Consider the following 115,343-nt stretch of genomic DNA (forward strand, 5'->3'; position numbering starts at 1 on the left):
ACCAAATCCGCTCATTTTCGACTTGATCGAGCATAAATACTTTCAACGCTTACGCAGAATTTCACAAATGGGCATGTCATATTTGGTCTATCCAGGAGCGCATCACACGCGTTTTCATCATGCGTTGGGCTGTATGCACTTAATGCAAAAAGCAGTTCAAGTACTTCGTTTTAAAGGTGTTGAGATTTCTCTTGAAGAAGAAAACGCCCTGCTTATTGCCATCTTACTACACGATATTGGTCACGGGCCATTTTCACACGCTATGGAACACAGTATTGTGAATAGTGTACATCACGAAGAAATTTCGTTGTTGCTCATGGAACGATTAAACACTGAATTTAACGGAAGTTTAACGCTTGCCATCGAAATATTTAAAGGAAACTATCCGAGAAAATTCATGTATCAGCTCATTTCTGGGCAAATTGACATGGACAGAGCCGATTATTTAAAACGCGATAGTTTTTACACAGGTGTTGCGGAAGGAAACATCAATTCAGAACGAATCATCACGATGTTAAGTGTGGTTGATGACGAATTGGTCATTGAAGAAAAAGGCATCTATTCGGTTGAAAAGTTTCTGGTAGCAAGACGATTAATGTATTGGCAAGTCTATTTGCACAAAACAAGTTTGGTCGCGGAACAATTGCTGATCAGAGTGTTGAAACGAGCGAAAGAATTGACCTTGCAAGGCGCGAATCTTCACGCAAGTGCGGCATTATCTTTTTTCATTCAGCATGAAATCTCTATTGAAGACTTTACTGATGAAGTATTAGATCGGTTTGCCCGATTAGACGATTACGATATTATTTCCGCCATGAAAGAATGGATGGAAGAAGACGATTTTGTGCTGTCCAATCTCTGCAAAATGATCATCAATCGCGATTTATTGCGCATCAAAATCAAAAACAAAAAAATCGCATCGAAAAAAATTCAGAACGAGACAAAAAATCTCATGGAAAAACACAACATTAGCAAGCAAGAAGCGGCGTATTTTGTGTTTTCGGGCGAAATTTTCAATCAAGCTTACAACACCACAAGTCAGAACATAAACATCTTACTAAAATCGGGAAAAATTCAAGATGTTGTCAAAGCTTCTGACCAATTAAACTTGAAAGCACTCTCAAAACCCGTGACAAAATATTATATATGTTACCCAAAAGACAAACTTTAGGACTTTTTTTATACTTTTGCGGGAATGAAGTTTACAGCGACACAAATAGCAGGTATTTTAGAAGGGGACATTATTGGGAATCCAGAAGCGGAAGTATCTAAACTTTCTAAAATAGAAGAAGGCACAGAAGGTTCTTTAACTTTCCTAGCAAATCCTAAATACACACAGTACATTTACAGTACACAAGCATCCATAACCATTGTAAATAAAGACTTTACTGTAGAAGAAGAACTAACGACTACGCTTATCAAAGTCGAAGACGCATACAAATCATTTTCCAAACTCCTAGAATATTACAACAAAGTAAAAATGAATAAAGTTGGTGTAGAACAACCGACGTTTATTTCAAATTCTGCTTCGTACGGAGAAGAATTGTATTTTGGAGCGTTCTCATACATGGGCGAAAATGTAAAAATTGGTGATTATGTAAAAGTATATCCAAACGCGTATATTGGCGACAATGTAACGATTGGAAACAACGTGATCATTTTTGCAGGAGCTAAAATATATTCGGAATCAGTCATTGGAGACAATTGTGTCATTCACAGTGGCGCTATTGTGGGCGCAGATGGTTTTGGCTTTGCGCCGAATGAAAAAGGAGAATACCAAAAAGTGCCACAAACAGGAAATGTAATTCTTGAAGCGCATGTAGATATTGGTGCCGGAACTACGATTGATCGTGCCACTTTAGGTTCTACAGTGATCAAAAGAGGTGTAAAGCTCGACAATCAAATTCAAATTGCACACAATGTAGAAATTGGAGAAAATACCGTTATTGCGGCACAAACAGGAATTGCCGGTTCTACCAAAATAGGGAAAAACTGTATGATCGGTGGACAAGTTGGAATCGTTGGTCACATAACCATTGGTGACAATGTTCGCATACAAGCGCAATCTGGAATTGGACGAAATGTAAAAGATGGAGAAACACTGCAAGGTTCTCCAGCACTAAATTACGGCGATTATAATAAATCGTATGTATACTTTAAAAACTTACCAAAACTTGCAAAAACAGTCAATCAACTCGAAAAAAAAATAAACGACAATGAGTGAAATTATTGTTAAACAAACGACCATTGCCAAAGAAGTTTCTTTAAAAGGCGTCGGATTACATACAGGAAAAGAAGTTACCTTAACCTTTAAGCCTGCACCAGAAAATCACGGATACACATTTGTCAGAGTGGATCTCGAAGGAAATCCAATCATTGAAGCAGATGCAAATTACGTAGTAAATACGCAACGCGGAACAGTTTTAGAAAAGCGCGGCGTCAAAATTCAAACCTGCGAACATGTCTTAGCGGCATTGGTAGGATTGGAAATTGACAACATAGTTATAGAATTAGATGCTTCTGAACCGCCAATTATGGATGGTTCGGCGAAATTCTTTTTAGAATCCTTGGAAGAAGCAGGAATCGTGGAACAAGAAAAACCACGCGAAGAATATATTGTCAAAGATGTCATTTCCTATATTGACGATGAAACAGGGAGCGAAATCACCATCATTCCATCGGATGAATACCAAGTAACAACGATGGTAGATTTTGGCACGAAAGTATTAGGAACGCAAAATGCTACCTTAAAACACATTTCTGACTTCAAAAAAGACATTGCAAGCTCCAGAACATTCAGTTTCTTACATGAATTGGAAATGTTATTAGAACACGGACTTATCAAAGGTGGCGACTTAAATAATGCGATCGTATACGTAGATAAAGAACTATCTCCAGAAACGATGGACAAACTGCGAGTTGCTTTTGGCAAAGATGACATTGCGGTAAAACCCAATGGAATACTTGACAATCTTACATTGCATCATCCTAACGAAGCCGCACGTCACAAATTACTAGATGTTATTGGCGATTTAGCTTTGGTAGGAACGCGCATTCGTGGAAAAGTCATCGCCAACAAACCAGGACACTTTGTAAATACACAATTTGCAAAAAAACTGTCCAAAATTATCAAAATAGAAAAGCGCAACAAAGTACCAAGTTACGATTTGCATCAAACGCCCTTAATGGACATCAATCAAATCATGACAATGTTGCCGCACAGGCCACCATTTTTACTCATCGACAAAATATTAGAATTATCTGATAGTCATGTGGTTGGTGTGAAAAATGTAACGATGAACGAACCATTTTTCGTTGGGCATTTCCCAGGAGCGCCCGTAATGCCCGGAGTTTTACAAGTAGAAGCCATGGCACAAACAGGAGGAATTCTCGTATTAAGTACAGTGCCAGATCCTGAAAACTACTTAACTTTCTTTATGAAGATTGACAAAGTAAAGTTCAAACAAAAAGTAGTTCCAGGAGATACACTCATATTCAAAGCCGATTTAATCACGCCAATTCGTAGAGGAATTTGTCACATGCAAGCGTATGCGTACGCCAATGGAAAACTCGTAGCAGAAGCAGAGTTGATGGCACAAATCGCACGTAAAAAAGAAGAAGACATTGTAAAAAAATAGCACTTCCAAAAAAAAGTGTAATTTACGATCAATTTCAAAATATAAATTAAAAAGTAGTAGATGAATCAACCTTTAGCATACGTTCATCCAGGTGCAAAAATTGCCAAAAATGTTGTTGTAGAACCTTTTACAACCATTCACAACAATGTCATCATTGGAGAAGGAACTTGGATTGGGTCCAACGTAACCATTATGGAAGGAGCACGAATTGGAAAAAACTGTAATATTTTTCCAGGTTCGGTAATCTCAGCACCACCACAAGATTTAAAATACCAAGGAGAAGATACCATTGCTGAAATAGGAGACAATACTACCATACGAGAATGTGTAACCATTAACAAAGGAACTACAGATCGTATGAAAACCAAAATTGGGAAAAACTGCCTCATCATGGCGTATTGCCACGTTGCACACGATTGTATTGTGGGTGATAACTGTATATTTTCGAATAACAGTACCTTGGCAGGACATATTACAGTAGGCGATTATGTCATCCTTGCGGGAATGACGGCCGTACACCAATTTTGTTCCATTGGAAATCATGCGTTTGTTACAGGCGGATCGTTGGTGCGAAAAGATGTGCCACCGTATGTAAAAGCTGCACGTGAACCATTATCGTATGTCGGAATCAATTCGGTTGGATTGCGCAGACGCGGATTCACCACCGAAAAAATACGAGAAATTCAAAACATTTTCAGAATTCTCTACCAAAAAAATTACAACAATACCCAAGCTGCTGAAATCATTGAAGCAGAAATGGCAGCCACTACTGAGCGCGATGAAATATTACAATTCATCAAAAACTCACACAGAGGAATCATGAAAGGATACATTACATCAAATTAAAAAATAAAACATGGCAAGTACTTCAGATATTCGCAAAGGATTGTGCATTCGTTACAACCACGACATCTTTAAAATCATAGAATTTTTACACGTAAAACCAGGAAAAGGACCAGCATTTGTGCGCACAAAACTAAAAAGTGTTACGACAGGGAAAGTGATAGACAATACATTTTCTGCGGGACACAAAATAGACGACGTACGTGTAGAAACACACACATTTCAATACTTATACAGTGATGGAGATACGTTTCACTTTATGAACACTTCTGATTACAACCAAATCACGCTTCAAAAATCTGCCTTAGATGCGCCAGATTTACTAAAAGAAGGTGAAAATGTAAAAATTCTGATCAATTCTGAAGACAGTCTGCCATTATCAGTAGACATGCCAGCAAGTGTTATTTTAGAAGTAACACACACAGAACCAGGCGTCAAAGGAAACACCGCAACCAATGCAACAAAACCTGCAACGGTTGAAACAGGCGCAAGGGTAAATGTACCTTTATTCATCAATGAAGGTGACAAAATTAAAATTGAAACAGAAAAAGGTTCCTATATGGAACGTATAAAAGAATAATAATTAAAAAAGCGCAATAATGTACATTGCGCTTTTTTTATGTAAAAATTAACACGAATACATGAAATTTCCTAGATTATACACACTAAAAGAAATTGCTGAAATCATTGACACATCGTTTGTGGGTGACGCATCCTTTCCAGTGCATGGAATGAATGAAATTCACGTTGTAGAAGCTGGTGATATCGTTTTTGTAGATCATCCAAAGTATTATGACAAAGCGTTGGAGTCGAAAGCAACAATTGTACTCATCAACAAAGAAGTGGACTGCCCAGAAGGAAAAGCACTCTTAATTTCGGAGGATCCTTTTCGAGATTTCAATGTGTTGACAAAACATTTTAGACCGTTTCAAAACTCGTCATCGCCCATTGCACCATCGGCGCGTATCGGAGAACGCACACTGATTCAGCCAAACTGTTTTATTGGAAATAATGTAACCATTGGAGACGACTGTCTGATTCACGCAAACGTAGCAATTTATGACAATACGGTTATCGGAAACAATGTCACTATTCATTCAGGGACAGTCTTGGGAGCAGATGCTTTCTATTATAAAAAACGTCCCGAAGGTTTTGATAAATTACGCTCTGGCGGAAGAGTTGTTATAGAAGATCATGTAGATTTAGGAGCATCATGTACTATTGACAAAGGTGTGACTGGCGATACGACGATCAAAGAAGGCACAAAAATAGACAATCAAGTACATGTGGGACACGATACTGTGATTGGAAAAAAATGTCTCATCGCATCACAAACAGGAATCGCAGGTTGTGTCGTCATCGAAGATGAAGTAACGATTTGGGGACAAGTAGGAATTACAAGCGGAATCACCATAGGAGCAAAGACCGTGATTTCGGCACAATCTGGAGTCAGCAAAGGCTTAGAAGGTGGAAAAAGCTACTTCGGAACTCCTGCAGATGATTTTAGAAAAAAATACAAAGAAATTGCGTCAATTCGTCAAATACCTGAATTGATTGCACGCATAGAAAAACTAGAAGACAAGTAGTTTATTTCTCTAAAAAAGTATTTATACATAAATCTCAAAAAATACTTTACAAATACTTTAGAAAAAACTATTTTTGTTCAGCCAAAAAACAAATATCAAATGAGCGTTTTAGTAAACAAAGATTCAAAAATAATTGTTCAAGGATTTACAGGAAGTGAAGGAACATTTCATGCAGGTCAAATGATTGCCTACGGAACTAACGTAGTTGGTGGTGTAACGCCAGGAAAAGGTGGACAAACACACCTTGACAAACCCGTTTTTAACACAGTTTCTGAAGCTGTGGAAAAAGTAGGAGCAGACACAACTATCATTTTTGTGCCGCCAGCATTTGCTGCCGATGCGATTATGGAAGCTGCCGATGCGGGAATTAAAGTAATCATCACGATCACGGAAGGAATTCCTGTAGCTGACATGACAAAAGTTGCTGCATACATTGAAAATAAAGACTGTCGTTTAGTAGGGCCTAACTGTCCAGGTGTCATTACGCCAGGAGAAGCAAAAGTTGGAATCATGCCAGGATTTGTTTTTAAAGAAGGTAAAGTAGGAATTGTTTCTAAATCAGGAACGTTGACATACGAAGCTGCGGATCAAGTAGTAAAACAAGGATTAGGAATTACGACTGCGATCGGAATTGGTGGAGATCCAATCATTGGAACTACCACAAAAGAAGCGGTTGAATTATTAATCAACGATTCTGAAACTGAATGTGTCGTAATGATCGGTGAAATTGGTGGACAATTAGAAGCAGATGCGGCTAAATGGTACCAAGCAAGCGGAAGCAAAAAGCCAGTTGTTGGTTTTATTGCAGGAGAAACCGCACCCGCAGGACGTACCATGGGACATGCAGGAGCAATTGTTGGGGGAGCTGATGATACAGCAGAAGCAAAGAAGAGAATTATGCGCGAATGTGGAATTCATGTAGTAGATTCGCCAGCAGAAATTGGAAAGAAAGTAGCAGAAGTAATGGCGTAAGTTCATTTCTCATACATATACAAAGCGCATTGCCAAACTATTGATAATGCGCTTTTTTTTGATAATACTTTTGTGTTACAGATTTTATTTGTAAATTAAGTAAGAAATTTAATATAAATAAAACTACCATGAAAAAAAGAAATTTAAAAAGTCTAGCATTAAACAAGAAATCCATTTCTAAATTAGGAATCCAAAACGGAATTGTCGGCGGATTTAAAACAGAATCATGTCCAGACGCAGGAATTTGTTGTCCAACACATGACTCAGCGTGTCCGACACATGATTGTACTGGAGGAGGAACTACGAATCCACCAGGCACACAAACCTGTAATCTTGCATGCAACCAAGAAACAATTTCTTGTCCAGGTGCTGGAATTTGCTAAGTAACACTAGTTTTCTAAAAAGTTGACAAGTTTCGTTTTTTAAAAGGTTAAATTGTTAAAAAACAATTACTTATAAGTAAAACTATTGCTTATGATTTATAAATTCAAAGAACGATTCCTTTTAAAAGTAAACTTAGACATGTACTTTTAACTTGTTATTTGTTTAGTAATTCTTTTACTAATGAAATAACAACCATGAAAAAAGTAAAGAAGCTGCCTCATAATTTGAGACAGCTTCTTTTAGTATATTCCGTAATAAAAAAATTATCCTTTCACTTTGGTACGCATATTTTCATTTAAAAATGTGATCATAGAATTGTAAAAATCAAAACGATTTTCTTCATTTCTAAATCCGTGACCTTCATTTTCTTTCAGCATATATTCGACAGTCACACCATTATCACGCAATGCTTTTACCATTTGATCAGATTCTGCCTGAACTACACGTGGATCGTTTGCTCCTTGTGCCACAAATAATGCTGCTTTAATCTTATCTACATGAAACACAGGACTATTTTGTCTCATCATAATGCTATCTTTCGTATTTGGATCGCCCACCATTTCGTATAACATTTTCTTATAAGGTTCCCAATATGGAGGAATGGTTTCCATAAACGTGAATAAGTTTGAAACACCTACGTAATCAACCGCTGCTGCATATAAATCGGGCGTGTTGGTAATTCCTGCTAGTGTCGCATAACCACCGTAACTTCCGCCGTAAATCGCGATTCTATCTTTATCAGCAATGCCTTCTTTAATCAGCCATTGTACACCATCGGTAATATCGTTTTGCATTTCCTGTCCCCATTTCTTAAAAGAACTTTCCCAAAACTTCTTTCCATAACCCGTAGAACCTCTAAAATTCATTTGTAAAACCGCAAAACCTCTGTTTGCTAAAAACTGTACTTCTGGATTGAATCCCCAATTATCACGCGCCCAAGGACCACCATGCGGATTTACCACCACAGGCAAGTTCTCAGCTTTTACACCAACCGGTAAGGTTAAATATCCGTGAATCGTTAAGCCATCTCTAGATGTGTAGGAGATAGGTTTCATACTTGCCATGTGTTCAGCATTGATCCAAGGACTTAAATCTGCCAAATGCTTTAAATCTTCTGTTGTTGTATCATAAAAATAATACGTTCCTCGTGTTTTATCGTTTCCAACATAGATTAAAAATTTGTCTTCACTTTTATTGCTTGATGCGATATAATATGTGTTGTCTGCACCTAATTTTTCCTCTAACATCTTAAAAAGATTCTCGGCGTCTTTATCTAAAAACTTTCTGTTAAGTTTTGCTCTTGTATAGTTGATGAAAGTAGGCACTTTTCTTTTTGGAGAATATGAAATACCGCTTACATCCACTTCGGTATCCATAAAAATTTCTTCAATTTCTTTATTTTCTTTCAAATCGTATTTTACAACAGCGGCTTTGTCTCTTCCTAAGTTAGAAACGGCATACACAACATCTCCATTGTCAAAATCAAAATACTGAGGCGCTAACGTTTGCTTAAAATTTGTTGTCATTACTTCTTTAAATGGAGCATCTTCCGTTGGTCTATACAATATGGTATTATCTACACCGTTGGTCATGTACGCCAAACGCAATTTTCCATCATGATCAGTTTGCCAACCCGTAATATTTCCAGGGTTTTCGTATAATATTTCCAATGCTCCCGTATTGATGTTCAAGCGATACGGATCATAAACTTGTGGAATTCTTTTGTTCAATCCAACAATCATTTCGGCTTCATTTTCATCAAGCGAATCAATAATTTCGCATCGAACACCCTCAAAAGGTGTCAAATCTTTTTCGTTGGTTCCATCTTTATTTACGGCAAAAATGTGAAAATTTTCATTTCCGCCTTTATCTCTTGCGTATACCAATCGGTCGTTATTTGCCCAGAAATATCCTGCAAGGTCACGATCTTCAACGCTAGTAACTCGTATAACGTCGTCACTTCCTATTTTTTGTACGTGAATGTTCATTCGGTCTTTATATGGCGCTAAGTAGGCCAAATATTCACCGTTTGGAGATAAATTAAACGATGTTTTTTCAGAATTCTTAAAAAAATCTTTAACAGAAATTTTTGGAGCGGGTTTCATTTCTACAAGTTCAGGTTGTTTTTTGGTTTCCTCGGTACATGCCATAAAAAGCATCACTAAAGAAAAAAGCAGTAGTTTTCTCATGATTTTGTTTTTTGTATGATATCCTTATATGACGAAAAATGGAATGTCTTGTTACACTATTTGAAACATTTTTATAAAATTAGCGGTAACTCTTAGTTTTTTATGATAAATTTATAACCTATTCAATGTGAAATTAATAACATTGAATCCCTTGATTATTTTATAAAGAATCCTAAAACGAACTATTGCAAACCTAACTATTCTAAGTATATTTGAATCAAATAAAATCAACCAATACATACGTATGAAATTACTAGAAGGCAAAACAGCCATCATTACAGGCGCGAGTAGAGGAATAGGTAAAGGAATAGCACAAGTATTTGCGGCACATGGCGCAAATGTTGCGTTTACATACAGTTCTTCCGTAGAAGCTGCCAATGAATTAGAAAAAGAACTAAACGGATTAGGCATAAAAGCGAAAGGATATCAAAGCAATGCAGCCGATTTTCAACAAGCACAAGAGTTAGCCGCAGAAGTATTAAAAGACTTTGGCTCGATTGATGTATTAATCAATAATGCAGGAATCACGAAAGATAATTTGTTGATGCGTATTTCAGAGGAAGATTTTGACAAAGTAATAGAAGTCAACCTAAAGTCCGTTTTCAACATGACCAAAGCGGTACAACGCACCATGTTAAAACAACGAAAAGGATCTATTATAAACATGAGTTCTGTAGTTGGAGTCAAAGGAAATGCTGGGCAAACAAATTACGCCGCTTCCAAAGCAGGAATTATTGGTTTTTCAAAATCGGTAGCGTTGGAATTGGGATCCAGAAATATTCGTAGCAACGTGATTGCACCAGGTTTTATAGAAACAGAAATGACAGGAAAATTGCCTGAAGATGTCGTAAAAGGTTGGAGAGCCGCAATTCCGTTAAAAAGAGGAGGAACACCCGAAGATGTAGCCAATACCTGTGTGTTTCTTGCAAGCGATATGTCAGCATACATCACTGGGCAAGTGCTCAATGTGGATGGCGGCATGTTAACATAGAAAATCACTAATACAAACAATATGAAAAAAGCACTTCTTTTAATGACAGTTTTCTTGCTGTCAATCAACGCTGTAAACGCTCAAGATTGGGAAAAGTATAAAGCAGAAGACTTAGAATTTGTTGCGTACTATCCTGCTGAACCAAAAAGAACAGTACAAAAAGTATCAACAGCTGTCGGAGAATTAGACATGCACATGATTATGTATGCACCAACTTCTGGCGATGACAATGCGGTATATTCTGTAATTCGCTCAGACTATCCCGAAGAACAATTCAAAAATGCAGATGATGACTATAATGCTTCTGTTTTAGATGGAGCTGTAAAAGGAGCGGTTTCTAATGTAAAAGGCTTTTTAAACTTTGATCATCCTGTTAAATTCAATGGATACCCAGGCAGAAGCATCAAAATTCAAATGGAAGGCGGTTTTATTTACATCAATGCGTATCTCGTAGAAAACTCAATGTTCATTACGCAAGTAATTTGCACGGCAGATAAAGACCATAATGATAGTATTTATCGCTTTCTAAAATCTTTTGAACTTATAAAAACAAAGTAAATATTAATAATGAAGAATAATTTTTTATCGTTATGCTTTTTTCTATGCTTTATAACGATGACAACAGCTCAAATCCGTATTGGAAATTTTTACATTGCAGGAAAACACAAAAAATTAAGTAAAAAAACTGTAGAAAAATTTAAAAACACGACTACCTATTTTATTTTTAATGAAGATAATAAAAATTACACAAGATCTGATTACAAAACATTATTAGACGAAGTTTGGACATTTACACCTTATGAAATAATAGAAGAGAAAGATATGTATGATATCTTTAAACCTGGAGTAGCTTTCGCTAGATTTATTAGCTTTTCTATTACTAGATTTGGTAAATATGGCGCTTCCACAAGTTCCTATCATGTGATAGATTTTTCGGTCATAAAAAAAATAACGAAAGACAAAGTAAAGAAAGGGAAGCGAATTTTTCAATGGAAAGATGATCGTGTAGCAGCCATATACTTTACGCCCGATATCTCATCCAGACAGCAAATTGTTTCAGGTAAAGATTCTATTTCTGGAAATTTGATGAATTACAAACTTGGATATATTAAAAACTACTTTCAGTTTATTAACAGTAGTTTAGAGAAGAAAGAGAGTTTTAATATGTTTGATGATTCCATCGATAAAGAAAAAATAGGAGAACTAAAAAATAAAACACTATACATTTCGGAAAATTTCATTTATTCCTATTCACCGCATAAAATTGATGAGAAAGATGAACAAATGACTCCCGAAAAACTATTTGAAGATTACCAGTATTCATACAAAGTAATCTCTGATGAAGAATTAAATAATAAAATACTGAACAATGAAGATTTTTACTATTTAATGTACAATCAAAATGTAAGTGTGAAGGTATACTCTATTGTCAATGGAAAAACGGGAGATATTATATTTTCAAAATATAAATCTATGTCATACAATCTCAAGCCTAAGAACTTAAAAGAAATATCAAAAAAAATATCAAAAAACTAACAATTGTCTAATACGACCATAGCATACATTTGTATCGCAATAATAATATCAGCACTTGTTGCGATATTTCACTATTATTACAAAACGAAAAAACGCACTAAAAAACTAGTGCTTTTTTCGTTTTTGAGATTTTTAAGTGTTTTTGCACTATTATTGCTCATTATCAATCCAAAATTTAAACAAAAAAGTTACTACACGGAAAAACCTGTTTTAACGATTGCGGTGGACAATTCTTCTTCCATAGCAGAATTGGGTTATGACGAAAAAGTCACGACAATTGTTGGACAATTAAAAAACTCCAAAGAATTGCAAGATAAATTTGAGATTGATACCTATACTTTCTCAAAAAAATTAGAAGAAAGCGATTCTATCAACTTTACAGGAACGCAAACAAACATTAGCAAAGCGTTAAAAGACCTTAATAATCTCTACAAAGACGCCATTGCACCTACGATTCTCATTACAGATGGAAACCAAACCTATGGAAACGATTATCAGTTTCTATCATCCAAAATAAAACAACCGATATTTCCTGTTGTTGCTGGCGATACAACCACTTTTGTGGATTTAAAAATTGATCAGTTAAACGCAAATAAATACGCATACCTAAAAAATAAATTTCCTGTAGAAGTGATTGCGACGTATACTGGAAATGAAACGGTTCAAACGAATTTAGTGCTGACCGCAAATGGAAAACGTTTGGCAAGCAAAGCCTTGACGTTTTCGCCAACAGACAATTCTAAAGTGGTGAATTTGAATATTTCGGCAACCAAAATTGGCGTACAAACCTTGCGTGCTACGTTAACGCCTTTAGAAGCTGAAAAAAACACCCAAAACAATTCGCGCTATTTCGCCGTAGAAGTGATTGATCAGAAAGTAAAAATTGCGTTAGTTTCTGAAATCATTCATCCCGATTTAGGCGCACTCAAGAAAAGTTTAGAAAGTAACGAATTGCGCGGAGTAGACATTTTAAAACCGAATGAAGCTTCTGGCAGACTCAATGAATATCAGTTAGTAATTCTGTATCAACCAAACACAAAGTTTCAAAAAGTATATGAAAACAGTCAACGTTTAGAAAAAAACACGTTTACCATTACAGGAACGCAAACCGATTGGAACTTTCTAAACGACATCCAAACCAGTTTTCGCAAAGACGATTTGCAAGAACGGGAAGAAGTACAAGGACAACTCAATCCCAATTATGCCAACTTCTTAATTGATAATATTGACTTCTCAGACTATCCACCACTCGAAAATGCTTTTGGCGAAGTAGAATTCAACGTAGCCCATGAAATCATTCTAACGCAAATCATTTCAGGTGTTTCTACAAAATCAGCCTTGTTGGCAACCTATACTGATAACAACAAACGTGCTGCAATTTTAGCAGGAGAAAACATCTGGAAATGGCGCGCCAACAGTTTTTTAGCACAAGAAAACTTTATCGAATTTGACACCTTTCTAGGGAAATTAGTGCAATATCTAGCATCGAATAAAAAACGAGAACGTTTAACCGTTGGATACGAATCGTTTTACTATGGAAATCGTGAAATTCAACTCACAGCACAATACTTCAATCCTTCGTATGAATTTGATGCGAATGCCAATCTCACCGCAATTATCAAAAACAAGGACACGGATGAAACTACTACATATCCAATGTTGCTAAACACAGGTTTTTATACGGTCGATTTAAACAATTTGCCGCCAGCATCGTATGATTTTACAGTACGCGCGGAAGGCAAAAATATCCGCAAATCGGGAAGTTTTAAAATCTTAGAATTTGACATCGAAAAACAATTCTTAAACGCTGATACAAATCGTTTACAAGCGATTGCCGCGAAAACAAACGGAAAAGCATTTCATATTAATGACAATTCTCAAAACATAATTTCTGAAATAATTAACGATCAACGCTTCAAAACAATTGAGAAAAGTAACGAAAAGGTCGTATCTTTGATAGATTGGAAATACTTGCTTGCATTGATAGCAGTATTCTTGGCATTAGAGTGGTTTTTGAGAAAATACTTTGGCTTGATTTAATAACGTGATATACAGATAATACAAGTACATAAAAGCTATTCGTGCATTCAAATTACAAGTAAAATCAATCTCAAATCATTCAATCATTGACACAGAATTTTTGATTCAAAATGTAACAAAACGTAGCTCCAATACACATATCAATAATTTGTTTTGCGATTTTTTCATCAACAAAAACATGAAAATTGAAGTTGTGATTCAATAAAACGAAAAATAAACACTAAAAAATAATCAAAAACTAAAAAAAATGGACAAATTACCTAAAATTGGAATTCCAATATTAATCATTGTAATTGTAGCAATTGTACTTATAGCAAAATCTGCGGTAACAATAAACTCTGGAGAAGCAGGTGTATTATTTAAAACCTTTGGTGATGGTGTGGTAACTGATGAACCACCAATGGGAGAAGGTTTCCATATTGTAGCACCTTGGAACAAGGTTTACATTTATGAAGTACGTCAACAAGAGCTTTTTGAAAAAATGAAGGTATTATCTTCAAATGGATTAGAAATACAAATTGATGCATCTGCTTGGTATGAGCCAGTATATAATCAATTAGGGAATCTACACCAGTCATTAGGACAAGGGTATTTACAGCGTGTAATACAACCAGCTATTCGCAGTGCCGCAAGAAGTGTTATTGGACGTTATACTCCAGATGATCTGTATTCAACGAAACGTGATGCAATTCAGGTTGAAATTTATGAAGAAACCAAGAAAATACTTGACAAACAATATGTGCAATTAAATGAGGTATTGGTGCGAGATGTAACTTTGCCTCCAACAATTAAAGAAGCAATTGAGCGTAAATTAAAGCAGGAGCAAGAATCTTTAGAATATGAATTTAGACTGGTAACAGCTCAAAAAGAAGCTGAAAAAGTACGTATTGAAGCGCAAGGTAAAGCAGATGCAAACAAAATTTTAAGTACGTCACTTACGGACAAGATTCTTCAAGACAAAGGAATTGAAGCAACAATAAAACTATCTGAATCTCCAAATAGCAAAGTAATTGTAATTGGTTCTGGAGACAGCGGATTGCCTTTAATTCTAGGAGGAAATCAGTAAAATAGGAATACATAAAACATAAAAAAAGGGAAACTGGCTTAAAGTTTCCCTTTTTTAATTCTGAGTAATTCTAGGTATGGAGGAAGCTATAATCATTTAGCCAACCTAAAAGCGTTTGAATATTTTACAATATCTTATTTCTTAGAACTGAGTCGTTTGCTAAAATCGGTATCGCCACCTTTTTTCAACACAACAGCTTGTCCTTTCCAATCGTCACGTTCAATTCTTCCTGGAAAAAAGGAAATCAATTCAGTTACGGTTTGTATATCTTCAAGTGTAAACTTACTAATCTGATCAAACGTATAAATTCCAATAGCGTTCAATTTCTCTTCAATAAAAGGACCAACACCTTTAATGCGTTTCAAATCATCTTTCTGAGAAGCATCGGCAACGCCAAAACTGTCAAAATTTAATGGAGAATTCGCAGTATCTACAGAAGCCACATCATCATTCGAATCAACTGCTTTTCCTGAACGTTCTCGTGTTTTCCTAGCACGCACTCCTTTAGATGGCGCATAATTGGTATTAATATAGTCTCCTTTCTTCGACTTTTCAGCCGCGAGTAATTTCTCATATTTTCGCTTCGATTTCCGCTTTCCAAAAATCCAGCCGATCAAAAAACAACCAAATCCAATCAAGAATACACTAAAATATTCCCAACCAGAAACAGGAGCCAAGCTTTGTAAAAATATAGATGACATATAATTTGTTAGTATTAGTCAGTTAGTATTCGTTATCTATAATTAATTATTTGTAATATTTATCTCAATACGTCTGTTCAATCGTTGTCCTTCCAAAGTCGCATTCGGAGCAATTGGAGTTGTTTCGCCTTTCGAAGAAATCGTCAATCTATGTTCCTCAATTCCTTGCGAAATAAAATAGTTCATCACACTTTTAGCACGTTCTTTTCCAAACCACATATTTGCTTCTGCGTCACCATTACTGTCTGTATGACCAATAATTTTAACACTTTTTGTTGGATTCTTGGCTAAATAATTTTTCAATTCTAATGCATACGCATTCAAAGTATTATCTGGTTTGAATGTTTTTGAACCAAAACCCGCGTACAAAATCTTAGAAGCAATGCCTTTATCAATAGCCTTCATGCGTTCTTCGGACATTTGTTGATATTCGTACGCAAATCCTTTTTCATACTGATCATTCGCTGCAAATGTAAAATCCTCTTGTTTGGTTTGCATCACCACACGATCGGTATTCATTCCAAAATCGGCCAATCGTTGCTTGAGTTGATCATTTCGAGAAAGTGCTACTGCGCCATCTTCTGCTTTGCTAAAAAAGGAAGTAACCACCATTTCTTCCTGTTGATTTGTATTCAAATACTCAAAAAAAGATTGCAACGGATTCGAAACAGAATCCATCAATGAAATAGTAGCCGCATTTTTAGTAATCGAAAATGGTAAAAAAGAAAGTGGTTTTTTTACAGGAATTTCTTTGAAAACCTTAATTGTGTCTATGACTACAGGAGTCTCGACCTCACAAAGGTTCTTTACATTGCATTCGTAATAACGAACACCAAAGTAAAGCCAAGTACAAAAAAGTACAAAGGCGATCAAAAAATGTTTCATAGGTGGGCTGACTATTAAGTCCTTAAAATTAGGAATTCATTTTTGATATCACAATTATAAAGAGCAAAAAAAAACCTGTAAAGCACATATTATCGACAAAAAGCACAAAATAATTTTAAAAAAGACTTGCAGGCAATGAAAAATATTAATTACATTTGCATCAAATAAAAATAAATATGCCTTACACACAATTACATCACCATCATTTTCATACTTGCCCTCAAGCGAGCTGTTAGTGTATTGATGTAATAAACAATATATTAAAAACCCGTTTGAGTACATCAAGCGGGTTTTTTCATGCCCAGTTTTTGTACTCAAGCACAACAAAATAACAATGAAGAAGTTAAAAATTGCTATTCAAAAATCGGGACGACTCAACCAAGATTCGCTCAAAATTCTAAAAGACTGCGGAATTTCCATCGACAACGGAAAAGATCAACTGAAAGCGTCTGCGCGAAACTTTCCACTAGAAGTATTCTATCTCAGAAATGGCGACATTCCACAATACTTGCGTGATGGCGTTGTAGACATCGCAATTATAGGTGAAAACGTATTGATCGAAAAAGGAGCAAACATCACCATTGCCGAAAAACTCGGATTCTCCAAATGTAAAGTCTCACTGGCAATTCCAAAAGGACAAACGTATAATTCTGTCAAAGACTTTGAAGGCAAGCGCATCGCAACTTCCTATCCAGAAACCGTGAAGCAATACCTCAAAGGAAAAGGTGTCAATGCAGAATTGCACATCATCAACGGTTCTGTGGAAATTGCACCAAACATCGGACTTGCCGATGCTATTTGCGATATTGTTTCCAGTGGAAGCACGCTTTTCAAAAACAATCTCAAAGAAGTAGAAGTCATGCTAAAAAGTGAAGCGGTTTTGGCAGTTTCTCCAAAAATAGATGCAGCACGTCAAACACTACTTGAAAAACTTCAATTCAGAATTCAATCCGTATTAACGGCACGTTCTTCCAAATACATCTTACTCAACGCGCCAAACGACAAAATAGACGCGATTAGCAACATTTTGCCAGTCTTAAAAAGTCCTACCATTCTTCCGTTAGCGCAAGAAGGTTGGAGTTCATTACACTCGGTAATCAAAAAAGAAGATTTTTGGGAGGTCATTGACGAACTCAAAGCCAATGGCGCTGAAGGAATCTTAGTATGTCCAATCGAAAAAATGGTACTCTAATGAACAAAATATTCAATCCACAACCGAACACTTGGGCAAGCATTTTAGAACGTCCAACGCAAACTGTAGACGACATTGAAGCTACAGTTTCGCAAATATTCTCAGAAGTACAAAAAAATGGCGATCAGGCAATCAAAAAATATACTTCGTTCTTTGACAATGTTGTGTTAGATACTCTAGTTGTCAGTCAAGTTGAAATGGACGCTGCTTCAAAAAACGTTTCAGAAAATCTAAAAGCAGCCATCGCTATCGCAAAGGCAAATATTACTTCGTTTCACAATGCACAAAAAACCGACAGAATAACGATAGAAACAACTCAGGGCGTATACTGTTGGCAAGAAAAAAGAGCCATTCAAAAAGTGGGACTGTATATTCCGGGCGGCACAGCACCATTATTTTCTACAATACTAATGCTCGCCATTCCTGCTACAATTGCAGGTTGTAACGAAATCATATTGTGTACGCCACCAAACAAAGAAGGCAGCGTAAATCCAGCAATATTGTATACAGCACAATTGTGCGGAATCACTAAAATCTACAAAGTTGGCGGTATTCAAGCTGTTGCCGGAATGACATTTGGAACAGAAACCATCTCAAAAGTGTACAAAATCTTTGGTCCAGGAAACCAATTTGTCACAGTTGCCAAACAACTCGCTACCAAATACGGAGTTGCTATTGACATGCCAGCAGGACCAAGTGAATTACTCGTTGTAGCAGACGATTCAGCAAATCCAGCCTTTGTGGCTTCCGATTTATTAAGTCAGGCAGAACATGGAACGGACAGTCAAGTGATTTTAGTAACAACCTCTGAGAAGGTTCTCACGGAAGTGGAAAAAGCAATAGAAATACAGCTAAACGTCTTGCCACGAAAAGAAATTGCGACCAAAGCGATTGACAATTCCAAACTGATTTATGTAGAAAACGATCAAATTGCACTCGATTTAATCAACGAATACGGACCAGAACACTTTATTGTATGTGTTAAAGATGAAGATTTCTACACCAACGGAATTCAAAATGCAGGTTCGGTCTTTGTAGGGAATTACACACCAGAAAGTGCAGGCGATTATGCTTCAGGAACCAATCACACGCTGCCAACTAACGGTTATGCAAAAGCATATTCAGGCGTGAATTTAGCAAGTTTTCAAAAAAGTGTCACTTTTCAAAAAATAACCGAAACTGGTATTCAAAATATTGGAAACGCCATCGAACTTATGGCGGAAGCAGAAGGTTTACAAGCACACAAAAACGCTGTCACATTACGTTTAGAAAGTCTAAAATAAAACATTCTGTCACATCGAGCGCAGTCGAGATGCGTTTGACACACTAATTAAAGTAAAAATGAACACATTCAATATAAATTCTCTCATCAGAGACAACATAAAAACACTAAAACCTTATTCTTCCGCAAGAGACGAATACAAAGCTACTGGGACAGATATGGTATTTTTAGATGCCAACGAAAATCCGTATGAAAATGGTGTCAATCGCTATCCAGATCCGAAGCAGTCAGCCGTAAAAGTTGCGTTGGCGAAAGTCAAAAATTGCAATCCAGCAAATATGGTATTGGGAAATGGAAGTGATGAAATTCTCGATTTAATTTTCAGAGCATTCTGTGAACCAAAACAAGACAATATCATCACGTTACCACCAACGTATGGAATGTACAAGGTATTGGCTGGCGTAAACGATGTAAAAGTCAGAGAAGTGTTCCTAACAGCAGCATTTCAACCGAATGTTGACAACATACTAAGCGCAGCAGATGAAAATAGTAAAATTCTCTTTCTCTGTTCGCCAAACAATCCTACAGGAAACAGTTTCAGCAACGAAGCTGTAGAAAAATTACTCAAAGAATTCAACGGAATTATAGTGATCGATGAAGCATATACAGACTTTTCTAGTCAGGAAAGTTGGTTGAATCGACTAGAAGAATTTCCAAACCTAATCATTACACAAACGCTGTCGAAAGCGTATGGAATGGCAGGAATCAGACTTGGAATCTGTTATGCTTCGCTCACTATTGTAGATGTGTTAAATCGTATTAAACCGCCGTATAACGTGAATTTACTGACACAATACAAAGCGTTGGAGCGAATTCAAGATCAAAAAAGTGTAGCGCAAGAAATTGCCAACATTCAAAAAAACAAAGCACAATTAATAAGCGCATTGGAAAATGTGCCTTTTGTCAAAAAAATATATCCATCGGATGCGAATTTTATTTTAGTTCAAGTAGATAATGCCGATCTTCGCTACCAGCAATTAATAACCAAAGGAATCGTAATCAGAAACCGTACAACGCAACCTTTATGTGAAAATTGTTTGCGATTTACAGTGGGAACAGCTGTTGAAAATCAAAGATTAATTGCTGTATTAAAAGAAATTGAATAATTAATGCATTCATTCCTGCATGTCATATCGAGCGCAGTCGAGATATACGCTGGAATTACAAAATATACATAGATTCCTGCCTCCGCAGGAATAACAAAGAAAAAACGATGAGATTCCTGCCTTCGCAGGAATAAAAAAATATCATTATGAAACGAGTACTATTCATAGATCGTGACGGAACGATCATCAAAGAACCAGCAGACGAACAAATAGATAGTTTTGAAAAACTAGAATTCTATCCGAAAGCCTTGTCAGCACTACGGAAAATTGCCAACGAACTCGATTTTGAATTGGTCATGATTACCAATCAAGATGGTTTGGGTACGGAAGTGTATCCAGAAAACACCTTTTGGCCTGTGCACAATTTTATTTTGGATACGCTAAAAGGAGAAGCTATTGTGTTTGATAATATTGTTATTGACAGAACTTTCGCCAAAGACAACGCACCAACACGAAAGCCAAATACAGGTTTATTGACGGAATATTTTTCAGAAGCGTATGATTTGGCAAATTCGTTTGTCATTGGTGATCGTTTGACAGATATAGAATTGGCAAAAAACTTAGGCGCAAAAGGAATTTACATCAATGATGAAACCTTTTTGGGAACGGACGAAATTACCGTAAAGCGTTCCGAATTAGATGAATACATTGGTTTAGAATCGAATGATTGGGACGAAATTTACGCATACTTAAAAGCCAAAAAACGCAAAGCTTCGTTGACACGAAATACGAACGAAACCAAAATTCAAATTGATTTGAATTTGGATGGAACAGGAAAATCGAACATAGAAACAGGAATTGCCTTTTTCGATCACATGTTGGATCAAATTGCGCGTCACGGACAATTGGATTTGGATATTACCGTAAATGGCGATTTAGAAGTAGACGAACACCATACAATTGAAGACACGGCGATTGCACTAGGCGAAGTATTTGCAGAAGCTTTAGGAAACAAACTTGGCATAGAACGTTATGGTTTTTGTTTGCCAATGGACGATTGTTTAGCACAAGTGGCAATTGACTTTGGCGGAAGAAACTGGCTAGTTTGGGAAGCAGATTTTAAACGTGAAATGATCGGAAAAATGCCAACCGAAATGTTCTATCACTTCTTCAAATCGTTTACAGATGGCGCCAAAGCAAATCTAAACATCAAAGCGGAAGGAACTAACGAACATCACAAAATTGAAGCCATCTTTAAATCCTTTGCCAAAGCCATCAAAGCAGCGGTAAAACGAGATGTTGAAAAAATGATTTTACCATCGACTAAAGGAATGCTCTAAAATAGAAGTGAGATGTTAGTAATGAGAATTGAGTATTATGTGATCTCAATACTAACATCTAAAATCTCAATACTAAACAATGAAAACAATCATCATAAATTACGGCGCAGGAAACATACAAAGTATCAAATTTGCTTTGCAACGATTGGGCGTGGAAGCAATTTTGAGTCATGATGCTTCAGCAATACGAAATGCGGATAAAGTCATATTTCCAGGCGTAGGCGAGGCGAGTAGTGCCATGAAAAAACTTCGTGAAAGCAAACTAGAAACCGTAATTCCGACATTGACACAACCCGTTTTGGGAATTTGTTTAGGAATGCAATTGATGTGTAATGCATCGGAAGAAGGAAATACACAAGGATTGGGAATTTTTGATACGGAAGTTTTTCGTTTTTCTGAGAATGTAAAAGTGCCACAAATCGGTTGGAATACCATTCAAAATTTGAAAAGTCCGCTGTTTGAAGGTGTTCGTGAAAATGAATTTATGTATTTGGTACACAGTTATTATGCGAAAACATCAAGCGATATGATTGCCGAAAGTGAATACGATCTAAAATACGCGTCCGCATTACAAAAAAATAATTTTTTTGGCGTACAATTTCACCCAGAAAAAAGTAGCAAAGCTGGAAGCAAAATATTAGAGAACTTTTTGAAATTATAAATATAAAATGTGTCACATCGAGCGCAGTCGAGATGCTAAATTTTAAATGTAAAATGAGTTCATTTACGATTTATAATAAGAAACACAAAACGTCACTTCGAGTGAAATTCTGGAAGAATTTAGTATCGAGAAGTACTATGAAATTTTAAATATAAAAGTATTTTTAATAAACGAATAAACAACGCTTCGACAAGCTCAGCGTAAAACAAACGAGTAAAAAAGAGCAATCTCAATACTCAATACTAATCTCAAAACTAAAAAAATGAGAATCATACCTGCAATAGACATCATCGACGGAAAATGTGTCCGATTATCAAAAGGTGATTATGACACGAAAAAAATATACAACGAAAGTCCATTGGAAGTCGCAAAAGAGTTTGAAGATGCTGGTATTCAATACTTGCACATGGTGGATTTAGATGGTGCAAAAGCCAAAAACATCGTGAATTATAAAGTATTAGAGCAAGTAGCTTCTAAAACGAATTTAAAAATAGATTTTGGTGGCGGATTGAAATCTGATGAAGATTTACACATCGCTTTTGCAAGTGGTGCCAAACAAATTACGGGCGGAAGTATTGCTGTAAAAGATAGCGAAACATTTACTAAATGGATTCAAAAATACGGAAGCGAACGTATCATTTTAGGCGCTGATGCGAATAATGAAAAAATTGCCATTAGTGGTTGGCAAGAAGAAAGCAATGAAGAATTGATTCCATTCATTCAAAAATACCAGCAAAAAGGCATTGAATATGTAATTTGTACAGACATTGCCAAAGACGGAATGTTAGCAGGTCCATCATTTGATTTGTATGAAAAGATATTAAAAACGTGCAGTGATAGCTTGAAATTAATCGCTTCTGGTGGAATTTCTACGTTTGATGAATTGCCAAAACTAAAAGAATTAGGTTGCGAAGGTGTCATTATCGGGAAAGCAATTTACGAAAACAAAATATCACTCAAACAATTAGAAATATTATTATAACGTTCAAAAACGTCATTGAGAGGAAGCATGACGAAGTACTATCATAGAAATGGATTACTTCATTTTATCTAAAATGACAAAACACAAAAATCATTTAATTTTTTAATCATTAAATTTCATACAATGCTCACAAAAAGAATCATTCCGTGTTTAGATATCAAAAACGGACGTACGGTAAAAGGCGTCAACTTTGTCAATCTTCGTGATGCGGGCGATCCTGTAGAGCTGGCAAAAATTTATGCGGATGAAGGTGCTGACGAATTGGTGTTTTTAGACATTTCTGCAACGGAAGAACGCAGGAAAACATTGCAAAAACTCGTGTTAGATGTTGCTGCACAAGTAGATATTCCATTTACAGTTGGTGGCGGAATTTCCTCTGTGGAAGACGTGGATCGCTTGTTACAAGCAGGTGCAGACAAGGTTTCTATCAATTCGGCAGCAGTAAAACGTCCAGAATTGATCAACGAATTGGCGTCTAAATTCGGAAATCAATGTATTGTGGTTGCCATTGATGCTAAAGAAATTGATGGCGAGTGGATAGTGCATTTGGTTGGTGGAAAAGTTCCAACGGAAATCAAGTTGTTCGATTGGGCAAAAGAAGTCGCACAACGTGGTGCAGGAGAAATTTTATTCACATCCATGAACAATGACGGAACCAAAAACGGATTCGCAAATAAAGCATTGGCAACACTTTCAGAAATCGTCAACATTCCAATTATCGCTTCTGGTGGCGCGGGAAACATGCAACATTTTGAAGATACGTTTGTTCATGGAAAAGCAGATGCAGCCTTAGCCGCAAGTGTATTTCATTTCAAAGAAATTCCAATTCCAACACTCAAAAAACATTTAAAAGCTAATGGAATTAATGTCAGAATTTAGATTAAAAAAACGTCACTTCGAGTGAAATTCTGGAAGAATTTAGTATCGAGAAGTACTTTGAAATACTAAATTTCAATAAAAAAAACGCCCCAAGACCTAAACAAACAAGCGAAGCGTACAGATTGACAAATACACAAATAGCGAAGCTAAACAAACAACAACAAAATGAACATCAATTTCAATAAAAATAACGACGGATTGGTTCCAGTGATCATTCAAGACAACGAGACGAAAAATGTACTCATGTTAGGATTTATGAACGAAGAAGCGTACCAAAAAACAGTAGACTCTCAAAAAGTCACTTTTTACAGTAGAACCAAACAGCGTTTATGGACCAAAGGTGAAGAAAGCGGAAACTTTCTAAATGTAGTCAACATTCAAAATGATTGTGATCAAGATACATTACTCATTAAAGTTAAGCCAGTTGGACCAACGTGTCACAAAGGTTCAGACACGTGTTGGGACGAAGAAAACAACATGACTTTCGGATTTTTAAGTCACTTAGAAGACACGATCCAACATCGTAAAGAAAATAAAAATGATGAAAAAAGTTACGTAGCTTCACTCTTTCGAAAAGGAATGAATAAAATTGCGCAGAAAGTAGGAGAGGAAGCCGTAGAAGTTGTGATAGAAGCCAAAGATGATAATGACGATTTATTTCTCAACGAAAGTGCAGATTTGCTATTTCATTACTTAATTTTACTCCAAGCAAAAGGCTATAAACTCAATGATATTGTGAATGTGCTTAAAGCGCGTGAGAAGTAATATTGGTATTGAGATGTTAGTATTGAGAATTTAGAAGTTTCAGATGTAAATTTGATAATATTTTTAATAACGAATAACGAATAACGAAAGTGAAATGATAAATGTAGAATGCTAATTTTAAATAAAAAAGTAATTTAACAGGCAACCGACAACAGAAGCGTCACAACAAATCTACTTCTCCACAATCTCCACTTCAAACAATTTGTCCCAATATTTTCCGGTTACAAAATACGTGTTCGTTTTTGAGTTATATGCAATCCCATTAAAAACATCAATTTTTGAATGATTGGTTACTTTTTCCTTCAAACCTCTAAAATCAACAATACCTTCCAAAGCGCCGTTTTTTGGGTTGATGATCATTACGCTTGGTTTGGTGTAACTGTTTGCGTAAATCTTTCCATTTACATATTCCAATTCATTCGATTTTACATACGAACGCTTGTTGTCACACACTTGAATTGCATATTGTTCCGTTAAAGTTTTCGGATCTAAAATCCAGATTTTCTCCGTGCCGTCACTTTTATACAATTTTTCGCCATCTGTGCACAATCCCCATCCTTGTTTACTTTTTTTGTATGAAAACGATCTGATTTTTTCTAAATTATCAGGATTAAACACAAATCCTGTATTTGATCGCCAAGTGAGCATATACAAAGTATCATGCAATACTGTAATACCTTCACCAAAATACTTCGCTTCCAAATCAATTTTTTGATAAATCTTCCCAGTTTTATAATCTACTTTACGCAGTGAAGACTCTCTATATTGTCCTGTACTTTCAAAAAGGGTATCTCTAAAAAACTCCAAACCTTGTGTGTAGGCTTTGATATCGTGCGGATACGTCTGTACAATTTTGTACGTATAAATCTTAGGTTTGCTATTTGATAACACGGTAATATTTTTAACCACAGGCACCGTTTTTCCTTCTCCATACGTAACAGAAGCTTTCAACAATTGTTTTCCCAAAAGCATATTCTCAGGAATCGTTGTTTCTAATATTGCAGGATTTGTACTCGAATTTTCTAACTTCTGATCGTTCAACGAGTATTCAACAGCCGTAATAGGACCATTATTCGTGTTGATTATGTTTGCTTTTAAAGGCGCATTTAGCTGAAATTTCTGTGTTTTTCCATCAACTTGTAGTGTAAACTTAGCCGGAGTTGGTTTTTTTTCGCTTCCGCAAGAAAAAATAGCAAAACTTAAAAATGTGATTATGAATACCTTATAAAACTTCATTGGATTTCTTAATTTTTGGCAAGGTAATTCATAAAAATCAGTTTAAAAAATCATTGCTTAAATGTAAAAACATATTATCTTTGCATCGGCAAGTCCTACACAACCAGCTCCTGTTGAATCCTCCAGGGCGGGAACGCAGCAAAGGTAAATGGTCGTAGCGGTGTGATGTAGGTAGCTTGCCATTTTTTTATTCCCTAAAGTCAAGCATTACGTTCTCCTTTTTTTTAAGCATATTTGTAAAAATTAACCAAAACTTAAACGAATGTCAAAAGTTGTATTGATTACTGGTGGCTCATCAGGAATTGGAAAATCTATTGGAATTTTACTCGCAGAAAAAGGATATACCGTGTACGGAACCAGTAGAAACCCTAATAAATTCAAAGACTTCACAGCTTTTAAATTGATTGCCTTGGATGTACGTGATACAGAAACCATTCAAAAAGCAGTCAATACGATTATTGATGCAGAAGGACGTTTGGATGTGTTGATCAACAATGCAGGTGTTGGAATTACAGGTCCGATCGAAGAAACACCCGATGATGAAATCCACAAAGCATTTCAAACCAACTTATACGGTCCAATTTCAGTAATGAAAGCCGTGTTACCACAAATGCGCAAACAACAAAGCGGACATATTATAAATGTGACTTCCATTGCAGGGTATATGGGATTGCCGTACCGCGGAATTTACTCTGCTACCAAAGGTGCGTTAGAATTGATAACAGAAGCCATGCGCATGGAAACCAAAATGTTTGGTGTGGAAATAGCGAATGTAGCTCCTGGCGATTTTGCTACGAATATTGCCGCAGGACGCTATCATACGCCTGTTTTTGACAATTCTCCATACAAAGAAGTCTACGGCAATATGCTCACAGAAATGGACGCGCATGTGGATGGCGGATCAGATCCGAAAATTATGGCAGAATCCGTTTTAAAAATCATCGAAACCAACAAACCTAAAATTCATTACAAAGTAGGTGCATTTATGCAGAAATTTTCAATTGTGTTGAAACGTGTGTTGCCTGATAAAGTATATGAGAAAATGTTGATGAATCATTATAAACTGTAAACCCATAAAATCATGAAAAAACGATCATATAACATAATACTTGCTTTGTTTTTGATACTGAGCGTAAACTGTTCTGTAAACGCACAAAGCACTATAGAAGTTCCAAAAGGATATACTACACAAATTGGAAATATGGTAAGCATGCTTGAAGATTTAAAAACTAGAGTTACTAGTAGTGTCAAAAATCTTTCGCAGGAAGAAACCGACTTTTTATTAGACAAAGATGCCAATCGTGTAGGAGCGATGATTTTACATTTAGCGGCTACAGAAAAATACTATCAGGTATATACTTTTGAAGGTCGTGCATTTAATAAAGAAGAAGAGGAAGCATGGATGACAGCGTTGGGATTAGGAGAAAAGGCAAGAGAAAAATACGTTGGCAAACCGATTGATTATTATTTAAAAATTTGGGATGAAGTCCGAAAAGAAACTTTGACTAAGCTAAAAGAGAAAGACGATACTTGGTTCAAATCTTTAGGCGCTGAAGATGTTATGAGTAATCAATATGCTTGGTATCATGTTATGGAGCATCAAGCGAATCACATGGGGCAAATTAGACTTGTTATTAAAAGAATTCCTAAGAAATAATAAGTAGTTCTTAAGCTTTTGATTATAAAAAAAGCTGCAATACCAAAATTTAATTCATGCAAAGTTCAGATACTTTTTTACTAGAATCTAAACTGAAACGTTTAAAAATTTCGTTTTCCAAGGAAAACGGAAAGATTATGATTTCTCAAGCCAAAAGAGATTATGTTATTCTAATAGGATTGGTCTTTTTTCCATTACTTTTTGGAATATGTGCAACGGTATTTTTAATTGTGGGAGATGGAGAAATCTACCTGCAACACTTCAAAAAAATCATCTTTTTCATTGTATTTTTTTACACATTGGGAATTGGAAGTCTTTTTAGAATATTGATCAAACACAAAGAAAATAAAGACATTAAAATTTTAGGCTACAAGGAAATTATTCTTAAAACCAAGGAGACTTCTACACGTTTTGATGCACATACGATTGATTTTTTTGATTATACCGTTGAAAAGATGGAAGAGGAAGTGTATCATGGAACATTATATTTAATAGACACCAATCAAAATGAACACCTTTTGATGGGTTTTGATGCAGAAACAGAGCAATATGTTACGGACGATTTGCAATGGTTTGTCAACTATTTTGAACAGCATGTTCAGTTAAATTCATAAATTGCAATATGCGTACCAAAGGAACATTTTTCGAATTTCAACTATGGATGGTTTGTCTTGTTGTGCTCCATTTTTCCTGTACGCGTGACATAAATTCCATTCCTTCGCAGCATATTGAAAAAGGATTGCAAACATCTGAAGCCCCATTTTCTATGGGACTTGATGCTGCAAGTTTTCATCCAAATATTGTGTATGGTGATTCCGCACGAAATAAGTATGATTTTTTCAAACCAAATTTTGCAGCACCTTCTTCGTTGTTAATTTTAATTCACGGTGGCGGATTTGTTTCGGGCGATAAGTCTACCTACTACGATTCGTATCGCTATCGCGGATTGGTCAATCGGATGTTGGACAAAAATATTGCGGTTGCTACCATCAATTATCGTTTTGTAGATCCTTTTGATAAACAAGGAATTCTCAACAGTTTGACAGATGTAAAATTGGCGTTGCAACACATGCGTTACTTCTCAGATAGTTTACATTTTAATTCGGAGAAAGTCATGTTGCAAGGAAGTTCGGCTGGTGGCGCGGCAGCAATGTGGATTGGGTTTCAAGATGATATGGCAATCAAACATGACAAAAATCCAATATTGAGTGAAACTACACGTGTGCAAGGAATCGTTGGCGTTTCAACACAAGCTAATTATGACATTGCCAATTGGCATGAAACTGTATTTTCATCGTTCAAAAAAGATGGATTTACCGCAGCATCTTTGGAAGCATTGATAAAAGAGTATCGAATTTTACTGTATTACGGCGTTAACAATCGGGAAGATTTGTCTTCTGAAGAAATGCAAAATTACCTAAAAATGACCAACATGTTGAAAATGTTATCTGCGGATGATCCGCCATTTTATATTATGAATACAAAGTTTTCAGGAGACATTCCCACAAACATGAGTGAAGTTTTTCATCATCCATTACATGTGAAAACCATTCAGCAACAAGCGGAAAAAGTAGGCGCAAAAGGTAGCTATCATTGTCCACAAATAAATTTAGATACGACAAAAGGAGAAACTCCAGAAGCATTTATTGTGCGTATTATTGGGAATTAAATTTATACAATAACAATATGCGAATTTTAATTACATTCCTTTTATGCTTTGCGATGTATTCCGTAAATGCACAAACTGATTTACAACAAGATATTTTAGGGAAGTGGAAATTTGTAAAAGCCACTACAGATGCTGAAAAAAATACTTCAAAGCAAACTGAAACTCATCTCAGTAAAGAGCAAAAAGATCCTTTGATGCAGAAAGATGTTTTGCTTAGATTTGAAAGCACTAAGGATATTGCTTTTGAAGTTGAAAATATTTTATTGCATGCTGAGTACGGAATAAAAGACTCCATACTTACTATTGGAAGACACAAGTATGCGGTTTTAAAAATAACAAAGGAAGCTTTGCACTTAAAATCACTGAACGATTCTATACCCGTAAATTATGAACTCCAACGCATAGTGGCACCGAAAAAAGATAAAAAGTAAATCATAGTATGCTATTTAATAATTTCTCTTTTCTAATTCAAATGAAAATTAAACAATGAGTAATGAACAACCAAACAATCCGCTACACGGAATAAAACTTGCCACTATTGTAGAAACTTTAGTGGACTATTACGGTTTTGAAGAATTGAGCAAACGCATCAATATCAATTGTTTTAAAAGCAACCCTTCTGTAAAATCGAGTTTAAAATTTTTACGCAGAACGCCTTGGGCAAGAGAAAAAGTAGAAAAGTTGTATTTGCGAGTAATTCAAGAAAGTACATAGCAATCACTTATTGTAAATTACGATCTGTAACATTCTTGTGTCCCTAAACACTGATACTTTATAAACTTTTTACGAATGAAATATTATGTAACCATTTTATGTATAACTAGTGTCTTTTTTTTAGGCCTGTTTTTAGATTTTCCTCTTTGGCTTCTCATCACACTCAACATGCTCATCTTTGCCACATTATTATTTTGGGAACTTTCGGTGTTTACAAACAAATTTAAAGGCGATTTTGCCTTGAAAAGTTATAAGAAATCCTTGGATTTATTAAAATATCTAGGATTGTTTATGTTTGTTTTTTTAGTATTTGAAAAAAGTAGTTGGAACGATCTAAGTACTTTTGAGATGAGTATACTGTTTTTTGCCGTTGCCATTGTAAGTGCTGATATTATTGTCTATAGTTTGTACAAACTGAAGCATCCCGCAACAATTTTTATTCATAACGACGAGTTCATATTTAACAATTGTTGGCTTAAAAAAAGAAATTTAAAAAACTTGAATTATATCGGCATTTCTCCTTTAGCAGGAGAATTGGTATTAGGATTCATTAAAAAACGCGATGTGCTTTTGCCGTTTCGAGAGTATGACAAAAAAGAATTTAGAGCATTTTTAGAAATCCTTGTTGAAAAATCGGAACACAATGTATATCTCACGGAAAAAGTGCAAAATAAGTTTCCCGCAACTTCACTTGAACGAACAGTATAGTTTACCAACATTACACACAAAGGTGACATTCACACATCTTCGGGTACAATTTTTACAAGTTTTATGTACTTTAACATTATAATTAATCATTGCATTTCACATAATTACATCATACTACTGTATTTAGACCAACTAAACGGTAGCATACTTTGAAATTTGTATTGGAAAGCCTGTGTAATGCAGGCTTTTTTTAGTGAAACTCACTATTGAAAAGCCAAAAGGCGCATTCAATAGTGTAAGTTGAACTAATCCTGCTGAAAAGCTGGATCTTTTACTTCGAACTTCAACGATTTTTAAGTTTTCTATTTTTCTTTGATATGATGACTTTGAAAAGCCAAAAGGCGCATTCAATAGTGTAAGTTGAACTAATCCTGCTGAAATGAATCGCGCCAAAAATCATAGAAGTTCCTGTAAAACACGACCGTTTTAGCTTTTAGGTTTGATTTAAAAAATGTTAATAACTCACGGACTATTCTACAATACAAGTTGATTATTACATACGATAATATTGTAATTTTACGCCAAATTGCGTTAGGGATAGCAGCGGCATCCTTTTTTTAATTTTGATACGTTAGTACGAGGAGGAACGACGAAGTAATCTGTTTTTTGACTACACAGATTGTCATACATTTTCTAAAAATCCTTTGAAAGACGTTTTGTTTAAAAAAGATATAGCGAATAGCCTGTTAAAACGCCCAAAAAAGTAAACACAACTTTCATATATTAAAATAACTAACAGATGAAATTTTTTATTGATACGGCTAATTTAGATCAAATTCGTGAAGCGCAAGCCTTGGGAATTTTAGATGGTGTAACGACGAATCCTTCGTTGATGGCAAAAGAAGGAATTACGGGTGCAGAAAACATCTTGAATCACTACAAAGCCATTTGCGAGATTGTTGATGGACATGTGTCTGCGGAAGTCATTGCTACCGATTTTGACGGAATGGTCAAAGAAGGAGAAGCATTGGCTGCGTTGAATCCGCAAATTGTGGTAAAGTTGCCAATGATAGCTGATGGCATCAAAGCGTGTAAATATTTTTCAGATAAAGGCATTAAAACAAATGTAACGTTGGTATTTTCTGCGGGACAAGCCTTGTTAGCAGCCAAAGCAGGAGCCACGTATGTATCGCCGTTTATTGGTCGTTTGGATGATATTTCTACAGACGGATTGAACTTGATTGCAGAAATCAGAATGATTTATGACAACTACGGATTTGAAACGGAAATTTTAGCGGCTTCTGTACGTCACACCATGCACGTCATTGATTGTGCAAAAATTGGTGCCGACGTGATGACAGGACCATTATCATCTATTGTAGGACTGTTGAAGCATCCACTAACCGACATCGGATTGGAAAAATTCTTAGCAGATTACAAGAAAGGAAATTAAAGTTCAACGTCATTTCGATTGGTTTTTCGTAATGAAATGAAGAAAAATTGTATCGAGAAATTCTTTGAAATTATACACAAAAAAGCGTTTTAGGAATTTCCTAAGACGCTTTTTTTATACTAAATTCATACAATGGCAATTTGGCAATATAAATTACATATCATTCCAAAAAAAGCAGTTCTAGAGCAGTACGGCAAAATACCGAGTGTTATTTTTGTAGATCACCAAAGTTGGGAAGCATATTGGAAAAATGTACAGTATGATGGAAATAGATTTCCAAATCCTGATTTTGAAGATGCACATACTAAAAATTGGTGGTCAAACACAAAAGTTGTTGTGGATGAGCTGGTAAAAAAAGTAGATATGTGCGTGCAACGTGCCCATTGGGATAAAGGAGGTGAATTTGGTTCTTATTATTGGAAAGGAACTACTAATTTGTTAGAAGATCACGATGCTTTCATTTCGTACGACAAGGAAACAAATAGTATTTCAGAATTTCAATTTAGAGCAGACTTACGAAATGAAGAAAAAGCACTCCGATTTTTAAATGCGATGTTGCAACTTTGTCAAGAATTAGAATGTTTAGTTTTTAATGTTGACGGAGATCTTTTTGAACCAGATATAGCATTTATTCTGAAAGATATAAAAAAATCTAGAGCAGTACACTTTTTAAAGGATCCGGAAGATTTTTTCGATACTTTAGAAGCAACTAAAAATAATGAAGCGAGTTTCTGGAATAAAATCCAAGCACTTTTTAAATAACAGCCAAGGTACTTTTACTTTAACGCTTTCTTAAAATCAGTATTGTAAATACTAGCAAAGGCATTGACAATATCACCTTTCCAATCAGTAATGATCAATTTATTAATGCTAATCAAAGCGAAGTCGCGCAACACATGATCACGCTTTCCAATGCGGTATTGTTGGCTTCTTGGAAAATTGAAATCATTCACTTCTTTTTTCCAACGTTTATGATCTTCATCCAAGCTGATTCCCACAATATTTAAGTTTGGAAATTCTTTAGCCAAACTTTTTATTTTTCCTGTAATCAATCGTTTGTGGCGTTTTTGAGAGGATGTCCAAAAGTAAAAAATAGTTTTCTTTCCACGTTTGGCACTTAACTTATTCACAGGAACACGCATGTGTTTCTCATCATACACATAAATTTGTTTTGAAAAATTATTGCCAGGCTGTAAACTCTTAATTCCGTTGTGGAGATTTGTGATTTCTTCTTTCGATTTGGTGTCGGTAGCTACTTTTTGATACAGCTTGAAAAATTCATTATTTTGAATAATATCTGTGGTATTGTTTCTAAAATACGAATATGCAGTGTAGCGAAGCATTTCGTTTCTCAAATACGGATACGTCACTAAACTGTCAATATATTTCAATTTATTTTTATTGTATGTCAAAGAAGTATTTAGCGGTTTGTCACCTTTCCAAGAGCGTTGCAAACATTCACTATACGACGAATTGTTGATATATTGCATAATATACCTTGCATACGGACGGTAATAACTCATCGTAGAATCGTTCATATCTACTTTTGACTTGTACTTGTAAAAAGAATCTACAATTGTTAAGGTAGAATCTTTCTTTCTACGCTTAAAAAACATATTCTGATACGTTTCGCGATATCTAAAATTTCTATATTGAATAGCTTTGTCTGTAAATTTCTTAAATGCGTCCGAAACATTCGGATTCTCCTTTAAAAATTTTTGCTGTTTTGCCAATTTTATATCCTGTAGCGAATCAATTTTGTTAAGAAAATCTTCACTATTCAACTTTGTAAACTGATATACAGGTCGCTCATGACTCGCATTTAGCAGAAACAATTCGATATAAAAGTTGTTTTTTTCGGCACCTTTTCCCGTAAAAAATAGCGATTCGTCAAACTTATAGGTATTCAAACGAAGCAACAAGCTATCGCCTTTTTCTAAATAAATATATTGGTATTCAGGGTAATGATAAAACTTATACAAACCATCTTTGTGGTTTTTCAGTTTTCCCATAAATCTGTTCTTATCGTCTAGTTTTAAAGAGTCTACGAATTCTCCCTTATGATACAAAACTACATAATCGTTCCCTGGATTGATAATTTCTCCACCAAAATACACCACATCTTCTGCAGTTTCTTTCTTAGAATCATTACAACCGAAACAGATAAATAAGAGCAATAATGGGGTAAAATATTTCATAGTGATCTAGTGGTCTCTTTGAGATTTTAACAAAACTAACCATCACAAATACAATAGGGTGTTAACGCGTTGTTAAAAATAGTCGTTAAAACGTTAAGACACATCTACGTAAAATTCGTCTTAAAACTTAGTAATATTCAATGTAATTCTTACTTTTGCGCCATATAAAAAAGTTTAAAAAAAGAAAAAAATGTTATCTGTATCTAATTTATCCGTACAATTTGGAAAACGTGTTTTATTTGATGAAGTAAATACCACGTTCACCACTGGGAATTGCTATGGTGTTATCGGAGCGAATGGCGCTGGTAAATCCACTTTTTTAAAGATCTTATCAGGAAAGATGGATCCGACTTCAGGACACGTACATTTAGAACCTGGCAAACGTATGTCTGTGTTGGAGCAAGATCACTTTGCCTATGACGATTTGCCCGTGCTAGAAACTGTAATCATGGGAAACAAGCCTTTGTACGCTATTAAAAAAGAAATGGATGAGATTTATGCTAAAGTAGATTTCTCTGATAAAGATGGTGATCGCGTAGGAGAGTTGCAAGTGGAATTTGAAGAAATGAACGGTTGGAATGCAGACTCAGATGCCGCAGCATTGTTGTCAAATTTAGGAATTTCAGAAGCCAATCACTATTCTACCATGAATGAGTTGGATGGAAAACAAAAAGTACGTGTGTTATTGGCACAAGCACTTTTTGGAAATCCAGATGTGTTGATTATGGATGAGCCTACAAACGACTTGGATTTTGAAACCATCGCTTGGTTAGAAAATTTCCTAGCAAATTATGATAACTGTGTCATTGTAGTTTCACACGACAGACACTTCTTAGATGCAGTTTGTACGCACATTTCAGATATTGATTTTGCCAAAATAAACCACTACAGTGGAAACTATACATTTTGGTATGAAAGCAGCCAATTAGCGGCAAGACAACGCGCACAACAAAACAAAAAGGCAGAAGAAAAAGCGAAAGAATTGCAAGAATTCATCATGCGATTCAGTGCCAACGTAGCAAAATCGAAACAAGCAACCTCGCGTAAAAAGATGTTGGAGCGTTTAAAAATAGAAGACATTAAACCTTCAAGTCGTCGTTATCCTGCGATTATCTTTGAAAGAGATCGCGAAGCTGGAGATCAAATCTTACATGTAGAAGGGTTAAAAGCTAGTGCAGATGGCGAAATATTATTTCAAAATGTAGATATCAACTTGGCAAAAGGCGATAAAGTAGCTGTAATTTCCAAAAACTCACGTGCTACTTCCGCTTTTTACGAAATTATCAATGGTAAAAAGAACGCTGATGCGGGAGCGTACAAATGGGGAGTTACCACTTCACAATCGTATTTGCCAGTAGACAACTCTGAATACTTTGACAACGATTTAACATTGGTTGATTGGTTACGTCAATGGGCAACCACAGAAGAAGAAAGAGAAGAAGTATACGTTCGTGGATTCTTAGGGAAAATGATTTTCAGTGGGGAAGAAGCCTTAAAAACGGCAAGAGTCCTTTCTGGAGGCGAAAAAGTGCGTTGTATGTTATCGCGCATGATGATGACTAGAGCCAATGTATTAATGATAGATGAGCCTACAAATCACTTAGATTTGGAAAGCATCACAGCGTTCAACAACTCGCTCAAAAACTTCAAAGGAACAGTTTTACTAACGACGCACGATCATGAGTTTGCACAAACGGTTGCCAACCGAATCATTGAATTAACGCCAACAGGAGTTATTAACAGATACTTGACATTTGATGATTACATGAACGACAAAAAAATAAAAGAACAACGCGAAAAAATGTATGCGATAGAAGCATAATTTTATTCAACAAATATAAATAGTCCTTTGAAAATAAACTTCAAAGGACTTTTTTAGTGTCTTTTCCTGATCTTACAAACAAATACAATCACTAGCTAAATCTTGTGTATAACCGGTACATAGCTCCGTTTCTGGTGGACAACTTTCACAAGTACAATCTAGCGAACAATATGCAGTACATAAATTAGAAGTTCTTACTGTTACGTGGCTGTCGCTGCTTCCTCCTGATAGTCCATGTGAAGTTCAATTAGATACTGTTTTCTTTGTAAGACTAATGATTTTAATTCTTTCTTTTTCATAATTAAGCAATTTTTATTAATAATTACTTTAAAAGTCAAGAATTAGAATGTGTATTTGAGTTAAGAATCTTATAAAATAAATATGTAAAATCTTAAAAATAGTAATGTTTTTGAAGATATGGAAATGAACTTACGGCAATCTGCAAATACCACTGTAGCATTTATACGGATACTCACAAGGCTTTTCATCTGTACAAAAACGCGGAAGACCACCAACAATATTTCGTTGTCCATTTTTATTAATAAAACTAAATCCGTCGAGATTTGAAATTTTATCTAACATAACTTATTTTTTTTCATGAGAAATTAAAAGTACAAAAAAATTATGTAATCAAAAGTGTTATTTTTCTGTATTTTTTGATAGACATTGTGCTTTACACTTGCTATCGCTTTTTGACTTGATTCAACTTCTTATTCCATGTAGCTTTCATAAACTCCTTGGAAAGATAGGAAGACGTTTCAAAAAAAAAAGCTTGCCCGAGTTTAAACTCATGCTGTATAAAATTTTCTTAATATCGTTTGTAGTTTACAAAATGTAAAGTATATTTGTCATTATATCAAATACAGTTGTCAATCAATCAAAAAAATTATCATGGCAAAAGAAACATTTTGCGAAGCAGAAGAACGAAGACTCAAAAAAATAGTCAATTTTGGCTTGCCCAATCATTACAAAAAAATAGGTATTGCCATTGCAGTACTCTCATTTTTAACGCTTATTATCTTAAAAATTACAGGTGTAGAAATCTCCGAAACGCTCAAATTTATTTCAAAACGTGTTGTTCTTTTAGGACTTCTAATTGTAGTGCTCTCTAGAGAAAAAGTAGAAGATGAAATGATGCTCGCTATACGCGGAAAAGCACTCGCAGGTGCATTTGTTGGTGGCGCTGTGTATACTTTAATTTATCCAGCAATTACCTATGCAGCCGCCGTTGTTATGGGGAATAAAACGCCTAAATTAGTAGATACAGGCGATTTTCAAATACTTTGGTTCATGCTTTTTATGTATTTATTGTTTTTCTATCTGATTAAAAAAAATCTCAAATGAAAAACCGTATCAAGATAGAACGCGCTATTTTAGACCTTACACAGGACGATTTAGCCAAACGCATAGGAGTTTCAAGGCAAACCATTAATTCCATCGAAAAAGGACGTTATGTGCCTTCTACAGTATTGTCATTAAAGTTAAGTGAACTCTTTAAAAAACCTGTAAACGAATTTTTCTTTTTGGAAGAAACGGATTAGGTTACTAGAATTGAGTAGTTAGTATTGAGTAGTTAGTATTGAGTATTGAGTATTGAGTATTGAGAAGTTAACGTGAGTTTGTAACGTTATTGTGAGTTACAAACTCACAATAAAGAAACACTATAAATATTAACGCTTTTTACTTTTCCTTTCAATAATAAATCGTCAATATTTTTGGTAACATACTTTTTAGGAGGTTGCAACTCGTTTAATAAAGATTCTGAAATTAACACATTGGCATTGTAGGCGTTACATTGCGATTGAATTCTTGCAGTCGTATTAATCACATCACCGTGATAGGCAATTTCTTTTTTAATACTTCCAACTTCTGTTACCATCAATGTTCCACCGTGAATTCCAGCTTTAAATTCGGGAAGTAAGTTGTATTTTTCTTGATAATATTCGCTTCGATGATGAATTCTATCAATAAAAGCAAAATACAATTCTAAGGCATTATTTTGTTTCAAACCTCTTTTATACTCCCAACTCAATACCGCTTCATCACCAACATATTGGTAAATTTCTGCATCAAACTTTCTAACAACGGTATTCAAATCATAAAAACAATCTTGAATCATTTGACTGTACTTATAATGGCCCAAGTTTTCTGCAATGGTAGTAGACGATTTTAAATCGAGAAACATAAAAATTCGCTTCTCTTCTTTGGGTTTGCGATACTTTCCAAGCAGCATTTTAAGAAACACACCACGACCAAACTTTTCATTGGCAATTCGAATAAAAGAAAATACCAAAGAAGCAATCACAAAAAAGATCATAATGGACCAAAACGTTTTATTAGTGCGCCACCAACCGCGTTCTTCTGTCAAAGAAACATCCAGCATATAACCTGTATATTCCACCACATAACTTACCAAAAAGATCAGCATCACTAGATACAGGAACGTTTTTGTAAAAATGATGACACCTAAGGAAATTCGTTTCGCTAAAAAGCGATCAAACAAAAACTCGATAGCCGCATAAAAAATACCAAAGGGAATAGAAGACATGCCTACATACAGGAGTAAATCCTGTATAGGAAGCTCGTATTTTGGTAGAATACTAACGCCTTTTTCTTCATAAATTCCAAAATAGCGAATGATTATCATAAAGGCAAAGGCAAGTACCCAAAATAGAATGGAGCGAAAAGTGAATAGTAAATATTGTTGGAACGTTCTTTTCATATTTTGCAAAATACTAAAACTAAATTATAAATATTAAGATTGATTCTGTAATTTTAGAAAGAAATCAAAAAAACCGATTCATGAAAAATGTATGTAAAATAGTGTTGCTTTCATTGTGTATCATCGCTTGTAATAATGAAAAAAAAGAAGTACAAAAAGCTTCAAGTGAAGATCAAAAAGTAAAAGTTTTAAAACCTAAACTAATACACGAAGTAAATGGTTTAACACATTGTGAATCTGTTGTGTATGATTCAAAAAGAAATGTATTATACGCTTCGTTAATAGGAAATAGAGAAAATGGAGATGGAAGCATCGCTAAAATTTCTTTAGATGGAAAAGTAATCGACACCATGTTTGTAAAAGGCTTGAATGATCCGAAAGGAATTGCCATTACGAACGATAAATTATACGTAAGTGACGTCACCGTTTTGGTTGAAGCAGACTTAGAAACAGGAAAAGTTTTAAAAACACATACGACAGAAGGTACACAATTTCTAAACGATGTTAATGTTGCTTCCGATGGTACTGTGTATGTATCAGACACTGCAAATTCTACTATTTTTGCCTTAAAAAAAGATGGAACGTTTTCTGCGTGGCTGCAATCAGATGCGTTGGAACATCCAAATGGTTTGTTGCAAGTAAAAACTAATATGTATGTAGCCGCTTGGGGAAACATGGTTGGACCGGAAGGAAAACAGAAACAAAGCGGAAACCTTTTAAAAGTAGACATGGCAACCAAAGAAATCACAAAAGTATCCAAAGATACGCTCGGAAACTTGGATGGTGTGCAAATCTACGATACGGAAAAACTAATCATTTCTGCATGGAAAACAGGGAAAATCATGACCATCAACAACAAAGGAGACGTAAAAGACATTCTTACGGTTGGACGCAGTGTAGGCGATATTTTATACATTCCTGAGAAAAAACTCTTGGCATTGCCAATGAACATTCAGAGTCAATTATTAATCTATGAATTTCAAGAAGTAGAAGAATAGTTTTTTAGTAAATAATTAAAATATCGAGAACAATTTGATCGTTACTAAATTGTTCTCGATATTTTTTTCATTTCAAAACATCCTATCCACAAGGCGCATACACAGATTCTGGACAAGCAAAATAGCATTGAAGATTATTAATGCTTGAAGTACACGCGCCTGAAAGTCCACCTTTTACAGATTCTGGATTTAAATTAGAAACAACGGATGTTGAAAATTGTAACGATTTGATTTTCTTTTTTTTCATGATTAAATTTTTTGTTTGTGATACTTAAATTTACGAAAAACAATTCGTGAGCGTGTAGGGGAATACCGTAAAATCTATACTTAGGTTTGTGAGTTGTGAATATGTTAGCCGTTAGTATTGAGGACTTTCAAAGAAGATTAAGTAAGCACGTATTCATGCTGTTTCATAAGTACATCTCGATACAATTTTCTTCATTTCATTTCGACTACGCTCAATGTAAACATTGCGAAAAACCACTCGATGAGACGTTATAGAAAGCAACTAAAAATAATTCAAGAACAAATCTTAAAAAACAGAAAAACAATGCATGCATTCGTGACAGAAAAAGAATCTTTTCGGTCTTTCAATTATTGAATCATTTAATTTTTGAATCATTTCATCAAAAAACAAACAAACAAAAAAATAACTGTACTTTTGTGGCATGTCAAAAATCATAAAAAATCAGCGAGAAATCTTAGCAAAATTAGGCATTGAACGCCTAAATGAAATGCAGGAAGAAGCCAAACTTTCAATCAGTTCGCATCCAAATACAATCTTACTTTCACCAACAGGAACGGGAAAAACACTGGCATTTTTAATGCCGATAATTGCCGAATTGGATATCAATAGTGATGCCGTGCAAGTTGTTATTTTAGCGCCGTCGCGCGAATTGGCAATTCAAATTGCACAAGTCACACGCGACATGGGCACAGGCTTCAAAGTCAATGAAGTATATGGCGGACGCAATTTTTCTAAAGACAAAGTCGATTTAAAACACAATCCGGCAATATTAGTAGGAACACCTGGAAGAATCGCAGATCATTTGCGCAGAGAAACCTTTGATACACGCGCGATTAAAACCTTGGTCTTAGATGAATTTGACAAATCACTCGAAGTCGGTTTTGAAGAAGAAATGAAAGAAATCGTTTCGTTGTTACCACACATTGAAAAACGTGTATTGACTTCTGCAACAAAAGACATGGAGATTCCGCAGTTTGTCGGAATGAATAATCCGCTCACGATCAATTATCTAGAAGAAAAAATCGCCAAACTGACGGTAAAACGGATACTTTCACCCACAAAAGACAAACTAGATACGCTTTTAAACACGATTTCGCTCATGGCGAATCAACCCGGAATCATCTTTTGTAACTTTAAAAATACCATTCAGTACGTAAGTGACTTTCTCAACAATAACGGCATTCCACACGGTTGTTTCTATGGCGGAATGGAACAAAAAGATCGCGAACGCGCATTGATCAAATTCCGAAACGGAACGCACCAACTCATCATTGCAACAGACTTGGCTGCGCGCGGAATTGACGTTCCAGAAATCAAATTTATTGTGCATTATCAATTGCCATTAAAAGCACAGGAATTCACACATCGTAACGGTCGTACAGCACGTATGCACGCAGAAGGAACGGCGTTTGTATTGCAATGGGAAGAAGAAACGGTTCCAGATTTCATTTCTGAAGTAGAAGTAATTGAAGAAATTCCAACGACCAAAAGACCGAAAGCTTCTGGCTGGAAAACCTTATTTATTTCTGGCGGACGAAAAGACAAAATCTCCAAAGGTGACATAGCCGGTTTATTCATGAAGCAAGGAAAACTTACCAAAGACGAATTGGGAATGATTGAATTGAAGAGCGATTGTGCATTTGTAGCGGTGAAAGCTTCCAAAGTCAAAGAAGTCATTCAAAACACAAATAATACACGCTTGAAGAAGAAAAAGGTGAGAGTTTCGCGTATCTAAATGATTGTAATTTACGCTACAAATAAGGAATTAAGCTCATAAAACACAGAACAATACATGCAGAACTTTATAAAATTTAGAGCGGTATTTTTCTTTTTGACACTAAACGTAGCTTGTCAAAAAAATGATACACAACGTATTAAAATAAGCGAAGTAGCTCCTTGGTGTATCTTAGGTTTTGATACTGCAGACAGAACACCTGCACAAAGAATAGCGTTGATAAAAGAATTAGGATTAAAAAAATATGGTTTCAACAAAGGCAAAGGCGATTTCAGTACCATGAAACAAGAATTCAAGCTTGCCGAAGAAAACAATATAGAAATTACTTCTGTGTTTTTATGGCTCAATGCTGAAAGAGACAGTATTGGGAAACTGAGTCCTGCCAATCAAGAATTATTGCAAAACATAAGTGAAGTCAGTCAAAAACCAGTCATTTGGGTAAGTTTTAGCGATAACTTTTTTAAAAACCTCTCTGAAGAAGCATCTATAAAACGATCGGTGGAAATGATTCAATTTGTCAAATCAAAAGCGGACGAACTTGGTTGTAAACTCGCTTTATACAATCATCATGGTTGGTTTGGCAATCCGTACAATCAACTCAAAATTTTAGAAAAACTAAACGATGAATCGCTTACTATGGTGTATAACTTTCATCATGCACATGAATATGTAGATGAATTTCAAGACATTGCCAAAAAAATACAACCGTATTTGTCGTTTGTAAACCTAAATGGTGTCAAAAAAGAAGGGCCACAAATTCTTGATATTGGCAAAGGTGATTATGAACTTGAAATGATCAACACATTACTTAAAGAAGGATATGCTGGTCCTTGGGGCATTTTAGGACACATAAAAACAGAAGATGTAAAAGTCGTTTTAGAAAGAAACATAGCAGGATTAAAAATGTTGAACTCCAAACTTGGCAAAAAGTAACATTCCGAATCCGTTGTGCATTATCATAAAATTCGTCAATTCGAAATGACACCTTGAATTTCTCTGCAATTCAAAGAACATTCTTCATACGTTTTTAAGACTTTACATCGAATTTTCATCACTTTATTGATCGTTTATAAACCGTCAATTCAATTGTTTTTATCTGCGAATATTTCTTCCTTCATTTGAATCATTATTAACTACAAAACATAATATTCATGAAGAAGTTGAATCTAAATTCGCTAAAACTGAACAAAAAATCAATCTCTAATTTAAACCAACAAACAGTAAAAGGAGGAGGAAATACACTTGGTGGTGGTGCTTGCCCTATATTACCTCCAATTAATAACCCTGCTCCAGATCCGCTTCCAAATCCGGATCCAGAACCAATCTTTTCGATTATCGAAGTATGTTAATATTAATTTTCTTAAAATAATAGCATATAAGCGGACTTCGGTTCGCTTTTTGTATTATATGGCATAGGTATTTTTAAAAATTAGTATTTTAGAAAAAACTATTCATCATGAAACGAAGCGGTCAATTTTTATTCCTTTTCATAATCAGTATATTTTGTATTTCTGCGGTATTGCCCAAAGCACAAGACGATAATTGCACCTTTGAAGGCAAAAAACTCTATGGAAAAATTCGTTTTGTAGAAAATAGAGGCGATGCAGATGTCAAAATTAAAATTGTAAACAGCTTTCCCGACATCAAAGTAAAACTCGTAGAAAACTTTGCCGATGACTGTGGCGAATGGCAAGTAGTGGAATATGGCGAAGATCTAAAAGTATATGTCGCAGAGAATTTTGCAGACATCAAAGTCAAATTTGTCACTAGCTTCCCAGGAATGGATTGATTTTTTTGTATATTGATTATTTAACTGAACCTTATGAAAAAATACCGATTCCTAGTACTCGCATTTTTAATCATCATTAGTTTTACCAACTGCAAAAATGATGAAATGACAGAAACTGCTACTGAAAACCCAGATACAGGGCAAAATCCAGATCCAACCACTTTCAATTATGACTTTGGAAATGCCGTCAGCCGAAACTTTATTGGGAGAATTATCAATGAAGAAAATCAACCACTAATTGCTGCGACAGTAACTATTGGAAATGCATCTACACAAACTGATTTAAACGGTATGTTTGTGATGAATAATATCTCTGTAAAAGAAAATTTTGCTTACATAAAAGTCTCCCTATCAGGATATTTCAACGGTTCTAGATCCATTATACCAATTGATGGAGAAAATCGTATAAATATCATGTTGAAAGAAAAATTTAGTGTTGTCAGAGAAGCAGGAACACCTTTTACTTTAGAATATGATGAATATGCTATTGGATTTAGTGGTGATTTTGTAAAAGAAGATGGTTCTGAATATATAGGATCTGTAAATATTGCCTTCAATTACTTGAACCCAACAGATGAAAATTTAAATGATTTAATGCCTGGTATGCTATTAGGTCAAGACAGTAATGATGAACCAAATCTTTTAGAAACTTATGGCATGTTAACGGTTGAATTGACAGGTAGCAGCAATGAAAAACTACAAATTGCTTCAGATTCAGAACTCAAATTTCCAATTGTAACAGAACAATTAAGTTCAGCGCCAAACACGATTCCCCTTTGGTATTTTGATGAAGAAAATGGCTATTGGATTGAAGATGGACAAGCTACAAGAGTAGGAGATCAATATGTGGGAACTGTTTCGCATTTCACACCGTGGAATGTAGATATTCCTATTCCTTTTGCAAAAGTAGATTTTACGGTGTTAAACCAAAACAATACTGCTTTATTAGATATAGATATTTATGCATATAAGGATGGTGAAACAATTCCAAGTATATTCACTACAAATCAAGATGGAAAGGCATGTGGTTTTATTCCTGCAAATAGCATCATAAATTTAGAGGTTAAAGGATATTGTGATGAAGTAATAACGACATTAAGTATTGGCCCATTTGATGAAGAAAGTATAAATGTAATTCCTGAAATAATTATCACCAGTGATATGATGTCTCAATCACATGTACAAGGAACTTTAAAACAATGTGATAACTCAAATGTTACGAATGGATATGTTATAATGAGGACTGATAACAATCAATCCATTTTTTATACAGTAACTAACGGAGATTTTGAATTTGATACGCTTCTCTGTAATGGAGAAACGTCATTTACATTAGAAGGGTATGATTTTGACAACCTTCAAAGTACAGGAGAAAATAGCTACACTTATGTAATTCCAACAACACAAGTGGGAGATTTGATGACCTGTAACGATGTGGATGAATACATAATTTATACTTTTACTAGACCCGTTGTATCTTCAACAACTACAAGAATTGTAACCGAACCATTTGATGTAAGTATTGAATCTGATAGATTATTTATAAGAAAAACTATTGGAGAAAACTTTAAAATGGAATTTAATCCCGAAGATGGAGAGCAATTTATAAACTTAGGAATTTATGAAGTAGATCCTTATTTCTTTTTTAGTCATAACACAGGAGAATCCCCATACATAAATTGGAGGTTAAACTTAGGAGGTATTCTTGTGACTACAAACCAAATGACATTAAATTTTAGTCAAATTGGAGAAGTTGGAGAATATATTTCTTTTACTTTTGAGGGAGAACATATTCAGCAAGATGAAGGAAATCAATGGACAGAAAGAGTTATTGGAACAGTTCGTGTCCGAAGAGATCAATAACTGAATAATACTCTTTTCTAAATTCATTCACCCAAGACCTAAAACCTAAAAATCCCTTGTACGAAACTTCTTTTACCCTATATTTGTAAGACAAATGAAAAGCATCAGTTTCATACTCGGAATTCTAATTCTTGCCTTGGCGTTAAAACCCTGTGCAGACGGATTCTGTTCAGAAGATGAAAATACCACTGAAATCTGCTCAGAAGATTCACAACAACACAATGACGATCATGAAGATTCCTGTGCCATGCTTTGTGTATGCAACTGTTGCGGCGTCTTAGTGGTGCATCAAATTCCAGAAACCTTCACGCTTCAATCAAAAACAAACATCTCTACACAAATATTCACACATTTTGAATCACATTACCGATTTGATATGCTGTTCGCCATTTGGCAACCACCGAAGTTTATAAGTTGATTTTTTACAAAAAAGAATACCATACTAAACAATGATATTCACTTAAATAGATGCTAAGTATTCATCTAGATTCCAAAAGCGAAGCGATCTAGAATCTTGACTCTAATCATAAAAAACAATAAAAATATAAACTATGCAAGGACAAAAATGGAGCCTTCTGTTCCTATGTATGCTATGCGGACTTATAAACGCACAAAACGATATTACCATTAAAGTGTTCTCTGAACATGAAAAAGAAGCCTTATTAGGCGCCAATGTATTGTTTGAAGACTTACAAAAAGGAGCCATCACTAATGCGGAAGGAATTGCCACATTCAAAGAAATTCCTAGCGGTTCACACCATCTTATGATTTCATTTGTAGGTTATAAAACAATAGAAACCACTGTAACGATTCCGGCTACAGCCGAATTGATTTTTTACATGGAAGAAGCCAAAGGTGAACTAAACGCAGTTACCATTGAAGCAACGCGTAGCACACGTGACATCCGAAGAATTCCAACACGGATAGAAGTCATTGGTGGCGAAGAATTGATGGAAAAAAACATGATGAATCCAACGAACATTTCCATGGTATTGCGCGAAAGTACGGGAATTCAAATGCAGCAAACCTCGTTGAGTAGTGGAAATCAAAACATTCGTATTCAAGGTTTGGACGGACGTTACACGCAACTGTTACGCGACGGTTTTCCGCTGTTTGGCGGATTTTCAAGCGGATTGAGCATCATGCAAATTCCACCCTTAGACTTAAAACAATTTGAAATCATCAAAGGAAGTGCTTCCACATTATACGGTGGCGGCGCCATTGCAGGTTTGGTGAATTTAGTATCAAAATCGCCCGACTATGAGCCAGATTTCGATCTGATGTTTACCCAAACAAGCGCGTGGGGAAGTACTTTAAACGCCTTTTACAGCAAGCGAAACGACAAATATGGCGTAAGTTTGTATGCATCTGCCAACTATCAAGAAGTATTTGATCCGGAAGATGACGGATTCAGCAACTTGCCAGAAACGACTTCCATAACGTTCAATCCGAAATTCTATTACTATCCTTCGGAAGATACCACATTTTGGATTGGTCTCAACGGAACGTACGACGATCGAATTGGTGGAGATGTCGCTACGATTGAAAATGATTCAGACGGAACGAATCAATACACAGAAGAAAACATTTCACAACGAGTAAGTTCGCAGGCAGTGTATACGACCAAGTTAGATTCTACGCGAGTATTCTCGATAAAAAACAGTTTCTCATACTTTAATCGAGAATTAAATGTGCCAAATATGCAATTCAAAGGAAGTCAGTTAAATTCCTTCAGTGAAGTGACCATACAGCACAATTATGACAAAAACGATTGGACGCTTGGCGCGAATTTATACACAACAAGTTTTGATGAAGCTGACAGCGCACCATTGCAACGCGATCAAAATGATTTGACCTTTGGAGCGTTTGTAAACTCTAACTTTGATTTCTCTGACAATTGGATTCTTGAAACAGGCTTGCGTACCGATTTTGCGAGAGGTTGGGGAATATTTGTCTTGCCAAGAGTTTCGGTACTCTACAAAAATGACAGCGGATTTTCGAGTCGTTTCGGTGGTGGATTGGGCTACAAAACACCCGATTTATTTACGGAAGAAGCAGAATTTATCAACTTTGAAAATATATTAAAAATTGATGAAGATTTGCTAAAAGCAGAACGTTCGTATGGTTTAAACCTTGATTTTAACTACAAATCAAAAATTTTCAATGAAACTGTGGGCTTCTCAATCAATCAATTATTCTATCTCACGGCGATTGACAATGGTTTGTTGTTAAATTTGAATGCAGATAACTTCTTTCAATATGAAAATGCTGACGGATTGATTCTTACGCAAGGAGCAGAGACGAATATTAAATTCTCATACGATCATTTCAAATGGTTTGTCAACTATGCGTTGATTGATACAAGACTTCGATATTTGCCAGGAAATCCACAAAAACCCTTAACAGCACGACACAATGCAGGAAGCGTGCTCATGTATGAAACCAGCGAATGGCGTTTGGGTTTTGAAACCTACTACACAGGTTCGCAAGTATTATCGAACGGAACTGATACCATCGATTTCATTACGATGGGATTTTTGGGAATGCGCAACTTTTCTTGGGGCGGAATCTACGCGAACTTCGAAAACTTTACCGATCGTAGGCAAAGTCGTTTCTCGCCATTAGTAACACCAACGATTACCAATGCTTCGTTTTCAGAAATTTACGCACCAATGGATGGATTCATTCTAAGTGTCGGAATCATCATCAAACCGTTTGGAAACCATAGCGAACATCATGATGATCATTGATGTTTAGACATTTATAGACTTGCGCAGATTGTTAGACTGTTAGACTGTTAGACTGTTAGACTTTTTGGATAATTTCAAAAACCGTTATTGTGTATGCAATGACGGTTTTTTTAATGTGCTAATTCGAAACGTCACTACCAGAAGCAAAGCGACGCGATAGTCTGTGTATTGTAAAACGAATTTGTTATTTGAAGTAACAGATTGCCACGAATTTTGCATTTCGACTCCGCTCAATGTCAAAAATTCTCGCAAGGACGTATCAAATTTTAATGTAGCAATAACGTCAGATCGAGTGAAATTTTGACAAGAATTTTGTATCGAGAGCTGCTTGGAAGTTTAAAAGTTTAGCTGTGAAACAATTCAAAATGCAACAGCTAACATTTCGAAAGGGGCAATGTTACGGAAACCACTCGAGATGACGTTTTGTAGTTCGATATGAAAAGTTTCAAAGAATGAAGCAATCAACCTTCAACATTTAAAATCTAACATTTCAAGCTTCAAACCTTCCAAGTAAACGAAATCGTAGTGCCAACGCCATCTTTGGAGTCAATTTTGATGTTCCCATCATTTCCAGAAACGATTTTCTTTACAATCGTGAGTCCGATGCCCGTACTTTCAATTTTATCGCCTTCTTCGAGTTGGTAAAACATATCGAAAATCTTATGATGATACTTTTTATCAATTCCAGGACCGTTATCGCGCACGGTGAATGTATACATATCGGAAGTTTTTTGGTATGAAATATGAACAATCGCTTGTTCTTTATCACAATGTTTAATGGCGTTACTGATCAAATTTAAAAACACATGTTCCAGCTCTACTTTGCTCGTAAAAATTTCTACATCCTTCTCGGGAATTTGAATAAAATGTTTCTTTTCAGGATTGAGAATGTCAATAATTTCCAGTAACAATTCGTTAATGCTAAACGTTTCTTTCGTCTTTTTCCCTTGTGCAATTCGTGAATATTCTAGCATTCCATTAATCAGTGCGTACATTTTGGAAATTCTGCCTTTCAGCGATTCAAAATGTGTTTTAGCTTCTTCCGTATTTACCGTTTGATCTATATCTTCTTCAATAAAAGAAACGAGCGAATGCATCGCGACCAACGGCGCTTTTAAATCGTGCGAAACAATGTGATTAAAGCTGTCTAATTCTGCATTGTAATTCTTTAACTGACGTACATTTTCTTTCAATTCCAAATTGACTTTTGAAAGTTCTTTTGACTTTTCAGCAATTTCTTTCTGTTGTGCTTGCGCGACTATTTTTGCCTTTTCCAATGCATGAAACGAATTGGCAAATCGTGTCATTAACAACATGGAAAGCAAAATAAAAGTGACAATATAGCCGAAATTCACATAAATAATCGCGTTTCCATTCTCACCTAAAAAGATAAAAATATGCGTAATAAAGATACAAGAAGCCAATAACATGCTTGTCAACATCAAAATAGATTCGTGGCGCTGACTTGCAATCGCCTTAAAGATAATCACAGCTACATACGCCAAATTCAGCATCATCAATACTAAAAACGGCAACACAAAGCGTGTAAAGTAGGGCGCAGGTAGCAAAACAGTAAGTGCCGTAAGCATACAAAAACCATAAACAATGATCTTTTTATAGGTTTTTGGCACGAATTTGATAAAGATCGTATAGAAAAACAAGCTGGCAGACAATCCTGCTAAAAACAATGCGACATATTCAATCTTCGTTAAGAATACCCAACTCACAGAGTCAAAAATTTCCGCTAACGGTGCATAGCGATCGCTAACCGACATATACGCAAGTGACAAACACAAGATGGCGAAATATAAGACGGCACGATCTTTATTCCAATACAATAAAAAGAAGAGTAAAAAGAAGATTCCAATAAAACTCAAACTTCCAATATACACCATATCAGCAATGACACGCTTCGATTTTTTTTTCTGTAGCTTTTGTGTTGCACCTACAATCAACGCATCGTCAATACCGCCTTTATGATGGTAAAAATTAGCCACTTGAATCACGATTTCAAAACGTGTTTCTTCCGTACTTAGCGGAATAATTTGTCGAAAACGTCTGTGAAACGTAGCTTCTGAAGTGTTGCCAACCGTTCCAATTTCGGAGACCAATCTGCCATTAATCCACGTTTTGGAAGCCGCATAAATAGTGGGAATATACAGTGAAATGTGTGGACGTTCTTTGGGAAGTTCTATTGTTTTTCGATACGTAGCATAACCAAACGCAGGAAGGTTTTCAGTGTCAGAAAGTGGAAATGTGGTCCAATTGTCAAGAGTAACTGTCGTAAAAGGTACTTTTGTATTGAAATTCTCAGGTGCAAGCAATTCATTCCAATAAAATTCCCAATCGGTTTCCAGCGCAATTTCTGTATCGTTATCGAATGGCGCTGTAGATTGTCCGAAGCAAATGTGAAACTGTACTGTCAACAAAAACAGGCTCAAACAGCATACAAACTTCATGTAGTGTTCGCGTAGCAACAAGTTCGTTAAATAATTATTTCGTAGTAGCATGTTCATATTCGGGACTTCCAAAATAGGCAATAAATATGACTTATGGAAACTATTTTTTGATGTAGCAATTTGTTAATGTATCAATTTATCAATATTTAATGTGTTAATTCATGGATTTGCCTTTTTGTGAATTACCAACCGTCCGTTCCAGTGCCAAATCGTAGATTTGATGTATCGAGAACAGCTTCGATTCTAGCACGTTTACAGTTAAAATTTAGCATCTCGACTGCGCTCGATGTGACACATTTTACATTTTGAGTTTTAAAACGTCACTGCGAGAAGCAAAGCGACGCGGCAGTCTGTTTATTTTAAAACGGATCTGTTGTTTGAAGTTCCAAACGTCCGTTCGAGTGTCAAATCGTAGATTTGATGTATCGAGAACAACTTCGATTCTAGCACGTTTACAGTTAAAATTTAGCATCTCGACTGCGCTCGATGTGACACATTTTACATTTTGAGTTTTGAATCGTCACTGCGAGAAGCAAAGCAACGTGGCAGTCTGTTTATTATAAAAACGTATCTGTTGTTTGAAGTTCCAAACGTCCGTTCGAGTGTCAAATCGTAGATTTGATGTATCGAGAACAGCTTCGATTTCAGCACGTTTACAGTTAAAATTTAGCATCTCGACTGCGCTCGATGTGACACATTTTATATTTTGAGTTTTGAATCGTCACTGCGCTCGATGTGACACATTTTACATTTTGAGTTTTAAAACGTCACTGCGAGAAGCAAAGCGACGTGGCAGTCTGTTTATTTTAAAACGTATTATAGAAAGAAGTTCCAAACGTCCGTTCGATTTCTATGACAAAAGCAAGCGATTTTGATTAAAAGATTGAACTCACTAGTTTCTTTATTTTTTTACCACGAATACACGAATTATTTTTCTTATTACTGTCTGTCAGATCGATTTCTATGACAAAAGCAAGCGATTTTGATTAAAAGATTGAACTCACTAGTTTCTTTATTTTTTTACCACGAATACACAATTTTTTTTCTTATTACTGTCCGTCAGTTCGATTTCTATGACAAAAACAAGCGATTTTGATTAAAAGATTGAACTCACTAGTTTCTTTATTTTTTTTACCACGAATACACGAATTATTTTTTATTATTACTGTCCGTCAGTTCGAGTGTCAAATCTGTGATTTGATGTGTCGAGAACAGCTTTGATTCTAGCACGTTTACAGTTAAAATTTAGCATCTCGACTGCGCTTGATGTGACACATTTTATATTTTGAGTTTTGAATCGTCACTGCGCTTGATGTGACACATTTTACATTTTGAGATTTAAAACGTCACTGCGAGAAGCAAAGCGACGTGGCAGTCTGTTTGTTGTAAAACGTATGTACAATTTGAAACATAAGATTACCACAAATAAAGTCCAAAAACATAAGAAAATCTAGTCCAAAGTTTACACTGAGCCTGTCGAAAAGTTTACACTGAGCTTGTCGATAAGTTTACACTGAGCTTTGTCGAAAAGTTTACACTGAGCCTGTCGATAAGTTTACACTGAGCTTGTCGATAAGTTTACACTGAGCCTGTCGAAAAGTTTACACTGAGCTTGTCGATAAGTTTACACTGAGCCTGTCGAAGTGTAAGATTTTATTCCCTAACTTCGTAAGACCAAACAAAACCAGCAACCACACTACATGTCCACAACACTCGATCCAAAAGATTTTAAAAACGAATTAGCTTATGTAGAAGCCGCACTAGGATTCACGCTTCATAAAAAAAATTATGAACTTAACAAAGATGGAAAGCTCATAAAATTGATTATATTAGACAAAGAAATCTCTAACATTGATTTTATTGCGAAGTTGACTTCGTTGATCGTGTTGTCACTTTCTAGTAATCAAATACAAGATATCGAAGCACTTTCCAAGTTGACTTCGTTGACAGTTTTGGATCTTTCTTTTAATCAGCTTCAAGATATCAAAGCACTTTCCAAATTGACTTCGATGAAATACTTGGATCTTTTTAAAAATAAAATTCAAGATATCGAAGCACTTTCCAAGTTGACTTCTTTAGAAAAATTGTATCTTTCTAATAATAAAATTCAAGATATCGAAGCACTTTCAAAGCTAACTTCCTTAATATATTTGGATCTTTATGATAATCAAATTCAAGATATATCCGCACTTTCCAAATTAACTTCTTTACAATACTTACTTCTCAATGATAATCCCATCGAAAACGTTCCAGAAACGATTTTAAAAAGTTCCCCTAAAGAACTTGTACGTTGGTTGCAGCTAAACGAAAAAGCCAAAGCAAAGAAAGAAGAAAAAGTACTTTTACATGATATTAAAGTATTGCTATTGGGAAATACTAATATTGGGAAATCGAATTTGTTATCGTATTGGGAGCAATGGTATAAAGACAAAAAAATTACTAATCCCTATCCTGAACATAGTGATTCCACACACGGATTGGTGTATGAAGAATTGCAAAAAAAAGGTTTAGAAAAGCCACTATTGCATATTTGGGATTTTGGCGGACAAGAGTATTTTCATGCCACACACCAATTGTTTTTCAGTCCGCAAGCCTTGCATGTGTTGTTGTGGGCAAAAAACATGTCGAACACACGTGTAACTGGTGAACAAGTTTTTCAATTGGATTATTGGCTGCGTTGTTCGGAACAGTTGAGCAAAGACGAAAGTCCTATTGAAATGGTATTGATCGAAAATAAAATTGATCATATTGACGATAAAGGCGAAGTAGAATTCTATGCGCATTTTCCAGCACACAAGTATTTGAAAAAGTTCAATATCTATTCGCCACACAAAGAAAAAGATACAAGCAAACCTACATTCATGCTGAATACTTGCTCGGTCAGTTTATGGCATCAAAAACGGTTGGAAGGTATGTTTGAGTTGCTAGACGAACGGATTGACATGTTGCATCAAAAAAATAAACATCCGCCAGAATATGCTGAAATTCGTGATGTTTTAGAGGACTCAGAAGAAAACGTGTGGACTTTACAAGCGTATAAAAAACGGTTCAAACAAATAGACAATATCATTTTACAAACACTTCATAAATTAGGTTGTTTGCTGTATTTTCATGAGCAATTGCCCAATAAAATTTTTACACAACCCGAAGTATTGTTAGACTTGATTTATGAAAAGATTTTAAACAAAAACCTTAAAACACAGCAAGGGAAATTAGGCGATGAATTAAAAAAAGCTGCTGACAATAATAAATTAGGCTTAAACGAAAAAGATTTAGAGAAACTATTAAGCGGTTTCAAATTGATTTTTAAAGCGCAAGATGGTTGTTGGTACGCACCACAATATTTACCCGAAATAGCGCCTACTTGGTTGCAATTGCTTAAAGAATATACCTTTGGTGCGGCAACAATTATGGTGTCTTCTGATCATTATTTAATGAATAGCATTTTGTTAGATATTTTTACGGAATATGCAAGTGTCATTAAAAAAGACAATTCCTTTATGTTTTGGCAAAAAGGCTTGGTCATTGAAAAAGACGGACACTTGTTATTGATAGAATACGATCGAAAGCAAATGCGTTTGTTGTTGTATGGCGATCAACAAGAGAAAAATCAGCCCTTGCAAAAAGAAGTGGTGGATTTCATCATCAGCGTCATTCACAAAGACAAAGTTTCCAAGTATGAATTGGAAAGTCTAGAAAATGAAATGGACAGAACTGGCTTTAAAAATTACAAATTACATTCAAAAGGAAAAGACGGCATTTCAAAAAATAGTGGTTGGTACAGTGACAAAGTCAATATTGGCGTCAGTGTGGACGGAAAATATTATGTAAACGTGCAACAACTGTATGAAAATGTTCAAAACAAAATATACACCATCAAAGCGTTTCAGTACGACGATGAAACCTCGTTTAAAGCGTTTTCGGTGTTTCAATTCAATACATATTTAGACAAAGAATTGCAAGGAACTATGAAAAAAGTAGCCATTAGTTATTCCAAAGACGACTTAAAACTCGTGAATGAATTCATCAAAAACTTAGTCCCGTTGCATGACGATGGTTTGATAGAAAATCCGTGGTATTGTTCGCAATTGGAAGCTGGAACGGAATGGAATAAGGAAATTCAAGAGAAATTTAATCAAGCAGATATCATTTTCTTTATGGTGAGTCCCAACTTTTTGGCAACGAAATACATCAAGGAACATGAAATCAAAACAGCCATTGCACGTCGTCAGAAAGAAATAGAAGCGAAGTTGATGCCAAGCAAACAGGTAAAAATCATTCCAATCATTCTCGATTTCTGTCGTTGGCAACGAAAAGATGCAAAATACGATTTAGGAAAGTACACTGCTTTGCCGTACATCGCCAAACCTGTAAAAGATTTTAAAAATAAAAACATGGCGTGGTACATTATTGAAGAAGCGATCAGAACTGCCATTGAACACGACAACGATCCAAATTTTGATACAAACTTACCCAAAGAAGTCAAAAAAATCTACGAACGCATCATGGAAGGCAAAGTGGATGACGACAATAAAACAGAATAAGTATAGCTGCTTGACAGTATCATTTTTTAAACAATAAAAGGTGTCTACTAACATTTTGACGGCGTTCAATGAAATACGTAGTAAATCAATCATACAAAGCACTTCAACAATCTTTTCAACCAATACTGTAAAGGTTTTGTAAGGTTACTTGCCGTTTATTTTCGGTAGTGCAAATCATTATTTGACGTTGATGTACATTTAATTTGAATTCCATAAAGAATATATTCGGTTCACATACCGCTTGCAACCAGTTCTGAACCCAATATAGTCTATAAAACACCGACTCGAAGCGATACAGAACCGCTTCAAACCATCTCTTAGAGGGGCAAAGACCATTTGCGAACCTATTAAAAAGGACAAACAACCGCTTTTAATGATTGTATGAGCAGTTTCTAAAGTTTTTCAATTCATCTATACAAATGTAAGTACAGTAATATTTACATTGAGCTTTTCAAAAAGTTTACACTGAGCTTGTCGAAAAGTTTACACTGAGCTTGTCGATATAGTTTACACTGAACTTTGTCGAAAAGTTTCCACTGAGCTTGTCGAAGTGAAAAATTCACTATATTTGAAAGACTTCCCCAAATAAATAGCGCCTTTTTAAACAAGTAATCAACTAAAACCAACCATAAACACCTATTATGTCAAAAGACTTTATTCCATTTAAAAGCATCGGACTCTGCTTCAGTGGCGGCGGGTATCGCGCTACGTTTTTTTCGCTTGGAGTTGTTTCGTACCTTCATAAAATACAATATCAAGGAAGTGCACTCATTAATAATGTAGAAGCGGTAAGTACCGTGAGTGGCGGAACCTTATTTGGTGTTGCGTATTCCAAAGCGGTGCAAGATCCAAATTTTGATTTTGAAACCTTCTTTCAAAAATTCTATGCCAACTTTGATCCGGAAAAGGACAAACTCTTACAAACAGCGATTGCAAAACTAAGCAATGACCAAGTATGGAAAGATCATCCACATAAAAAACGTTCGCTCATCAACGCGTTTGCATTGACGTATGCAGATATGGACATTTATCAAGGTGATTTTGGACTGTTTGCAAAACCAACAGCGCCGAATTTAAAATATGTCTGCTTTAATGCTACCGATTTTTCTTTCGGACTCGTATTTCGTTTTCAAAACACAGGACGATTTGGGAACAATCCTTTGGGGAAATCACAAGTCACCAAAATAAAAAATGACATACAACTGGCGGATATTGTTGCTTCTTCCTCTTGTTTTCCGTTAGGTTTTGAACCCTTGGTATTTCCCGATGATTACATCAGTGACCAAGAAACTAGTCAATACAAAGCCGTCAAAAATTTAGAACTCTTTGCAGACGGTGTTGGAATTATGGATGGCGGAATTGCTGACAATCAAGGAATTGGAAGCATGATGCGCATTAGTGAACGCAGAAAGAACGAAAACGATCCTACAAAAAAACGTGAGTTAGACTTGATCATTGTAAGTGACGTGGCGAGTTATAAAATGATACCTTGGAAACCAGAACCGAAAACAATCTATGAAGGTGATGACATTAAAACGAAAACCTCCAAAATACTCAGTTACTTTGGTGTAAAACCACTCTATTGGATATTATTATTGATTGGAATCTTGATGATGGTTTTCAATTCTTTTGAAATCATCAAAGGGCAAGCATGGCCAGCGTTATACATCATTGGAGGAATCATCACAGGAGTAGGAATCTTACTTATGCTTTTTGGAATTGTTGCAGGAATCATTAAAGGAATTGCAGTCAATTGGGTTTCTTCCATGTTCCGAAAAAATGTACCAAAACCCTTGGTTGACGATGTGTTAACGTTTAGAAAACTTCGGTTAGACTTGGTACAGCGTATGCTCACAGAACGTATCAGTACCACGGTTGTCATGGTAAATGACATCTTTCTAAAGCAAATACGCCGTTTAAATTATAAATTTCTATACTTTAAAAAAGGACGCGAATTCAAATCGGTTACCTCAACGGTATATCAACTCAATGGCGCCAAAACCGTATATGGCAGAGCAGCATTCAACAATGACATTACGACAAAACCTTCCACATTATTGGAAAATGTAGCCTTAACCGCTTCTGAAACGCCTACCACACTTTGGTGGGACAAAACAGATATTGCCAAAGGAAGAATGGATACACTCATCGCGTGTGGTCAATTTACAACCTGCTACACACTGATGGATTACATCATCAAATTAACAAAAAACAGTAAATTAGAAAACAGTAAAATTGAACTTTCAGAAGCAGCACTAAAAGATATAGATGCACTTTACAAGGCTTTGGAAGCTGACTGGAAACAATTCAATAAAGATCCAATGTTTCATGTAGAAGCATTAAAAAAATAAAAAACTCACCTCTTAGGAATCAAAGGCATTTTTTAACAAAGAGTGCCTTTTTTTCTTAACAAATTGTGAAAAAATGTTAAAAATACCACGGAATGTTACAATTATATAGGTTAATACCCTAAACTTTATAAGGCTAAACCAACGCACTTCCCTTTTTATATTCTTTAAATTTGTTAAAGAAAGCTGCATTTAAGCGATTTATTTTGCATTTAAACGATAAATGCTACCTACTAACAATGTTTTACTGTAGCTGACTAAATAGACTCAAATATCATTTCAAATGAATCTATTTATATCAAATCATTACCAAATAGCCCTAGAAATATACATTTTGCCCTAAATGTCTATTTCACAAAAACGAAACTGTTTTAAGAGATTATTTATCCCAATAAATAATCGATTGAACTTAACCTAAATTTGTAAAAACCATGAAAAAAGCTTTACACCTTATGGTGTTCTGTTTGCTTACATCCTATGTTCAAGCACAAACACCAGGCGTATCTACGTATTACGAACAAACCGTAGGCGATACGCGAAACTACATTGAGTATATTCCAGGAAATTTACCCATCATCATTTCAGCACCACATGGCGGCATACAGCAATCAGGACAAACGATTGGCGGTATTTTTTATCCAGATAATGACAGTTCGTTACCCGACAGAACCTGCGGAACCAATGAAAGAGATGACAATACCGACATCTTGGTACGTGAAATTCAAAAAGAAATCTTTGAACTCACAGGTTGTTATGCGCACGTTATCATCAATAACTTACATCGATCAAAACTCGATCCGAACCGTGACATCAACGAAGCAACTTGTGGCAATGCAAACGCAGCCGATCATTGGAATGCCTTTCACGGATTCATTGATCAAGCCAGTGCATCGGTAGAAACCAACTGGGGAAAAGGACTCTACATTGACTTACACGGTCAAAGTCATGCCATTCCTCGCATTGAAGTTGGGTATAATATCGCTTCCGCAGAATTGAACAATAGCGACCTAAATGCTGCAAACATCATCAATAAATCTACAATTAGAAACCTAGTAAACAACAATCTAAACAATCTTACACACGAAGAACTCATCAGAGGAAATAACAGTTTAGGACAAATGTTTCAAGATGCATCCGGAACGTTCTATGCAAGTTTAGGCTATCCAGAATGTGGCAACACAAGCGGATACAGAGCCATCCCTAGTGCCACCAGCAACGGAACAGTAACCTGTGATGATACGCGTCCATACGGAACTCCGTATTTTGATGGTGACTTTTACAACAATCGTCGTCACGGATCTGGAAACGGAACCAGCAATGGAGTAGGAGGAGCTGGAAACATTGACGGCATCATGACGGAAGTCAACCGACGTGTGCGCGACTTAGGAACCTACAATGGTCAAGTGTATGATACGCGTCCGCAAACCTTAGTTCCATTTGCAAAAGACTATGCAGCAGTGGTTTTAAACTTTATCAACACACATTACAACAACTATACGAGTTTTGGGTATGCGTCAGATATGTATACTATCAATGGTCCAAATCCATCACCAATTATAGGAGGAGTTTCTAACGGCATCTTTTCTGCACCTGCAGGATTGGCAATAAATGCCAACACAGGAGAAATTGATGTGGCAAATTCCGCACTTGGAGATTATGTAATAACATATACGGCAGGTACTTGCGGATACTTTTCTAGTTCGCAAACCATCGCAATTGTTACAGACATAGCACAAGATACCGAACCGCCAACAGCACCATCTAATTTAACAGCAGTCAATACTACTGAGACAACAACAGATTTGCTTTGGGCGCCCTCTATGGACAATGTAGATCTTACAGGGTATAATATATACCAAGATGATGTAATCGTAGCAACAGAAGTAAGCAATAGTTTTGTGGTGACCAATTTAGCACCAAATACAATTTATACATTTAAAATAACGGCATTTGATGCGGCAGGAAACGAATCTGCATCCAGTAATGAAGTTACAATTATAACATTACAAAGCGCTGTATTGAACTATTGCGATTCACAAAGTACAAGTCAAAACGATGAATACATTAGCAATGTGCAATTTGGAGCTATTAACAATGCTTCTGGTGCGCAATTCTATTCAGATTTTACAAACATATCTACGGAATTGATCAAAAATGGACAATACATCCTTACGGTAACACCAACTTGGCCAACAACCGTATACAACGAATCCTATGCCGCTTGGATTGATTACAATCAAGATGGTGATTTTACAGATGCTGGAGAACAAGTATGGACACAAAGCAATACGCAACAAACTCCTGTAAGTACAATGATTACCATTCCAACATCAGTACCGAATGGAACCACAAGAATGCGAATTTCAATGAGATACAACGCCATGCCAACACCTTGCGAAACATTCAATTATGGTGAAGTAGAAGATTACACTGTAACGATCGTTTCTGGCGAACAAGATTCGGTTCCGCCTATTATTACACTATTAGGAGAAAATCCTATTCAACTAGTTGTAAACGAATCATACACAGATGCAGGTGCTACTGCCATTGACAATGTGGATGGTGATCTTACGGATCTAATTGAAGTAACGGGAACTGTAAATACAGCAGTTGTAGGAAGCTATACACTATTTTACGATGTAAGAGACACCGCAGGAAATGAAGCTACACAAGTCACAAGAACGGTAAACGTCATAGAACCTGTGGATGATTTGCCACCTGTCATCACCCTAAACGGTGACGCAACGGTGAATCTAAATGTGGGTGATCTCTATACGGAACTTGGTGCCACTGCGGTTGATAATGTGGATGGCGATCTTTCCAACATCATCAATATCACTGGATCGGTAGACACTTCCGTAGCAGGAACCTATATCATTCTGTACAATGTAAGTGATGCCGCTGGGAACGCTGCCGCAGAAGTAACGCGTACTGTCAATGTATTTGCAGATACGACCATTCCTGTCATTACCTTAAACGGAGACGCAACCATCAATCTAAATGTGGGCGATACGTATAATGAATTAGGCGCCACAGCAACAGACAATATTGACGGAAATCTTACAGGAAACATACTGATTAATGGAACGGTTGATACCTCTGTAGCAGGAACATATTTCATTACCTACAATGTAAGTGACGCTGCTGGAAACGCTGCCACAGAAGTAACGCGTACCGTAAACATCATAGCCGATACAACCATTCCTGTCATTACCTTACTTGGAGAGGCTGTGATAACACTTAATGTCGGCGATGTGTATACAGAATTTGGGGCAGCAGCTCTAGATAATATTGACGGAGATATTTCTTCAAACATTTCTATTAGCGGAACAGTTGATACCTCTGTTGTAGGAACATATATAATTCGTTACAACGTGACGGATCTTGCTGGAAATGCTGCCGTAGAAGTCATTAGAACGGTGTTGGTAGAAGCGATTGGAAATGGATGTGCCAATGGAATCAGTACGTTTCCATACACCAAAAGTTTTGAAAACACACTAGGCAATTGGGTACAATCGTCACAAGATGATATTGATTGGACGCTGAATTCAGGCGGCACACCATCTAACGGAACTGGTCCGTCAAGTGCAATTGATGGAAACACCTATATTTACGTGGAAGCCTCTGGAAATGGTACAGGGTATCCTGACAAACAAGCAATTATCACATCTCCATGCTTTGATTTGACACAATTGACAGCAGCAACTTTTAGTTTCAGTTATCACATGTTTGGAACCGATATGGGAACCTTAGATGTTGACATTAGTGAAGACAATGGAACTACCTGGACTTCTATTTGGACCAAAACAGGAAATCAAGGAGATGCTTGGCAAACAACCAATATTGATTTGACCGCGTATACAGGAAGCACCGTACAACTGCGATTCAACAGAATTACAGGAAGTACATGGCGCGCTGATATTGCGATTGACAACATTCGCTTGTTAGATGAAGTAATTACAGTAGAAGGTTGTGCAAATGGAATTGGAACATTTCCATACGCGGAAAGTTATGAAAATTCGATAGGAGCGTGGACACAATCGTTTCAAGATGACCTTAATTGGACAGTGCGTTCAGGAGGAACACCTTCTAACGGAACTGGCCCTTCAGGTGCTATTAATGGAAACACATACATTTATGTAGAAGCTTCTGGAAATGGTACAGGTTTTCCTAACAAACAAGCAATTATCAATTCACCATGTTTTGATTTAACAAATGAAACTAGTGCTATTTTTAGCTTTAGCTATCACATGTTCGGATCTAGTGATTCAGGAACCATCTCACTTGATATTAGCGAAGACAATGCACAATCATGGACAACCATTTGGTTAGAATCTGGCAACAAAGGAAATCAATGGAATAACGTCAATTTAGATATCTCAGAATATGTTGGCGGAAGTGTGCAGTTCCGTTTCAACAGAGTTACTGGCGGCACTTGGCAAGCGGATGTTGCTATTGACAATATCGCACTGAATACAACAATGTTACCACGCCAAGAAACGGTGAATACCAAAGAAACGAAAGAAACGAAAGAAGACACTTTGGTAGATACTAGTATAGCAAATACGTTGACAATCTTTCCAAATCCTGTGCGTGGTAATTTGATTAACATTCAATTAGATCGTGGAACAGCCAAAACCTATACCATTATGAATGTGTACGGACAAACCATTGCTTCAGGAACTGCGAGCAAACAACTACAACTACATAAAATACCTTCGGGAGTATACTTTTTAGAAGTCTCTGATGGACATCATACTTTAACAAAGAAGTTTATCAAACAGTAAATCAAATAATTACTTATTAACGTGAGTTCGATATAAATATTATGCTATGTACTTTATTGTTAATACATTACACTTAATGTCAAATCGAGCGCAGTCGAGATTCCTTTGAAAATATCAATTCTTAGCTGTTCTCGACTGCGCTCGAACTGACAAGTGTTTATTTTTCAGTAAATTACAAGTAAAATAAAGGTTTTTTAAGTCGAACTCACGTTTATTAGAAAAGCCCGATACTAAACTGTGTCGGGCTTTTTAATTGTTAAAAAATCATTGTTTCACAGCTGCTTCCGTAATGCGAAACGGATACGAATCTTGTAAAACCTTCAATTCTTGTTCGGTCAAGTCTTCTACAGCTTTGTTAAATTTGGTGTTGCTCAAATCGCTGCGCAGTTCGTAATACGCGCCCATCAATTCGTTTTGTACGCTAACATACGTTTTATAGGAAGTTTGGCGATCTGTCTTGATGGAAATGATGGCTTTCTTAGGATTTTCAGAAAGATTCGCTGCTTTTTCTCCTTTACAATACTCGCAAGAAGCATCGCCGTTATTATCTACAAAAGCTTTAACGGTGTTGCGCAATTCTGCTAAAGAAATCAGCTCGTAATTGGCCAATAATTCATCATGCTGATTCAGTTGAATGGTAAAAACATTCTTTTTCTTGACCTCTGAATTGCAATCGACACCTTCGGGACAAGGTTTCGGAATCACGCCACGAATGCCTTCATCTTTAGCGAAAGTAGTCGTCACTAAAAAGAAAATTAATAGTAAAAACGCAATGTCTGCCATAGAGCCTGCGTTTACGCCGGAATTGGTGTTTCTGGACATTTTCATATAAAATCGGTTTTAATGTTAATGCTTTTAAGGCATCAAAAGTAGTGCCGAGAATAGGCTTCTTCTACTTATCAAATGGCTAATGCAGCAGCGATTTTTAGACAAATTGCAATTCAAAATTCACTTGAAACCCAACAATTTATAAAAGACGACTACTAAATAGCACTTTAGGTCTCAAATAATTTTTTCAGCCACAAACTTCCCATTAATTTTAAGAAAACATAAAATCAAACAGTAATATGAAAAGTGAAAAATTAAAGAAAATTCAATTAAACAAAAGAGCTATTTCCAATCTGTCAGAAAATAGAGTTACAGGTGGAAATCCAACATTCACTACAACACTAGATACATTCCAATCAATTACGGTGTGTTCGTTATGTTGTGCCGATACTATTGACGATCATACGTGTACACTTTGCACGATTGCTTAGAAGTACGAAAGCGAGTGTCACAGCTCGCTTTTTTAACTTTTATGACAATTAGAACAGCGCAGCAGCAATCGAACTAAAGAAATCTGAAATTGCAGACAATCCATTTGAAATGCTTGTAATTACTGACAAATCGCTATCAATTCCTTTAAAAATAATATACAACACAAACAGCGCATACAAGCTAATTAAAAAATAGCCATGCGATTTTTTAATAGCTTTTGGTACCAAATACACAAAAAATGCAATCACGGTAATAATTAGTAGTAATACGCGCAATTGTCCCACATTTTCCAAAGTATCTGCACTCATGGTAATCGGTCCGTGCATCAGCGTAAAAAGAAACAACGGCAAGCCCAACGCAAAGCAAATATCAAAAATATTACTTCCCAAGGCATTGGCAACCGCATCATCATAATTGCCTTTCATCGCATCTTTCCATGAAATAATAGTATCGGGAACACTTGTTGCTGCCGAAGCCAAAATAACAGATACAAAATATACAGGCATTCCAATAGCGTCGCCAAATTGTTCGCAAGCGGCTACCAACCAATAACAAGCAATTCCAATAAAAAAGATTGAAACCAGTAGTAACATCCACGCTTTGGTCACATTGATTTTTGTATCGCCCAACACCGTCGTTGCAAAATCGCCTTTAAAAAAAGCGACTGCTCGATTCCCGCCATTGGTTGATTCTTCATAATCGTTATCAACTGTTCCAGAGCCTTGACTCAGCAACATAAATGCAATGTAAAGGATGTACAAAATCATCAACGCCAAACCGTGATACCAGTCCAAAGTGGTGTCTGAAATCAACAAAATCAGCACAATTTCACACAAAATCAACGAAATTCCGTCGCGTTTGATCACTTTTTTAGAAACCTGAATCCGATCAATAATTCCCTTTCCAATCACTGCCATAATCACTACTGCAGGAATGATCATCGCATTAAACACGGCACTTCCCGCTGTTGTACCAATGCCGCCCGAAAAACCGTCTTTATCTTTCAATACAAACAGAAAAAATAGTGTGGTGAACAACTCGGGCAAACTACTTCCAATCGCATTAATCGTAGCACCTTTGATGCCTTCTTTTAGGTTTCTTCCCAAAAAATCAGACGCCATTTCAAAACCATCACAAGCACGCCAAATCACAATACAGGTAATGCAAATTAGTCCAAACGAAGAAAGTAGTTCCATCAAAAATCAATTAAGACACAAAACTACTGATTTCGTCAGACATTCAATAAGGAAGTGAAGTCCCAATTGCATTTTTCTGAAATTTTATACCAATGTTTTGGGAACGGACACGAAATCACCACAGGTTTATGTAGAAAAGGATGTGTAAACGAAAGCGATGCTGCGTGTAGAAAAAGCTCAGAAATCTCAAATTCCGCTTGAAACATTCGGTTGTGATAACGATCGCCGTATTTTGGATCGCCAATCAACGGATGACTAATTTTGTTCAAATGAACAGCTTTGTTCATTATTTCACATAAAAAAATTAATGAGGATTATTCAATCCTCATTAATAAATATACTATTCTAAAAATTGCTCCTAAAGAACAAACAACATAAAAAAATCTACTTACTATAATCTCTAATTTACTCATAATATTGAATTTATAGGTCAAACTAATAGGTGTTTGATCTCTTATTGGCTTTGACAATAACTATTCATAATTAGACATAGTTATCCTATTAGAGTCTTTTTATTATTGTTTGCCAATAAGATTTAATTCAATAATTCATACTAAATTTAGTTTATTAGAGAGAGCCGCAACTCTCTCTAAGTTTAAGTTTTATTAATATCCATAAATCATCTGAATAATAACCATAGCAGATGTTGTTATCCAAAATGTGATTCTTAAAATTGTGTCGATTTTGTTTGTTTTCATCATGAGTTTTTATTTAAAAATTAGACATAATTCACCTGTAAAAAGATGTTGTTATGAACTTATTTTCAAATAAATTAGAAGTTTTGTCAACTCATGTTTTACTTTTAGAAATTATAAATATTGCTTTCGCATTTGATAGCAATTTACAAAATAAAATGAAAAATTCAAACTTTGACCTATATTTTCAGCGCAAACTTTTAACAATCATCCGTCAAATCCCAATTACATTTTTCTGAAATTTTATGCCAATGTCTTGGGAATGAACACGGAATCACCATTGGTTTCTGTAGAAAAGGATGCACAAACGAAAGCGAAGCTGCGTGTAGAAAAAGCTCAAAAATCTCAAATTCCGCTTGAAACATTCGGTTGTGATAACGATCGCCGTATTTTGGATCGCCAATCAACGGATGACTAATTTTGTTCAAGTGAATGCGCAATTGATGCATTCTGCCTGTGTTGGGAAGCAGCTTTACCAAACTATAGCGTGACGTTTCAAACGGTTGTACAGGAATTGGCAATTCAATTGTTGTTACAGTTTCAAAATGTGTCAGCGCATCTTTATGAACAGTTGCATCTCTGCCTTTTACAGGAGAATCAATAGTTCCTTTTTCGGGAGAAAATCCTCTGACGACGCCATAATACACTTTCTCAATTTGATTCGTAATGAAAAGTTCTTGAAAAGCCGAAACATACTGTTTTTCTTTCGCACACAACACAATGCCCGAAGTCTTTCTGTCTAAGCGATGCATCGGATAAAAGTGTTTTCCGAATGTTTCAAACAGTATTTCAACCAAGGTTTGTGCTTCCGACTGATTTCGCGCCATTGCCGAATGATGTACCAACATATTGTTAGGTTTTGCTACCGCAACCACAAAATCATCTTCGTATAAAATCATGTGTAAAATTAAGAAACTTACCTGCAAATCACACATTGTTGTGATACAGAATATGTAGTATCTTTACAATTCTTAGAAAAAGTACACAAAAAAGAATTGCCATCTTATGAAACTCAATATAAAAGATACCTTCAATAAAGAATTACCTGCCGATCCCAACAAAAACAACACACGCCGAAAAGTGTTTGAAGCCTGTTATTCGTATGTGACACCGCGAATTCCTTCACATCCTACACTGATTCATGTTGCCGATGAACTGGCAGAAATGCTCGATTTGGAACGCGATACACAGTCTGAAGATTTTCTAGAAGTATTTTCAGGGAAAAAAGTTTATCCAAAAACACATCCGTTTGCGATGTGTTATGGCGGACATCAATTTGGACATTGGGCAGGACAATTGGGCGATGGACGAGCGATTAATTTAATGGAAATTCGTGCCAACGGACAACATTGGGCATTGCAACTCAAAGGAGCAGGAGCAACGCCGTATTCGCGTACTGCGGACGGTTTGGCAGTAGTACGATCTTCGATTCGAGAACATCTGTGCAGTGAAGCCATGCATTATTTGGGCGTTCCCACAACACGTTCACTATCGTTAATGTTAACAGGTGATGAAGTGTTGCGTGACATGCTGTACGATGGCAATCAAGCTTATGAAAAAGGTGCGGTGGTGTGTAGAGTTTCCCCAAGTTTTGTGCGTTTTGGAAACTTTCAACTATTTGCCGCTCGAAAAGATCATAAAAACCTAAAAAATTTAGCCGATTATACCATTCGAAACTTCTTTAAAGATATAAAATCGGAAGGAAAAGAAAAATACATTGCGTTCTTTCAACAAGTAGTGAATAATTCGTTGGAAATGGTGCTACACTGGCAACGTGTTGGTTTTGTACATGGTGTGATGAATACGGATAACATGTCTATTTTAGGACTCACAATTGATTACGGACCGTACGGATGGCTGGAAGGCTACGATGCCAATTGGACGCCAAATACAACTGATAGTAGAAATCATAGATACGCGTATGGAAATCAACCTGGAATTACCTTGTGGAATTTAGTACAACTTGCAAACGCGCTCTATCCATTGATTGAAGAAGCGAAACCTTTGGAAGACATTTTGGAAAGTTATCAGCAGAATTTCGACTTGAAATATGTTGAAATGATGTCTAAAAAGCTCGGTTTAACGCAAAAAAATCAAGAAGTTGAACAACTGATAGAAGAAGTTGAACAAAATCTACAATTGACAGAAACCGACATGACGATCTTTTTCCGCGAATTGCCACGTGTACAAAAGAAAAATACGCCACAAGAAGCCTTTCAAAAAATACACAAATCGTTTTACAAACCTTTAGAATTAGCAGGCGCAACTACAGATGCTTGGCTCAAATGGTTTGCAAAATACATTGATATCTTACAAAAAGAAGAAGACAAAGACGAAACACGAAAATTCAAAATGTATGAAGTCAACCCAAAATTTGTATTGCGAAATTACATGGCGCAACTCGCCATTGATGCTGCGAATAAAGGCGATTATTCCATCATTGAAGAATTGTACGAAGTCTTAAAACGTCCATATAACGAACAGCCCGAATATGAAAAATGGTATGTAAAACGACCAGAATGGGCACGTAATAAAGTTGGTTGTAGCATGCTTTCATGTAGCTCATGATGCGCTTTAAAATCAACTGTTTTTTGTTGATTCAGCACTTTTTAAGAATTGCATTTATTCTGTAAAATATTGATTAAAAACACGTTAACATATTTTTGGCATATAAATCAAAACTAGTGCAGATTCATAAATCCCGAGATTAGTTTCTTTGATTTGAACTTTCAATAATGTAATTTCAAATCATAATTTTTAAATTAAATATCATGAAAAAAAGAAATCTGAGTGCTTTAAAACTCAACAAAAAATCAATCTCTAAATTACACTTCATCAATAATACAGGAGGGAATAACGTTACTAGAGAAGATCCTTGTCCCGTAAAATCTGAAAGAGGACCATGTTATTCTGGAGATTGTGTTGTAACAGGTGATACTCTTGTAGCAACATGTGCCGAAGGTTGTACTAGACCTACAGTAGAACTTTCATACTGTAATGGAGGAATTCCGGATACATGCCAGTCGGTACAAGTGTGCGCGTAATTTAATACACATAAAAGTGAACTTCGGTTCACTTTTTTTATTATTTTCTTCAAATTAATGGAGCATTCATGCCCTTAAAATTCACGTGAAACTACTCGGTACTAATGGTTTAAAATTTTATATATTATAACTTTAAAAACCAACACTATGCAACCATTTATCAAGAACCAACACAAAGGGTTCACACTCCTTATTATTTTTATTTTTTCAATAGTATTTTTTACAAGTTGTAGAACAAAAGCAACAGTTTTAGCGTGGAGTTCAGCAGAAACTTCACAGGATTTTCCTGAAGCGAGTCTTAATTTACCCAAAACAGGTGTTTGTTTTTCTGGTGGCGGTACACGCGCTATGAATTGTGCCATTGGGCAAATGAAAGGTTTGGACAGTTTGCAGCTTTGGGATGATATCGGCTATGTTTCTGCGGTTTCGGGCGGATCGTGGGCGTCTACAATTTTTACCTATTATCAAGATGGTGCCGAAAATGACAAACAACTTCTAGGAACAATCATGGCTCCTAAAGAGATTACCTTGCAAAACCTGCAGCAAATGCCAAAAGGTTTTATGGGCGAAGTGATTTCGAACAACTTAATGGATGATCTTTTTAAGCGATTGGGCTTGGATTTAATTTCCTTTGGAATTCTTCAAGAAATGGACTTTATTTGGATTGATGGAATTGGTCATACGTATTTAAAACCCTTTGGATTGTACGATCCTGAAAATCCCAAATATTTTACATTGAATGCAGCTACCAGAGACGCTATTTTGGGGAGAAATTCGAAACTGAAAGCATCTGATTTTATCATGGTGCATTCGCAAGAAGGAGACATAAAACGACCGTTTTTAGTAGTAAACTCAAGTGTAATTGGTCCTGATAAAGATTTGCCAATTCGAAATCCAGAAAGTTTGTCCGTGTTCAATTATACACCTTTGTATGTAGGATCAAATCATCCGTTAACGGTAAGCGATACAGAACTTATTTTTGGTAAAAAAGTAAGTTTCAATGTTGGTGGCGGATTTGTAGAGCCGTTTGGTTTTGGAAGCGATTTGCGTTCTTCTCAAAATACACAACTCGAAAAGAACAAAGCGAACGAACTAAAGGTAAAACTAGCCAAAAAACGATTTGAAGCTGTAGATGCTACTGGAACGAGTAGTGCAGCTTTTGGCGCCATTGTGAGTTCGAATATACTATTGCAATTATCTTCAGATATATTATTAAGGTATTCCTTAGATCATTTGATTCCACAAGAAGAATATTGGCCAATTTCCAAAAGCGGCGTCATTCAAAAAGCAGAAAAATACCGTTTTACTGACGGTGGAAACTTGGAAAACTACGGATTGATCACACTGTTACAACGCGGTGTGGAAAAAGTAGTGGTATTTATCAACACAAATACGCCAATTACGGTCGATTTGAATCCAAGTGCGACATGTCCGCCATTGCCCAATCAAATTGATAGTGATTTATTTCCGCTATTTGGGTATGATAACGGAAATATGATCAACAATAAAGTCTTTTCCAAAGATGCTTTTGATGTTGTTTACAAAGGATTGAGTGATGCTAAAAAACAAGGAAAAACGGTCATGGTCAAAACGAATTTAACGACTGTGGAAAACAAATGGTGGGGAATTCCCGCAGGACACAAGGTTGAAGTTTTGTGGGTATACAACGAAACTGTTCCTGAATGGCAAAATCAGCTACAAACGCCTGTGTTAGAACAAATTTGTTTAGGTCCTAAAGGTGAATTTCCAGATTTTCCATTATACAAATTGATCTTTGAAAACGGCATTACCAAAGGAATTTCTTTGACAAAACCGCAAGTAAATTTATTGTATCAATTAAGCGCTTGGAATGTGTATAGCAATGAAGAAGTTTTTAATTTTTTAAAGAACTGATACAGAAGTTATCGTATTTGAATTTTTACAATCCGTTTCTTGCTGTTCGTAATGTTTCGTATTTTTAACGTCTAAGTTTGTATTAAAATACGATACAATTGAAAGGACAAAGAGGATGAAAAGCACCAAACTTCAAATACAAAACACAAACGGACATAATTTAAACGCATTTTTAGAATTACCCGCGAATCAAAAACCGAATTATTACGCCATTTTTGCGCACTGTTTTACCTGTAGCAGCACGCTAAATACTGTAAAAAATATCAGCAGAACGTTGACAACACATGGTTTTGGCGTCGTTCGTTTCGATTTTACAGGTTTGGGTAGGAGTGAAGGTGAATTTTCGGAAAGTCACTTTTCAGGAAATGTCGCAGATATTTTGGCGGTTCATGAATACATAAAAAGTAACTATGCAGCACCAAGTCTATTAGTCGGACATTCACTTGGCGGAGCGGCAGTGTTGGTCGCGGCTTCTCAATTAAACGATATCAAAGCGGTGGCTACAATTGGTGCGCCAGCAAATGTAAGTCACGTAAAACACTTGTTTTCGCATGATATTCATAAAATTCAAGATGATGCTGACGTTCAAGTAAATATTGGTGGCAGACCTTTTGTCATCAATCAAGAATTTGTGAGCGATTTTGATAAAACTGATTTGCCTGTCATTGTGAAAAACTTACGCAAACCATTGTTAATCATGCATTCGCCAATTGATACGATTGTGGGAATTGAAAATGCAAAAGAATTGTATGTACATGCACATCATCCAAAAAGTTTTATTTCATTAGATAATGCCGATCATTTATTGACGAACGAACGCGATAGTATGTATGCTGGAAATATGATTGGTGCTTGGGTAGATCGGTATTTTCCAAAGCAAGAAAATGCCATGTTAGCTACCGAAGGCGAACAATTGATTGCACATTTGAATTTGGTTGAAGACAATTTCACCACAAAAATTCAGATGAAAAATCATAATTTAATCGCGGATGAACCTATTTCCGTGGGTGGAGACGATTTTGGACCTTCGCCATATCAATTATTATATGCGAGTTTGGCAGCGTGTACCACAATGACACTCAAAATGTATGCAGATCGTAAAGGTTGGGATTTGCAGGAAGTGTTTGTATACATTTCACACCGTAAAAAGAAAAATGCCGAACTTGGAATTGAACTCGAAAAACCCACACGATTGGATTTCATCACAAAAAAACTAAAATTTATTGGCGATCTTTCAGAAGAACAAAAACAACGTTTAAAGGAGATTGCGGCAAAATGTCCTGTGCATAAGACCTTGGCGAGTCAGGTAGTTTTTGAGAGTGAAGTTGTTTAGATTTTAGAGATGCTTGCTACGTCTTAGCGAGAAGTATAACTACTTGTGGTAATTCGTATCTTTAGATATTATTGATGATTTCCTGCATTTCAGACATTGAAATTCCATGCGCATCAGAAACATTCCAGTTGTTATCTTTACTCAGAGTAACGAGAATTCCATCATATTGGGCTTCAAATCTTTGAAAAAACATGATCGTGGCTTCTTCTCTGGAAAGTGTATTTTGAGAATAATAAATGATCAGTCCGTCATCTATGGGTTCATAATAACATTCTTTGGGACCATAAGAATTTTCATAGCTGCGATATTCTTCTCTTTTTCTTTTTTTAATATAACTCGCATCCGCTTTTTGTTCATAACCTCTGTAACTTCTTAGAAATACCGTAGATGAAGGTTCATATATATTAGGATGATATCTTGTCACTGTAAGTTTATCACCAGCACTCGAAAAAGCAAATTCTCTTGGATCAGCTGCGTTGTATTCAATAGAAGCTTTAGCAAAGGTGGTATTTATACTGATAATAAATAATTCTTTGGGATTCCAATAGAGGATGCGATCTTGAATAATCTTTTCGCAATTGCGAATAAAAATCGGATCATCACCTTCAACTATTGATAAAAAATCCATTATAAATTTATTATTTAGTTTTATGACTGTTTTCAAATTATCTCCCAATTGAATTTTATGTTTATATTTTGTAAAAGATTTTTAGGTGTGAAGTTATTAATTTGGAGTCTATTTTTTATGAATAAACACGCAAGCTGACCATTTGAAAAGCACTAGAAGGTTAGTCCATACTGTAAGTGATTGTTGCTTATGTATGAACAGGTTGAAAATTAGTTCTTTATCACTTTCGCTTGAAGCAAGATTTTCCCAACAGCATCATACGCTTTTACAAAGTAAATTCCTGCTTGCAAATTGGGCAATTCCATTGTTTTTTGGGTGGAATTGATGGTTTCTGTTACTAACAATTGTCCTTGAATATTGTATAATTTTACGGTAGAAACAAGCTCGTTTTCTGTTTGAATCGTCAGTTGATTGGTGAACGGAATTGGATAGATTTTTATCGTATTTGCCGTAAATTCTGTTGTGCTTAAAGTTCCGTTAAAATATTGATTGGCTTTGTTGAAGGCATCAACTCCAATCTGAATTCCAATTTCTCGTCCGCGAATGTCGTCGATTGGTGGATGGATTCCGCCCCAAATTCTGGATAAACTTGTTTGGTCAGAAGCATCACGATAGGTTGCCCATTGCAAGGTGAAAGGCGCACTTGGTCCTTTTTCAAAGACTAAAAAGTTGTCTTGTGGAATGTAGAACGTTCCCATTCCGCCAGGAAAAAATTCATCTCCCGTGAGTAATGTTAATACTTCTGCTGCTGCTCTTGAGAAGGTAGAATGTCCTGAGAGATATCCTGCAAAAGGCGGCGTTACAAAGGTTCCACGTTGATATGGCCACCATTTTGTTGCTAAAATCCAATCGACACCTGCAATATCTTGTGTAGGATCGTTGATGTAATCAGGACCTTTCCAAGCGTATACTTTTACTTTTCCAACGTTTTCATCGTTGGTTCCTGCCAACGGATCGCCTGTTTGTATGAGTTCTATATAGTTGGGAATTAACGGCAAACCGTGCGGATCATAGTTGGGAAGCGCAGCATCTGAACTTTGACCTTTTCCAGCCATATACCGAATGGCAGAAATTGGGCGTACATAATCGTAATAACCTTTTATTCCCCAGGTATTTACAGCTGCGTCATGCATCGCGCCGCCGAGCGCCAAGTAACATTTTACATCCCATTCTAAATCGCTCAAAATTGGTCCAGAACCGTTCAAGCGTTTTTCTACCATTGGATGATCGCTCACATAGTTCATGATGGTAAACCAGTGTCCTGGCGGTGTTTCTGAATCGGGTCCATCTGCCCAAAATTCTGCTAAAACCCGTGCATAATCTGCTCTTTTTACAAGTTGTGGTGTGTAGGGTTGATTCGTCACCGGATTTATAGCATGTCCCGTACTAGGATCGCCACCTTGATAGATGTCATAAAATGCTTGATATTCTTGAAAGGTTTGTGGAAATGCGGTCGTTGGTAAGTTTCCAATCGCGCCAGGCGAAATATCAATCATCGTATTGTCAGCAGGATCTAAGTGTGATGACCATAATGAAACCAACGCAAAATGCCACTTATACGGATCATCAATACCATTTTCATTTGAGTTTTGAATGTACGCTGGAGGTCCTGGATCGTTGTATACATAACAATCAAATCCTTCATTGATGATTTGCAAGTTTTCTGCTTTTAGCGCAAAAGGCGTTACTTCTCCCCATTCAGGACTTAGAAACGACGGTACGTTTAACGGATATACGTTGTTACTCTGATCAATATACACATCAAACGCCAATGGTTGCCATCTATCAGGATTGATATCGTTGGTATTTTCATAGATTTCAAGAATTAACGGACTGTTTATCGGTTGATAGTGCTCGTTTGCATAATCATTTTGTTCATTTGCACCATCTTGCAATCCAAATGCAATGATTTCATTCGCCATGTGATTTCCTAGTGCAGCATAAGATCCTGAACTGTAATCCGTAGATGAAAAATTCACATCATATCCATACGATTCAAACAGTGTTTGAAAGCTCGGTAGGGAAGTGGCGGATCCTGGAGAATTGGCAAAACGATGTGTTAACAGGCGATACATTGCATAACTGATCACTTCGTGTCGTGCCGCTTCTATGTTCGTTGGTGAAGCAATTCCGTTGAAGGTACTTGTGTAATTCCCATAGGTTTTTCCTAAAAAGACCGTTTCCACATTCGCATCAAAAACAGCCCAGGCATCATACATAATAACGGAACTGTGAAATAAATTTCGCGCATGCACAGTGGGACGTGCAAAATCATTACGAATGGCACTTAATAATTCTTCGTTCCAATCGCGTGCTACGGAATGTTGCGCTTGAACTATAGGAATACAGAGGAATAGGCTTAGAAAAGCCGCTGCAAGAATCTTTTTCATTGTTGGGTTGATCGAGGTTTCGCTGTAAACTTAGGCAAAAGATTGTTTTTTTACAAACTATGTGGTTGACAATGAAGCGGTTTTTGTTACTTTTTTCAGGATGACTAAAATTAATAATGAGCCAATTCCGCATACAAGAAAGCCTAAAAATAGAGGAGAAGCCGTGGTTTTTATGAAACTTCCAATGTATGTAGCTATTGGAACTGCCATGATTGTGGAGACGAAACCATTGATAGCAGCACCAACTCCAGCGATATGTCCCACAGGTTGCATGGCTAACGAGCGTAAATTCCCAAAAAGGAATCCTATAGAGAAAAACTGAATTCCAAAGAAAGCTACTAAGGTATATACAGTTGGATTTGGTTTTCCGTAAAAGAAAAGTATGTATATGAGCGGAATCGTGGTGAATACTAGTAAGAACGCGCGTACTAATTTGTACATGCCGTATTTTAAGACAAATTTTCCGTTGAGAAACGTGGCAAAACCTACCGAAATTGCCAATGCTGCAAAGATGTATGGAAATTCTTCTACCAAACCGTATTGGTTTTGAAAGATGTCTTGCGAAGCACTTAAATACACCATGAACGAACCTGTAATCAACCCGGAAATTAATGTGAATGCAATAGAGGTTTTGAATTTAAAAAATTCTTTTAAACCATTGATAAATAATTCTTTAGACAGCTTTATTTTATGCTCTGGATGAAGTGTTTCGGGTTGTCGTTTCCAGAGCCAAATCATGATGACGGCGCCAAAAATTAATTGTCCGTTGAAGATGGATTTCCAGCCGAATGTATCGAGAAGAAGCTTTCCTAAAGCAGGAGCGACTACAGGTACTAAGATGAAAATCGCCACGATAAACGACATGATTTTTGCCATATAATCGCCGCTAAAACTATCGCGAACCATGGCAATACTGATGGTTCTTGGGGCTGATAATCCGATGCCTTGTAGAATGCGTCCAACAATCATCATTTCTAGACTTTGCGCCATGACACAGAGAAAACTTGCCAGTACGAATAACGTAAATCCCATGTAAATGATGGGTTTTCGTCCGATACTGTCGGAAAGTGGTCCAAAAATCAATTGTCCGAAACCTAAACCTAAGAAAATCATGGTGATTAGTTTTTGATTCTGTGTGGCGTTTGTTGTACCGATAGAGACACCAATTGCTTCTAAGGCTGGTAAAATTGCGTCAATGGACAGTGCGACAATCGACATCAGCGATGCCATCAGGATGATAAATTCGGTTTGCGATTGCTTTTTTGAAATCATTTTGCAAAAGTACGGCTTCTTAGGGAGAAAAATGTTTTTTTAGAGTTTGACTTTTTTTAGATTCTAGCGTCAAGATTGCTTTGCGTCAACAGGTTCAGCACAAGTGTTTTTGGAGTCTGTTTTTTTGTTTTGATGACTTTATTATTATACGTTAGCTTTTTATTGCGACAATTTTAATTAAACCAATTTGTCTATAAAATACAATATCATAGAGAACTAGAGGATTCATAGTTTAGGATGGTGTGTGTTTATAATGGTATTCTTGAAATATTCTATTTAACATAATATAAATTATGGCACAAATACTATATATCGTAAAATAGCACAATTCCCGTATTTGTAAACCATAATGATATTATGCTAAATATCCCAGAACCTTTGTATTTGCTACTAGAATCATTGTGCTTGGGTTTTAACCTTTATTTAATTGGAACGCTTCGCTACATTATTCTTTGTCCCATAATTTGTCGTTATGCAAAATTGCCGCGCTCAAATGCTCGATTGCTTTCATAAAATCAAATTGTTATTACAATTTATTTTATACGCAATTTTCCAACGCTTTCCAGCCGCACAAAAGCTACTTTAGAAATTTTATTTAAATGTTCCGTTATACGAGAATCTTTCCGTTAGAAAAAGTTTTATGACCTGTACGTTAGCTTGCCGCATACTTATAAAAATTTTCTACGAAGAATTTTATATAACTATGCTAACTGTTTGTTTTCATAAAAACCTTTTTGGTTTTTCGTTATGTTAAATAGCTTTTGAGTTTAATGAGAACCTTTAGCAGTTTTTTATTTTGTCTTTTTCTTGATAAAAAGAAACAAAAATCAAGACTTCAGAATACTTTGGAAACAATTACGGCTCGTTCGCTATATTCTAGAAGCGTTTTGAGTTCTTTAGCTTGTTTTGGATTTCGATTAAAATACAGAGTTCTCAATGACAATATTGCTTCATCTCTAGAATATGGACGCTCACTCGCCTATTGTTTTCGCCAAAGTTTTCTGAGGTCGCTAAAGTTTCGATTGAAATTTATTCTTTTGTAGAAACTAATAGTTCTCGAATATCCACATCTAGGATTTCTGCGATCTTTTTTAAATCCTTTAAATGTGGTTGGGATTTGTTATTGCAAAATGCAGTTACAGAAGTTGTGCTTTTTCCAAGTGATTCCGCAAGCCAAACTTGCGATTTTCCTTGAATTACTAATACTTCTTTGATTCTATTTATTCTTTCTACTGCCATATTTATTACTGTATTCTTCTCTAAATATATAACACATTCTTAATAAAACATAAGTTTAGATTACATTTTATTAATTTAAACTTGTGTTTTTGAAAATTAAATTATAAGTTTACATTAAATTTATGTAAGTATAAATTATATAAATATAATCTTTTATTAAATATTTATTGTTTAAAATTAATTTCAAACTTTATGCCATATCCTAAATATACAAAAGCTGACTTAGAGAAAATCGTTTATACACAATTAGATAACTTGAATGCAATTCACGATTTATTACGCATTATGAAAATTCAAAATGAGCTTATTGAGAATGCTAATAAGAAACTCAAAGATGAAATCATTGATTTTAAGAAACGTGTTAATTATGGTACTGGGAAGTTTGAGTGAGAGGGACTCTTTTTATCTTAAAAATTTATTACAATATGACATGATTCTAGATAGATTTGAATTAAGTAATTATAATTTTGATTCTTTAAATATTTTATCGTCTCCAATACTATATATTAATTGCCCTACTGATCTAACATATTTCAAAGGAATCTTAGGGTTATTAATATCTTTTCCTCCATCTCTATGCCATTTTTCTTCCCATTTTGAATAATAAGGCTCTATATCTTTTGGTTTCAATCTATAAATCTCAATAATTTCTATTCCTTCATAAACAGCAAAAATCCAATCTACTTTTCTATATTTTTCAATAATAGTTGGATTCATATGATGATGCGTAGAAAAACTTTTTGTTAACTTTATATTTACAGATTTTAATTCATATTCATTTCCATCTTTATCAACAGCATCATTTCCTTCTCTTCCAGGTAAATCTTTTAATCCAGTAATTAAAAGAACTTGTAATAACTTACCACCATTATCTTGAAATATGTCATTTATCCCATTAGTTTTTTCAGCTAGTCTTTGAAACTTTCTAATACTTGGAAATAAATGATTTAACTCGTCTATTGGGCTTCTATTTACTTGTTTTATTAGCAAATCTTGAATTTCTATTCCTAGTGCTTCAGATATTTTTATTAACACACCTAATGTAACATTATGTTTTGAATTTTCAATGTACCCAATGTAAGTTCTATCTATGTCAGCCAAGTGAGCTAACTCTTCTTGGGTTAAACCAATTTCTTTTCTGTAATAAATAATATTTTCAGCTATTATATCCTGAAAATACTGAAGTTTATCAGGATTTTCTTTACTCATACTTAGTATTTGTCAATTAAAAATTGTTACATACAAAGTTCACTAAGTATAATGTTATCCACCACCGAATATATTCGGAATTTATAAAATAAAAATATTAACTTTTCCGAATATTTTCGGTTATGTTTTTTATATATTTGCAGCAAATTGTATTTAACAAATGTTTGAAAGACTAGACTATACTTACAAAACTGAATTAGGAAGAACTTTTTGTGGAGATTCATTGGAATTAATCCCACAATTAGAAGATGAGAGTATTGACCTTGTAATGACAAGTCCTCCATTTGCATTATTAAGGAAGAAAGAATATGGAAATAAGGATCAACATGAATATGTTGAGTGGTTAGCTAAATTTGGAGAACTAATTATGCCAAAACTCAAGGAAAATGGAAGCTTAGTTATTGATTTAGGCGGTGCATATAGAAAAGGTTTTCCAACACGCAGTTTGTATAATTTCAGAGTACTTATTCATTTTTGTGATACATTAGGTTATCATTTAGCAGAAGAATTTTTTTGGTATAATCCATCTAAACTACCTGGTCCGATAGAATGGGTTAATAAAAGAAAAATAAGAACTAAAGATTCTGTAAATACTGTATGGTGGTTTTCAAAAACAGAATTCCCTAAAGCAGATATTCGAAAAGTATTAGTTCCTTATAGTGATAGAATGAAAAAATTGATAAAAAACCCAGATAAATATTATAAACCAGCTGTTAGACCTTCAGGACATAGTATAGGAAAAAGTTTTGGAAATGATAATGGTGGGGCAATTCCGTCTAATTTATTATCAATTTCAAATTCAGAATCTAATTCTAAGTATATGGCACATTGCAAATTACTTAAAATCAAAGGGCATCCTGCTCGTTTTCCTTCAAAGCTTCCAGAGTTTTTTATTAACTTTTTAACAGACGAAGAAGATATTGTTTTAGACATTTTTGGAGGCTCAAATACAACAGGAGAAGCTGCTGAAAGACTAAACCGAAAATGGTTATCATTTGAAATGGATCGAAATTATGTAGCTAATTCAATTTTTCGATTTTTAGAAAAAGATTATTCTGAAAAAGAGCTTAGATATATTCATGATAAAATTCTTTCAAAAAAGCCTGTTGATTTAACAACTACTCTGATTAATGAAATGAATACTTTGATTAAATAATCCATTCCACAACTATTCCACTTCGCTCCTACGTCACTTGTGTAAAAATTGTTCCATTACCTTTCGTGAAGAAACTTTTTGGTAATAACTTTTTTAAAATGTGAAGTATAAACTTTGCTTTTTCTCTAAGCAAAGTAACATAACGCGAGAACATTATAACACAAATGTATACTGTTAGTAAAATGGCGAATTTTTAGTTAAACATTTGTCCCATAATTTGTCGTTATGCAAAATTACTCGGAGCATTTCTATTTTATAATTTATTAATCCAAAGATATCTAAACCTTAAAGTTTTATATTTCATTAAGTTCCCTGGATAAATTCCTGTATACCAAGTATCACAATATTGTTTATATACTTTGTTTTGTAATTTAAAACTTTGATTCATCCATATGCTCTCATCATAGACTAAATCTTCAAACCCTTTATATGCAATGACATCATAATCTGCAGCATAATTAAAATTAGATAATTCTCCAACAACTTTATCTTCATATTCGATGAACCAACCATAATTCCTTCCAAAATTTGATTTTTTCAGTTCTTTTTTATCTCGATACCATTTAGTTATTTTTGAATATATACTTTTCATTACTAAAGCTTTATATAATCTTTTAAGAATTAGCTTTCGTCTTTTAATTTAAGGTCTGCGCAAATTTCTTTGAAGATATCACAAGGATCAACGTCAATAGCTAAAGCAATTAGATATAATTCATCAGCTCTAAGCTTCGTTTTTTTGTTGTTAGCCAATTCACTAAGTCTAGTTTTACTAATTCCTGTTTTTCTAGCAACATCGGAACGATTCACTGATTTCTTTGATAAGAATAAACCTAATTCGGTCATTATTGTCTGATTTTAAGAACATAAATTTACATAATAAGATAAATTATTCTGATTTTATGAACTATTGATTTTTATTTTATCCGTATTTATGTATATTTGTTCTGATAATCGGAATATTTAATCTTAAAACAAGAACAATGCCATTTCCTAAATACACAAAAGCAGACTTAGAGAAAATCGTTTATACACAATTAGATAACTTGAATGCTATTCATGACTTGTTACGCATTATGAAAATTCAAAATGAACTTATTGAAAATGCTAATAAGAAACTAAAAGATGAAATTATAGATTTTAAAAAGCGAGTTAATTATGGTACAGGGAAGTTTGAGTAATATGAATTGTTATCAATTTATATTTAGTAACCTTTCAATAATAACAGAGAAAAATAGAATGAATACTTTCCCTTACTGCGTTTCTTCGGTTGTTTCTTTTATGCAACCTTATAAATCTGTTTTAAGTGATTAACCTTTAATTTATTTGTCATTTTTGTTCTTTTATAACCCTCAATACTGCTTTAAGAACATTAAGTCTGCCATATCCCATATATGAATTATGTCCTTGTTTATTGTATGTTACATTGCCAACTTTATCAGCTGTTTCTTTAATAATCTTTCTAATATCTTTCTCTGTTAAATTTGAATTTATCGAAAGTAAAAGTCCTATACAACCAGAAACAATTGGAGTAGATGATGATGTTCCATTAAAATTATCTACATAATTTTCATTGATTCCTTTGGATCCATCATTATAGCCTTTTTTGCCTGATATGTCAGTGGTATAATTATGAACTCCCGGAGCGCATATATCTACTTCTTTTCCAAAATTGGTTCCCCACCAAGATTCTCCATCTGCACTAGTTTTAGTCTTTGGTTGATCAAATTCATTAGATGCAGAAACAGTCAAAACATTTACTAAGCTTCCTGGAAAAGACACAGCTCCTGAATCATTTCCAGCTGCGGCAACAATAATACAACCTTTACCATTACGACCTTTAGTCCTAGCTCTTTCAAAAGCATTTATTATTTTGGTAGAAGGTAATCCACCTCCCCATGAATTACTTAATACATCAGCTCCATTTTTCCAAGACCAATCTATCGATCTTGCAATCCAATGATTTCTTGTTTCCCATCTTCCTATACTATTAGAGAATGCAATTCTAACTGCCAAAAGAGAACAACCACTGCCTACTCCTTCATTACCAATGTGGTTTTTACCAATTGCAGCTACTAATCCAGCACATGCTGTTCCATGAGCATCATTATTAAATGGTTCTTGAAATTCATCATTATCTGTACCATCATAATTACCTACAATTGCTGATTGAAGGTCTTCATGAAAACTATCCACACCTTCATCTAAAATAGCGATGTTAATAGTTTTATTACCTCTTATATACTTCCAAGCATCTCGACTTTTTGTAATATCTAGAGCATATTGAAACTGACTATAATTACTAAAGTTTGATATTGAATTATATTTTGAATTTAAGCGAGGAAGGTGTTTCCCTAAAATAATGAAGTCAGGTTCTGCATAATCTATTTCAGGATTCTTATCTAGTTTGGAAATTATTTCGAATATGTCATCTACTTCATTTAACTTAATAACATATTCATTACCTTCTTTATCTATTATTTCACCGTTTATTTCATTAATTAATTGATTGACTTTTTCTGGTTTATTAAAACCTATTAATAATCTATCAGTAGGAATAACAAGATTATCTGCTGACTTGAACACAGGAGTAGAATTAGCAATTTCATTAACCATCTTTAATTGACTATTCAACTTGTTAAATGTTCTTTTTGTTTTAACTGAAATAGTATCAAAAACAGTATATTTTTCTTTTGTTAATTCTAATCGTTTATCAAAAGAATCAATTTTATTTATTTTATTGATGATTTTAAATCTATCACTTCGTTTGCTTGGTTCATGGAATCTAATCGCAATTTTACTATTAATTGGTTCCAATTTTACTTTTTGCCCTTTTACTATATAACTATAATTCATGATAATAATTTATTGTTTATCTATAATCAAAATTAAAGTATATACCATTTATAGAGAATACCCAATAAAGGGTATTATAGATTTATAAAATATAGTAGATCAGTATTCTGAATAATTCAATTTATAAAAATTAAAAAGTGAATCCATACGGAATTCCGTAATCAGCCAAAAATTAATGTAAATTTCCATTCCACAACTATTCCGCTTCCCTCCTACACTTCGACAAACTCAGTGTAAACTCGTCGCAAAAAAAATTGTCCATTACCTTTCACAAAGAAACTCTCCAGTACTAACTTCTCTTTAAAACTTAAAGCATAAACTTCACTTTCGCCAAAACAAAGCAACAAAAAGCAAAAACATTATAAAGAAACAATAACCACCTGTAACAACTGCTAAATTTATATTCTTGAAATAGCCAATCTACTTCTTCCGAGACGTAATAAAATAAACTCCAATCAATAAAATTCCCGCAGCAATTAAGGATTGTGTGGTGAGTTTTTCATCCAGAATCCACCAACCTAGAAATAAAGCGACCACAGGATTTACATAGGAAGCTGTAGACACTTTTTCTGTAGACACTTGCTTGAGTAGATAATTAAACGCTGTAAACGCTACCAAACTTCCAAATACGATCAGTAAAATCATGGACCATTGTACGTCCGAACTCCAGTTTAAGGGAGAAGTCCACTCCTCGCCTATGGCAAAACTGACAATTGCTAACATGAGACAAGCAATGCCCATTTGATAACCTGTACTGACCAAGTGGTTTTTAGGCAAATCGGCTTTGGAAACAAATACACTCGCGTAACTCCAACCCAAAACACAGACAAATACTAGCACAATTCCTTTCAGTGTATCTTCATCCATGATCAATTCGCGCTGACTTACCAATAGATACATTCCTAGAATGCCAAAAACAACACCGATAATAGATTTTCGTCGCATGCGTTTTTTGTCAATCAATCGCATCAATAGTAGTACAAATAAAGGTTGTGTAGAAGCTAATAATGCTGTAAATCCACTGTCGAGAAATTTTAACGCCCATACAAATAATCCGTTTCCAGAAACCATGAAAAGAAACGCTACGAATATTGAATTTAGAAATTGTCGTTTGGTAATCGAGAGTTTTTTCCCCGAAAGGGCAGCAATTCCAAATATTAAGAGACTGGCACATAAAAAACGAACGGTTGCTATAAAAAACGCAGGCAATTCCGTAACGGCAATTTTGTTCATCAAATAGGTACTTCCCCAAATGATATAAATGGCGATGAACGCTAGAATAATGAGGACTTTGGATGAGATTGGTTTCATGTCAGCTAGTAAATCGCAAAAATACAATCTTGTTTTCACTTCTTGCTTATTATTTTACACACATTATTATTAATTTTAAAGGATCACAAATTTGTTGAATTTTGATACAATTGTAAGATTTTACAAAACATCATACGAACCAATCACGCGCAACCATTTGTATATTTTTACATCTATTTATAAACTTTCATTATGAAAAAAATAGTGCTTCTTGCCATCGTAACGTCATTATTCTTTAGTTGTGCTACAGATGATGCGATTCGAACGCTACCTGTGCTTGTATTTCAAGGAAATTTGGTCTTAAAAACACAAGCAGAAGTAAATGCTTTTGGCGCGCAAGGCTATAATGTGATTGATGGTGCGTTGTATATCGGTGATCCTTTTGTGGAAACCAATACGCCCGTTCCTTCAGATATTACCGATTTATCACCGCTAAATACGATTACGAGCGTAGTGAGACAGCTAGAAATACAAAGCAATCCGCTGTTGACTTCGCTCAATGGATTGTCCAACTTGTCTGTGGTTTCTGGTCTGATTGTGAATGATAATGAAAATTTGACTTCGCTGGATGGATTGTCAGGCTTGCATTTTATTGAAGGGAATTCTATTCTTACAGGACAAAATGTTTTTATTGGTGGCGTGATTTCGTTGTTGGACAATCCGTCGTTGACTTCCGTAGAAGGATTAAGCAACATCAATCCGCAAGTGTTGAGTCGCGTTTCTGTGAATACCACAGGACTTGCGTCACTTGCAGGTTTGGAAAACATTACGAATGTGGCTACGTTGCAAATCATCAACAATGACAATTTGGCTTCGTTAGCTGCTTTGCAAGGCTTGTCTGGAATTGACACCACGGTTTTTATCTTTAACAATGATATTTTGACCAATTATTGCATTTTACAAGCACCGTTGCAAAACAATCCCGAACTGACGATTTACAATGTTTCTGAGAATCAATTCAATCCAACTTTGCAAAATATTATTGATGGAAATTGCAGTCAGTAAGAAAATAACGGAATAGTTTTAGAATTTTTTGAGCGTATTCTTTAAAAAGTTCACACTGCTATTGGTCTTTATTTCCAGCCAAACGGGCAAATGATCGCTCATTTGATCACGTTTCCAATACCGATTGAAATATGTCTTAAACTTTGCATCACTTGTGAGTGTACTCGGATTGCCCTTATGCTTCAACATTAATTTGTGGTATTTTTTAATTTCTGAAGGTTCATTTTTATACACATAATCAAAGAGGTGAAACACATCGCCTAGTTCATTTCCTGCTGCATCTGTACCAATTTTGAAATAGTCTTGAACTTTTAAAAAAATACGGTCATAAATTTCACTTTGGCTGGTGTTGGTATACTTTCCTTTTAATCCGCCACATTCTACAAAACCCTTATCAGCAATCAACTCCACAATGTCTTCATCTTCTTTGTAAATATTTGTATCACCCAAAATGATCATATTGCGATCTTCAAAAGACATTTTGCTCATTTTCTTTTTCATGATTTTCATCAATAGTTTGACTTCTTCTTTTCGAATTTCTTTATCGCTAGGACCATCACCATTGCCTCCTTCTCCTGGATGTAGATGCAGACTTACTATTGAAAACTTTTGCCAACCGCTTTCAAACCCTGTAAAACTTGGCGTTCGTTTTAGTTGACGAATGATTGGATTCTCGTTCATCATTTCAGGAGAAATGACCAATTCGCCAGACAAACCAGAATGTGTGACACGCCTGGAATCGTACATAAATCCAAAACGTTCATTGTTTCCTGAACTTCCTTCTGTCACATCACTCAAGGTATGTTTCCAGTGACTTCCAAGCAATTTAAGCACCTTTTTAAATTCAGATATATCTTTATTTACTTCTTGTAATGCGACAATATCAAAGGCATTGATAATTTCTGCGATATAATATAATGATTCTGCGGTTCTGTTTTTGATTTCCCCAAAATTTTTAATATTCCACGAACAGAGCAATAAATTATCATCTACTTTTTTAGCAGGAACTTTTTCAACCAAACCTTCTTTTAGTCGAATTAGGTTTTCAATGGTTCGTTTTTTGTCTTCATCTGTTAGTAAACGCTTAAAGTGATTCTTCCTAGAATCGAGCATTATCAAAGAATAACGGTCATTTTTTAGGTCTTTATCCGGACGTATATCATTGTACCACATAACTGAAAAAATTAGTTTTATAGAGAATTACTTACATAAGTTACTGATTTTTTAGACATCAACACTATGGTAAACTGTAAATGTTTATAAATTAATGGTTTATGGAATTATTTTACATAAAAAAAATCAAATCGTTTGTTTATTTTAAATGCAATTCCCCAATTTTTTCTATTGAGATGTTGGGTAAAATTATCTGAAATCACAAAGTAATACCAATTCTACTACAAAATGTGATGTATAGAATTTAAGATTACTATTCGCGTATTTAAGACATAAAATCAAAGTATAGCCTTCGTCTTTGTAGAGATGATGAAGAGAAACTGGTGTAGGTTATATAACAAACGCATAACTCCAAAAAGCTATGCGTTTGTTATCTATAATTTTCTTAATTACTTATAAAGGTCATTACGTGAGCTGCCGTTTATAAATAATGAGAAACATTTATTCTTTTATCAAGGTAACATTTACGGCATTCAGCCCTTTTTTTCCTTGTTCTAGTTCAAAAGTTACTTTATCATTTTCGTCAATGTCATCAATAATTCCACTGATATGTGTGAAGTATTTTTCATTATTTTCAGCATCTATGATAAAGCCAAATCCTTTAGAACTGTTGAAGAAAGAGACTTTTCCTTTGCGAATTGGATCAATTTCTTCTTTGTCGCTTTCCAACGTTTTGGGAATACTTATTTCGATGGATTCAGCTTCGTATTTCACTTTTTGAGATGGATCAGGCGGCGTATCTGTTAGATTTCCATTGTGGTCCACATACGCGAACTCAATACCTTTCTTTCCACTTTCTTTTGCTTCGGCTTTTCGCGCAGCCATTTTTTTGCGCTTCTCTTCTTTCTTCTTTAATCGTTTTTTTACCTTTTCAGTTTTATTAAATGTTTGTTGTGATCTACCCATTCAGATTTTAAAATTGTTTTTTATGTAATAATTAATATGGTATCAATATACGTTTTTCTTTTTTAGATTGACGCTAAGAATTGATGAAATATGCAGAAACTAAAAAAGTCTACCAAATTTTGATAGACTTTTTTGTTTAAGATCGAATATATATTTAGATAACTTTTACGTTTACTGCGTTTAATCCTTTCCTACCTTCTGTGAGGTCAAATTCAACTTCGTCACCTTCGCGAACTTCGTCAACTAATCCTGAAATGTGTACAAAATGTTCTTTGTTTGATCCTTCTTCAGTGATGAATCCAAACCCTTTGGTATCATTGAAGAATTTTACTGTTCCTTTACTCATTGTAATAAAATTTATATTTTGCACAAAGATGAGACCAATAATTTGATTTACAATGGATCAATGGCATTTTTTTTAAATTTTACTAGGATAAATGTCTTAATATGTGCAAAATGCGTTTCAATTCGCTTAGAAATGAACAAATTATACGGAAAGTCACTGCGAATCAATTTCTGCTTTCGGATAATCTGTATATCCTTTTTTGCCTGTAGTATAAAAAGTATCTGCATCCCAATCAGCCAACGGAATTACATGTTCAAAACGTTCTACCAAGTCTGGATTGGAAATGTATGGTTTTCCATACGCCACCAAATCAGCTTCTCCATCTTCTATAACTTTATTTCCTTTTTCTTGATCAAAATCTGTATTGATCATCAAAGTTCCATTGTATAAAGGTCGAAAATGTGTTGCTATATTTGTGACGGCGTGTTCTACATCAGACACATCAGTAAAAGGTTCGGACAAATGCACATACGCCAAATCGTAGTCGTTGAGTTTTTTAATAATATATTCAAACGTGGGAATGGTTGCTGAATCTATCGTAATTCCCGACATTCCATGCAACGACGGATTGAAACGGACGCCAATTTTCTGTTCGGGCATTGCTGCTTTCATCGCGTCCAATGTTTCAAAGAAAAACCGTGCATTATTTTCAATACTTCCGCCATATTTATCGGTTCGTACATTGGAACAGTTGGTAAAAAACTGATGAAATAAATATCCGTTGGACGAATGCACTTCTACGCCATCAAAACCTGCTTCCATGGCGTTTTTCCCAGCATTGACAAAGTCTTGAATGGTGCTGTCAATATCTGTTTGTGTCATGGCGCGTGGCGTTACGGTATCTTTAAAACCTGCTGGTGTATATGATTTTCGATTCGGATTGATGGCAGAAGGCGCTACTGGCAATTTGCCATTGTGGAAATCAGGATGCGAAATTCGTCCTACATGCCACAATTGAATAAAGATTTTTCCACCGTGATCATGCACGCGTTTCGTTACTTTTTTCCAACCTTCTACTTGTGCTTTTGAGTAAATTCCGGGTGTGTGAATGTATCCGACCGCTTCTTGGGAAACCTGAGCACCTTCTGTAATAATTAATCCCGCTGAAGCTCTTTGTTCGTAGTAGATTCCGTGTAAATCATCCGTTGGTACGTTTCCGTTAGTATTGGCTCTACTGCGCGTCATTGGCGCCATAATGACTCTGTTTTTGAGTTGTAAATTTTTGGAAGTATACGGTTGTAAAAGTGGTTTTTGCGTCATGAAGATTTTTTTGTAAAAATACGCTTTGTTGTATAATTTTTAGATAGCTACTTAAAAAAAGCACGCACAGGTGTATCAATTTTTAATACAGATTCTTGATCGAATAATTGTTTGTAATTGTTAATGACGTAGACAATATCCAAGCTGTCTTGTTTGCTGCCTTTGTTGAGATAAATGATCAATCTGGAGTTTTCTGAAACCGTTTCACCTTTTGGGTTGGTCCAAAAACCTTTAGTTTGTATTTCTGTATAGCCAGAAAATCGTTTGCTGATATAATCGACTTTAAATGCATTCCATTCTTTTTCTGTAACGATTCCATTCTTTTTGGAAAGTCCAAAATACAGTTCTGTTTTAATATAATTTGATTGAAACTTAGAAGTGCCACATCCAACAAAAGATGCGGTAATGACAATGATAATGAGCGTTCTTAAATAAATTTTCATAGTATTTTTAAAAATATTTAGTGTAATACGTAGTGAATGTACAGAATTTTTATAATATATTTCTTACTTTTAAGAATAATAAACTACTAATATAACCATCCTACTTTATGAATTCATCATTTAAAGAAAAAGCACCTGAATATTTAAAAATTGTCTGTAAAGATGATCCTTTATATCAATACGCACGCGTAATTTCGAACACACGTTTTGGGCATATGCCCGATTGTATTGCCTATTGTAAAAAAGCCAGTCATGTTCAATACTGCATCAATTATTGCCGCGACAATAATGCTCCTTTTAGAATTCGCTCTGGCGGACATCAACATGAAGGTATGTGTTCTGCTGATAATGTCATTATCATTGATTTGTCAGAAATACATGAAATTATTTATGAAAGCGATACTACTGCTTGGATTCCCGCTGGAAAACAATTGGGACAAGTGTATGATGAATTAGCGAAACACGGAAAAACAATTCCTGGTGGCGGTTGTCAATCCGTAAATGTTGGTGGACTTACCCAAGGTGGCGGTTGGGGAGTTTCGGTTCGGAAGTTTGGACTTACTTGTGATTCTGTTACAGAAATTGAAATTGTATTGGCTTCAGGAGAAATTGTGATTGCAAATGCACTCAATGAGTATTCAGACTTGTTTAAAGCACTTAAAGGTGGTGGTGGTGGAAATTTTGGAGTTGTGATAGGTTTTAAATTCAATTTAGTTTCTATTCTCCCAGTGGTAACAACATTTGGATTGTTATGGGAAAATCCAGAAACTTACCTGCCTATTATAACAAAATGGGCAAAATTGCACGCAATCAGCGGAGCAATTGACGAATCACTTTCTGCTACATGCACGATGATCATTGCAAACACAATTGACAAAGACCGGAATGAGATTCACGGACGTATGGGAGGAAAATTTTATGGTTCTGAAAAAAACTTAAGAATCTTGCTTAAAGAATATTTTGGTGAAGATGTTATTGAAACTGCTGATACTGCTAATTTCAACCAAATTCCAGAGGATTATGATAAAATACCTTCAAATTCAACAAAGAAATCGCAAAAAAATGAGCACGTTATTTCGTATGCGACAGATCAGCGTGCATTGATTGATTTTATAAATCCTGCAGGAAAAATTCAGTATGTTAATATTAATCATGGTTCTTGTCAAAAACTAGATTTGACAGTATTGCCAAATAGTGGGCCAAGTTCTACATGTGACCGTCCGCATCCGCATAAAGTATCTTCTAGTTTTCCAAAGGATGATGTAGATCATGCAGTTCTAGTAGAAGCCATTTATACTTATTTAGACACATCGTGCTATTATGCTGATGTAAATATGTATATGAGTTTTCATTGTATGGGCGGCGCAGTTACTAGAAGTACGGATAACAGTTTTGGGTATTCGCAAAAGCCTTACATGCTGCAAATTCAATGTTGGTGGGATGATGTTTCAAACGCTTTTACCAATGTTGGAAGAAATACCGTTTATGTAGCATGGGTGAAACAATTTAGAGAGTCAATTGCTGAGTTTACAGAAGGTTCTTTTATCAATTTTGTAGATAAAACCTTGGTTGCTGATATTGAAGAAGATGCCAACCGATTGAAATTATTAGAAATATATTACACAAAGAAAAATTTAGACATGCTCTGCGGCATCAAGAAAAAATACGATCCAACACAGTTATTCAACTTTGAGATGAGTATTTTGCCATCCGATTGATTCAAAATATAGCAGCCAACATTCTTTGTGTACGATCAAAGAATGTTGGCTGATTATGTTAACTATTTATAATGTTGATGTTTCTCTTTTTAAATAGAATTCCAAATATCCAAATACATTTTCCACTCTGCTCCTACGCGTTTCCAAACAATAACATATTTTCCTTTCCAAGAGTTTTTTTCACCATTTGCACGAATTGTTTCGCCTTCATAATGCCCGTAATCGTAGGCTGTATCGCCTACAATCGTGATTTCGCTTGGCGTAATTTTATGATTCTTTGTTTGTACACCTTCTGGCAAGGTCCAATACTTGATAATGGCTTCCACTCCTGAAATAATTTCTCCGCGTTGTGGAAATATTTTGGCATCTTCGGTATAAGAAGCGCCAATCATTTTATAATTAGACGAATTTACATAACTCGAAAAGTTTTTGACATTTTCTAAAATTTGATCAATGTCTTTTTGATTTCCTGAGTAAGTTTGACTAATGCCAAATTGTACAAAAAATGTGACGAATACGAATGTGAAGATTATTTTTTTCATTGGTTGTTATATTAAAAGCATAAATAAACCCGTTGTGCATTTTAAATACAAAAGTTTAATCAAACGTCCGTTCGAGTGAATTTTATCAAAATGAACAACGAGTCAAATTACTATTTTTTTTTAGTTTTTGACCTGTTCTGTTTTAAAAATTCAATCATTCTTTTACCAACTACAGCTATAAAATTGGTGTTGCTTTTTCAAATAAAAGAAAAATGGTTAGGTTTGGATAGATAATTTTAACTTTACAGACAAAATTTGCTACATGCCACTCGACGTCGCACTCATTTTTATGCTGTCTTTACTGACGTTTCGCTTGCTCACCACCGTAATTCATGAGTTGGGACATGCAATTCCTGCGTTATTGTTGACCAAAAAGAAAGTCACAGTGTATATGGGTTCGTTGGGAAATCCTGAAAAATCGTTTCAATTTCAGTTAGGTCGTTTGGAATGTTTTTTCAAGTTCAATTTATTCTATTGGAGAGGCGGATTGTGTGTCATGCATGCAAAAGATATTTCTGTGCGAACCAGTTTTATTGTGACAATTTGCGGTCCACTACTCTCGTTGTTGGTTGCGGGAATTGGCATCCTAATTCTCACCAATTACGAATTTGACGATGTGACAAAATTGGTCATTTTTGCTTTGGTTTTTTCGTGTATCGTTGATTTTATAAATAACATGATTCCCAATCAAACCATGTTAGAATTGCACAATGGCATGATTGCGTATAATGATGGAACACATTTAGTGCATCTTTTTAAAAATGACAGTGTTGAAAAGATATACAGTGACGGAGTTTCTTATTTTCAACAAGAAAAGTATGCCAAAGCTGCTGAAACATTTGAAAAACTGTTGATGACTCGCTCCGATCATGAAGTATTTTATCGTTTGGCAATTCAGGCTAATTTGATGATCGGAAATTATACAAATGCTAAAAACATACAAAAAGAATTTAGCGAACGCTTTTCAGAAGCTTTTGAAATACTCGATTTTATAAACTTGGGAAGAATTCAACTGCATGAAGGATTGTATGAAAATGCGCTACAAAACTTTATGAAAGCAAAAGATATGGGAGCTGACGTGGAAGAAATACAAAAATATATAGACATTGCTAGAAAACATGTATAATACCATTTTATGTGTAAATTGGTATAACATAGTTCGTATCGAAATTTTAGATACGAACTATGAGAATTTTTCTCCATATTAACAAAGTCCATCCATGGTTCTGATTAATAGTTCTAACGCTTTTCGCCATTTAGGAGGTAAAAAAGGAAATTTTGCTATCAACTTAATAATTCCGCCAATTTTACTCCATATTTCACATAAAAAAGAAGGAATTGCTGCAACTCCAACATCTGCTCGAAGTGGCATTTTTTTCTCAAGTTCCTCTAAATTCAATGCTTCAATTTCAGCGTTAACGGTTTCAAAATTTAATTCTGCCATAATTCAATGTTTTTAATATTATTATTAGAACGAATGTACTTTTAAAAAATGCGTCTTAACATACTCATTTATAGGTATTTTTAAATTTCACGACTACAAATATAGTTTTATGACTATAAAAATAGTTATAAAGTAAAATATTATATTATATTTGCCACATGAATGAGTTAACAAAAGCCGAAGAGCAAGTCATGCACTATGTGTGGAAATTGGACAAAGCCTTTTTGAAAGATATTGTAGAACAGTTTCCAGAGCCAAAACCTGCGTACACCACCATTTCTACCGTGGTTCGTGTGTTGGTACGTAAACAGTTTTTACATTTTGAAACCTTTGGGAAAATTCGCCAATATTCGCCTGCGATTTCCAAAGAACGCTATTTTTCGCAGCATTTTAAGCAAGTGATTGGTAACTTTTTTAATGGTTCTACGAGTTCGTTTGCTTCTTTTTTTGCGGAAAGTAACACGCTCAATCTGACCGAAATGGAACAAATGAAAGCCATTTTAGAAGAAAAAATTAACACCTTAAAAGCAAACGATGAATAGTTGGTTGTTGTATATACTTCAGGCGAATTTGGTGTTTGGAAGCTTCTATTTGCTATACAAATGGTGTTTTAGCCGATTTACGTTTCATGCATTTAATAGAATCTTTCTTTTACTGTTAATTCCACTCTCATTGCTCGTTCCTTTGAGTGATGCATTGTTTCCAGAAATGCAGTTTTACCTAGAAATTCCGCTGTTTGATGAATTGGCAATATTGTCAGAAACAGCAACGAATGTTTCAACAACAACCGAAACCGAAAACTTTCAAACCATACACTATAGTTTCTGGATTTTTTCACTTTATGCTATTGGTGTTCTCTGTTTTTTAGGACGATTCGTCGCAACAACTTTTAAAGTATTCCAACTAAAAAGCAATTCAAAACCAGTTCTTTTACATGAAACAAAAGTGTACAGTGCCAATGTTGCAGAAGTATTCTCGTATTTTCATTGGGTTTTCGTTCCAAAATCAACAGCAACTTTCATAGATGCGTGTATTCTCACACATGAAAAAGCACATATTTCTAAAGTACATTCGCTAGATGTGCTTTTGGCAGAAATGTTCATTGCGATGAATTGGTGCAATCCACTCGCCTATTTCTACAGAAAATCTATAAAATCCATTCACGAATTTCAAGCAGACGCATTGGTATTACAACAAGAAAAGGTTAAAAAATCATCTTATTTGGAGCTTCTTTTGGCAAGTCTTGAACCAAAAAACACCAATCCTATATATAATTATTTTTCGCATCCAACACTCAAAAAACGAATAGAAATGATTACAAAATCACCTTCAAAAAACAACTTAAAGTTTGTCTATATATTGTTAATTCCCGTCATCGGAATTGCATGTATGGCATTTAAAAGCCCAATAATGACCAGCATTCCCGTAGAAACACTTCCAACGGCTTTTGTAAAGGAAGAAGGAATTCCCTCATTATTTCCAGTGAAAAACAAAACGGTCAAACATATTTCTTCCAAATTTGGCGCCGTTCGGAAACATCCAAAACTAAAGCACAAATCGGCACATGGCGGAATTGACATCAAAGCTGCAAAAGGAACGCCAATTATCGCCACTGCAGACGGAATCGTATTAAAAGCAACAGTTGAAGGAAATTGGGGGAATTTAATCATCATTTCGCACGACGACGGATTTGAAACGTGGTACGCACATTTGCAAGGATTCAATACAAAATTGGGTGCCACAGTCCAAAAAGGTGACATTATTGGGTATGTAGGAAATTCAGGTGTATCCACAGCACCACATTTACACTACGAAGTACGTCAGCACGGAAAACGCCTAGATCCCATGCATTATATTTCGGAATAAAATCTAAAATTAAACTCACAATTAAGTTAACAGGAACACGTTATAATGGCAGTTCCCTAGAAATCTATTTTATAAAACTAAATTATAGTACTCATGAAATTATTGTATTTGTTCGTTTGCATGTTTTGTATTTCTCAAGCAGTGTACAGTCAAACAAAAGATAGTTTACAACTTGAAACCAACAAAAAGGAGACAATTCTATTGGAAACGAGTGATCCAATGGCAAAGCTACACACACAATTTCCTGCCATTTCCATCATTCTACATCAGTTACAAAATCCTAAAACGGCTACGAAAGATTGGATTGCTGAAAACTGGAATACCAAAGTATTCAATCCATATAAAAAAGTAAAAAAGCAATATCCGTTACAAATCAAATTTGACGATAGCACATACGCGTCTCCAATTCCACGAAAAAAAGTGATTACCTCGCGGTATGGCTGGCGAAATCGCAGACCGCACAACGGAATTGATATTGATTTAATTACGGGCGATAAAGTCATGTCTATGTTTGATGGTGTGGTTCGCTATGTCAATTACCATTCGGGACACGGAAAAACGGTGGTTGTACGTCATTACAATGGATTGGAAACGGTGTATGCGCATTTATCGAAACAATTGGTAAAAGTGAATGATACGGTTCAAAAAGGACAAGTTATTGGCAAAGGCGGTACTACTGGAAACGCACGCGGAAGTCACTTGCATTTGGAAGTATTGTATCAAGGCATTCCGATTCATCCAGAATATGTTTTTGATTTATCAAATGAAGAAAACCGAATTCGCAATCATGAAATTTGGGTAACGCGCAGATGGACTACTGCGTACCGACACAATTCGAAGCGAAAATCTAACATAGAATTGTGTACTACAGAAGCTGAAGCAATTGCCAGCAAAGCCAATGAAACCAAGATTTATACCGTACGACGTGGTGATACTTTATCGCGTATTTCAAACAAATACAATGTGTCTATTGCCTCATTATGTAAGGCTAATGCTATTCGTAAAACGTCTACCTTGCGGATTGGACAAAAGTTGATTGTAACACAGTAAAATTCATTTTTTGGTGTAAATTAGGCTTTCAAAAATAGAGTAACATCAAATTGAAACACATGAAATACGCTTTTTATGCATTATTACTTTTGAGCTTTTCGTCCTGTGCTCTGGGAAGTCAGGTTGGACAAGGATATCCAAGTCAAGCATCCTATCAGCCAGATACGTCCATTACAAAATCGTTGTTTAACGATAGAGCTTCAACCATTTCAGAAGCAAACATTCAAAAAATCTTAGATGGAAACTATACATTACCAAACAATCTAAGAATCTCTTTGGTAAAACTTGAAAGTTCGCAAAGTCAACGGTTTTATTACCGAAACGACGAATATTATTTAAAATCGCAACAGGAATATTTAGATGCGTTTACGGCAAAATTCAAAGCATCGGATCGTGTGGTGAAAGTTTCACAAATTCCGGACATTCTCATTTCTCAGAATCCAACATTTACCAATATTCGTGAAGCTGCGGTTCGAACACAATCAGACATTGTCGTGATTTACGCAATCAACAGCGATTTGTATGCGCGTTACAAACTATTTTCAAAATCTGACATCAAAGCGTTTGCCACGACACAATTGATCATTTTAGACGTCCGTACAGGCTTAATTCCGTTTTCTACCATCGTCACTAAAGAATTTCAATCGAAACGACAGCAAAACGAACTCAATGAAGCGGAAGCTGCCAATCGCATTAAAAATGAAGCAATTAAACTTACCATTCAAGAAATTGGCACGCAACTCAATAATTTTATGAAAAAGTAATGTATAAAAAAATAACACTGCTACTTGTTTTTTGTTCACTTTGTGCAATAGGACAAGAGAAGAACCAAGCAACATCTAAGTTAGAGTCACTACTGACTTGGACACATCTTATAGATCGCGTCATAGAAGATGCTAAAGGTAAACATTTTGATTTCACACATATTAGTCATAGAATCAAAGAAGGTTCAATGATACTAATTGACTCAATTAATGGAGCGCAGGTTGAAATCGGTTCAGGAGCATTTACAACAGATACATATAAAGATAAAAACACAAATAAAATCATAAAATCGAGTCACAGTGATGTCATAGATTACAATGAAAATGCAGCAAGTGATTTGAAAGGAAAAATTGAAAGATTAAAAATTGATATCTATTACGACAATGAAAAGCCTGTATTTGCTACGTATCTCAAACTCATTAAGCGCAATAAAAAAATAATTAATCGCGAATTTTACTATGTGCAATTAGATGCAGATGATCCTTCGCAAAAAGAGGTCAGAGAATATATTCTAAGACTTAGCAAAGATCAGATTGCTCATAAAAGATAGTTGCCTTATTTCTAAATTCCAGTTAAATTAGCTCCTCAATTATATAACATTGATCCAAAAAATCACAAACTACCTTCGCGAACCGTATCCGTTTCTTTATAGAAATCAACAACTTATACTAAGTATTTTAGGAATCATTGCCGTGGCAAGTTTTCTATTTTCCTATGCGTTTGAACCGTTTGAAATCAACACTGCCGAACACAAAATACCACACGTTTGGATTCTCGTTGTGCATGCGGTTTTGCCTGTTCCTATTGTGTTTTTATACTTTTTATTGGTGAATTGGCGTGTAAAAGACGATGCGCGTTGGACGATAGGAAAAGAAATGCTGCATTTGAGTATTGCATTAATTTTGATTGGTATCGGAAGCTTTTTAGTGCGAGATGTCATTTATGACAATCCAAATAATTGGTCGTTTCGCTATTTTTATGAAGAAATTCGAAATTCGGTGTTGGTTGGAGTTTTATTATTAGCGATTATTCTTCCGTTAAACTTGCAACGACTCATTCAAAAACATTCAAAAAATCTAGAAAAATTATCATTTTCAGCAGAAGAATCGCAAAAAATAGTGCAAACGATGCAAATTCAAGCTGGAAACGAACATTTTCAATTTACCATTCAAGATTTTCTTTTTGCCAAAGTAGAAAGTAATTACACAGAAATCTTCTTGAATGACACAGACGGAGTTTCAAAAACGTTGGTTCGCATCACGCTCAAAGAATTGGAAACACGTTTGCAGGAATTTCCAAACATTTACAAATCGCATCGCTCCTATTTGATCAATTTAGACAAAATAACTTCCTGCAAAGGAAACGCACAAGGCTATCAATTATCGCTTCAAAATTACTCCGAAACGGTTCCAGTTTCGCGTTCAAAGTTAAAAGAATTCGACGCCTACTTTTTAAAATAACGTTGTTCGAAATCTGAGACTTCGAATAACTTCAAACAGCACTTGCATTTCGTCACTTTCCCTTGCAAACAGTCACTTTTTAAAAAATAGTATTAAAATCCTGCGTAGGTTTGTCATATCAAAAAAACGAACGATTCATGACTCCAAAAATACGTAGATATGATTTAGATTGGCTTCGCGTCATTGCCATTTTAGCGGTATATTTTCATCACATTGGCATGCCGTTTAATGGTGACGATTTTCACATCATGAATAAAGATTCTAGCAAATTATTAGATGATATCATGGTATTTTTTGAGCAATTTCGCTTGCCATTACTCTTCTTAATTTCGGGCACAGGCACCATTTTTGCTTTTTCAAAACGCACGTGGATCCAATTTGTTAAAGAACGTTCTGTGCGACTTATTATTCCACTCGTATTCGGTGTATTGTTCATTGTGCCACTACAAACATTCTTTGAACATCGGGAAACCTATACTTCCTATTGGGAACTGTACACCAATGCCGATTTTGGAATCAATCACTTATGGTTTATTGGCAACTTATTTTGGATGTCTATGTGTACCATTCCGCTTATTTTATTCTTAAAATCTAGCAAATCCAACACATTTTTGAAGCTTTTTGAACGTTTCACTGCAAAACGCTTCGGATTGTTCGGGTTAGTCATTCCTTTAAGTCTCTTATTTATTTTACTAAAACAATACTATCCGAGCTACGATAAGGATCTTTTCAACTTTTCTTCTACCTTCTTTTATGGTTTTTTCTTTGTGTTGGGCATGTTGTTCGCTTCCGCAGAATCGACTTGGTTGCACTTAAAGCAGTATCGCAAACTCAACTTCCTTTTATTTATCTTTAGCTCACTCATATTTTACGCGTATTACTTTGTCCCTGGCGAATGGTTAGCGCCATATTTGACGAATACGCAAGGCTGGATGCTTTGGTATTTGGTGTGTTGTTTGGTCGGTTGGAGTTTTGTAATCACGTTGTTGGGTTACGGACAAGTTTGGCTCAACAAGAAAAGTCAATTAGTTCAAAAACTCAACGAAGCCATCTATCCGTTTTATATTCTGCATCAAACAGTCATTGTGGTATTTGCCTATTACATAGTACAATTCGACATGTCAATTGGTTTGAAACTTTTGCTTTTACTGATCACTACATTTCCTGTGATTGTATTGATATACAGATATCTCGTCTATCCGTTTACGCTAACGCGAATTGTATTTGGGATGAAGAAAAAATAAAATGATTATATCTAATTTTAAAACTAGAACTAATAAATCTAACAGCGAAGCAGCTTAAAAGGTTTCCGCCTACGCGGGAAAAAGTCAAAAAGCAAAACGATCTAATACGCCAACAACTCCAACAACGCAGCTTCAAAGTCGTTTTTGGGTAAATACTGACGCTCCAAACCTTGATCAAACGGAATGGGTGTTTCTAAACTTGCCAAACGCTTTACGGGCGCATCCAAATATTCAAAGCAATTTTCCATAATCATCGCAGAAATATCGCTCGAAATACTTCCAAACAGTGAATCTTCTTGTAAAATGATCGCTTTACCTGTTTTTTTGACGGAATTGTAAATTGCTTCCGTATCTAGCGGTTGCAGTGAACGCAAATCAATCAAATCGGCAGAAATTTCCGGATTGTTTCCTAAGGTTTCCAATGCCCAATGTACAGCTGCACCATAGGCGATAATGGTAATATCGTTTCCTTCTTTCAGCACAGAAGCTTTTCCGAAAGGCAACGTATAATAATCCGTTGGAACATCTTGATACACGCTTCTGTACAAGGCTTTGTGTTCAAAAAACAACACAGGATTTGGATCATTGATTGCGGTTGCTAACAATCCTTTTGCATCATACGGAAATGCAGGATATAGTACTTTGAGTCCAGGTGTTTTGGTAAACCAAGCTTCATTGGTTTGCGAGTGAAAAGGTCCTGCGCCCACGCCCGCGCCACAAGGCATTCGCACCACAACATCCGCATTCTGATTCCAGCGATAGTGTGATTTTGCCAATAAATTCACAATCGGATTGAAGCCGCTAGAAACAAAATCAGCAAATTGCATTTCCATCACAGCTTTCATTCCGTTCACAGACAATCCGTACGCGGTAGAAACAATGGCAGATTCACAAATTGGCGTATTGCGCACACGTTCTTTTCCAAAAAGATTCACAAAATCATTCGTAATTTTAAAAACGCCGCCATATTCTGCCACATCTTGTCCCATAATGACCAAGTCGTCATGCTTCTCCATAGATTGTTTCAATCCTTGTGAAACTGCATCTATCAAACGTATATTTTCTACCTTTGAATTTGGCACAACTTCCTCATTTAAAGATTCTTTATATACATCACTTAATTCTTTACTTATAGTTGAAGTGATTTTAGTTTCATCAAATGCTTTCTGCAAATGTTCGTTAATTTCATTTGAAAACTCACGTTGAAATGCTTCTTCAATTTCAGAAGTCAAGACACCTTCCAATTGTAAAAAATTGCGGTAATTATCAATCGGATCTTTGGCTGCCCAGGCATTCATCAATTCCTTTGGAACATACTTTGTACCGCTCGCTTCTTCATGTCCGCGCATGCGAAATGTTTTAAATTCTAACAAAATTGGTCTTGGATTCTCGCGAATACTATCTGCCAAGGCGGAAACTTTCGAATAGACTTCCAAAATATTATTGCCATCAATCACATGCGATTCCATGCCGTAGCCTTTGCCTCTATCTGCCAAATGCTCACAATTGTACTGTTCTGCCGTAGGCGTAGACAATCCGTAACCATTATTTTCTATACAAAACAATACAGGCAAACTCCACACAGAAGCCACATTCAACGCTTCGTGAAAATCACCTTCACTTGTTCCGCCTTCACCTGTAAATACAGCACATGCGTGTTTATTGTCTTTCAATTTATTAGCCAACGCAATGCCGCTTGCTACGCCCAATTGTGGCCCTAAATGCGAAATCATTCCCACAATCTTAAATTCTTGTGTGCCAAAATGAAAACTACGATCGCGTCCTTTGGTAAAACCGTTGGCTTTTCCTTGCCATTGCGAAAACAAGCGATATAACGGAATTTCGCGTGTCGTAAATACACCTAAATTTCGGTGCATTGGTAAAATGTATTCTTCTTTTGTCAATGCGGAAGTTACACCAACTGCAATGGCTTCTTGTCCAATGCCGCCAAACCATTTGGAGATTTTTCCTTGACGCAATAGAATGAGCATCTTCTCTTCTATCATTCTCGGTTTCAGCATTTTCTTGTATAAATCGAGCAACGTTTCGTTGGTCAAATTTCCTTTTTCGTATACCATTGGTTTTAGTGTAGTTGGCATGAATAGTCTTTGGTTTAAATAGATATTCAAAAATCAAGAAAAAAAACGGTTCGTCAAAGCGCAAGTAGAGAATTTTTACAATTGTTAATAACTCTCTTTTTTCAACCGTATATTTTTAGCTACATTTGTAAAAATAAGCCTTTAACGGCGATAAAGTTATTAACAATTTAAGTTTCAAGCGAATTTCGAAATCGTTTGAAATTTAAAATTTCTGTAAAAATAAAACCTGAATTACATGACCCGAGCATGCAAAGAAGTGTCTCACCTAACTGTAAAGGTGACTAGCGAATTGCATGTGATCATTAAAACAATAAATATAAACACATGAAAAATATTCCAAGCGTAGACCTAAGCGATTTCCTGTCTGACGATCCTGCAAGAAAGCAAAAATTCATTGACGAAATAGGAAAAGCATACGAAGACATTGGTTTTGTGGCTTTGAAAGGACATTTTTTAAGCAACACTTTGGTAGATAATTTATACGAAGAAATTAAACAGTTTTTTGCCTTGCCTGTAGAAACAAAAAGCAAGTATGAAATTGAAGGTATTGGTGGACAACGCGGTTATGTTTCGTTTGGAAAAGAAAGTGCCAAAGGAAGAAAAGTGGGCGATTTGAAAGAGTTTTGGCACTTTGGTCAATATGTAGAAGGTAATGATAAATTGAAAGAAGAATATCCTGACAACGTGACTGTTACTGAATTGAAAAATTTCAATGCGGTTGGAAAAGAAACGTATAAAATGCTAGAAAAAACGGGCGTGTATGTATTGCGTGCCTTGGCTTTGTATTTAGAATTGGATGAATTTTATTTTGATAATTTCATTAAGAATGGAAACAGTATTTTGCGTCCAATTCACTATCCACCAATTACAAGTGAACCGAAAGATGCCGTACGTGCCGCAGCGCATGGAGACATCAATTTGATTACATTGTTAATGGGCGCGCACGGAAAAGGATTGCAAGTTCAACGTCATGATGGCGAATGGTTAGATGCCATTGCAGAGCCAGACGAATTGGTCATTAATGTAGGCGATATGTTATCGCGTCACAGTAATAATAAGTTAAAATCTACAATTCATCGTGTGGTGAATCCGCCAAGAGAATTGTGGGGAACTTCGCGTTATTCCATTCCTTTCTTTATGCATCCAATCAGTGAAATGCCTTTGGATTGCTTGGAAAATTGTATTGATGAAGACAACCCGAAAAAATTTGAAGATATTACTGCGGGTGAATTTTTAAATCAGCGTTTGATTGAATTGGGATTGATTAAAAAGTAACATATATATTATAATATACCAATAACACCAATAGTGACGCTGTTGGTGTTATTTTTTATAAATAAACAAACGATTTTTCATATATTGGATTTTATAAACAATTGATAAAAACCCAAACTGCAAGAAAACAACTGTATGGCAAAGAAAAAAATGAACAGTCTGGAAGATTTAGGCGGATTTGTCTTTTCAACCAATGATGATTTTGAATTGGAAAACGACACTGTTGAAGAAACGCTTTCCCAAAAACAGCAACAACTAGAAGCACATTTTAGTAATAAAGGTCGTGGTGGAAAAATAGTCACAGTGATCAAAGGTTTTGTCGGTTCTGAAGAAGACTTAAAAGCATTGGGTAAATTACTGAAAGTAAAATGTGGTGTTGGCGGCAGTGTCAAAGATGGTGAAATTATCATTCAAGGGAACTTTAGAGATAAAATTGTACAAATTCTTGAAAAAGAAGGATACAATGTAAAACGTGTAGGTGGATAATGTTACAACAAACCTTACACATATTAAATGGCGATAGTTTAACGCCGAGGCTCGCAAAACTAGGCATTACAGACGATCAACTGGTTTGGCGTGAAATGCTGTGCGAAGGAAAAACAGCTTACGATTTAAAATCGGATGCTTTTAAAGAAGCGCGTATGGAATATTTAAAACAATTTATTGATACTGAAATGACGTACGATACTTCGTTTTTAATTCCATTATTGACAACCAATTTTGCAAAATATACTTCGGTAGTTTTATGGTTTGAATATGATTTGTTTTGTCATATTAATATGATGGCGGCGTTGAGTCACCTGAAACATTTAAAAATTACTGGCAACATTTATTTGGTCTGTAGTGGCTGGATTGAACATGAGAAAAATTTAAAAGGATTGGGCGAACTTTCTGATAAACAACTCAAAACACATTATCAAGAAAAGATTGAATTAACTAAAGATGATCTCGAATTAGCAGATACCTTATGGAAATTGTATTGTTCTGACAATCATATTGACTTTAAAAAATATGTAACCACATCTTCTTCCTTTCCCTATCTTTCCAACTGTATCAATGCGCATTTAAAGCGTTTTCCAAATATTTCGAGTGGATTGAACGTCCTAGAATCGCACATTCTCAAAATTATTCACAAAGAAGAAATAAAAAACACACGACAGCTTACAGGGTACATTTTACAGTACCAAGGATATTATGGTTTTGGCGATTTGCAAATCGCACGAATTATTGAAAAATTAGCTGCTTTTTATGACACTAAAAACGATCGTTTAACTTTAAACAGAATAGGATTGTTAGCGATTGATGAAATGAAAAATTTCTACGATCAACTTTCTGACAATACCACTTTTGGAAATTGCCATAAGTACAGCTATTGCTATCATTCTTCTGAACAAATACTTACAAAACATGCATAGAATCGCAGAATCAGAACTTATTATAAATCCTGACGGAAGTATTTATCACTTAAATTTACTTCCTGAAGACCTAGCTACGACCATTATTATTGTTGGCGATCCAGATCGCGTAAAAATGGTAAGTGCTTATTTTGACACCATCGAAATTAAAAAAACAAAACGCGAATTTGTAACACATACTGGAACACTTCGCGGAAAGCGCATCACCGTACTTTCTACAGGAATTGGCACCGATAATATTGATATTGTTTTTAACGAATTGGACGCACTTGTCAATGTAGATTTTGCTTCGCGAACCGTTAAAAAAGAATTGACAACCTTAGATATTGTGCGAATTGGAACTTCGGGTTCTATTCAAGAAAACGTTCCCACAGATAGTTTTGTAATTAGCGAATATGCGATTGGTTTTGACAGTTTGTTACACTTTTATGAATGCGATCATGTACTCGAAACCGAATTTTCAGAAGCGTTCATGAAACAAACCCACTGGTCGCCCAAGAAATCAGAACCGTATGTAGTGAAAGGAAGTCAAGAGTTGATCGACAAACTATCGTCTGAGCAAACTATGTTAGGTTTTACAGGAACCAATGTTGGTTTTTACGGGCCGCAAAGTCGTAAAATCCGATTAAACGTTCAAGATGAAGACTTAAATGAAAAGTTGGCAACATTCACACATCAAGATAAAAAAATAACAAACTTAGAAATGGAAACCGCAGGAATTTACGGATTGGCAAATTTGCTAGGACATCGCTCCCTTTCCATGAATGCCATTATTGCAAATCGTCCACTTGGCGAATTCAGTAAGGCTCCCAAACAAACCGTAGATCAGTTAATTCAATACACCTTAGAGAAATTAGTATAAAGAGAATTTAATGAAGAAAATTAATATCGGTGGTGTTCCAGAACACTTCAATCTGGCTTGGTATTTAACACTTAAAGAACGTGCGTACGAAAAAGAAGGCATCAACCTGCGTTGGAAAGATTATCCTGGCGGAACAGGTGCCATGTGTAAAGCACTTAGGAATGAAAAAATAGACATTGCTGTGATCCTTACGGAAGGAATCATTAAAGATATCATAGCGGGAAATCCTGCTAAAATTGTACAAACCTATGTGCAATCGCCTTTAATTTGGGGAATTCACGTTGCGGCTGATGCTACTTATAATACGATAGACGATTTAGAAGGAACCAAAGCTGCCATCAGTCGTTTTGGTTCTGGCTCGCATTTAATGGCGTATATCAATGCCGAAAATAATGGCTGGGACACCGACAATCTTGGTTTCGAAGTCATTAACAATTTAGAAGGTGCTATTGATGGATTGAACAAGGGAAAAGGCGATTATTTTATGTGGGAACATTTTACCACAAAACCGTTGGTAGATCAAGGAATATTTAAACGTGTTGCTGATTGTCCAACACCTTGGCCCTGTTTTGTGATTGCTGTGCGATCAGAATTGTTAGCTGAAGATGAAGAAACGGTAAAAACTGTTTTACGAATTATCAACGAGATGACGTCAAAATTCAAAGACATTCCAAATATCGACGAACGGATAGCTGTACGCTACGAACAGCAGTTGGATGATGTACAAAAATGGTTATCATTAACCGAATGGAGTCAAGAATTAATCGACGAAGAAACCATTGAAAAAGTCCAAGAAAAACTACTCAGTTTAGATATCATTCCTGAAAAATGGAGTTATAAGAGCTTGACACACAAATTAGTATAAATACTTCTTTCTCTAAAAAAATCATGTATATAATACAGATTTATACTACATTTTATTCAATTTTACAAATTTTAGACATCCGTAGAAACACCCGTTTATACAGGGGATTTTTCCCCTTTTCAAAAGGGTATTTATGTCGACGAATGGTGTATTTCACCCTGCGAATGGTCGATAAATGACGTTTTTATGCAATTTAACGAAAATTTAAACAGGTAAACGATAAAATGATACGATTGCCGGTTGTCATGTTACATTTGTTATCAGAAAGCAATAAGGGCAAAATGTTACTTTCTATTTACAACCAAATTATTTATCAGATTATTAACATTACAACTATCATTATGAAAAAATCATTTATAGCATTAGCAGCAGCAGGTTTATTATTAGCGTCATGTGGATCTAATTGCATGGGCAAAGGAGTTAACTTTGCAGATGCAGACGACGCAAAGGAAAACTACATTATGACTGCAAGCGCAGACGAAGCAAACTGCGTAGAAGTATACTAGTAAAAACTTTCCAATTATATATACGAAAGGTTACAACGTTATGTTGTGACCTTTTTTATTTTTAGATGATTGAAAGGTCAAGCTGAAAAGTATTGTAAACTCTTCATTTCTATTGTAAATACATGATTCAGCATCTTTATGAGAAGCTGAATCAAGTTCAGCTTGACGATAAATTCACTAAAATCGTATCATAGAGATTTCGCGAAAGCGAGAAACAAGTCTAAAAGGCAAAGGCGAGCTAAAAGCGAAGCAAGCTACCATCGAATTCCCTCAATACGCTGACTCACCAAATAATCATTACAACGACTAAAATGCTTATTATCAAACCAATACCCACGATTGGCACTCAACGGTGATGGATGTCCTGACGTAAGTACATAATGTTTATTGGGATCAACTTTAGCCCCTTTTTTCTTGGCATATCCGCCCCAAAGTAAAAAAACCACGTTTTCTTTTTTCTCTGAAATCATTTTGATCACAGCATCTGTAAAGGTTTCCCAGCCTTTTCCTTGGTGACTTCCTGCTTGATGCGCACGAACCGTCAATGTAGCATTTAATAGCAACACACCTTGTTTTGCCCAACGTTCTAAATTTCCGCTCACAGGCGGATCAATGCCGATATCGCGTTTAATTTCTTTAAAAATATTGATTAATGAAGGTGGTTGTGGAACGCCGTCATTTACAGAAAAACACAATCCATTTGCCTGTCCCACACCATGATACGGATCTTGTCCAATAATCACCACTTTCAACCGATGAAACGGACAATGATCAAATGCGGCAAATATGTCCTTCCCTTTCGGGAAACATTGATGTTGTGTATATTCCGTTTTGACAAAATTGATCAATTCTTTAAAATACGGTTCTTCAAACTCGTCTTGTAGATGAAATTTCCAGCTTTCTTCAATTTTTATATTCATATTTTGTCTTTTCAATAGCGTTTTACCTCAAAATTGCACAAAAATGGCCCATTTATAAGATTGTTTATTATTTCAAAATCAACATATAAATAAGTACCTTTGCCATCGTCTGAAAAAATTAGACCACAATCGAGATTCTTAGTAGTCCAAATTTACAATGATTAAAATACATTCCAAAACATTAGATGATTTAGAGTTTGAAACTGTGTTACAACAAGTTTCAGAGCATGCTGTTACGACCTACGGAAAACAGAAAATTAGCAATACACAACCTTTTCAAGACAAAGAGATATTGCTAACAAACTTGTCGTACGTCAATGAATACTTGGCATCTTTTGAAAATGAAAACGTGATTCCGAATCATGGTTTTGAAGGAATTTCATTGGAAATTAAACTGTTAGCGATTGAAAATAGTTTTTTGGAAATTTTAGGATTTCGTAAAATTTCTGCCATTTCTAGCGCCGTGAATCTCTTGATTAAGTTCTTTAAGAAGTTTCACGAATATTACCCAACGCTTCACAAACGATCGGAACGTATTGAATTTACAAAAGTGCTGATTACCGAGATTGACAACGTCATCAATCGTTTTGGAGAAGTAAAAGATACGGCTTCATCAGAATTGGCACGGATTCGACGTGGAATTTTAAGCATTCGCGGAAAAATAAATCAGAGTTTTTCTTCTGCCTTGAGCAGATATAATCAAGCTGATTATTTGGATGAAATTCGCGAAACGGTGGTTGATAACCGTAGAGTTTTAGCCGTAAAAGCCATGCATCGCCGCAAAGTCAAAGGTGCCATTATGGGAAATTCTAAAACGGGAAGCATTGTTTATATTGAACCTGAAATTACGTTGCGCTATTCGCGAGAATTGTCGAATTTAGAATATGAAGAAAAGGAAGAAGTTACGCGTATTTTAAAGGAATTGACAGACTTTACACGACCGTTTGCGCCGCTTTTAGAGGAATATCAAGACTTTTTAAGTGATTTAGATGTCAGCTATTCCAAAGCTAAATATGCGGCTTCTATGAACGCTATTTTACCTGAACTTTCAGAGAAACGCGAATTATTTTTGAAAGATGCGTACCATCCACTCCTCTATTTAACAAATAAAGAACGTAACGAAAAAACATATCCGCAGACAATTGAACTAAGTCAAGATAATAGAATTATTGTGATTTCTGGACCAAATGCTGGTGGAAAAAGTATCACTTTAAAAACGATCGGTTTGTTACAATTGATGTTGCAAAGTGGTATGTTAGTTCCTGTGCATGAACGCAGTAAAATGTGTTTGTTTGAACGAATTTTGACAGATATTGGAGACGGACAATCTATTGAAAATCATTTAAGTACGTATAGTTATCGTTTGAAGCAGATGAATTACTTTTTGCGAAAATGTAATAATAAAACGCTGTTTTTAATTGATGAATTTGGTACGGGAAGTGATCCTGAATTGGGTGGCGCTTTGGCGGAAACCTTCTTGGAAGTTTTTTATGAGCGAGAAGCTTTTGGAATCATCACAACGCACTACTCCAACTTAAAGTTATTGGCGAACGAATTGCCATACGCGACCAACGCAAATATGATGTTTGATAGCAAAACGTTGCAACCTGTATACAAATTAGCGTTGGGACAAGCAGGAAGTTCATTTACCTTTGAAGTTGCACAAAAAAATGGCATTCCGTACAGTTTGATCAACAGAGCAAAGAAGAAAATTGAGCGTGGAAAAGTACGTTTTGATGCCACGATAGCAAAGCTTCAAAAAGAACGCAGCGCCATGGAAAAAACGTCTAAATTGTTACGAGAAGAAGAAATCAAAGCGCGTGAAGAAAACGAACGTTTGGAAGCGTTGAATGTGAAAACAAAGTCCAAATTAGAGAGTTATCAGCAGTTGTATGATCATGACAAACGCATGATTCATCTTGGAAATAAGATCAATGAAATTGCCGAACGTTATTTTGACAATAAAAAGAAACGTCCGTTGATTTCTGAGTTTTTACGTATTGTAGAGACTGAAAATTCCAAACGAAAAAAACAATCCGCTAAGGAAAAAAACATACAAAAGGCAAAACAAAAAGAAGCTAAAAAAGAAGTCATTCAAAAAGTGGCGGTTATTCGTGAGGAAAAGAAAATCGAGCAGAAAAAAGCCGCCAAAAAAGAAGCAGAAAAGCCAAAACCAATTTTAAAAATCGGCGATCGCGTTCGTATGCATGATGGAAAAGCTGTAGGAACGATTGACGAAATGGAAAAAGGAAAAGCTATAGTGAATTACGGAATATTTACTACGAAAATTTCCGTAGATCAATTAGAATTGGTGGAAGCTAAGAAGTAATTTTTTTAGGGGATTTTTATTTCGTTAATTTGTTGACTTATAAAGTTGTTCTTTGAAACTTCTCAATACTAAAATCTCAATACTCAATACTATTAAGATATCTTCAAACCATTTGGAATTTTAGCTGAAGGATGCATCAAAATAACATCATCACCATCAACAGCGCCCATGACCAAACATTCGGAGAAGAAATTCGCAATTTGTTTTTTAGGAAAATTCACAACTGCCATAATCTGTTTGCCAATCAATTCTTCTTTTGTATAACGCTTGGTAATCTGTGCGGATGATTTTCGAATTCCGATGTTGGCACCAAAGTCAATGGTAAGTTGATAGGCTGGTTTTCTGGCTTTTGGAAAATCGTTTGCTTCAATAATGGTTCCAATGCGCATGTCTACTTTTTCAAAATCGCTCCAAGATACCTCACTCATTGTATTTTTTTGAGTAAATTTATACTTTAAAAAACAATTTCACAAATGGCACTGACTCCTTCCAATATGCTTTCTTTAGGCACAAAAGCTCCTAATTTTTCTTTAATCGATACAGTTTCAGACAAAACCATTTCGCTAAACGATGCAAAAGGAACACACGGAACGGTACTTATGTTCATCTGCAATCATTGTCCATTTGTAAAACATGTAAACGAAGGAATTGTAAAATTAGCGAATGATTATCAATCAAAAGGAATAGGTTTTGTTGCGATTTCGAGCAATGATGTTGAAAATTATCCTGCAGACGCACCGCATTTAATGAAGGAAAACGCACAACAAGAAGGGTTTTCTTTTCCATATTTGTATGATGAAACGCAGGAAATTGCCAAAGATTATGATGCTGCGTGCACGCCTGATTTTTATATTTTTGATGCGAATTTAGGATTGGTCTATCGTGGACAATTAGACGATTCACGGCCAAATAATGGAATTCCTGTTACTGGAAAAGACATGCGAAATGCGCTCGATATGTTATTAAAAGGAGCAGAAATTTCAGCCGATCAAAAACCTAGTATTGGTTGTGGCATTAAGTGGATTTAACATAGATTTACTTAGATTGTTAGATTGTTAGATTGTTAGATTGTTAGATTGTTAGATTGTTAGATTGAAATTAATTTAAAATTCAACATTCATAATTTAAAATTTAAAATTCATAATTTACAAAAACTACTTCCAATTTTTACGAATCAGTAATTGATTGATATGTTCGTAATGGTGATTGCAATGCCACGCGTAAATTCCTATGTTTTCTTTGAGTGATACTTTTTCATTTCCTTCTGGATGAATAAAAAATTGTGCTAAATCTTCTACGGAAAGTCCTTTTAAAAAATACACCCATTTTGCATGCAAAGCTTCTATTGTGTTTAGTGAAAGTTCAATGGGCGCGGATTTGCTATCGAATAATTCCGCCCAGCGATCTTCATAATACGCTTTTATAATAGGTTGATTTTCTGTCAACGTCCATTTGAAACGTGTATAACTATTATGATGACTATCTGAAACATGATGAATTACTTGCCGGATCGTCCAACCTTCTGGTCGATAACAAGTATCTAATTGTTCTTTCGAGAGATTTTTCACTAATAGCTTCAATCGTTTCGGGAACAATTCCAACACATTGATCCACTCTTGAATATGTTTCATAGTAATCATTTCGGGAATTTGAGGTTTTCCGATTGGATATTTTAGCAATTCTAACTCCATTATATAATAGGGTATAAAAAAACGCTCTGAGATTTTCAGAGCGTTTTGTATAATTTTATTTTACATCCATCAATTCAACGTCGAACATGAGTGTTGCGTTTGGCGGAATTACACTACCTGCACCGCGCGCTCCATATCCTAAATGTGGAGGCACCACAAATCGTGCTTTGTCTCCTACTTTCAACAACGCGATTCCTTCATCCCAACCAGGAATTACATTTCCTTGTCCTAACGGAAAATCGATTGGTTCATTTCTTTTATATGAAGAATCAAAAACGCCACCATCAGGAAACATTCCTTTATAATGAACAGAAACTGTTTTTCCAGCTTCTGCTTTTGCGCCATTTCCTTCTTGAATGATTTTATAACGCAAGCCACTTTCTGTTGTATCGAAACCTGTAGCGATTTCATCTAATTCTTTGGCTGCTTTTTCTTTGGCTGCTTTTTCTCTTTCTGCTTTTGCACCATTAAATGCTCTAAACGTTTCAACAGCATTAAAAGCTTCTGCTTCTGCTCCAACACGAATAATTTCCAAGTTTTCAATCGTATCACCTTGTGTTACAGCATCTACTACCTCTTGTCCGTGTGCCACATGTCCAAATACGGTATGTTTTCCATCTAACCAAGGAGTTGCAATATGTGTGATAAAAAATTGACTTCCATTTGTTCCAGGTCCTGCATTTGCCATAGATAGTACGCCAGGCGCATTGTGTGTTAACTCTGGGTGAAATTCATCATCAAAGTTATATCCAGGACTTCCTGTTCCTGTTCCTAATGGGCAACCACCTTGAATCATAAAATCAGGAATCACTCTATGAAATTTAAGTCCATCATAATAAGGAGTTCCTTGTGGTTTTGCTTTATTTTCTAAATTACCTTCAGCTAGTGCAACAAAGTTACCAACTGTACCAGGTGTTTTTTGATACGTTAAGCTTACAAGGATTTCTCCTTTGCTAGTATGAAATTTTGCGTATAATCCGTCTTCCATGTGTATATTTTTAATTAACGATGCGAAGATACGCAACCTAAAACAATTAGAAAATACACAGGAGTAAATATTATTTCCAACAATAGTATTGGAATCCCGTATTTCTTTTACCGAAAAACCATATCTAAAAACAAAATTAAGGCACTAACTTGATTTTTGAAATCAAGTTAGAAATCTATCTTTTTCGAAGTGCTGATTATCAAGTATTTAACTTAATTTCACGTTCTGTAAAAGTGAAAAAAACGATTCATTTTAAGTGTTCACTAGAATTTTAGAGAATCTTCTAGAAACAATTTGAAAGTATACATAGTTTTTTAATAAAAGAATGATTTTAAACAGGAAAAGTATTACGGTAATCACCTATAAATCATTTACAAAACACTTTTATCAATTTATAAAAAATGATTAACCAAATAAAACTAGTAAGTAACTTAATTAAAATTTAAAAAAGATGAGAAAAGTATTCGGATTATTCGCATTATTATTAGTAGTAAACTTAGGATTTATTGCTTGTGAACCAAACAGCACTTCAGATGCAGGAGATGACAATGTATTTGAAAACGTGACAGGAACAGGAGATGAAGAAGGTGAAGTTGTAGATGAAGACACTTCAACGAGTAGCGCTACAAATTAATAACATTATATATGTATATAGTTTAAAAAATATATAGTTTAAAAAAAGTCTCATTTGTAATGAGACTTTTTTTTCATAGAAAAAAGAAATATTTTTGAAGTAATCTTTGTTATGAATAACTTTTGTATGAAAAAAATATCACTAATAATAGTCTGCATCATTTGTAACTTTTCTTTTGGCCAAGAAAATTTTGAGGATATTTATAATCTTCTTACAAAGTCTAAATCCAAAGATTTGAATAACTACGAAAAGAAAGCCTTTATAGATAAGGCGTTTAACCGCGCCAAAAGTCTTGAAGAGGAAGATCCTGCCGTAGGTAAACTATTTTTAGATATTTCTACTCACTATACAGCGATTAATGATACGCTATTATTTAGGAAGTCAATTAACAAGTCTAAATATTTTTCACAAAAAAATAATGACTCTATAACGCTAGCCAGATCTTACTGGAAACTAGGTAATTTTTTAGTGAAGAATAAAAAAAGTGATAGTGCATATTCTTACTATTATAATGCAAAAGAACAGTATGATGATCTTGATATGGTTGCTGAATCTGCATCTATGCTTCTGAATATGGCAATTATTCAGAGAAATGGAAAAGATTACACGGGTAGTGAGATAACAACAACTGAAGCAATTAAAATTTTTAAAAAATTAAAACAAAATAATAGATTATATAGTTGTTATAATAACCTTGGAATTATTCACAATAATTTAGAAGAATATGAAAAAGCTATTGATTATCATAATAGTGCTTTAGAATATTTAAAAAAAACTAAAAAAAATAGTTTGAGTGAAGCTGCTACTCTTAATAATATTGGTGTAGTCTACAGAAATCAAGGGAATCATTTATTAGCTGTAAAAAATTATTTAGAAGGACTTAAATATGACAGTTTATTTATGAAAAACCCGAGATTATATGCTACTTTAACAGATAATTTAGCATATTCAAAATTCAAATTAAACGATACAAAAGACCTTCCATATTTATTTGATAAGGCTCTAAAAATAAGAGATAGCTTGGATATTTCTGCTGGAATTATCATTAATAAACTACATTTATCAGAGTTTTATCTTGATCAAAATGACACCTTGAAAAGTCAGAAATATTCTATGGAGGCAATGAGGCTGGCTAAAAAAACAAATGCTTTGCGTGATCTTTTAGCTTCTTTCAAATTATTAGCAAAGATCAACCCAAATGATGATTCAAAATACTTAAATGAATACATACGAATCAATGACAGTTTGGTAAAGCATGAACGTTCTCTTAGAGATAAATTTACACGTATTCAATATGAAACTGATGCTGTCAGAAACCAAAACGAAAAACTAAGCCTTCAAAATACATGGATTGTTGCCATCTCCACGGCAATTATTTTCTTCGGATTTTTGATTTATGTCATCACGCAGCAGCGAACTCGTAACAAAGAACTCGAAATGGAACAGCAACAACAGCGTGCCAATGAAGAGATTTATAACTTGATGATCGATCAACAAGATAAGATTGAAGAAGGTAGAAAACGTGAAAAAGAACGTATTTCACTAGAACTACACGACGGAATTTTAGGAAGATTGTTTGGAACACGACTCAGCTTAGGAAGTTTGAATGCAAAAGATGATGCAAATTCTAAAAGAGTTCGAGAACAGTATATCAATGAACTTCAAAGCATAGAAGAAGAAGTACGAAACATTTCGCATGAACTCGGATTGGATAATTTTGACAAATCGACCAGTTATAGTACAATGATTACAAATCTTTTGGAAGAACAGTCGAAAATAACTAACTTTAAATACCAAATTGAAGATGACGACCGAATTCTATGGACAGACATTCCTGGGCATATAAAGATTAATATTTACAGAATCATTCAAGAGTCTATTCAAAATATAAATAAATATGCGCAAGCAGAAAACGTGATACTAGATTTTAAGAAGAGTAATGACCGTATTATCCTTTCCATAAAAGATGATGGCGTTGGTTTTGACCAAAGTAAACGAAGTAGCGGTATTGGATTGAAAAATATGAAATCGAGAGTAACTTTACTTCATGGACAATTTACCATCAATTCCATTCCAGGGAAAGGAACTTCTATCAGTGTTGACGTTCCTATGACGTAGAACTTAACCTTACCAGATGAACAAAGATATAAAAGTACTTATCGTAGATGATCACCCAATGATCATTGAAGGCTACAAAAATGCCCTTTTAGGTATCAATTCCAGTGAAATGACATTGCGAATAGACACTTCTGATACATGTGATGGAGCCTACGAAAAAATTAAAAATGCGTCCACAGGAACACCGTATGATGTGGTATTTTTAGATATTAAATTACCACCATCCAGCGATGGGAAAATCATTTCAGGAGAAGACTTAGGAATCAAAGTGAAAGAATTATTACCAGACACAAAAGTGGTGATTCTTACCATGTTTAATAACA

The 115,343-nt window shown here is 35.3% G+C and carries 107 protein-coding genes and 1 other RNA gene (2 of these 108 cut by a window edge); 74 read left to right on the forward strand and 34 right to left on the reverse strand.

The genetic code is table 11. The annotated features are described in order from the left end of the window. The 8 genes from KORDIASMS9_RS16825 to KORDIASMS9_RS16860 form a co-directional block, all read left to right on the forward strand. Positions 1 to 1,171: the 3' portion of an HD domain-containing protein gene (locus tag KORDIASMS9_RS16825; protein ID WP_114905280.1), read on the forward strand. Its footprint begins 59 nt before the window's first position; only the last 1,171 of its 1,230 coding nucleotides appear in the window; the start codon falls outside the window, past its left edge; the stop codon is at positions 1,169 to 1,171. Between the two features lie 24 nt (positions 1,172 to 1,195). Continuing rightward, entirely contained in the window at positions 1,196 to 2,224 is a 1,029-nt protein-coding gene (lpxD, locus tag KORDIASMS9_RS16830; protein WP_114903953.1) for a UDP-3-O-(3-hydroxymyristoyl)glucosamine N-acyltransferase, read from the forward strand. Further along, positions 2,217 to 3,638, forward strand: a complete 1,422-nt coding sequence (locus KORDIASMS9_RS16835; protein WP_114903954.1) for a bifunctional UDP-3-O-[3-hydroxymyristoyl] N-acetylglucosamine deacetylase/3-hydroxyacyl-ACP dehydratase — start codon at positions 2,217 to 2,219, stop codon at positions 3,636 to 3,638. The genes lpxD and KORDIASMS9_RS16835 overlap by 8 nt, the downstream gene beginning before the upstream one ends. 60 nt (positions 3,639 to 3,698) lie before the next feature. Continuing rightward, the gene (gene lpxA, locus KORDIASMS9_RS16840) at positions 3,699 to 4,484 is read left to right on the forward strand and encodes an acyl-ACP--UDP-N-acetylglucosamine O-acyltransferase (protein WP_114903955.1); all 786 of its coding nucleotides are present in this window, start codon (positions 3,699 to 3,701) and stop codon (positions 4,482 to 4,484) included. A 10-nt stretch (positions 4,485 to 4,494) separates the two neighbouring features. Then, complete coding sequence (gene efp / locus KORDIASMS9_RS16845; RefSeq protein WP_114903956.1) at positions 4,495 to 5,061, forward strand: elongation factor P; 567 nt, start codon at positions 4,495 to 4,497, stop codon at positions 5,059 to 5,061. A 61-nt stretch (positions 5,062 to 5,122) separates the two neighbouring features. Then, positions 5,123 to 6,067: a UDP-3-O-(3-hydroxymyristoyl)glucosamine N-acyltransferase gene (locus KORDIASMS9_RS16850; protein ID WP_114903957.1), complete on the forward strand. Its 945-nt coding sequence runs from the start codon at positions 5,123 to 5,125 to the stop codon at positions 6,065 to 6,067. Between the two features lie 99 nt (positions 6,068 to 6,166). Further along, on the forward strand, positions 6,167 to 7,039 hold the full coding sequence (gene sucD / locus KORDIASMS9_RS16855) for a succinate--CoA ligase subunit alpha (RefSeq protein WP_114903958.1): 873 nt from the start codon (positions 6,167 to 6,169) through the stop codon (positions 7,037 to 7,039). A 128-nt stretch (positions 7,040 to 7,167) separates the two neighbouring features. Continuing rightward, on the forward strand, positions 7,168 to 7,422 hold the full coding sequence (locus KORDIASMS9_RS16860; protein WP_114903959.1) for a hypothetical protein: 255 nt from the start codon (positions 7,168 to 7,170) through the stop codon (positions 7,420 to 7,422). A 264-nt stretch (positions 7,423 to 7,686) separates the two neighbouring features. Here KORDIASMS9_RS16860 and KORDIASMS9_RS16865 read toward each other — a convergent pair whose 3' ends face one another. Beyond that, complete coding sequence (locus tag KORDIASMS9_RS16865; protein WP_114903960.1) at positions 7,687 to 9,612, reverse strand: S9 family peptidase; 1,926 nt, start codon at positions 9,610 to 9,612, stop codon at positions 7,687 to 7,689. Between the two features lie 244 nt (positions 9,613 to 9,856). Here KORDIASMS9_RS16865 and fabG point away from each other — a divergent pair, with 244 nt between their 5' ends. From fabG to KORDIASMS9_RS16890, 5 genes are all read left to right on the forward strand, one after another. Beyond that, positions 9,857 to 10,603, forward strand: coding sequence for a 3-oxoacyl-[acyl-carrier-protein] reductase (gene fabG / locus KORDIASMS9_RS16870; protein ID WP_114903961.1), 747 nt, complete (start codon positions 9,857 to 9,859; stop codon positions 10,601 to 10,603). A 21-nt stretch (positions 10,604 to 10,624) separates the two neighbouring features. After that, entirely contained in the window at positions 10,625 to 11,161 is a 537-nt protein-coding gene (locus KORDIASMS9_RS16875; RefSeq protein ID WP_114903962.1) for a hypothetical protein, read from the forward strand. A gap of 57 nt (positions 11,162 to 11,218) precedes the next feature. Further along, positions 11,219 to 12,139, forward strand: a complete 921-nt coding sequence (locus KORDIASMS9_RS16880) for a hypothetical protein (protein ID WP_114903963.1) — start codon at positions 11,219 to 11,221, stop codon at positions 12,137 to 12,139. Positions 12,140 to 12,262: 123 nt separating this feature from the next. After that, positions 12,263 to 14,179: a VWA domain-containing protein gene (locus tag KORDIASMS9_RS16885; protein WP_240321074.1), complete on the forward strand. Its 1,917-nt coding sequence runs from the start codon at positions 12,263 to 12,265 to the stop codon at positions 14,177 to 14,179. Positions 14,180 to 14,426: 247 nt separating this feature from the next. After that, positions 14,427 to 15,245, forward strand: coding sequence for a prohibitin family protein (locus KORDIASMS9_RS16890; protein WP_114903965.1), 819 nt, complete (start codon positions 14,427 to 14,429; stop codon positions 15,243 to 15,245). Positions 15,246 to 15,379: 134 nt separating this feature from the next. Here the strand turns inward: KORDIASMS9_RS16890 and KORDIASMS9_RS16895 are convergent, their stop codons facing one another. Beyond that, positions 15,380 to 15,946, reverse strand: coding sequence for a hypothetical protein (locus tag KORDIASMS9_RS16895; RefSeq protein ID WP_162820012.1), 567 nt, complete (start codon positions 15,944 to 15,946; stop codon positions 15,380 to 15,382). A 42-nt stretch (positions 15,947 to 15,988) separates the two neighbouring features. Next, positions 15,989 to 16,831, reverse strand: coding sequence for an OmpA family protein (locus tag KORDIASMS9_RS16900; protein WP_114903967.1), 843 nt, complete (start codon positions 16,829 to 16,831; stop codon positions 15,989 to 15,991). 334 nt (positions 16,832 to 17,165) lie between these two features. Between KORDIASMS9_RS16900 and hisG the strand changes: the two genes are divergently transcribed. The 8 genes from hisG to hisIE all read left to right on the forward strand — a co-directional run bounded on the left by hisG (position 17,166) and on the right by hisIE (position 24,978). Next, positions 17,166 to 18,023: an ATP phosphoribosyltransferase gene (gene hisG, locus KORDIASMS9_RS16905; protein WP_114903968.1), complete on the forward strand. Its 858-nt coding sequence runs from the start codon at positions 17,166 to 17,168 to the stop codon at positions 18,021 to 18,023. Continuing rightward, positions 18,023 to 19,306 (forward strand): histidinol dehydrogenase, encoded by a 1,284-nt coding sequence (gene hisD, locus KORDIASMS9_RS16910; protein ID WP_114903969.1) that lies wholly within the window; start codon positions 18,023 to 18,025, stop codon positions 19,304 to 19,306. Before hisG ends, hisD begins: the two co-directional genes overlap by 1 nt. A gap of 58 nt (positions 19,307 to 19,364) precedes the next feature. Continuing rightward, positions 19,365 to 20,411, forward strand: a complete 1,047-nt coding sequence (hisC, locus tag KORDIASMS9_RS16915) for a histidinol-phosphate transaminase (RefSeq protein WP_114903970.1) — start codon at positions 19,365 to 19,367, stop codon at positions 20,409 to 20,411. A gap of 146 nt (positions 20,412 to 20,557) precedes the next feature. Beyond that, entirely contained in the window at positions 20,558 to 21,691 is a 1,134-nt protein-coding gene (gene hisB / locus KORDIASMS9_RS16920) for a bifunctional histidinol-phosphatase/imidazoleglycerol-phosphate dehydratase HisB (RefSeq protein WP_162820013.1), read from the forward strand. Between the two features lie 79 nt (positions 21,692 to 21,770). Beyond that, positions 21,771 to 22,352, forward strand: coding sequence for an imidazole glycerol phosphate synthase subunit HisH (gene hisH, locus KORDIASMS9_RS16925; RefSeq protein WP_114903972.1), 582 nt, complete (start codon positions 21,771 to 21,773; stop codon positions 22,350 to 22,352). A gap of 262 nt (positions 22,353 to 22,614) precedes the next feature. After that, the gene (hisA, locus tag KORDIASMS9_RS16930; RefSeq protein WP_114903973.1) at positions 22,615 to 23,334 is read left to right on the forward strand and encodes a 1-(5-phosphoribosyl)-5-[(5-phosphoribosylamino)methylideneamino]imidazole-4-carboxamide isomerase; all 720 of its coding nucleotides are present in this window, start codon (positions 22,615 to 22,617) and stop codon (positions 23,332 to 23,334) included. Between the two features lie 123 nt (positions 23,335 to 23,457). Beyond that, entirely contained in the window at positions 23,458 to 24,213 is a 756-nt protein-coding gene (gene hisF / locus KORDIASMS9_RS16935; protein WP_114903974.1) for an imidazole glycerol phosphate synthase subunit HisF, read from the forward strand. A gap of 165 nt (positions 24,214 to 24,378) precedes the next feature. Beyond that, positions 24,379 to 24,978, forward strand: coding sequence for a bifunctional phosphoribosyl-AMP cyclohydrolase/phosphoribosyl-ATP diphosphatase HisIE (gene hisIE, locus KORDIASMS9_RS16940; RefSeq protein ID WP_114903975.1), 600 nt, complete (start codon positions 24,379 to 24,381; stop codon positions 24,976 to 24,978). Positions 24,979 to 25,149: 171 nt separating this feature from the next. On the opposite strand, the gene KORDIASMS9_RS16945 is transcribed toward hisIE, so the two are convergent. Then, positions 25,150 to 26,214, reverse strand: coding sequence for a glutaminyl-peptide cyclotransferase (locus KORDIASMS9_RS16945; RefSeq protein ID WP_114903976.1), 1,065 nt, complete (start codon positions 26,212 to 26,214; stop codon positions 25,150 to 25,152). Between the two features lie 86 nt (positions 26,215 to 26,300). Here KORDIASMS9_RS16945 and ffs point away from each other — a divergent pair. The 10 genes from ffs (at position 26,301) to KORDIASMS9_RS17000 (ending at position 33,117) form a co-directional block, all read left to right on the forward strand. Further along, positions 26,301 to 26,399, forward strand: an RNA gene (ffs, locus tag KORDIASMS9_RS16950) — signal recognition particle sRNA small type. A 77-nt stretch (positions 26,400 to 26,476) separates the two neighbouring features. Beyond that, a complete protein-coding gene (locus tag KORDIASMS9_RS16955; RefSeq protein WP_114903977.1) occupies positions 26,477 to 27,283 on the forward strand; it encodes an SDR family oxidoreductase in 807 nt (268 codons plus the stop codon). A gap of 12 nt (positions 27,284 to 27,295) precedes the next feature. Continuing rightward, the gene (locus KORDIASMS9_RS16960) at positions 27,296 to 27,871 is read left to right on the forward strand and encodes a DinB family protein (protein ID WP_114903978.1); all 576 of its coding nucleotides are present in this window, start codon (positions 27,296 to 27,298) and stop codon (positions 27,869 to 27,871) included. A 56-nt stretch (positions 27,872 to 27,927) separates the two neighbouring features. Continuing rightward, a complete protein-coding gene (locus KORDIASMS9_RS16965) occupies positions 27,928 to 28,485 on the forward strand; it encodes a hypothetical protein (protein ID WP_114903979.1) in 558 nt (185 codons plus the stop codon). An 8-nt stretch (positions 28,486 to 28,493) separates the two neighbouring features. Further along, positions 28,494 to 29,540 carry an alpha/beta hydrolase gene (locus KORDIASMS9_RS16970; protein ID WP_114903980.1) on the forward strand — a complete coding sequence of 349 codons (1,047 nt, stop codon included), beginning with the start codon at positions 28,494 to 28,496 and terminating at the stop codon, positions 29,538 to 29,540. A gap of 53 nt (positions 29,541 to 29,593) precedes the next feature. Beyond that, positions 29,594 to 29,971, forward strand: a complete 378-nt coding sequence (locus tag KORDIASMS9_RS16975) for a hypothetical protein (protein ID WP_114903981.1) — start codon at positions 29,594 to 29,596, stop codon at positions 29,969 to 29,971. Between the two features lie 55 nt (positions 29,972 to 30,026). Beyond that, a complete protein-coding gene (locus tag KORDIASMS9_RS16980) occupies positions 30,027 to 30,254 on the forward strand; it encodes a VF530 family DNA-binding protein (protein ID WP_114903982.1) in 228 nt (75 codons plus the stop codon). 75 nt (positions 30,255 to 30,329) lie between these two features. Then, a complete protein-coding gene (locus tag KORDIASMS9_RS16985; protein WP_162820014.1) occupies positions 30,330 to 30,962 on the forward strand; it encodes a hypothetical protein in 633 nt (210 codons plus the stop codon). Between the two features lie 739 nt (positions 30,963 to 31,701). After that, positions 31,702 to 32,355 (forward strand): fructose-6-phosphate aldolase, encoded by a 654-nt coding sequence (fsa, locus tag KORDIASMS9_RS16995; protein ID WP_114903985.1) that lies wholly within the window; start codon positions 31,702 to 31,704, stop codon positions 32,353 to 32,355. Positions 32,356 to 32,487: 132 nt separating this feature from the next. After that, positions 32,488 to 33,117 (forward strand): hypothetical protein, encoded by a 630-nt coding sequence (locus tag KORDIASMS9_RS17000; RefSeq protein ID WP_114903986.1) that lies wholly within the window; start codon positions 32,488 to 32,490, stop codon positions 33,115 to 33,117. Between the two features lie 14 nt (positions 33,118 to 33,131). Here the strand turns inward: KORDIASMS9_RS17000 and KORDIASMS9_RS17005 are convergent, their stop codons facing one another. Continuing rightward, positions 33,132 to 34,553: a thioredoxin-like domain-containing protein gene (locus tag KORDIASMS9_RS17005; protein ID WP_114903987.1), complete on the reverse strand. Its 1,422-nt coding sequence runs from the start codon at positions 34,551 to 34,553 to the stop codon at positions 33,132 to 33,134. Between the two features lie 190 nt (positions 34,554 to 34,743). On the opposite strand from KORDIASMS9_RS17005, the gene KORDIASMS9_RS17010 reads away from it, so the two are divergent. After that, entirely contained in the window at positions 34,744 to 36,375 is a 1,632-nt protein-coding gene (locus KORDIASMS9_RS17010; protein ID WP_114903988.1) for an ABC-F family ATP-binding cassette domain-containing protein, read from the forward strand. A gap of 429 nt (positions 36,376 to 36,804) precedes the next feature. On the opposite strand, the gene KORDIASMS9_RS23405 is transcribed toward KORDIASMS9_RS17010, so the two are convergent. Further along, a complete protein-coding gene (locus KORDIASMS9_RS23405; RefSeq protein WP_162820015.1) occupies positions 36,805 to 36,957 on the reverse strand; it encodes a hypothetical protein in 153 nt (50 codons plus the stop codon). A 309-nt stretch (positions 36,958 to 37,266) separates the two neighbouring features. Here KORDIASMS9_RS23405 and KORDIASMS9_RS17015 point away from each other — a divergent pair, with 309 nt between their 5' ends. Next, a complete protein-coding gene (locus KORDIASMS9_RS17015; RefSeq protein WP_114903989.1) occupies positions 37,267 to 37,719 on the forward strand; it encodes a hypothetical protein in 453 nt (150 codons plus the stop codon). Next, entirely contained in the window at positions 37,716 to 37,916 is a 201-nt protein-coding gene (locus tag KORDIASMS9_RS17020) for a helix-turn-helix transcriptional regulator (RefSeq protein ID WP_114903990.1), read from the forward strand. The genes KORDIASMS9_RS17015 and KORDIASMS9_RS17020 overlap by 4 nt, the downstream gene beginning before the upstream one ends. Positions 37,917 to 38,020: 104 nt before the next feature. On the opposite strand, the gene KORDIASMS9_RS17025 is transcribed toward KORDIASMS9_RS17020, so the two are convergent. Next, positions 38,021 to 39,097 (reverse strand): adenylate/guanylate cyclase domain-containing protein, encoded by a 1,077-nt coding sequence (locus KORDIASMS9_RS17025; protein WP_114903991.1) that lies wholly within the window; start codon positions 39,095 to 39,097, stop codon positions 38,021 to 38,023. Between the two features lie 80 nt (positions 39,098 to 39,177). Between KORDIASMS9_RS17025 and KORDIASMS9_RS17030 the strand changes: the two genes are divergently transcribed. Continuing rightward, positions 39,178 to 40,095 (forward strand): SMP-30/gluconolactonase/LRE family protein, encoded by a 918-nt coding sequence (locus KORDIASMS9_RS17030; RefSeq protein WP_114903992.1) that lies wholly within the window; start codon positions 39,178 to 39,180, stop codon positions 40,093 to 40,095. An 82-nt stretch (positions 40,096 to 40,177) separates the two neighbouring features. Here KORDIASMS9_RS17030 and KORDIASMS9_RS23410 read toward each other — a convergent pair whose 3' ends face one another. Then, complete coding sequence (locus tag KORDIASMS9_RS23410; RefSeq protein ID WP_162820016.1) at positions 40,178 to 40,342, reverse strand: hypothetical protein; 165 nt, start codon at positions 40,340 to 40,342, stop codon at positions 40,178 to 40,180. 421 nt (positions 40,343 to 40,763) lie between these two features. On the opposite strand from KORDIASMS9_RS23410, the gene KORDIASMS9_RS17035 reads away from it, so the two are divergent. The 7 genes from KORDIASMS9_RS17035 to KORDIASMS9_RS17065 all read left to right on the forward strand — a co-directional run bounded on the left by KORDIASMS9_RS17035 (position 40,764) and on the right by KORDIASMS9_RS17065 (position 48,479). Further along, on the forward strand, positions 40,764 to 42,077 hold the full coding sequence (locus tag KORDIASMS9_RS17035) for a DEAD/DEAH box helicase (protein WP_114903993.1): 1,314 nt from the start codon (positions 40,764 to 40,766) through the stop codon (positions 42,075 to 42,077). A gap of 57 nt (positions 42,078 to 42,134) precedes the next feature. Then, complete coding sequence (locus tag KORDIASMS9_RS17040; RefSeq protein ID WP_114903994.1) at positions 42,135 to 43,010, forward strand: sugar phosphate isomerase/epimerase; 876 nt, start codon at positions 42,135 to 42,137, stop codon at positions 43,008 to 43,010. A gap of 218 nt (positions 43,011 to 43,228) precedes the next feature. Then, on the forward strand, positions 43,229 to 43,426 hold the full coding sequence (locus KORDIASMS9_RS17045; RefSeq protein ID WP_114903995.1) for a hypothetical protein: 198 nt from the start codon (positions 43,229 to 43,231) through the stop codon (positions 43,424 to 43,426). A gap of 107 nt (positions 43,427 to 43,533) precedes the next feature. Then, positions 43,534 to 43,866 (forward strand): hypothetical protein, encoded by a 333-nt coding sequence (locus KORDIASMS9_RS17050; RefSeq protein ID WP_114903996.1) that lies wholly within the window; start codon positions 43,534 to 43,536, stop codon positions 43,864 to 43,866. A 33-nt stretch (positions 43,867 to 43,899) separates the two neighbouring features. After that, the gene (locus tag KORDIASMS9_RS17055) at positions 43,900 to 45,729 is read left to right on the forward strand and encodes a hypothetical protein (protein ID WP_114903997.1); all 1,830 of its coding nucleotides are present in this window, start codon (positions 43,900 to 43,902) and stop codon (positions 45,727 to 45,729) included. A gap of 94 nt (positions 45,730 to 45,823) precedes the next feature. Then, complete coding sequence (locus tag KORDIASMS9_RS17060; protein ID WP_114903998.1) at positions 45,824 to 46,147, forward strand: DUF6660 family protein; 324 nt, start codon at positions 45,824 to 45,826, stop codon at positions 46,145 to 46,147. A 133-nt stretch (positions 46,148 to 46,280) separates the two neighbouring features. Next, entirely contained in the window at positions 46,281 to 48,479 is a 2,199-nt protein-coding gene (locus tag KORDIASMS9_RS17065; RefSeq protein ID WP_114903999.1) for a TonB-dependent receptor, read from the forward strand. 497 nt (positions 48,480 to 48,976) lie between these two features. Here KORDIASMS9_RS17065 and KORDIASMS9_RS17070 read toward each other — a convergent pair whose 3' ends face one another. Further along, positions 48,977 to 50,938 (reverse strand): sensor histidine kinase, encoded by a 1,962-nt coding sequence (locus tag KORDIASMS9_RS17070; RefSeq protein ID WP_162820017.1) that lies wholly within the window; start codon positions 50,936 to 50,938, stop codon positions 48,977 to 48,979. Positions 50,939 to 52,638: 1,700 nt separating this feature from the next. Between KORDIASMS9_RS17070 and KORDIASMS9_RS17075 the strand changes: the two genes are divergently transcribed. The 3 genes from KORDIASMS9_RS17075 (at position 52,639) to KORDIASMS9_RS17085 (ending at position 62,617) form a co-directional block, all read left to right on the forward strand. After that, entirely contained in the window at positions 52,639 to 55,482 is a 2,844-nt protein-coding gene (locus KORDIASMS9_RS17075) for a leucine-rich repeat domain-containing protein (RefSeq protein ID WP_114904001.1), read from the forward strand. A gap of 641 nt (positions 55,483 to 56,123) precedes the next feature. Next, positions 56,124 to 57,833, forward strand: coding sequence for a patatin-like phospholipase family protein (locus tag KORDIASMS9_RS17080; protein ID WP_114904002.1), 1,710 nt, complete (start codon positions 56,124 to 56,126; stop codon positions 57,831 to 57,833). Between the two features lie 428 nt (positions 57,834 to 58,261). Then, on the forward strand, positions 58,262 to 62,617 hold the full coding sequence (locus KORDIASMS9_RS17085; protein ID WP_114904003.1) for an immunoglobulin-like domain-containing protein: 4,356 nt from the start codon (positions 58,262 to 58,264) through the stop codon (positions 62,615 to 62,617). A 264-nt stretch (positions 62,618 to 62,881) separates the two neighbouring features. On the opposite strand, the gene KORDIASMS9_RS17090 is transcribed toward KORDIASMS9_RS17085, so the two are convergent. Further along, the gene (locus tag KORDIASMS9_RS17090) at positions 62,882 to 63,445 is read right to left on the reverse strand and encodes a biopolymer transporter ExbD (RefSeq protein WP_240321075.1); all 564 of its coding nucleotides are present in this window, start codon (positions 63,443 to 63,445) and stop codon (positions 62,882 to 62,884) included. Between the two features lie 239 nt (positions 63,446 to 63,684). Between KORDIASMS9_RS17090 and KORDIASMS9_RS17095 the strand changes: the two genes are divergently transcribed. After that, complete coding sequence (locus tag KORDIASMS9_RS17095; protein WP_114904004.1) at positions 63,685 to 63,876, forward strand: hypothetical protein; 192 nt, start codon at positions 63,685 to 63,687, stop codon at positions 63,874 to 63,876. A 48-nt stretch (positions 63,877 to 63,924) separates the two neighbouring features. On the opposite strand, the gene KORDIASMS9_RS17100 is transcribed toward KORDIASMS9_RS17095, so the two are convergent. The 3 genes from KORDIASMS9_RS17100 to KORDIASMS9_RS17110 all read right to left on the reverse strand — a co-directional run bounded on the left by KORDIASMS9_RS17100 (position 63,925) and on the right by KORDIASMS9_RS17110 (position 66,667). Then, positions 63,925 to 65,073: a sodium:calcium antiporter gene (locus KORDIASMS9_RS17100; protein ID WP_114904005.1), complete on the reverse strand. Its 1,149-nt coding sequence runs from the start codon at positions 65,071 to 65,073 to the stop codon at positions 63,925 to 63,927. A 35-nt stretch (positions 65,074 to 65,108) separates the two neighbouring features. Continuing rightward, positions 65,109 to 65,360, reverse strand: a complete 252-nt coding sequence (locus KORDIASMS9_RS17105; protein ID WP_114904006.1) for a hypothetical protein — start codon at positions 65,358 to 65,360, stop codon at positions 65,109 to 65,111. A gap of 608 nt (positions 65,361 to 65,968) precedes the next feature. Then, positions 65,969 to 66,667, reverse strand: a complete 699-nt coding sequence (locus KORDIASMS9_RS17110) for a pseudouridine synthase (protein ID WP_114904007.1) — start codon at positions 66,665 to 66,667, stop codon at positions 65,969 to 65,971. Between the two features lie 106 nt (positions 66,668 to 66,773). On the opposite strand from KORDIASMS9_RS17110, the gene KORDIASMS9_RS17115 reads away from it, so the two are divergent. From KORDIASMS9_RS17115 to KORDIASMS9_RS17130, 4 genes are all read left to right on the forward strand, one after another. After that, positions 66,774 to 68,336 carry a YdiU family protein gene (locus KORDIASMS9_RS17115; protein ID WP_114904008.1) on the forward strand — a complete coding sequence of 521 codons (1,563 nt, stop codon included), beginning with the start codon at positions 66,774 to 66,776 and terminating at the stop codon, positions 68,334 to 68,336. 203 nt (positions 68,337 to 68,539) lie between these two features. After that, complete coding sequence (locus KORDIASMS9_RS17120; RefSeq protein WP_114904009.1) at positions 68,540 to 68,812, forward strand: hypothetical protein; 273 nt, start codon at positions 68,540 to 68,542, stop codon at positions 68,810 to 68,812. A 147-nt stretch (positions 68,813 to 68,959) separates the two neighbouring features. After that, entirely contained in the window at positions 68,960 to 70,705 is a 1,746-nt protein-coding gene (locus KORDIASMS9_RS17125; RefSeq protein ID WP_114904010.1) for a hypothetical protein, read from the forward strand. A 115-nt stretch (positions 70,706 to 70,820) separates the two neighbouring features. After that, on the forward strand, positions 70,821 to 72,038 hold the full coding sequence (locus tag KORDIASMS9_RS17130; protein WP_114904011.1) for a bifunctional alpha/beta hydrolase/OsmC family protein: 1,218 nt from the start codon (positions 70,821 to 70,823) through the stop codon (positions 72,036 to 72,038). Between the two features lie 61 nt (positions 72,039 to 72,099). Here the strand turns inward: KORDIASMS9_RS17130 and KORDIASMS9_RS17135 are convergent, their stop codons facing one another. From KORDIASMS9_RS17135 to KORDIASMS9_RS17150, 4 genes are all read right to left on the reverse strand, one after another. Further along, a complete protein-coding gene (locus KORDIASMS9_RS17135) occupies positions 72,100 to 72,666 on the reverse strand; it encodes a hypothetical protein (RefSeq protein WP_114904012.1) in 567 nt (188 codons plus the stop codon). Between the two features lie 209 nt (positions 72,667 to 72,875). Further along, a complete protein-coding gene (locus tag KORDIASMS9_RS17140) occupies positions 72,876 to 75,056 on the reverse strand; it encodes a T9SS type A sorting domain-containing protein (protein ID WP_114904013.1) in 2,181 nt (726 codons plus the stop codon). Between the two features lie 57 nt (positions 75,057 to 75,113). After that, positions 75,114 to 76,328, reverse strand: a complete 1,215-nt coding sequence (locus tag KORDIASMS9_RS17145) for a multidrug effflux MFS transporter (protein ID WP_114904014.1) — start codon at positions 76,326 to 76,328, stop codon at positions 75,114 to 75,116. Between the two features lie 1,029 nt (positions 76,329 to 77,357). Continuing rightward, positions 77,358 to 77,567 (reverse strand): helix-turn-helix transcriptional regulator, encoded by a 210-nt coding sequence (locus KORDIASMS9_RS17150; RefSeq protein ID WP_114904015.1) that lies wholly within the window; start codon positions 77,565 to 77,567, stop codon positions 77,358 to 77,360. Positions 77,568 to 77,759: 192 nt separating this feature from the next. Between KORDIASMS9_RS17150 and KORDIASMS9_RS17155 the strand changes: the two genes are divergently transcribed. Further along, on the forward strand, positions 77,760 to 77,957 hold the full coding sequence (locus KORDIASMS9_RS17155; protein ID WP_046755694.1) for a hypothetical protein: 198 nt from the start codon (positions 77,760 to 77,762) through the stop codon (positions 77,955 to 77,957). 69 nt (positions 77,958 to 78,026) lie between these two features. Here the strand turns inward: KORDIASMS9_RS17155 and KORDIASMS9_RS17160 are convergent, their stop codons facing one another. Then, the gene (locus tag KORDIASMS9_RS17160; protein WP_114904016.1) at positions 78,027 to 78,776 is read right to left on the reverse strand and encodes a helix-turn-helix domain-containing protein; all 750 of its coding nucleotides are present in this window, start codon (positions 78,774 to 78,776) and stop codon (positions 78,027 to 78,029) included. A gap of 160 nt (positions 78,777 to 78,936) precedes the next feature. On the opposite strand from KORDIASMS9_RS17160, the gene KORDIASMS9_RS17165 reads away from it, so the two are divergent. Beyond that, positions 78,937 to 79,932 carry a site-specific DNA-methyltransferase gene (locus KORDIASMS9_RS17165; RefSeq protein WP_114904017.1) on the forward strand — a complete coding sequence of 332 codons (996 nt, stop codon included), beginning with the start codon at positions 78,937 to 78,939 and terminating at the stop codon, positions 79,930 to 79,932. A gap of 253 nt (positions 79,933 to 80,185) precedes the next feature. Here the strand turns inward: KORDIASMS9_RS17165 and KORDIASMS9_RS17170 are convergent, their stop codons facing one another. Further along, positions 80,186 to 80,524 (reverse strand): hypothetical protein, encoded by a 339-nt coding sequence (locus KORDIASMS9_RS17170; protein WP_114904018.1) that lies wholly within the window; start codon positions 80,522 to 80,524, stop codon positions 80,186 to 80,188. A 29-nt stretch (positions 80,525 to 80,553) separates the two neighbouring features. Continuing rightward, entirely contained in the window at positions 80,554 to 80,775 is a 222-nt protein-coding gene (locus tag KORDIASMS9_RS17175; protein WP_114904019.1) for a helix-turn-helix transcriptional regulator, read from the reverse strand. 137 nt (positions 80,776 to 80,912) lie between these two features. Here KORDIASMS9_RS17175 and KORDIASMS9_RS17180 point away from each other — a divergent pair, with 137 nt between their 5' ends. Then, positions 80,913 to 81,110, forward strand: coding sequence for a hypothetical protein (locus KORDIASMS9_RS17180; RefSeq protein WP_114904020.1), 198 nt, complete (start codon positions 80,913 to 80,915; stop codon positions 81,108 to 81,110). 148 nt (positions 81,111 to 81,258) lie between these two features. On the opposite strand, the gene KORDIASMS9_RS17185 is transcribed toward KORDIASMS9_RS17180, so the two are convergent. Together KORDIASMS9_RS17185 and KORDIASMS9_RS17190 are read right to left on the reverse strand one after the other, a co-directional pair. Further along, positions 81,259 to 82,785 carry a S8 family serine peptidase gene (locus KORDIASMS9_RS17185; RefSeq protein WP_114904021.1) on the reverse strand — a complete coding sequence of 509 codons (1,527 nt, stop codon included), beginning with the start codon at positions 82,783 to 82,785 and terminating at the stop codon, positions 81,259 to 81,261. 420 nt (positions 82,786 to 83,205) lie between these two features. Further along, positions 83,206 to 84,096, reverse strand: a complete 891-nt coding sequence (locus KORDIASMS9_RS17190) for an EamA family transporter (RefSeq protein WP_114904022.1) — start codon at positions 84,094 to 84,096, stop codon at positions 83,206 to 83,208. Positions 84,097 to 84,288: 192 nt separating this feature from the next. On the opposite strand from KORDIASMS9_RS17190, the gene KORDIASMS9_RS17195 reads away from it, so the two are divergent. Next, the gene (locus KORDIASMS9_RS17195) at positions 84,289 to 85,101 is read left to right on the forward strand and encodes a hypothetical protein (RefSeq protein WP_114904023.1); all 813 of its coding nucleotides are present in this window, start codon (positions 84,289 to 84,291) and stop codon (positions 85,099 to 85,101) included. Positions 85,102 to 85,119: 18 nt separating this feature from the next. On the opposite strand, the gene KORDIASMS9_RS17200 is transcribed toward KORDIASMS9_RS17195, so the two are convergent. The 5 genes from KORDIASMS9_RS17200 to KORDIASMS9_RS17220 all read right to left on the reverse strand — a co-directional run bounded on the left by KORDIASMS9_RS17200 (position 85,120) and on the right by KORDIASMS9_RS17220 (position 89,229). Continuing rightward, positions 85,120 to 86,274 (reverse strand): endonuclease/exonuclease/phosphatase family protein, encoded by a 1,155-nt coding sequence (locus tag KORDIASMS9_RS17200; protein ID WP_114904024.1) that lies wholly within the window; start codon positions 86,272 to 86,274, stop codon positions 85,120 to 85,122. A 441-nt stretch (positions 86,275 to 86,715) separates the two neighbouring features. Next, a complete protein-coding gene (locus KORDIASMS9_RS17205; RefSeq protein WP_114904025.1) occupies positions 86,716 to 87,180 on the reverse strand; it encodes a cold-shock protein in 465 nt (154 codons plus the stop codon). 154 nt (positions 87,181 to 87,334) lie between these two features. Continuing rightward, a complete protein-coding gene (locus KORDIASMS9_RS17210) occupies positions 87,335 to 87,526 on the reverse strand; it encodes a cold-shock protein (RefSeq protein ID WP_114904026.1) in 192 nt (63 codons plus the stop codon). A gap of 153 nt (positions 87,527 to 87,679) precedes the next feature. After that, the gene (locus tag KORDIASMS9_RS17215; protein ID WP_114904027.1) at positions 87,680 to 88,786 is read right to left on the reverse strand and encodes an alkene reductase; all 1,107 of its coding nucleotides are present in this window, start codon (positions 88,784 to 88,786) and stop codon (positions 87,680 to 87,682) included. Between the two features lie 47 nt (positions 88,787 to 88,833). Beyond that, a complete protein-coding gene (locus KORDIASMS9_RS17220) occupies positions 88,834 to 89,229 on the reverse strand; it encodes a DUF3574 domain-containing protein (protein WP_114904028.1) in 396 nt (131 codons plus the stop codon). A 107-nt stretch (positions 89,230 to 89,336) separates the two neighbouring features. Here KORDIASMS9_RS17220 and KORDIASMS9_RS17225 point away from each other — a divergent pair, with 107 nt between their 5' ends. After that, a complete protein-coding gene (locus tag KORDIASMS9_RS17225) occupies positions 89,337 to 90,947 on the forward strand; it encodes an FAD-dependent oxidoreductase (RefSeq protein WP_114904029.1) in 1,611 nt (536 codons plus the stop codon). Between the two features lie 89 nt (positions 90,948 to 91,036). Here the strand turns inward: KORDIASMS9_RS17225 and KORDIASMS9_RS17230 are convergent, their stop codons facing one another. Continuing rightward, complete coding sequence (locus KORDIASMS9_RS17230) at positions 91,037 to 91,489, reverse strand: DUF4440 domain-containing protein (protein ID WP_114904030.1); 453 nt, start codon at positions 91,487 to 91,489, stop codon at positions 91,037 to 91,039. A gap of 262 nt (positions 91,490 to 91,751) precedes the next feature. Between KORDIASMS9_RS17230 and KORDIASMS9_RS17235 the strand changes: the two genes are divergently transcribed. Beyond that, the gene (locus KORDIASMS9_RS17235; RefSeq protein WP_114904031.1) at positions 91,752 to 92,615 is read left to right on the forward strand and encodes a site-2 protease family protein; all 864 of its coding nucleotides are present in this window, start codon (positions 91,752 to 91,754) and stop codon (positions 92,613 to 92,615) included. Positions 92,616 to 92,693: 78 nt separating this feature from the next. Here the strand turns inward: KORDIASMS9_RS17235 and KORDIASMS9_RS17240 are convergent, their stop codons facing one another. Then, a complete protein-coding gene (locus tag KORDIASMS9_RS17240) occupies positions 92,694 to 92,933 on the reverse strand; it encodes a hypothetical protein (RefSeq protein WP_114904032.1) in 240 nt (79 codons plus the stop codon). Positions 92,934 to 93,091: 158 nt separating this feature from the next. Here KORDIASMS9_RS17240 and KORDIASMS9_RS17245 point away from each other — a divergent pair, with 158 nt between their 5' ends. From KORDIASMS9_RS17245 to KORDIASMS9_RS17275, 7 genes are all read left to right on the forward strand, one after another. Beyond that, positions 93,092 to 93,475: a BlaI/MecI/CopY family transcriptional regulator gene (locus KORDIASMS9_RS17245; RefSeq protein ID WP_114904033.1), complete on the forward strand. Its 384-nt coding sequence runs from the start codon at positions 93,092 to 93,094 to the stop codon at positions 93,473 to 93,475. After that, positions 93,468 to 94,799 (forward strand): M23/M56 family metallopeptidase, encoded by a 1,332-nt coding sequence (locus KORDIASMS9_RS17250; protein ID WP_114904034.1) that lies wholly within the window; start codon positions 93,468 to 93,470, stop codon positions 94,797 to 94,799. Before KORDIASMS9_RS17245 ends, KORDIASMS9_RS17250 begins: the two co-directional genes overlap by 8 nt. Positions 94,800 to 94,892: 93 nt before the next feature. Further along, a complete protein-coding gene (locus KORDIASMS9_RS17255; RefSeq protein WP_114904035.1) occupies positions 94,893 to 95,849 on the forward strand; it encodes a M23 family metallopeptidase in 957 nt (318 codons plus the stop codon). Between the two features lie 59 nt (positions 95,850 to 95,908). Next, positions 95,909 to 96,613 (forward strand): hypothetical protein, encoded by a 705-nt coding sequence (locus KORDIASMS9_RS17260; protein ID WP_114904036.1) that lies wholly within the window; start codon positions 95,909 to 95,911, stop codon positions 96,611 to 96,613. Continuing rightward, positions 96,613 to 97,164: a hypothetical protein gene (locus KORDIASMS9_RS17265; RefSeq protein ID WP_114904037.1), complete on the forward strand. Its 552-nt coding sequence runs from the start codon at positions 96,613 to 96,615 to the stop codon at positions 97,162 to 97,164. The genes KORDIASMS9_RS17260 and KORDIASMS9_RS17265 overlap by 1 nt, the downstream gene beginning before the upstream one ends. Before the next feature lie 49 nt (positions 97,165 to 97,213). Continuing rightward, the gene (locus KORDIASMS9_RS17270; protein ID WP_114904038.1) at positions 97,214 to 98,074 is read left to right on the forward strand and encodes a LytTR family DNA-binding domain-containing protein; all 861 of its coding nucleotides are present in this window, start codon (positions 97,214 to 97,216) and stop codon (positions 98,072 to 98,074) included. 137 nt (positions 98,075 to 98,211) lie between these two features. After that, positions 98,212 to 99,318, forward strand: a complete 1,107-nt coding sequence (locus tag KORDIASMS9_RS17275; RefSeq protein WP_114904039.1) for an acyltransferase family protein — start codon at positions 98,212 to 98,214, stop codon at positions 99,316 to 99,318. Positions 99,319 to 99,419: 101 nt separating this feature from the next. Here KORDIASMS9_RS17275 and KORDIASMS9_RS17280 read toward each other — a convergent pair whose 3' ends face one another. Then, positions 99,420 to 101,417: a thiamine pyrophosphate-dependent enzyme gene (locus KORDIASMS9_RS17280; protein ID WP_114904040.1), complete on the reverse strand. Its 1,998-nt coding sequence runs from the start codon at positions 101,415 to 101,417 to the stop codon at positions 99,420 to 99,422. 324 nt (positions 101,418 to 101,741) lie between these two features. Here KORDIASMS9_RS17280 and KORDIASMS9_RS17285 point away from each other — a divergent pair, with 324 nt between their 5' ends. From KORDIASMS9_RS17285 to KORDIASMS9_RS17310, 6 genes are all read left to right on the forward strand, one after another. Then, complete coding sequence (locus tag KORDIASMS9_RS17285; RefSeq protein ID WP_114904041.1) at positions 101,742 to 102,692, forward strand: isopenicillin N synthase family oxygenase; 951 nt, start codon at positions 101,742 to 101,744, stop codon at positions 102,690 to 102,692. Positions 102,693 to 102,827: 135 nt separating this feature from the next. Then, complete coding sequence (locus KORDIASMS9_RS17290) at positions 102,828 to 103,178, forward strand: translation initiation factor (protein WP_114904042.1); 351 nt, start codon at positions 102,828 to 102,830, stop codon at positions 103,176 to 103,178. After that, the gene (locus KORDIASMS9_RS17295; protein ID WP_114904043.1) at positions 103,178 to 104,107 is read left to right on the forward strand and encodes a DUF1835 domain-containing protein; all 930 of its coding nucleotides are present in this window, start codon (positions 103,178 to 103,180) and stop codon (positions 104,105 to 104,107) included. Before KORDIASMS9_RS17290 ends, KORDIASMS9_RS17295 begins: the two co-directional genes overlap by 1 nt. Then, the gene (locus tag KORDIASMS9_RS17300) at positions 104,100 to 104,969 is read left to right on the forward strand and encodes a nucleoside phosphorylase (protein WP_114904044.1); all 870 of its coding nucleotides are present in this window, start codon (positions 104,100 to 104,102) and stop codon (positions 104,967 to 104,969) included. The genes KORDIASMS9_RS17295 and KORDIASMS9_RS17300 overlap by 8 nt, the downstream gene beginning before the upstream one ends. A gap of 10 nt (positions 104,970 to 104,979) precedes the next feature. Next, positions 104,980 to 105,834 (forward strand): substrate-binding domain-containing protein, encoded by an 855-nt coding sequence (locus KORDIASMS9_RS17305; protein ID WP_114904045.1) that lies wholly within the window; start codon positions 104,980 to 104,982, stop codon positions 105,832 to 105,834. A 341-nt stretch (positions 105,835 to 106,175) separates the two neighbouring features. Continuing rightward, the gene (locus tag KORDIASMS9_RS17310) at positions 106,176 to 106,340 is read left to right on the forward strand and encodes a hypothetical protein (RefSeq protein ID WP_162820018.1); all 165 of its coding nucleotides are present in this window, start codon (positions 106,176 to 106,178) and stop codon (positions 106,338 to 106,340) included. 254 nt (positions 106,341 to 106,594) lie between these two features. Here the strand turns inward: KORDIASMS9_RS17310 and KORDIASMS9_RS17315 are convergent, their stop codons facing one another. Then, complete coding sequence (locus KORDIASMS9_RS17315; RefSeq protein WP_114904047.1) at positions 106,595 to 107,260, reverse strand: uracil-DNA glycosylase; 666 nt, start codon at positions 107,258 to 107,260, stop codon at positions 106,595 to 106,597. 157 nt (positions 107,261 to 107,417) lie between these two features. Between KORDIASMS9_RS17315 and KORDIASMS9_RS17320 the strand changes: the two genes are divergently transcribed. Then, positions 107,418 to 109,589, forward strand: coding sequence for a DNA mismatch repair protein MutS (locus KORDIASMS9_RS17320; protein WP_114904048.1), 2,172 nt, complete (start codon positions 107,418 to 107,420; stop codon positions 109,587 to 109,589). Positions 109,590 to 109,681: 92 nt separating this feature from the next. Here the strand turns inward: KORDIASMS9_RS17320 and KORDIASMS9_RS17325 are convergent, their stop codons facing one another. Continuing rightward, positions 109,682 to 110,017: a tRNA-binding protein gene (locus KORDIASMS9_RS17325; RefSeq protein WP_114904049.1), complete on the reverse strand. Its 336-nt coding sequence runs from the start codon at positions 110,015 to 110,017 to the stop codon at positions 109,682 to 109,684. Positions 110,018 to 110,062: 45 nt separating this feature from the next. On the opposite strand from KORDIASMS9_RS17325, the gene KORDIASMS9_RS17330 reads away from it, so the two are divergent. Then, positions 110,063 to 110,617, forward strand: coding sequence for a thioredoxin family protein (locus KORDIASMS9_RS17330; RefSeq protein WP_114904050.1), 555 nt, complete (start codon positions 110,063 to 110,065; stop codon positions 110,615 to 110,617). A 126-nt stretch (positions 110,618 to 110,743) separates the two neighbouring features. On the opposite strand, the gene KORDIASMS9_RS17335 is transcribed toward KORDIASMS9_RS17330, so the two are convergent. Together KORDIASMS9_RS17335 and KORDIASMS9_RS17340 are read right to left on the reverse strand one after the other, a co-directional pair. Then, entirely contained in the window at positions 110,744 to 111,280 is a 537-nt protein-coding gene (locus KORDIASMS9_RS17335) for a YfiT family bacillithiol transferase (RefSeq protein ID WP_114904051.1), read from the reverse strand. A gap of 55 nt (positions 111,281 to 111,335) precedes the next feature. Further along, positions 111,336 to 112,268, reverse strand: a complete 933-nt coding sequence (locus KORDIASMS9_RS17340; RefSeq protein WP_114904052.1) for a peptidylprolyl isomerase — start codon at positions 112,266 to 112,268, stop codon at positions 111,336 to 111,338. 451 nt (positions 112,269 to 112,719) lie between these two features. Between KORDIASMS9_RS17340 and KORDIASMS9_RS17345 the strand changes: the two genes are divergently transcribed. The 3 genes from KORDIASMS9_RS17345 to KORDIASMS9_RS17355 all read left to right on the forward strand — a co-directional run. Beyond that, on the forward strand, positions 112,720 to 112,902 hold the full coding sequence (locus KORDIASMS9_RS17345; RefSeq protein WP_114904053.1) for a hypothetical protein: 183 nt from the start codon (positions 112,720 to 112,722) through the stop codon (positions 112,900 to 112,902). A 126-nt stretch (positions 112,903 to 113,028) separates the two neighbouring features. Continuing rightward, positions 113,029 to 115,020: a sensor histidine kinase gene (locus tag KORDIASMS9_RS17350; protein ID WP_162820019.1), complete on the forward strand. Its 1,992-nt coding sequence runs from the start codon at positions 113,029 to 113,031 to the stop codon at positions 115,018 to 115,020. Positions 115,021 to 115,036: 16 nt separating this feature from the next. Further along, on the forward strand, positions 115,037 to 115,343 hold the beginning of the coding sequence (locus tag KORDIASMS9_RS17355) for a response regulator transcription factor (protein WP_114904055.1). The gene runs 365 nt beyond the window's last position; the window shows 307 of its 672 coding nt (coding positions 1-307); the start codon lies at positions 115,037 to 115,039; the stop codon falls past the right edge of the window.

Source organism: Kordia sp. SMS9, from assembly GCF_003352465.1.
Classification (GTDB): Bacteria; Bacteroidota; Bacteroidia; order Flavobacteriales; family Flavobacteriaceae; genus Kordia.

Coding starts and splice junctions, on each gene's coding strand:
- fsa (WP_114903985.1), top strand. CDS start 31,702: ATGAAATTTTTTATTGATACGGCTAATTTAGATCAAATTCGTGAAGCG.
- KORDIASMS9_RS17310 (WP_162820018.1), top strand. CDS start 106,176: ATGAAAAAATCATTTATAGCATTAGCAGCAGCAGGTTTATTATTAGCG.
- KORDIASMS9_RS17260 (WP_114904036.1), top strand. CDS start 95,909: ATGAAATACGCTTTTTATGCATTATTACTTTTGAGCTTTTCGTCCTGT.
- sucD (WP_114903958.1), top strand. CDS start 6,167: ATGAGCGTTTTAGTAAACAAAGATTCAAAAATAATTGTTCAAGGATTT.
- KORDIASMS9_RS17330 (WP_114904050.1), top strand. CDS start 110,063: ATGGCACTGACTCCTTCCAATATGCTTTCTTTAGGCACAAAAGCTCCT.
- KORDIASMS9_RS17020 (WP_114903990.1), top strand. CDS start 37,716: ATGAAAAACCGTATCAAGATAGAACGCGCTATTTTAGACCTTACACAG.
- fabG (WP_114903961.1), top strand. CDS start 9,857: ATGAAATTACTAGAAGGCAAAACAGCCATCATTACAGGCGCGAGTAGA.
- KORDIASMS9_RS17300 (WP_114904044.1), top strand. CDS start 104,100: ATGCATAGAATCGCAGAATCAGAACTTATTATAAATCCTGACGGAAGT.
- KORDIASMS9_RS17060 (WP_114903998.1), top strand. CDS start 45,824: ATGAAAAGCATCAGTTTCATACTCGGAATTCTAATTCTTGCCTTGGCG.
- KORDIASMS9_RS17035 (WP_114903993.1), top strand. CDS start 40,764: ATGTCAAAAATCATAAAAAATCAGCGAGAAATCTTAGCAAAATTAGGC.
- KORDIASMS9_RS17290 (WP_114904042.1), top strand. CDS start 102,828: ATGGCAAAGAAAAAAATGAACAGTCTGGAAGATTTAGGCGGATTTGTC.
- KORDIASMS9_RS17315 (WP_114904047.1), bottom strand. CDS start 107,260: ATGAATATAAAAATTGAAGAAAGCTGGAAATTTCATCTACAAGACGAG.
- KORDIASMS9_RS17325 (WP_114904049.1), bottom strand. CDS start 110,017: ATGAGTGAGGTATCTTGGAGCGATTTTGAAAAAGTAGACATGCGCATT.
- KORDIASMS9_RS17175 (WP_114904019.1), bottom strand. CDS start 80,775: ATGACCGAATTAGGTTTATTCTTATCAAAGAAATCAGTGAATCGTTCC.
- KORDIASMS9_RS17000 (WP_114903986.1), top strand. CDS start 32,488: ATGGCAATTTGGCAATATAAATTACATATCATTCCAAAAAAAGCAGTT.
- KORDIASMS9_RS17110 (WP_114904007.1), bottom strand. CDS start 66,667: ATGATTTTATACGAAGATGATTTTGTGGTTGCGGTAGCAAAACCTAAC.
- KORDIASMS9_RS17265 (WP_114904037.1), top strand. CDS start 96,613: ATGTATAAAAAAATAACACTGCTACTTGTTTTTTGTTCACTTTGTGCA.
- KORDIASMS9_RS16975 (WP_114903981.1), top strand. CDS start 29,594: ATGTATTCCGTAAATGCACAAACTGATTTACAACAAGATATTTTAGGG.
- KORDIASMS9_RS17080 (WP_114904002.1), top strand. CDS start 56,124: ATGTCAAAAGACTTTATTCCATTTAAAAGCATCGGACTCTGCTTCAGT.
- KORDIASMS9_RS17045 (WP_114903995.1), top strand. CDS start 43,229: ATGAAGAAGTTGAATCTAAATTCGCTAAAACTGAACAAAAAATCAATC.
- KORDIASMS9_RS17095 (WP_114904004.1), top strand. CDS start 63,685: ATGAAAAGTGAAAAATTAAAGAAAATTCAATTAAACAAAAGAGCTATT.
- hisG (WP_114903968.1), top strand. CDS start 17,166: ATGAAGAAGTTAAAAATTGCTATTCAAAAATCGGGACGACTCAACCAA.
- KORDIASMS9_RS17205 (WP_114904025.1), bottom strand. CDS start 87,180: ATGGGTAGATCACAACAAACATTTAATAAAACTGAAAAGGTAAAAAAA.
- KORDIASMS9_RS16880 (WP_114903963.1), top strand. CDS start 11,219: ATGACAACAGCTCAAATCCGTATTGGAAATTTTTACATTGCAGGAAAA.
- KORDIASMS9_RS17100 (WP_114904005.1), bottom strand. CDS start 65,073: ATGGAACTACTTTCTTCGTTTGGACTAATTTGCATTACCTGTATTGTG.
- KORDIASMS9_RS17155 (WP_046755694.1), top strand. CDS start 77,760: ATGCCATATCCTAAATATACAAAAGCTGACTTAGAGAAAATCGTTTAT.
- KORDIASMS9_RS17350 (WP_162820019.1), top strand. CDS start 113,029: ATGAAAAAAATATCACTAATAATAGTCTGCATCATTTGTAACTTTTCT.
- KORDIASMS9_RS17285 (WP_114904041.1), top strand. CDS start 101,742: ATGAAAAATATTCCAAGCGTAGACCTAAGCGATTTCCTGTCTGACGAT.
- KORDIASMS9_RS16865 (WP_114903960.1), bottom strand. CDS start 9,612: ATGAGAAAACTACTGCTTTTTTCTTTAGTGATGCTTTTTATGGCATGT.
- KORDIASMS9_RS17215 (WP_114904027.1), bottom strand. CDS start 88,786: ATGACGCAAAAACCACTTTTACAACCGTATACTTCCAAAAATTTACAA.
- KORDIASMS9_RS17050 (WP_114903996.1), top strand. CDS start 43,534: ATGAAACGAAGCGGTCAATTTTTATTCCTTTTCATAATCAGTATATTT.
- KORDIASMS9_RS17235 (WP_114904031.1), top strand. CDS start 91,752: ATGCCACTCGACGTCGCACTCATTTTTATGCTGTCTTTACTGACGTTT.
- KORDIASMS9_RS16955 (WP_114903977.1), top strand. CDS start 26,477: ATGTCAAAAGTTGTATTGATTACTGGTGGCTCATCAGGAATTGGAAAA.
- KORDIASMS9_RS17040 (WP_114903994.1), top strand. CDS start 42,135: ATGCAGAACTTTATAAAATTTAGAGCGGTATTTTTCTTTTTGACACTA.
- KORDIASMS9_RS17170 (WP_114904018.1), bottom strand. CDS start 80,524: ATGAAAAGTATATATTCAAAAATAACTAAATGGTATCGAGATAAAAAA.
- KORDIASMS9_RS17250 (WP_114904034.1), top strand. CDS start 93,468: ATGAATAGTTGGTTGTTGTATATACTTCAGGCGAATTTGGTGTTTGGA.
- hisF (WP_114903974.1), top strand. CDS start 23,458: ATGCTCACAAAAAGAATCATTCCGTGTTTAGATATCAAAAACGGACGT.
- KORDIASMS9_RS17070 (WP_162820017.1), bottom strand. CDS start 50,938: ATGAAGTTTGTATGCTGTTTGAGCCTGTTTTTGTTGACAGTACAGTTT.
- KORDIASMS9_RS23405 (WP_162820015.1), bottom strand. CDS start 36,957: ATGTTAGATAAAATTTCAAATCTCGACGGATTTAGTTTTATTAATAAA.
- KORDIASMS9_RS17065 (WP_114903999.1), top strand. CDS start 46,281: ATGCAAGGACAAAAATGGAGCCTTCTGTTCCTATGTATGCTATGCGGA.
- KORDIASMS9_RS17005 (WP_114903987.1), bottom strand. CDS start 34,553: ATGAAATATTTTACCCCATTATTGCTCTTATTTATCTGTTTCGGTTGT.
- KORDIASMS9_RS17185 (WP_114904021.1), bottom strand. CDS start 82,785: ATGAATTATAGTTATATAGTAAAAGGGCAAAAAGTAAAATTGGAACCA.
- KORDIASMS9_RS16895 (WP_162820012.1), bottom strand. CDS start 15,946: ATGTCATCTATATTTTTACAAAGCTTGGCTCCTGTTTCTGGTTGGGAA.
- KORDIASMS9_RS17105 (WP_114904006.1), bottom strand. CDS start 65,360: ATGAACAAAGCTGTTCATTTGAACAAAATTAGTCATCCGTTGATTGGC.
- KORDIASMS9_RS17015 (WP_114903989.1), top strand. CDS start 37,267: ATGGCAAAAGAAACATTTTGCGAAGCAGAAGAACGAAGACTCAAAAAA.
- KORDIASMS9_RS17160 (WP_114904016.1), bottom strand. CDS start 78,776: ATGAGTAAAGAAAATCCTGATAAACTTCAGTATTTTCAGGATATAATA.
- KORDIASMS9_RS17280 (WP_114904040.1), bottom strand. CDS start 101,417: ATGCCAACTACACTAAAACCAATGGTATACGAAAAAGGAAATTTGACC.
- KORDIASMS9_RS16860 (WP_114903959.1), top strand. CDS start 7,168: ATGAAAAAAAGAAATTTAAAAAGTCTAGCATTAAACAAGAAATCCATT.
- KORDIASMS9_RS17165 (WP_114904017.1), top strand. CDS start 78,937: ATGTTTGAAAGACTAGACTATACTTACAAAACTGAATTAGGAAGAACT.
- KORDIASMS9_RS16890 (WP_114903965.1), top strand. CDS start 14,427: ATGGACAAATTACCTAAAATTGGAATTCCAATATTAATCATTGTAATT.
- KORDIASMS9_RS17125 (WP_114904010.1), top strand. CDS start 68,960: ATGCAACCATTTATCAAGAACCAACACAAAGGGTTCACACTCCTTATT.
- KORDIASMS9_RS17010 (WP_114903988.1), top strand. CDS start 34,744: ATGTTATCTGTATCTAATTTATCCGTACAATTTGGAAAACGTGTTTTA.
- KORDIASMS9_RS16835 (WP_114903954.1), top strand. CDS start 2,217: ATGAGTGAAATTATTGTTAAACAAACGACCATTGCCAAAGAAGTTTCT.
- efp (WP_114903956.1), top strand. CDS start 4,495: ATGGCAAGTACTTCAGATATTCGCAAAGGATTGTGCATTCGTTACAAC.
- lpxA (WP_114903955.1), top strand. CDS start 3,699: ATGAATCAACCTTTAGCATACGTTCATCCAGGTGCAAAAATTGCCAAA.
- KORDIASMS9_RS17340 (WP_114904052.1), bottom strand. CDS start 112,268: ATGGAAGACGGATTATACGCAAAATTTCATACTAGCAAAGGAGAAATC.
- KORDIASMS9_RS17245 (WP_114904033.1), top strand. CDS start 93,092: ATGAATGAGTTAACAAAAGCCGAAGAGCAAGTCATGCACTATGTGTGG.
- KORDIASMS9_RS17135 (WP_114904012.1), bottom strand. CDS start 72,666: ATGGATTTTTTATCAATAGTTGAAGGTGATGATCCGATTTTTATTCGC.
- KORDIASMS9_RS17240 (WP_114904032.1), bottom strand. CDS start 92,933: ATGGCAGAATTAAATTTTGAAACCGTTAACGCTGAAATTGAAGCATTG.
- KORDIASMS9_RS17190 (WP_114904022.1), bottom strand. CDS start 84,096: ATGAAACCAATCTCATCCAAAGTCCTCATTATTCTAGCGTTCATCGCC.
- KORDIASMS9_RS17320 (WP_114904048.1), top strand. CDS start 107,418: ATGATTAAAATACATTCCAAAACATTAGATGATTTAGAGTTTGAAACT.
- KORDIASMS9_RS17230 (WP_114904030.1), bottom strand. CDS start 91,489: ATGAAAAAAATAATCTTCACATTCGTATTCGTCACATTTTTTGTACAA.
- KORDIASMS9_RS17200 (WP_114904024.1), bottom strand. CDS start 86,274: ATGTGGTACAATGATATACGTCCGGATAAAGACCTAAAAAATGACCGT.
- KORDIASMS9_RS17055 (WP_114903997.1), top strand. CDS start 43,900: ATGAAAAAATACCGATTCCTAGTACTCGCATTTTTAATCATCATTAGT.
- KORDIASMS9_RS16850 (WP_114903957.1), top strand. CDS start 5,123: ATGAAATTTCCTAGATTATACACACTAAAAGAAATTGCTGAAATCATT.
- KORDIASMS9_RS17305 (WP_114904045.1), top strand. CDS start 104,980: ATGAAGAAAATTAATATCGGTGGTGTTCCAGAACACTTCAATCTGGCT.
- KORDIASMS9_RS16965 (WP_114903979.1), top strand. CDS start 27,928: ATGCAAAGTTCAGATACTTTTTTACTAGAATCTAAACTGAAACGTTTA.
- KORDIASMS9_RS16875 (WP_114903962.1), top strand. CDS start 10,625: ATGAAAAAAGCACTTCTTTTAATGACAGTTTTCTTGCTGTCAATCAAC.
- KORDIASMS9_RS16900 (WP_114903967.1), bottom strand. CDS start 16,831: ATGAAACATTTTTTGATCGCCTTTGTACTTTTTTGTACTTGGCTTTAC.
- KORDIASMS9_RS17345 (WP_114904053.1), top strand. CDS start 112,720: ATGAGAAAAGTATTCGGATTATTCGCATTATTATTAGTAGTAAACTTA.
- KORDIASMS9_RS17225 (WP_114904029.1), top strand. CDS start 89,337: ATGAATTCATCATTTAAAGAAAAAGCACCTGAATATTTAAAAATTGTC.
- KORDIASMS9_RS17090 (WP_240321075.1), bottom strand. CDS start 63,445: ATGAAAATGTCCAGAAACACCAATTCCGGCGTAAACGCAGGCTCTATG.
- KORDIASMS9_RS16945 (WP_114903976.1), bottom strand. CDS start 26,214: ATGAAGTTTTATAAGGTATTCATAATCACATTTTTAAGTTTTGCTATT.
- KORDIASMS9_RS17030 (WP_114903992.1), top strand. CDS start 39,178: ATGAAAAATGTATGTAAAATAGTGTTGCTTTCATTGTGTATCATCGCT.
- hisD (WP_114903969.1), top strand. CDS start 18,023: ATGAACAAAATATTCAATCCACAACCGAACACTTGGGCAAGCATTTTA.
- KORDIASMS9_RS17295 (WP_114904043.1), top strand. CDS start 103,178: ATGTTACAACAAACCTTACACATATTAAATGGCGATAGTTTAACGCCG.
- hisB (WP_162820013.1), top strand. CDS start 20,558: ATGAAACGAGTACTATTCATAGATCGTGACGGAACGATCATCAAAGAA.
- KORDIASMS9_RS23410 (WP_162820016.1), bottom strand. CDS start 40,342: ATGAAAAAAAAGAAAATCAAATCGTTACAATTTTCAACATCCGTTGTT.
- KORDIASMS9_RS17275 (WP_114904039.1), top strand. CDS start 98,212: ATGACTCCAAAAATACGTAGATATGATTTAGATTGGCTTCGCGTCATT.
- KORDIASMS9_RS17115 (WP_114904008.1), top strand. CDS start 66,774: ATGAAACTCAATATAAAAGATACCTTCAATAAAGAATTACCTGCCGAT.
- KORDIASMS9_RS16980 (WP_114903982.1), top strand. CDS start 30,027: ATGAGTAATGAACAACCAAACAATCCGCTACACGGAATAAAACTTGCC.
- hisC (WP_114903970.1), top strand. CDS start 19,365: ATGAACACATTCAATATAAATTCTCTCATCAGAGACAACATAAAAACA.
- KORDIASMS9_RS17085 (WP_114904003.1), top strand. CDS start 58,262: ATGAAAAAAGCTTTACACCTTATGGTGTTCTGTTTGCTTACATCCTAT.
- KORDIASMS9_RS17025 (WP_114903991.1), bottom strand. CDS start 39,097: ATGAAAAGAACGTTCCAACAATATTTACTATTCACTTTTCGCTCCATT.
- KORDIASMS9_RS17150 (WP_114904015.1), bottom strand. CDS start 77,567: ATGGCAGTAGAAAGAATAAATAGAATCAAAGAAGTATTAGTAATTCAA.
- hisA (WP_114903973.1), top strand. CDS start 22,615: ATGAGAATCATACCTGCAATAGACATCATCGACGGAAAATGTGTCCGA.
- hisH (WP_114903972.1), top strand. CDS start 21,771: ATGAAAACAATCATCATAAATTACGGCGCAGGAAACATACAAAGTATC.
- KORDIASMS9_RS17335 (WP_114904051.1), bottom strand. CDS start 111,280: ATGGAGTTAGAATTGCTAAAATATCCAATCGGAAAACCTCAAATTCCC.
- KORDIASMS9_RS16960 (WP_114903978.1), top strand. CDS start 27,296: ATGAAAAAACGATCATATAACATAATACTTGCTTTGTTTTTGATACTG.
- KORDIASMS9_RS17120 (WP_114904009.1), top strand. CDS start 68,540: ATGAAAAAAAGAAATCTGAGTGCTTTAAAACTCAACAAAAAATCAATC.
- KORDIASMS9_RS17145 (WP_114904014.1), bottom strand. CDS start 76,328: ATGATTTCAAAAAAGCAATCGCAAACCGAATTTATCATCCTGATGGCA.
- lpxD (WP_114903953.1), top strand. CDS start 1,196: ATGAAGTTTACAGCGACACAAATAGCAGGTATTTTAGAAGGGGACATT.
- KORDIASMS9_RS16970 (WP_114903980.1), top strand. CDS start 28,494: ATGCGTACCAAAGGAACATTTTTCGAATTTCAACTATGGATGGTTTGT.
- KORDIASMS9_RS17130 (WP_114904011.1), top strand. CDS start 70,821: ATGAAAAGCACCAAACTTCAAATACAAAACACAAACGGACATAATTTA.
- KORDIASMS9_RS16985 (WP_162820014.1), top strand. CDS start 30,330: ATGAAATATTATGTAACCATTTTATGTATAACTAGTGTCTTTTTTTTA.
- hisIE (WP_114903975.1), top strand. CDS start 24,379: ATGAACATCAATTTCAATAAAAATAACGACGGATTGGTTCCAGTGATC.
- KORDIASMS9_RS17210 (WP_114904026.1), bottom strand. CDS start 87,526: ATGAGTAAAGGAACAGTAAAATTCTTCAATGATACCAAAGGGTTTGGA.
- KORDIASMS9_RS17180 (WP_114904020.1), top strand. CDS start 80,913: ATGCCATTTCCTAAATACACAAAAGCAGACTTAGAGAAAATCGTTTAT.
- KORDIASMS9_RS17140 (WP_114904013.1), bottom strand. CDS start 75,056: ATGAAAAAGATTCTTGCAGCGGCTTTTCTAAGCCTATTCCTCTGTATT.
- KORDIASMS9_RS17195 (WP_114904023.1), top strand. CDS start 84,289: ATGAAAAAAATAGTGCTTCTTGCCATCGTAACGTCATTATTCTTTAGT.
- KORDIASMS9_RS17255 (WP_114904035.1), top strand. CDS start 94,893: ATGAAATTATTGTATTTGTTCGTTTGCATGTTTTGTATTTCTCAAGCA.
- KORDIASMS9_RS17220 (WP_114904028.1), bottom strand. CDS start 89,229: ATGAAAATTTATTTAAGAACGCTCATTATCATTGTCATTACCGCATCT.
- KORDIASMS9_RS17075 (WP_114904001.1), top strand. CDS start 52,639: ATGTCCACAACACTCGATCCAAAAGATTTTAAAAACGAATTAGCTTAT.